Annotated in this window: 98 protein-coding genes and 4 pseudogenes (1 of these 102 only partly in view); 42 read left to right on the top strand and 60 right to left on the bottom strand. The window is 73.7% G+C overall.

Features of this window, described 5'->3' with window-relative positions; translation table 11 throughout:
- The first annotated feature begins 70 nt into the window (after positions 1-70).
- On the top strand, positions 71-1,042 hold the full coding sequence (locus tag ABT238_RS14850) for an endonuclease/exonuclease/phosphatase family protein (RefSeq protein WP_350563427.1): 972 nt from the start codon (positions 71-73) through the stop codon (positions 1,040-1,042).
- Between the two features lie 7 nt (positions 1,043-1,049).
- Here ABT238_RS14850 and ABT238_RS14845 read toward each other — a convergent pair whose 3' ends face one another.
- The 4 genes from ABT238_RS14845 to ABT238_RS14830 form a co-directional block, all read right to left on the bottom strand.
- Positions 1,050-2,318, bottom strand: a complete 1,269-nt coding sequence (locus ABT238_RS14845) for a PP2C family protein-serine/threonine phosphatase (protein ID WP_350563425.1) — start codon at positions 2,316-2,318, stop codon at positions 1,050-1,052.
- Between the two features lie 190 nt (positions 2,319-2,508).
- A complete protein-coding gene (locus ABT238_RS14840) occupies positions 2,509-5,721 on the bottom strand; it encodes an ATP-dependent helicase (RefSeq protein ID WP_350563423.1) in 3,213 nt (1,070 codons plus the stop codon).
- A gap of 99 nt (positions 5,722-5,820) precedes the next feature.
- Positions 5,821-9,195 carry an ATP-dependent helicase gene (locus ABT238_RS14835; RefSeq protein ID WP_350757677.1) on the bottom strand — a complete coding sequence of 1,125 codons (3,375 nt, stop codon included), beginning with the start codon at positions 9,193-9,195 and terminating at the stop codon, positions 5,821-5,823.
- 138 nt (positions 9,196-9,333) lie between these two features.
- Positions 9,334-9,681, bottom strand: a complete 348-nt coding sequence (locus tag ABT238_RS14830) for an MGMT family protein (RefSeq protein WP_502884206.1) — start codon at positions 9,679-9,681, stop codon at positions 9,334-9,336.
- Between the two features lie 144 nt (positions 9,682-9,825).
- Here ABT238_RS14830 and ABT238_RS14825 point away from each other — a divergent pair, with 144 nt between their 5' ends.
- A complete protein-coding gene (locus ABT238_RS14825) occupies positions 9,826-12,594 on the top strand; it encodes a flippase-like domain-containing protein (protein ID WP_350563417.1) in 2,769 nt (922 codons plus the stop codon).
- Between the two features lie 70 nt (positions 12,595-12,664).
- On the opposite strand, the gene moeZ is transcribed toward ABT238_RS14825, so the two are convergent.
- The 5 genes from moeZ to ABT238_RS14800 all read right to left on the bottom strand — a co-directional run bounded on the left by moeZ (position 12,665) and on the right by ABT238_RS14800 (position 19,257).
- On the bottom strand, positions 12,665-13,843 hold the full coding sequence (gene moeZ / locus ABT238_RS14820; RefSeq protein WP_350563415.1) for an adenylyltransferase/sulfurtransferase MoeZ: 1,179 nt from the start codon (positions 13,841-13,843) through the stop codon (positions 12,665-12,667).
- A gap of 273 nt (positions 13,844-14,116) precedes the next feature.
- A complete protein-coding gene (locus ABT238_RS14815; protein WP_350563413.1) occupies positions 14,117-15,118 on the bottom strand; it encodes an NAD-dependent epimerase/dehydratase family protein in 1,002 nt (333 codons plus the stop codon).
- Positions 15,119-15,229: 111 nt separating this feature from the next.
- Positions 15,230-16,291 carry a hypothetical protein gene (locus tag ABT238_RS14810; protein WP_350757673.1) on the bottom strand — a complete coding sequence of 354 codons (1,062 nt, stop codon included), beginning with the start codon at positions 16,289-16,291 and terminating at the stop codon, positions 15,230-15,232.
- Positions 16,291-17,901, bottom strand: coding sequence for a DUF3492 domain-containing protein (locus ABT238_RS14805; RefSeq protein ID WP_350757670.1), 1,611 nt, complete (start codon positions 17,899-17,901; stop codon positions 16,291-16,293). The genes ABT238_RS14810 and ABT238_RS14805 overlap by 1 nt, the downstream gene beginning before the upstream one ends.
- 426 nt (positions 17,902-18,327) lie before the next feature.
- Positions 18,328-19,257: an alpha/beta fold hydrolase gene (locus tag ABT238_RS14800; RefSeq protein WP_350757667.1), complete on the bottom strand. Its 930-nt coding sequence runs from the start codon at positions 19,255-19,257 to the stop codon at positions 18,328-18,330.
- Positions 19,258-19,491: 234 nt separating this feature from the next.
- Between ABT238_RS14800 and ABT238_RS14795 the strand changes: the two genes are divergently transcribed.
- The 3 genes from ABT238_RS14795 to ABT238_RS14785 all read left to right on the top strand — a co-directional run bounded on the left by ABT238_RS14795 (position 19,492) and on the right by ABT238_RS14785 (position 21,018).
- Entirely contained in the window at positions 19,492-20,154 is a 663-nt protein-coding gene (locus ABT238_RS14795; RefSeq protein WP_350563405.1) for a TetR/AcrR family transcriptional regulator, read from the top strand.
- Positions 20,155-20,285: 131 nt separating this feature from the next.
- Complete coding sequence (locus tag ABT238_RS14790; RefSeq protein ID WP_350563403.1) at positions 20,286-20,513, top strand: DUF3107 domain-containing protein; 228 nt, start codon at positions 20,286-20,288, stop codon at positions 20,511-20,513.
- Between the two features lie 172 nt (positions 20,514-20,685).
- Positions 20,686-21,018: a hypothetical protein gene (locus ABT238_RS14785; RefSeq protein WP_350757664.1), complete on the top strand. Its 333-nt coding sequence runs from the start codon at positions 20,686-20,688 to the stop codon at positions 21,016-21,018.
- Between the two features lie 65 nt (positions 21,019-21,083).
- Here the strand turns inward: ABT238_RS14785 and ABT238_RS14780 are convergent, their stop codons facing one another.
- Entirely contained in the window at positions 21,084-21,815 is a 732-nt protein-coding gene (locus tag ABT238_RS14780) for a ferritin-like fold-containing protein (RefSeq protein WP_350563399.1), read from the bottom strand.
- Between the two features lie 657 nt (positions 21,816-22,472).
- Between ABT238_RS14780 and ABT238_RS14775 the strand changes: the two genes are divergently transcribed.
- The 5 genes from ABT238_RS14775 (at position 22,473) to ABT238_RS14755 (ending at position 27,667) form a co-directional block, all read left to right on the top strand.
- Positions 22,473-24,212 (top strand): DEAD/DEAH box helicase, encoded by a 1,740-nt coding sequence (locus tag ABT238_RS14775; protein ID WP_350757661.1) that lies wholly within the window; start codon positions 22,473-22,475, stop codon positions 24,210-24,212.
- Between the two features lie 130 nt (positions 24,213-24,342).
- Entirely contained in the window at positions 24,343-25,230 is an 888-nt protein-coding gene (locus tag ABT238_RS14770) for an alpha/beta fold hydrolase (RefSeq protein WP_350757658.1), read from the top strand.
- A 371-nt stretch (positions 25,231-25,601) separates the two neighbouring features.
- Positions 25,602-25,748, top strand: a complete 147-nt coding sequence (locus ABT238_RS14765; RefSeq protein WP_350563393.1) for a DUF8834 family protein — start codon at positions 25,602-25,604, stop codon at positions 25,746-25,748.
- A gap of 320 nt (positions 25,749-26,068) precedes the next feature.
- Positions 26,069-26,707, top strand: a complete 639-nt coding sequence (locus ABT238_RS14760; protein WP_350563391.1) for a DUF6758 family protein — start codon at positions 26,069-26,071, stop codon at positions 26,705-26,707.
- Between the two features lie 99 nt (positions 26,708-26,806).
- Positions 26,807-27,667, top strand: a complete 861-nt coding sequence (locus tag ABT238_RS14755) for a PHP domain-containing protein (RefSeq protein WP_350563389.1) — start codon at positions 26,807-26,809, stop codon at positions 27,665-27,667.
- A gap of 33 nt (positions 27,668-27,700) precedes the next feature.
- Here ABT238_RS14755 and ABT238_RS14750 read toward each other — a convergent pair whose 3' ends face one another.
- The gene (locus tag ABT238_RS14750) at positions 27,701-28,342 is read right to left on the bottom strand and encodes a suppressor of fused domain protein (protein WP_350757655.1); all 642 of its coding nucleotides are present in this window, start codon (positions 28,340-28,342) and stop codon (positions 27,701-27,703) included.
- A gap of 494 nt (positions 28,343-28,836) precedes the next feature.
- On the opposite strand from ABT238_RS14750, the gene corA reads away from it, so the two are divergent.
- On the top strand, positions 28,837-29,958 hold the full coding sequence (gene corA, locus ABT238_RS14745) for a magnesium/cobalt transporter CorA (protein WP_350563384.1): 1,122 nt from the start codon (positions 28,837-28,839) through the stop codon (positions 29,956-29,958).
- Positions 29,959-29,977: 19 nt separating this feature from the next.
- On the opposite strand, the gene ABT238_RS14740 is transcribed toward corA, so the two are convergent.
- Complete coding sequence (locus ABT238_RS14740) at positions 29,978-30,940, bottom strand: DMT family transporter (protein WP_502884205.1); 963 nt, start codon at positions 30,938-30,940, stop codon at positions 29,978-29,980.
- A gap of 138 nt (positions 30,941-31,078) precedes the next feature.
- Between ABT238_RS14740 and ABT238_RS14735 the strand changes: the two genes are divergently transcribed.
- The 4 genes from ABT238_RS14735 to ABT238_RS14720 all read left to right on the top strand — a co-directional run bounded on the left by ABT238_RS14735 (position 31,079) and on the right by ABT238_RS14720 (position 34,921).
- On the top strand, positions 31,079-31,639 hold the full coding sequence (locus tag ABT238_RS14735; protein ID WP_350757652.1) for a pyridoxamine 5'-phosphate oxidase family protein: 561 nt from the start codon (positions 31,079-31,081) through the stop codon (positions 31,637-31,639).
- Between the two features lie 150 nt (positions 31,640-31,789).
- Complete coding sequence (locus tag ABT238_RS14730) at positions 31,790-33,076, top strand: magnesium transporter MgtE N-terminal domain-containing protein (protein WP_350563380.1); 1,287 nt, start codon at positions 31,790-31,792, stop codon at positions 33,074-33,076.
- 76 nt (positions 33,077-33,152) lie between these two features.
- Positions 33,153-33,704: a DUF1003 domain-containing protein gene (locus tag ABT238_RS14725; protein ID WP_502884212.1), complete on the top strand. Its 552-nt coding sequence runs from the start codon at positions 33,153-33,155 to the stop codon at positions 33,702-33,704.
- Between the two features lie 56 nt (positions 33,705-33,760).
- Positions 33,761-34,921, top strand: coding sequence for an Mrp/NBP35 family ATP-binding protein (locus ABT238_RS14720; protein ID WP_350563378.1), 1,161 nt, complete (start codon positions 33,761-33,763; stop codon positions 34,919-34,921).
- Positions 34,922-34,992: 71 nt separating this feature from the next.
- Here ABT238_RS14720 and ABT238_RS14715 read toward each other — a convergent pair whose 3' ends face one another.
- The 4 genes from ABT238_RS14715 to sigE all read right to left on the bottom strand — a co-directional run bounded on the left by ABT238_RS14715 (position 34,993) and on the right by sigE (position 38,209).
- On the bottom strand, positions 34,993-35,667 hold the full coding sequence (locus tag ABT238_RS14715; RefSeq protein WP_350757649.1) for a hypothetical protein: 675 nt from the start codon (positions 35,665-35,667) through the stop codon (positions 34,993-34,995).
- Positions 35,668-35,887: 220 nt separating this feature from the next.
- Positions 35,888-36,337 (bottom strand): sec-independent translocase, encoded by a 450-nt coding sequence (locus tag ABT238_RS14710; protein WP_350563374.1) that lies wholly within the window; start codon positions 36,335-36,337, stop codon positions 35,888-35,890.
- A gap of 148 nt (positions 36,338-36,485) precedes the next feature.
- Positions 36,486-37,484: a zf-HC2 domain-containing protein gene (locus ABT238_RS14705; RefSeq protein ID WP_350757646.1), complete on the bottom strand. Its 999-nt coding sequence runs from the start codon at positions 37,482-37,484 to the stop codon at positions 36,486-36,488.
- Complete coding sequence (sigE, locus tag ABT238_RS14700) at positions 37,481-38,209, bottom strand: RNA polymerase sigma factor SigE (protein ID WP_502884211.1); 729 nt, start codon at positions 38,207-38,209, stop codon at positions 37,481-37,483. Before sigE ends, ABT238_RS14705 begins: the two co-directional genes overlap by 4 nt.
- A 331-nt stretch (positions 38,210-38,540) precedes the next feature.
- Between sigE and ABT238_RS14695 the strand changes: the two genes are divergently transcribed.
- Positions 38,541-39,173, top strand: coding sequence for an O-methyltransferase (locus ABT238_RS14695; RefSeq protein WP_350563473.1), 633 nt, complete (start codon positions 38,541-38,543; stop codon positions 39,171-39,173).
- 94 nt (positions 39,174-39,267) lie between these two features.
- Here ABT238_RS14695 and ABT238_RS14690 read toward each other — a convergent pair whose 3' ends face one another.
- The gene (locus ABT238_RS14690) at positions 39,268-39,435 is read right to left on the bottom strand and encodes a DUF3117 domain-containing protein (protein WP_014137929.1); all 168 of its coding nucleotides are present in this window, start codon (positions 39,433-39,435) and stop codon (positions 39,268-39,270) included.
- 298 nt (positions 39,436-39,733) lie between these two features.
- On the opposite strand from ABT238_RS14690, the gene ABT238_RS14685 reads away from it, so the two are divergent.
- On the top strand, positions 39,734-40,534 hold the full coding sequence (locus ABT238_RS14685; RefSeq protein WP_350563370.1) for an enoyl-CoA hydratase-related protein: 801 nt from the start codon (positions 39,734-39,736) through the stop codon (positions 40,532-40,534).
- Between the two features lie 12 nt (positions 40,535-40,546).
- Here the strand turns inward: ABT238_RS14685 and ABT238_RS14680 are convergent, their stop codons facing one another.
- Entirely contained in the window at positions 40,547-41,140 is a 594-nt protein-coding gene (locus ABT238_RS14680; protein WP_350563368.1) for a DNA-3-methyladenine glycosylase I, read from the bottom strand.
- Positions 41,137-41,574: a DivIVA domain-containing protein gene (locus tag ABT238_RS14675; RefSeq protein WP_350563366.1), complete on the bottom strand. Its 438-nt coding sequence runs from the start codon at positions 41,572-41,574 to the stop codon at positions 41,137-41,139. The genes ABT238_RS14680 and ABT238_RS14675 overlap by 4 nt, the downstream gene beginning before the upstream one ends.
- Positions 41,575-41,730: 156 nt before the next feature.
- Between ABT238_RS14675 and folP the strand changes: the two genes are divergently transcribed.
- Complete coding sequence (folP, locus tag ABT238_RS14670; RefSeq protein ID WP_350563471.1) at positions 41,731-42,543, top strand: dihydropteroate synthase; 813 nt, start codon at positions 41,731-41,733, stop codon at positions 42,541-42,543.
- Between the two features lie 42 nt (positions 42,544-42,585).
- Here folP and ABT238_RS14665 read toward each other — a convergent pair whose 3' ends face one another.
- Positions 42,586-43,395: an LOG family protein gene (locus tag ABT238_RS14665; RefSeq protein ID WP_350757641.1), complete on the bottom strand. Its 810-nt coding sequence runs from the start codon at positions 43,393-43,395 to the stop codon at positions 42,586-42,588.
- A gap of 99 nt (positions 43,396-43,494) precedes the next feature.
- The gene (gene dapE, locus ABT238_RS14660; RefSeq protein ID WP_350563362.1) at positions 43,495-44,568 is read right to left on the bottom strand and encodes a succinyl-diaminopimelate desuccinylase; all 1,074 of its coding nucleotides are present in this window, start codon (positions 44,566-44,568) and stop codon (positions 43,495-43,497) included.
- A gap of 136 nt (positions 44,569-44,704) precedes the next feature.
- On the opposite strand from dapE, the gene ABT238_RS14655 reads away from it, so the two are divergent.
- Together ABT238_RS14655 and ABT238_RS38790 are read left to right on the top strand one after the other, a co-directional pair.
- Positions 44,705-45,736: a VldE C-terminal domain-containing protein gene (locus tag ABT238_RS14655; RefSeq protein ID WP_350757637.1), complete on the top strand. Its 1,032-nt coding sequence runs from the start codon at positions 44,705-44,707 to the stop codon at positions 45,734-45,736.
- A 302-nt stretch (positions 45,737-46,038) separates the two neighbouring features.
- Positions 46,039-46,824, top strand: a complete 786-nt coding sequence (locus ABT238_RS38790; RefSeq protein ID WP_502884204.1) for a hypothetical protein — start codon at positions 46,039-46,041, stop codon at positions 46,822-46,824.
- A 77-nt stretch (positions 46,825-46,901) separates the two neighbouring features.
- On the opposite strand, the gene dapC is transcribed toward ABT238_RS38790, so the two are convergent.
- Both dapC and fdxA read right to left on the bottom strand, forming a co-directional pair.
- Positions 46,902-48,065, bottom strand: a complete 1,164-nt coding sequence (gene dapC / locus ABT238_RS14645; protein WP_350563358.1) for a succinyldiaminopimelate transaminase — start codon at positions 48,063-48,065, stop codon at positions 46,902-46,904.
- A gap of 20 nt (positions 48,066-48,085) precedes the next feature.
- Entirely contained in the window at positions 48,086-48,412 is a 327-nt protein-coding gene (gene fdxA, locus ABT238_RS14640; protein ID WP_030061559.1) for a ferredoxin, read from the bottom strand.
- Positions 48,413-48,542: 130 nt separating this feature from the next.
- Here fdxA and ABT238_RS14635 point away from each other — a divergent pair, with 130 nt between their 5' ends.
- Entirely contained in the window at positions 48,543-49,589 is a 1,047-nt protein-coding gene (locus ABT238_RS14635; RefSeq protein WP_502891431.1) for a GNAT family N-acetyltransferase, read from the top strand.
- Positions 49,590-49,656: 67 nt separating this feature from the next.
- Positions 49,657-50,538, top strand: coding sequence for a transglutaminase family protein (locus tag ABT238_RS14630; RefSeq protein WP_350757631.1), 882 nt, complete (start codon positions 49,657-49,659; stop codon positions 50,536-50,538).
- 20 nt (positions 50,539-50,558) lie between these two features.
- Here ABT238_RS14630 and ABT238_RS14625 read toward each other — a convergent pair.
- Positions 50,559-51,005, bottom strand: a pseudogene (locus tag ABT238_RS14625) (response regulator); the annotation flags it as partial.
- A 98-nt stretch (positions 51,006-51,103) separates the two neighbouring features.
- Between ABT238_RS14625 and ABT238_RS14620 the strand changes: the two are divergent.
- Both ABT238_RS14620 and ABT238_RS14615 read left to right on the top strand, forming a co-directional pair.
- The gene (locus tag ABT238_RS14620) at positions 51,104-52,051 is read left to right on the top strand and encodes a MerR family transcriptional regulator (RefSeq protein ID WP_350757628.1); all 948 of its coding nucleotides are present in this window, start codon (positions 51,104-51,106) and stop codon (positions 52,049-52,051) included.
- Positions 52,052-52,178: 127 nt separating this feature from the next.
- The gene (locus tag ABT238_RS14615) at positions 52,179-53,018 is read left to right on the top strand and encodes a GNAT family N-acetyltransferase (protein ID WP_350757625.1); all 840 of its coding nucleotides are present in this window, start codon (positions 52,179-52,181) and stop codon (positions 53,016-53,018) included.
- A gap of 206 nt (positions 53,019-53,224) precedes the next feature.
- Here the strand turns inward: ABT238_RS14615 and ABT238_RS14610 are convergent, their stop codons facing one another.
- Complete coding sequence (locus ABT238_RS14610; protein ID WP_350563348.1) at positions 53,225-53,437, bottom strand: hypothetical protein; 213 nt, start codon at positions 53,435-53,437, stop codon at positions 53,225-53,227.
- A gap of 244 nt (positions 53,438-53,681) precedes the next feature.
- On the bottom strand, positions 53,682-55,850 hold the full coding sequence (locus ABT238_RS14605; protein ID WP_350757621.1) for a S9 family peptidase: 2,169 nt from the start codon (positions 55,848-55,850) through the stop codon (positions 53,682-53,684).
- Between the two features lie 225 nt (positions 55,851-56,075).
- On the opposite strand from ABT238_RS14605, the gene ABT238_RS14600 reads away from it, so the two are divergent.
- The 5 genes from ABT238_RS14600 to ABT238_RS14580 all read left to right on the top strand — a co-directional run bounded on the left by ABT238_RS14600 (position 56,076) and on the right by ABT238_RS14580 (position 62,013).
- Entirely contained in the window at positions 56,076-56,270 is a 195-nt protein-coding gene (locus tag ABT238_RS14600) for a DUF2304 family protein (protein ID WP_344344199.1), read from the top strand.
- A gap of 51 nt (positions 56,271-56,321) precedes the next feature.
- Positions 56,322-57,248, top strand: a complete 927-nt coding sequence (gene mshB, locus ABT238_RS14595; RefSeq protein ID WP_350757619.1) for an N-acetyl-1-D-myo-inositol-2-amino-2-deoxy-alpha-D-glucopyranoside deacetylase — start codon at positions 56,322-56,324, stop codon at positions 57,246-57,248.
- Complete coding sequence (locus tag ABT238_RS14590) at positions 57,245-57,697, top strand: DUF6113 family protein (protein WP_350757616.1); 453 nt, start codon at positions 57,245-57,247, stop codon at positions 57,695-57,697. The genes mshB and ABT238_RS14590 overlap by 4 nt, the downstream gene beginning before the upstream one ends.
- Positions 57,698-57,935: 238 nt before the next feature.
- Positions 57,936-60,179 (top strand): hypothetical protein, encoded by a 2,244-nt coding sequence (locus ABT238_RS14585; RefSeq protein ID WP_350757613.1) that lies wholly within the window; start codon positions 57,936-57,938, stop codon positions 60,177-60,179.
- 115 nt (positions 60,180-60,294) lie between these two features.
- Positions 60,295-62,013 (top strand): ABC transporter family substrate-binding protein, encoded by a 1,719-nt coding sequence (locus tag ABT238_RS14580; RefSeq protein ID WP_350563338.1) that lies wholly within the window; start codon positions 60,295-60,297, stop codon positions 62,011-62,013.
- 76 nt (positions 62,014-62,089) lie between these two features.
- On the opposite strand, the gene ABT238_RS14575 is transcribed toward ABT238_RS14580, so the two are convergent.
- The 24 genes from ABT238_RS14575 to ABT238_RS14460 all read right to left on the bottom strand — a co-directional run bounded on the left by ABT238_RS14575 (position 62,090) and on the right by ABT238_RS14460 (position 95,355).
- Complete coding sequence (locus ABT238_RS14575; protein WP_350757610.1) at positions 62,090-63,109, bottom strand: ABC transporter ATP-binding protein; 1,020 nt, start codon at positions 63,107-63,109, stop codon at positions 62,090-62,092.
- Positions 63,102-64,190, bottom strand: a complete 1,089-nt coding sequence (locus ABT238_RS14570) for an ABC transporter ATP-binding protein (RefSeq protein WP_502884210.1) — start codon at positions 64,188-64,190, stop codon at positions 63,102-63,104. The genes ABT238_RS14575 and ABT238_RS14570 overlap by 8 nt, the downstream gene beginning before the upstream one ends.
- A gap of 24 nt (positions 64,191-64,214) precedes the next feature.
- Positions 64,215-65,222, bottom strand: coding sequence for an ABC transporter permease (locus ABT238_RS14565; RefSeq protein WP_350563331.1), 1,008 nt, complete (start codon positions 65,220-65,222; stop codon positions 64,215-64,217).
- Positions 65,215-66,159, bottom strand: a complete 945-nt coding sequence (locus ABT238_RS14560; RefSeq protein WP_350563329.1) for an ABC transporter permease — start codon at positions 66,157-66,159, stop codon at positions 65,215-65,217. Before ABT238_RS14560 ends, ABT238_RS14565 begins: the two co-directional genes overlap by 8 nt.
- 93 nt (positions 66,160-66,252) lie before the next feature.
- A complete protein-coding gene (locus ABT238_RS14555) occupies positions 66,253-67,899 on the bottom strand; it encodes a peptide ABC transporter substrate-binding protein (RefSeq protein ID WP_350563327.1) in 1,647 nt (548 codons plus the stop codon).
- A gap of 432 nt (positions 67,900-68,331) precedes the next feature.
- Entirely contained in the window at positions 68,332-69,510 is a 1,179-nt protein-coding gene (locus ABT238_RS14550) for an ABC transporter ATP-binding protein (protein ID WP_350563325.1), read from the bottom strand.
- Positions 69,500-70,552, bottom strand: a complete 1,053-nt coding sequence (locus ABT238_RS14545; RefSeq protein ID WP_350563323.1) for an ABC transporter ATP-binding protein — start codon at positions 70,550-70,552, stop codon at positions 69,500-69,502. The genes ABT238_RS14550 and ABT238_RS14545 overlap by 11 nt, the downstream gene beginning before the upstream one ends.
- 15 nt (positions 70,553-70,567) lie before the next feature.
- Complete coding sequence (locus tag ABT238_RS14540; RefSeq protein WP_502884203.1) at positions 70,568-71,566, bottom strand: ABC transporter permease; 999 nt, start codon at positions 71,564-71,566, stop codon at positions 70,568-70,570.
- Positions 71,559-72,485, bottom strand: a complete 927-nt coding sequence (locus tag ABT238_RS14535; RefSeq protein ID WP_350563321.1) for an ABC transporter permease — start codon at positions 72,483-72,485, stop codon at positions 71,559-71,561. The genes ABT238_RS14540 and ABT238_RS14535 overlap by 8 nt, the downstream gene beginning before the upstream one ends.
- A gap of 84 nt (positions 72,486-72,569) precedes the next feature.
- Complete coding sequence (locus ABT238_RS14530) at positions 72,570-74,195, bottom strand: peptide ABC transporter substrate-binding protein (RefSeq protein ID WP_350563319.1); 1,626 nt, start codon at positions 74,193-74,195, stop codon at positions 72,570-72,572.
- Positions 74,196-74,391: 196 nt separating this feature from the next.
- Positions 74,392-75,408, bottom strand: coding sequence for an ABC transporter ATP-binding protein (locus ABT238_RS14525; protein WP_350563317.1), 1,017 nt, complete (start codon positions 75,406-75,408; stop codon positions 74,392-74,394).
- Positions 75,401-76,450: an ABC transporter ATP-binding protein gene (locus ABT238_RS14520; protein WP_350563315.1), complete on the bottom strand. Its 1,050-nt coding sequence runs from the start codon at positions 76,448-76,450 to the stop codon at positions 75,401-75,403. The genes ABT238_RS14525 and ABT238_RS14520 overlap by 8 nt, the downstream gene beginning before the upstream one ends.
- Before the next feature lie 19 nt (positions 76,451-76,469).
- Positions 76,470-77,408 carry an ABC transporter permease gene (locus ABT238_RS14515; protein WP_350563312.1) on the bottom strand — a complete coding sequence of 313 codons (939 nt, stop codon included), beginning with the start codon at positions 77,406-77,408 and terminating at the stop codon, positions 76,470-76,472.
- Positions 77,401-78,345, bottom strand: a complete 945-nt coding sequence (locus tag ABT238_RS14510; RefSeq protein WP_350563310.1) for an ABC transporter permease — start codon at positions 78,343-78,345, stop codon at positions 77,401-77,403. The genes ABT238_RS14515 and ABT238_RS14510 overlap by 8 nt, the downstream gene beginning before the upstream one ends.
- A gap of 91 nt (positions 78,346-78,436) precedes the next feature.
- Complete coding sequence (locus tag ABT238_RS14505; RefSeq protein ID WP_350563307.1) at positions 78,437-80,071, bottom strand: peptide ABC transporter substrate-binding protein; 1,635 nt, start codon at positions 80,069-80,071, stop codon at positions 78,437-78,439.
- A gap of 440 nt (positions 80,072-80,511) precedes the next feature.
- Positions 80,512-82,416, bottom strand: coding sequence for a translational GTPase TypA (gene typA / locus ABT238_RS14500; protein ID WP_350563305.1), 1,905 nt, complete (start codon positions 82,414-82,416; stop codon positions 80,512-80,514).
- A gap of 323 nt (positions 82,417-82,739) precedes the next feature.
- The gene (locus tag ABT238_RS14495) at positions 82,740-84,482 is read right to left on the bottom strand and encodes an ABC transporter family substrate-binding protein (protein WP_350563303.1); all 1,743 of its coding nucleotides are present in this window, start codon (positions 84,480-84,482) and stop codon (positions 82,740-82,742) included.
- Positions 84,483-84,584: 102 nt separating this feature from the next.
- Complete coding sequence (locus ABT238_RS14490) at positions 84,585-87,188, bottom strand: SpoIIE family protein phosphatase (RefSeq protein ID WP_502884202.1); 2,604 nt, start codon at positions 87,186-87,188, stop codon at positions 84,585-84,587.
- Between the two features lie 300 nt (positions 87,189-87,488).
- Entirely contained in the window at positions 87,489-90,275 is a 2,787-nt protein-coding gene (locus tag ABT238_RS14485) for a SpoIIE family protein phosphatase (protein ID WP_350757606.1), read from the bottom strand.
- 281 nt (positions 90,276-90,556) lie between these two features.
- Positions 90,557-90,994, bottom strand: a complete 438-nt coding sequence (locus ABT238_RS14480) for a (deoxy)nucleoside triphosphate pyrophosphohydrolase (protein WP_350563299.1) — start codon at positions 90,992-90,994, stop codon at positions 90,557-90,559.
- Positions 90,995-91,031: 37 nt separating this feature from the next.
- On the bottom strand, positions 91,032-91,214 hold the full coding sequence (locus tag ABT238_RS14475) for an SPOR domain-containing protein (RefSeq protein ID WP_350563297.1): 183 nt from the start codon (positions 91,212-91,214) through the stop codon (positions 91,032-91,034).
- A gap of 55 nt (positions 91,215-91,269) precedes the next feature.
- Positions 91,270-92,787, bottom strand: a complete 1,518-nt coding sequence (locus ABT238_RS14470; RefSeq protein ID WP_350757603.1) for a DUF4190 domain-containing protein — start codon at positions 92,785-92,787, stop codon at positions 91,270-91,272.
- 192 nt (positions 92,788-92,979) lie between these two features.
- Positions 92,980-93,795, bottom strand: coding sequence for a methyltransferase domain-containing protein (locus tag ABT238_RS14465; RefSeq protein ID WP_350757600.1), 816 nt, complete (start codon positions 93,793-93,795; stop codon positions 92,980-92,982).
- A gap of 180 nt (positions 93,796-93,975) precedes the next feature.
- The gene (locus tag ABT238_RS14460; protein ID WP_502891430.1) at positions 93,976-95,355 is read right to left on the bottom strand and encodes a hypothetical protein; all 1,380 of its coding nucleotides are present in this window, start codon (positions 95,353-95,355) and stop codon (positions 93,976-93,978) included.
- A 177-nt stretch (positions 95,356-95,532) separates the two neighbouring features.
- Between ABT238_RS14460 and ABT238_RS38785 the strand changes: the two are divergent.
- The 3 genes and pseudogenes from ABT238_RS38785 to ABT238_RS14440 all read left to right on the top strand — a co-directional run bounded on the left by ABT238_RS38785 (position 95,533) and on the right by ABT238_RS14440 (position 97,852).
- A pseudogene (locus ABT238_RS38785) lies at positions 95,533-96,722 on the top strand (dihydrofolate reductase family protein).
- Positions 96,723-96,811: 89 nt separating this feature from the next.
- Positions 96,812-97,468 (top strand): HAD-IA family hydrolase, encoded by a 657-nt coding sequence (locus tag ABT238_RS14445; RefSeq protein WP_350563287.1) that lies wholly within the window; start codon positions 96,812-96,814, stop codon positions 97,466-97,468.
- A gap of 105 nt (positions 97,469-97,573) precedes the next feature.
- A complete protein-coding gene (locus tag ABT238_RS14440) occupies positions 97,574-97,852 on the top strand; it encodes a peptidoglycan-binding domain-containing protein (protein WP_350563282.1) in 279 nt (92 codons plus the stop codon).
- Positions 97,853-98,038: 186 nt separating this feature from the next.
- On the opposite strand, the pseudogene ABT238_RS14435 reads toward ABT238_RS14440, so the two are convergent.
- The 4 genes and pseudogenes from ABT238_RS14435 to ABT238_RS14420 form a co-directional block, all read right to left on the bottom strand.
- Positions 98,039-98,233 (bottom strand): annotated as a pseudogene (locus ABT238_RS14435) (Txe/YoeB family addiction module toxin); the annotation flags it as partial.
- Positions 98,234-98,253: 20 nt separating this feature from the next.
- Positions 98,254-98,508, bottom strand: a pseudogene (locus tag ABT238_RS14430) (type II toxin-antitoxin system Phd/YefM family antitoxin); the annotation flags it as partial.
- Between the two features lie 166 nt (positions 98,509-98,674).
- Entirely contained in the window at positions 98,675-99,748 is a 1,074-nt protein-coding gene (ychF, locus tag ABT238_RS14425; protein WP_350563280.1) for a redox-regulated ATPase YchF, read from the bottom strand.
- Between the two features lie 77 nt (positions 99,749-99,825).
- The gene (locus ABT238_RS14420) at positions 99,826-100,158 is read right to left on the bottom strand and encodes a VOC family protein (RefSeq protein WP_350757591.1); all 333 of its coding nucleotides are present in this window, start codon (positions 100,156-100,158) and stop codon (positions 99,826-99,828) included.
- A 115-nt stretch (positions 100,159-100,273) separates the two neighbouring features.
- Between ABT238_RS14420 and ABT238_RS14415 the strand changes: the two genes are divergently transcribed.
- On the top strand, positions 100,274-100,951 hold the full coding sequence (locus tag ABT238_RS14415) for a DUF6542 domain-containing protein (protein WP_350757588.1): 678 nt from the start codon (positions 100,274-100,276) through the stop codon (positions 100,949-100,951).
- A 30-nt stretch (positions 100,952-100,981) separates the two neighbouring features.
- On the opposite strand, the gene ppgK is transcribed toward ABT238_RS14415, so the two are convergent.
- Together ppgK and ABT238_RS14405 are read right to left on the bottom strand one after the other, a co-directional pair.
- Positions 100,982-101,728, bottom strand: a complete 747-nt coding sequence (gene ppgK / locus ABT238_RS14410) for a polyphosphate--glucose phosphotransferase (protein ID WP_350563274.1) — start codon at positions 101,726-101,728, stop codon at positions 100,982-100,984.
- Between the two features lie 165 nt (positions 101,729-101,893).
- Complete coding sequence (locus ABT238_RS14405) at positions 101,894-102,871, bottom strand: 4-hydroxy-3-methylbut-2-enyl diphosphate reductase (protein ID WP_350757586.1); 978 nt, start codon at positions 102,869-102,871, stop codon at positions 101,894-101,896.
- Positions 102,872-102,958: 87 nt separating this feature from the next.
- Here ABT238_RS14405 and ABT238_RS14400 point away from each other — a divergent pair, with 87 nt between their 5' ends.
- The 4 genes from ABT238_RS14400 (at position 102,959) to ABT238_RS14385 (ending at position 106,628) form a co-directional block, all read left to right on the top strand.
- Complete coding sequence (locus tag ABT238_RS14400) at positions 102,959-104,320, top strand: APC family permease (RefSeq protein ID WP_350563270.1); 1,362 nt, start codon at positions 102,959-102,961, stop codon at positions 104,318-104,320.
- Positions 104,321-104,330: 10 nt separating this feature from the next.
- Positions 104,331-105,554, top strand: a complete 1,224-nt coding sequence (xseA, locus tag ABT238_RS14395) for an exodeoxyribonuclease VII large subunit (RefSeq protein ID WP_350563268.1) — start codon at positions 104,331-104,333, stop codon at positions 105,552-105,554.
- Between the two features lie 64 nt (positions 105,555-105,618).
- Complete coding sequence (locus ABT238_RS14390; RefSeq protein ID WP_350757583.1) at positions 105,619-105,879, top strand: exodeoxyribonuclease VII small subunit; 261 nt, start codon at positions 105,619-105,621, stop codon at positions 105,877-105,879.
- A 149-nt stretch (positions 105,880-106,028) separates the two neighbouring features.
- On the top strand, positions 106,029-106,628 hold the full coding sequence (locus ABT238_RS14385; RefSeq protein WP_350563264.1) for a malonic semialdehyde reductase: 600 nt from the start codon (positions 106,029-106,031) through the stop codon (positions 106,626-106,628).
- Between the two features lie 154 nt (positions 106,629-106,782).
- Here the strand turns inward: ABT238_RS14385 and ABT238_RS14380 are convergent, their stop codons facing one another.
- Positions 106,783-107,319 (bottom strand): DUF4245 domain-containing protein, encoded by a 537-nt coding sequence (locus tag ABT238_RS14380; protein ID WP_350563262.1) that lies wholly within the window; start codon positions 107,317-107,319, stop codon positions 106,783-106,785.
- Between the two features lie 214 nt (positions 107,320-107,533).
- Between ABT238_RS14380 and glpX the strand changes: the two genes are divergently transcribed.
- Positions 107,534-108,574: a class II fructose-bisphosphatase gene (gene glpX / locus ABT238_RS14375; protein WP_350546923.1), complete on the top strand. Its 1,041-nt coding sequence runs from the start codon at positions 107,534-107,536 to the stop codon at positions 108,572-108,574.
- Positions 108,575-108,695: 121 nt separating this feature from the next.
- Here glpX and ABT238_RS14370 read toward each other — a convergent pair whose 3' ends face one another.
- Together ABT238_RS14370 and ABT238_RS14365 are read right to left on the bottom strand one after the other, a co-directional pair.
- A complete protein-coding gene (locus tag ABT238_RS14370; RefSeq protein WP_350563463.1) occupies positions 108,696-109,052 on the bottom strand; it encodes a WhiB family transcriptional regulator in 357 nt (118 codons plus the stop codon).
- Positions 109,053-109,413: 361 nt separating this feature from the next.
- Positions 109,414-110,145 carry a DUF1707 SHOCT-like domain-containing protein gene (locus ABT238_RS14365; RefSeq protein WP_502884209.1) on the bottom strand — a complete coding sequence of 244 codons (732 nt, stop codon included), beginning with the start codon at positions 110,143-110,145 and terminating at the stop codon, positions 109,414-109,416.
- 224 nt (positions 110,146-110,369) lie between these two features.
- On the opposite strand from ABT238_RS14365, the gene ABT238_RS14360 reads away from it, so the two are divergent.
- From ABT238_RS14360 to ABT238_RS14350, 3 genes are all read left to right on the top strand, one after another.
- The gene (locus ABT238_RS14360) at positions 110,370-112,037 is read left to right on the top strand and encodes a fumarate hydratase (protein WP_350563260.1); all 1,668 of its coding nucleotides are present in this window, start codon (positions 110,370-110,372) and stop codon (positions 112,035-112,037) included.
- Positions 112,038-112,183: 146 nt separating this feature from the next.
- Positions 112,184-112,429 (top strand): type II toxin-antitoxin system Phd/YefM family antitoxin, encoded by a 246-nt coding sequence (locus ABT238_RS14355; protein ID WP_350563258.1) that lies wholly within the window; start codon positions 112,184-112,186, stop codon positions 112,427-112,429.
- On the top strand, positions 112,378-112,596 hold the full coding sequence (locus tag ABT238_RS14350) for a Txe/YoeB family addiction module toxin (RefSeq protein ID WP_350757696.1): 219 nt from the start codon (positions 112,378-112,380) through the stop codon (positions 112,594-112,596). Before ABT238_RS14355 ends, ABT238_RS14350 begins: the two co-directional genes overlap by 52 nt.
- Before the next feature lie 39 nt (positions 112,597-112,635).
- On the opposite strand, the gene ABT238_RS14345 is transcribed toward ABT238_RS14350, so the two are convergent.
- The gene (locus ABT238_RS14345) at positions 112,636-113,397 is read right to left on the bottom strand and encodes a GntR family transcriptional regulator (RefSeq protein ID WP_350563256.1); all 762 of its coding nucleotides are present in this window, start codon (positions 113,395-113,397) and stop codon (positions 112,636-112,638) included.
- Positions 113,398-113,614: 217 nt separating this feature from the next.
- Between ABT238_RS14345 and ABT238_RS14340 the strand changes: the two genes are divergently transcribed.
- Positions 113,615-113,621: the 5' portion of a hypothetical protein gene (locus tag ABT238_RS14340; protein WP_350563254.1), read on the top strand. The gene runs 287 nt beyond the window's last position; 7 of the gene's 294 nt are visible here — the first part of the coding sequence; it begins with the start codon at positions 113,615-113,617; its stop codon lies off the right edge, out of view.

Raw genomic sequence — 113,621 nt, 5'->3', positions numbered from 1 at the left:
ATACCGAGTATGCTCGACGGGTCAAGCCGGGTGGTCCGGCCGTCACCGGCGGCGGGTAACGTCGGGGGGCGTGAGCCAGTTGCGCATCGCCACGTTCAATCTGCTGCACGGTCAGCCGCTCGCGCCCGACGGCGCCCCGTCCCCGTTCCCGGCCGATCCCGGCGGGCCGCTCGCGAAGGCGGTGGCCGCCCTGGACGCCGATGTGCTGGCACTCCAGGAGGTGGACCGCCGTCAGGCCCGGTCCGGCGGCACCGACCAGGCCGCCGTCGCCGCCGCCGCGATGGGCGCGAGCGACTGGCGCTTCGCCGCCGCCCTGCACGGCCGGCCCGCGCCGGTGGCGGGCTGGCTGCCGGAGGCCTCGGCGCCCGCCGGGATCCGGGTGTACGGGCCGGCCGAGGTCGGTGACGGCGCGCCGCCCGCGTACGGCACGGCGCTGCTGACCCGGCTGCCGGTGCGGCACTGGCGGGCCCGCCGGTTCGCCCCGGCGCCGTTCGGGCTGCCGCTGCGGGTGGCCGGGCGGCGCGGGCTGACGCCGGTGCCGGACGAGCCGCGGGCCGCGCTCGCCGCCGTCCTGGAGGGCGGGCGCGGCCCGTTCACGGTGGTGGCCGCCCATCTGTCGTTCGTGCCGGGCTGGAACATGGCGCAGCTGGCGGCGATCCGCCGGTGGATCGCCGACCTTCCGCAGCCGTACCTGGTGCTGGGGGACTTCAACCTGGTGGGCGCGGTGCCGCGCACGGTGCTGGGCGGGGCGAGCGCGCTGGAGCGGTCCGCGCCGCGGGCGCGGGTGCGGGAGCTGCGGGCGGCCCGCCGGGCCCGGCCGGCGCTGGTGGAGCCGCGCCGGCGGCGGGTGCGCGAGCCGCGGGCGCGGCTGCAGGGCTGGTCGGACCTGGCCCGCACGCCGACCTACCCCTCGCACCGGCCGGCCGTGCAGTTCGACCACGTGCTGGCGGTCGGGGTGCCGCGCTCCGCGGTGGGCGCGGCGTCCGCACCGCGCGCGGAGGTGTCGGACCACCGGCCGCTGATGGTGCGGGTGGAACTCTAGGACGTGCTCACTGCCGGGACAGGTGCCCGTTCTGCTGGGGCACGTGCGGGACGGTCGGGGCGGTCCGGACGGGCGGGAGGGCCGGGAGGGGCGGGGCGAGCACGGCGGTGACGGCGGCCCGCGGAGGGTCGGCGGCGGGCGGTGGCTCGTACTGGAGGAGCAGCATGGCGGCGTCGTCGCCGAGCTGGCGCCCGACGTGGCGCACCACGTCCTCGTGCAGCCGGCGCAGCACGTCGACGGGGCCGCCGCCCTGGGCGCAGCGCGGGAGGCGCTCGGCGAGCGGGTAGAAGGCGCCGGCCCGGTCGCGGGCCTCGATGACGCCGTCGGTGAAGAGCAGCACGCGGTCGCCGGGGTGCAGCGGGACGCGCAGGACGGGCGGGCGGACGTCGGCGGGGTCGAGGACGCCGAGCGGGGGCACCGTCTCGGCGAGTTCGAGCGGCCGGGCGGCCTCGGTGCCGCGCAGCAGCAGCGGGGCCGGGTGGCCGCAGTTGACGATCTCGGCGGTGCCGTCGTGGCCGACCCCGATGAGGACGAGGGTGACGAACTCCTCCTCGACGCCGGGGTGGTCGTTCTCGTGCAGGGCGCGGTCGAGGCTGTCCGCGAGCCAGCCGGCGACCCTGTCGAGGGCGGCCTCCTGATGGGCGGCCTCACGGAAGGCGCCGAGCACGGCGGCGGCGGTCTCGACGGCCCCGAGCCCCTTGCCGCGCACGTCGCCGACGACGGCGCGCACGCCGTGCCGGGTGTTGACGACCTCGTAGAGGTCGCCGCCGATGCGGGCGTGGGCGGCGGCCGCCGCGTAGTGGACGGCGGCACGGACGGTGCCGACGCGGTCGGGGACGGGGCGCAGCAGGACGCGCCGGGCGATCGAGGCGACCAGCTGGGCGTCGGCGAGCAGGCGCTCCTGGCGCAGCCTCAGGGTGGCGCTGACCCAGCCGATCGCGGCGACGAGGACGATGGCGAAGACGGTGGCGCTGTGCACGGACTCGCCGAGCACGTCGTTGTGGAAGGCCATCAGGAACGCGGCGGCCTCCGTGCAGACGCCGATGACGAGGGGGTACCAGGTACGGCGGCTGACCACGGCGGCCAGCGCGGGGACCGCGGTGAGGGCCGGTTCGACGGTCACCGCGGCGTCGGTGAAGTAGTCGAGGACGACGACCAGCGCCATCCCGATGAACGGCAGCGACAGTGCCGTCCTCGGCCAGGTGCCGGTCGCGCCGGGTGCGGCTGCCGGGGTCGGCCCGGCGAACCGTTCTCTGATCCATCCGGTCGCGCTCAACTTCGGTTCTCCAGCAGAAGACGCCGATGCCCGTGGGCACCTGCGGTGATGACTGAGGGTTAGGGAATGCGGGCCTCGCTGGCGGCCGGAGCACGGGGGTTGACCGGTTACCGACCCCACAATATGCGCGAAACGTGCACTACGCACAGGTTTCGCCCGATGCCGTGATGACTTGAATGCTCTCCGTGACTCATTCTTCACTGTTCCCGATCAGGAGCCGTTCCAACTCTTTTCGACCGGGAAGTCCTGCGGGTTGTTCGATCCGGCCGCTGCGGACGTACAGGAAGGAGGCCGTGACCTGCTCCAGGGGGACGCCCGCCTGTTCGGCCCACGCCAGCCGGTAGACGGCGAGTTGGAGCGGGTCGGCGGTCTCCTCGCGGTGCGTCTTCCAGTCCACCACTTCGTAGCGTGACGCGCCGCCGAATTCTGACCCGTCGTCACCGTCACGGTAGACCGCGTCGATCCGGCCGCGCACCACCCGGCCCGCCAGCACCAGGTGGAACGGCGCCTCGACCCGCAGCGGCTCGCGGTCCGCGTACGGGGTGCGCAGGAAGGCCTCCTTGAGGCGTTCGAGGTCCTGCTCGTCCTCGATGCCGTCGTCGTCGGCGCCGGGCAGCGCGCCCGGGCCGATCAGCATCAGCGGCTCGATCCGGGACTGCACCCAGGCGTGGAAGCGGGTGCCGCGCCGGGCGGCGGGCTGCGGCGGGCGGGGCATCGGGCGGGCGAGGTCGTGGGCGAAGCCGTCCGGGTCGGCGGCCAGCCGCAGCAGCTGGGTGGCGGAGAGCGAGGCGGGCAGCGGCACCTCCCGCACCCGGCTGCGGGAGCGCTCCAGCTCACCGAGCAGCGCGTTCAGGTCGCGGTCCCAGGACTCCACCAGCCGGCGGTCCTCGGGGGCCATCGGCTCGGGCTCGGGGGCGGGCGCCCCGGCCAGCCGGCGGTGCACCACCTCGGCGACCCGGCGGCGGGCGTGCTGGGCGGCCGGGTCCAGCGGCAGCGGCCAGGGCCGTTCGACGGGCGCGGCGAGCGCCGGGTTCTCCTCGCCCTCGGCGGGCGGTCCGGCCCAGACGGCGACCTCGCCGTTGCCGGGCCGCTCGGCGTGCTCGCGCAGCTGCTCCAGGAAGTCGGACGGGCCGCGCGGGGACTTCTGGCTGGGCCCCCACCAGTGGCCGGAGGCCAGCAGCAGGGCGCGCGGGCGGGTGAAGGCGACGTAGCCCAGGCGCAGCTCCTCGACGGCGGAGTGCTCGGCGAGGGCGGCTCTGAAGTCCTTCATCGCCTTGGCGTTCCAGCCGCCGCGCACGTCCGGCAGGGTGGCGGCGTCGCCGCGCAGGGCGTGCGGCAGGACGCGCTTGGTGCTGGTCCAGCGCTCGCGCGGGGACGAGGACGGGAAGGCGCCCTTGACCAGGCCGGGCACCGCGACGACGTCCCACTCCAGGCCCTTGGACTTGTGCGCGGTGAGGACCTTGACGGTGTCCTCGCCGCCGGGCAGGCCGGCGTCCAGGCCCCGGTCGTGCTCCTGGGCGGCCCGCAGGAAGCCGAGGAAGGCGGCGAGGCCGGGGTCGCCGTCGAGGTCGGCGAAGGAGGCGGCGACGTCGAGGAAGGCGTGCAGGGTCTCCCGCCGGCGGGCGGCCAGCGCCTGCGGGGAGGCGGAGAGTTCGACCTCCAGGCCGGTGACGGCGAGGACCCGGTGCAGCACGTCCATCAGCGGTTCGGCGAGCGAGCGGCGCAGCTCGCGCAGCTCGCGGGCGAGCCGGGCGAAGCGGACCCTGGCCTCGGCGGAGAAGGGCAGTTCGTCGGCCTCCTGCGTGTCCAGGAAGGTCTCCAGGGCGTCGGCGAGCGAGACCACCTCGGTGGGGTCGGTCTCGGCGACGGCGGCGGCGAGCGCCTCGACGCCCTCGGGGCGCTCGGTGCGGACGAGTTCGGCGGCGCGCCGGCCGAGCAGGGCGAGGTCGCGCGGGCCGATCCGCCAGCGCGGGCCGATCAGCAGCCGGACCAGGGCGGCGTTGGCGGTCGGGTCCTGGAGCACCTCGCAGACCGCGACCAGGTCGGCCACCTCGGGCAGGTGGAGCAGCCCGCCGAGGCCGACCACCTCGACCGGAACGTCCCGGGCGACCAGCGCGGCGTGCACGTCGGGGAAGGCGGCGCCGCCCCGGCACAGCACGGCGATCCGGCCGGGGGCGGTGCCGGTGCGCACCAGGTGGGCGATCTCGTCGGCGAGCCAGTCGACCTCCTGGGCGTGGGTGGGCAGCAGCGCGGCCCGCACCAGGCCGTCGGTCTCGGCACCGGGCGCGGGGCGCAGCGCCTCGACGCCCTCGTGCATGGCGCGCAGCGGCGCCGCGAGGCCGTTGGCGAAGGCCAGCAGCCGCCCGCCGCTGCGGCGGTTCTCGCTGAGCGCGTAGCGGTCGGCCGGGGTGGCGTCGGCGTTCGGGAAGTGCCGGGGGAAGTCGTCGAGGTTGGCGACGGAGGCACCGCGCCAGCCGTAGATGGCCTGGCAGGGGTCACCGACGGCGGTGACCGGGTGGCCGGGGGCGGCGCCGTCCGGGCCGGCGCCGAACAGGCCGGCCAGCATCAGGCGCTGGGCGACGGAGGTGTCCTGGTACTCGTCGAGCAGCACGACCCGGTACTGCTCGCGCAGCAGGGCGCCGACCTCGGGGCGCTGCTGCGCGAGGCGGGCGGCGGCGGCGATCTGGTCGCCGAAGTCCATCAGGCCGGCCGAGGTCTTGCGGCGCCGGTAGTCCTCGACCAGGCGCAGCAGTTCCAGCCGGGCCCGGGCGGCGGCGGGCACGGCCCGCAGGTCCTCGTTGCTCAGCCGCACGCCGGCGAGGGCGTCGAGCAGTTCCTCGTCGAAGGCGCGCAGCGCGGCGGGGTCGACGAGGTGCTCGGCGAGCTCGCCGTCGAGCGCGGTGAGGTCGGCGACCAGGTTGGCGAAGGTGCCGGTGAGCGCGGGGAACGGGCCGCGGGCGGTGCGCAGCACCTTGGCGGCGAGCTGGAAGCGGGTGGCGTCGGCGAGCAGCCGGGTGTCGGGTTCGATGCCGATCCGCAGGCCGTGCTCCTTGAGCAGGCGGCCGGCGAAGGCGTGGTAGGTGGAGATCTCGGGTTCGCCGAGCGCCTCGCCGTCGTCGGGGTCGGCCACCCCCGCACGGTGCAGGGCGGCGCGGACGCGTTCGGCGAGTTCGCCGGCGGCCTTGTTGGTGAAGGTGAGGCCGAGGACCTGTTCGGGGCGCACGGCGCCGGAGCCGACCAGCCAGACGACCCGGGCGGCCATCACGGTGGTCTTGCCGGAGCCGGCGCCGGCGACGATGACGGCCGGCCGCAGCGGGGCGCCGATGGCCGCCATCTGCTCCCGGTTGAAGGGGATGCCCAGCAGCTCCTTGAGCTGGTCGGGATGGCTGAGCACGGCGGTCACCACGCAACGGTAGCCGGGGGCGCCGACAGCCGGGGGGCCGCTGTGGCGACGGCCACGTGCCGCGTGCGCCACACCGGCGGCGGGTCCGCCCGGCGGCGGCTACTCGACGAGCTGGGCGCCGTCGCGCTGGGCGGAGCAGCTGCGGCGGAAGGCGCAGCGGTCGCAGCCGCTGCCGGTCTGCGGGACGAACCGCTCGGCGAGGACCCGTCCGGCGGCCTCGGCGAGCAGGTTCTCGATCCACGGCTCGCCCTCGGGCGGGTCCTGCCGCTGCACCTTGGGCGCGTCGGCCGCCGTCCTGTCGGGCTTGCGCAGCTGGACGAGCTCGGCGCCGCCGGACTCGGCGGCCGCGGCGTCGAAGCCGGGCAGCCCGTTGAGGGCGCCGGAGCGGACGGCGAGCTGGTAGACGGCGAGCTGCTTGTGCTCGGGCAGCGACTTGTCGGTGGGCGTCTGCTTGCCGGTCTTGAAGTCGACCACGTAGGCGCGGCCGGCCTCGTCCTTCTCGACGCGGTCCATCGAGCCGCGGATGCGCACCTGGACGCCGCCGGCGTCGAGGGTGACGTCGAAGTCGTGCTCGGTGGCGACGACGTCGCGCCCGCGCGCCATCACGTGCCAGGTGAGGAAGCGTTCCAGGGCGGCGCGGGCCTCGGTCTTCTCCTGCTGGGACTTCCAGGGCGCGTCGAAGGCCAGCGCGTCCCAGACGGTGTCCAGGCGCTCCATCAGGACGGCGAGGTCGGCGGGGGTGCGGCCGGAGCCGACCTCGTCGGCGAGGGCGTGCACGACGTTGCCGAAGCCCTGGGCGGCGGAGGAGGTGCCGCGGGCCTTGACCTCCTTGTCGAGGAACCACTGCAGCGAGCAGTTCTCCAACTGCTCCAGGCCGCTGCCGGACAGCCGCACCGGCAGGTCGGCGGAGCGCAGCGGGTCGGGGGCCGCGGTGGCGTCCTCCAGGCCCCACCAGCTCTCTGGCCGGGCGGCGGGCACCAGCGGGCGGCCCTCCTCGTCGGTGGCGAGGGCCAGGGTGGCGAGCCGTTCGGCGGCGGCGCGGCGCAGTTCGGGCGAGCGGGTCCGGTCGACGGTGACCGCGCGCAGCTCGGCGACCAGCGCGGGCACGGCGAGCGGGCGGCGCGGGCGGTGGGTGACGTCCTCGACGGTGACCGGCGGGGTGCGGCGCAGCACCCGCCCGGTGCGCGGGTCGACGTCCTCGCGGTAGAGCTCGCGCAGGAAGCGGGACGGCTGGTCGCCGTCGTCGGCGGGGGCCTTGACGGCGGTGACGACGAGCCGGTCCCTGGCGCGGGTGGCGGCGACGTAGAAAAGGCGGCGCTCCTCGGCGAGCAGCGCGGCGGGGGTGAGCGGTTCGGCGAGGCCGTCGCGCCCGATCCGGTCGGCCTCCAGCAGGGAACCGCGGCGGCGCAGGTCGGGCCAGAGGCCGTCCTGGACGCCGGCGACGACGACCAGGCGCCACTCCAGGCCCTTGGCGCGGTGGGCGGTCATCAGCCGGACGGCCTCGGGGCGCACGGCCCGCACGGTGAGGGTGTCGGCGGCGATGTCCTGGGCCTCCAGCTCGGCGAGCAGGTCGAGGGCGCCGCGGTGGCCGGTGACCTGCTCCTCCGCGCGGGCGGCGGTCTCGAACAGGGCGCAGACCGCGTCGAGGTCGCGGTCGGCGTTGCGGCCGGCGGCGCCGCCGCGCAGGGCGGCCCGCTCCAGGCGCTCGCGCCAGCGGCGGGAGCCGTCCCACAGCTGCCACAGGGCGTCCTCGGCGGTGCAGCCGCCGGCGAGGGCCTCGCGGACCTTGCGCAGCAGGGTTCCGAGGTCGTGGGCGCGGCGGGCGTACGGGGCGTCGAGGACGGCGAGGCGCTCGGGTTCGGTGAGCGCCTCGCGCAGCAGCTCGCCGGCCGGGCGGGGCACGGCGGGCGGTGCGCCGTCGGCGGCCCCGGCGCGCAGGGCGGCGCGCTCCTCCTCGCGCAGGGTCCGGCCGAGGCGGCGCAGGTCGGCGCCGTCGAGGCCGCCGAGCGGGCCGGTGAGCAGGGCGTGGGCGAGGTCGGTGGTCAGCGGGTCGGGCGCACCCGGACCGGCGCCGTCCCCTTCCTCCGGCGCGTCCTGGCCCTCGTGCCGGTCGCGGACGGCCTGCTCGGCGCAGACCCGCAGGGCGAGCAGCAGCTGGGCGACGGCCGGCTCCTCGCGCAGCGGCAGGTCGTCACCGTCGATCTCCAGCGGGACGCCGGCCGCGCCGAGCGCCCGCCGCACGCCGGGGATGGACCGGGCGCCGGCCCGGACCAGCACGGCCATCTCGCCCCACGGCACGCCGTCCTCCAGGTGGGCGCGGCGCAGCAGGTCGGCGATCGAGTCCAGCTCGGCGCCGGGCGTCGGGTAGGTGTAGACCTCGACCCGGCCGCCCTCCCGGGCGGGCAGCGGGGCGCGGTGCTGGGCGAGCTTGTCGGCGGGCAGCCGGCCCATCGGCATCCGCCGGGCGAGCTCGCCGGCGGCGGCGAGCAGCACGGCGCCGGAGCGGCGGGAGACCCGCAGCACCCTGACGTCGGCGGGGCGGCCGTCGGCGTGCCGGAAGGTCTGCGGGAACTCCAGGATGCCGTTGATGTCGGCGCCCCGGAACGCGTAGATGGACTGGTCCGGGTCGCCCACGGCGACCAGCTCGCGCCCGCCGCCGGCGAGCCGGCGCAGCAGCCGGACCTGGGCGGGGTCGGTGTCCTGGTACTCGTCCACGAAGACGGCGTCGTAGCGCTCGCGCAGGCTCCGCTCGACCTCGGGGCGCTCGGCGAGCAGCACGGCGCGGTGCACCAGCTCGGCGTAGTCGAGGACGCCGCGCAGGTCCAGCACGTCGAGGTAGTCGGCGAGGAAGTGGGCCGCGGCGGCCCAGTCGGGGCGCCGGACGCCCTCGGCGAAGCGGGCCAGCTCGGCCTCGCCCAGGCCCAGCTCGCGGCTGCGGGCGAGCACGGCGCGGACCTCGTCGGCGAAGCCGCGGGTGGTGAGGCAGGCGCGCAGGTCCAGCGGCCAGGCGATCCGGGAACGGCCGCGCCGGGCGTCCTCGGCGCCGCCGGCGAGCAGTTCGCGGACCATGACGTCCTGCTCGGGGCCGGAGAGCAGCCGCAGGGGCTCGGCGTAGTCGGCCGGGTCCTGGTGGGCGCGGAGCAGGGCGTAGCAGAAGGAGTGGAAGGTGGTGGCCTGCGGGGCGGCGGCCCGGGAGCCCGCGGCGGTGGCGGAGAGCCGGCCGGCCATCCGGTCGCGCAGCTCCATGGCGGCCTTGCGGCTGAAGGTGAGGACGAGGATCCGCTCGGGGTCGGCGCCGCCCTCGATCCGCCGGGCGACCGCCTCGACGAGCGTGGTGGTCTTGCCGGTCCCCGGTCCGGCGAGCACCAGCAGCGGCCCGCCCGCGTGCTCGACCACGGCGCGCTGGTAGGCGTCGAGCTCGGGCGGGGCGGGCGGTACGAGGGGGCTGCGCACCAGACGGTAGGGGGAGGTCACGGACGTCCTGGGGGTCGTGCTCGGGCAACTGCGGGCGGGCCCGTCGAGGGGCCCGCCGTATCGAGCCTACGATCCTGCCCCGTCATTCCCGGCCGCGCAGGGGATTCGGCCGATCCCGTCCGGCCCGCCGCCCGGCCTTCAGTCCCCGGCGGGCCGGCCGTCCCAGCGGGCGCGCCGCAGGTCGACCCGGGGCGGGTCGGCGAGCTCGCGCAGCGGGGTGCCCTCCTCGCCGTAGTGGGCGAGGGCGCGGTGCTCGTGGCCGGGCAGCAGGCGGCCGTCGGCGCGGATCACCCGCCACCAGGGCACGGCGCCGCCGTACAGCGCCATCACCCGGCCGACCTGCCGGGGACCGCCCTGGCCGAGGTACTCGGCGACGTCCCCGTAGGTCATCACCCGGCCGGGTGGAATCCGCTCGGTCAGGTCGAGCACCAGTTCGGCGAAGGGCGGCAGCTCGCCGGAACCGGCGTCGTCGGTGGCGTCCGTCATCTGCGGCATTCTTCCGTATCCGGCCGGTTCACGGGGCTGCCGGTCATGATCCGCCGCGCCCGATCCGGCCCCTGTCCAGCGCGGGGCGCCCGGGCATGCCACCATCTTCCGGGGCGGTGAGTGGTGATACGAGGACAAGACCAGATGACCGGGACGGCTGACGTGGGTGTGGACGAGGGCTCCGACGAGTCCTCCGACGGCATGCCCGCAGCGGGTCGCGGCGGTGACGCCGCGGCCGAAGCAGCACCGGAAGTCTCCCTGATCAAGGACCGGACGATCAAGAGCCCGCAGCCGACCGGCCCCGTGAACGGGGCCCCCGCCGCCGTACCCGCCCAGCCGACCGACCCCGAGGCCTCCGAACCGGGCCCGGAGCCCGACCGGGAGCCGGTGCCGGAGCCGGACCCCGGTCCGCGCCCCGGACACGACCCGCTGGACGACGCCCCGCACCTGGACGTCGACGAACCGCTGCTCGCCGCCCGCGCGCACCGGCCCTCCGACCTCATCCGCTTCCTGGCCGGCGTCCTCGGCATCGTCGCGGTCTTCGTGCTCGCCGGGGTGGCCACCTCGACCACCACCGGCATCGAGATCGACATCGCCGAGAACGCGCCCCGCTTCTCCCCGGTGCTGTCCACCATCACCGGCCTGATCTCCAACGTCGCCGTGCTGGCCGTGCCGCTCGCCTTCGCGGTCGAACGGCTGATCAAGCGCGACGGCCTGCGGGTCGCCGACGGCGTGCTCGCCTCGGTGCTGGCCTACGGCGTCTCGCTGGGCATCGACTGGTGGGTCGCCGAGGGCGCCTCCGAGCACATCCGCGACGCCCTGACCCGCTTCCCGCTGGACTCCGTCGGCACCCTCACCGACCCGGTGCACGGCTACCTCGCCCCGGTGATCGCCTACATGACGGCGGTCGGCATGTCGAGCAGACCCCGGTGGCGGGTCGCCCTGTGGGTGGTGGTGGTCTTCAGCGGCATCACCGAGCTGCTCGGCGGCTACACCACCCCGCTCTCCCTGCTGCTCACCGTGCTGATCGGCTGGTCCGTCGCCTACGGCACCCTCTACGCGATCGGCTCGCCGAACATCCGGCCCACCGGCCAGCACCTGATGATCGGCCTGCGCAAGGTCGGCTTCACCCCGGCCAGCGCCCACCGCGCCCCCGACGCCCCCGGCGGCACCCGCCGGTACGTGGTCGCCCAGCAGAGCGGCCCGCCCCTGGACGTCCACATCGTCGACCGCGAGCAGCAGGCCTCCGGCTTCTTCTACCGCGCCTGGCGGCGGCTGCGGCTGCGCTCGGTGGCGGTGCGGCGCAGCCCCCAGTCGCTGCGCCAGGCACTGGAGCAGGAGGCGCTGATCGCCTACGCGGCCGCCGCCTCCGGCGCCCGCGCCCCGCAGCTGGTCGCCACCTCCGAGCTGGGCCCGGACGCCGCCATCCTGGTCTACGAGAACGTCGAGGGCCGCACCCTGGACGACCTCCCCGACGAGGAGATCACCGACCGGGTGATGGCCTCGCTGTGGGAGTCGGTCGCCGCCCTGCACGAGCGCCGGATCGCCCACCGCCGGCTCACCGGCGAGTCGCTGCTGGTCGTCGACGGGAAGACGGCCTGCCTGGTCAACCTCTCCGGCGGCGACATCGCCGCCACCGACCTGACCCTGCGGATCGACGTCGCCCAGCTGCTCACCACCTTCGCGCTGCGGATCGGCCCCGAGCGCACCGTCGCCACCGCCAACGCGGTGCTCGGCGCCGAGCGGGTCGCCCAGGCACTGCCGCTGCTGCAGCCGGTCGGCATGAGCCGCTCGACCCGCGTCGACCTGAAGAAGCTCACCAAGGAGCGCAAGACCGCCGCCCAGGCCAGGGCGCTGGAGCAGGTCGCCGCCGGGGAGCGCACCCAGCAGCAGGCCGAGGAGGACATCGCGGCCGCCGGGGAGGACCTGCTCAGCCGGATCCGCGCCCAGATCCTGCAGATCGCGCCCGAGGCGCCGATGGAGCCGGCCAAGCTGGAGCGGCTCAAGCCGAAGAGCCTGATCATGGTGATCGCGCTCACCTTCGCCGCCTACCTGACGCTCACCACCGTCAAGCCGGCCCAGCTCAAGCTCTCCCAGATGGACTGGGCCTGGGCGGCGGTCGCACTCGCCGCGGCCGCGTTCTCCTACGTCGCCGCGTCGATGAGCCTGACCGGCTTCGTCCCGGAGAAGCTGCCGTTCCGCCGCACCGTGGCCGCCCAGCTGGCCGGCTCGTTCGTGAAGCTGGTCGCCCCGGCCGCGATCGGCGGCATCGCGCTGAACACCCGCTACCTGCAGAAGGCGGGCATCCGCTCCGGCCAGGCGGTCGCCTCGGTCGGCGCCTCCCAGCTGGCCGGCCTGGCCGGACACCTGCTGCTGCTGTTCAGCTTCGGCCTCATCACCGGCAGCCAGACCAACGGCGACCTCTCCGCCTCCCGCACGGTGATCATCGGCGTGCTGAGCGCCGCCGTGCTGGCCATGGTGATCGCGGCGGTCGCCCCGCTGCGGCGGTTCGTGCTGAACCGGCTGCGCTCGCTGTTCTTCGGCGTGGTGCCGCGGATGCTCGACCTGATGCAGACGCCCAGCAAGCTGATCACCGGCTTCGGCGGCATCCTGCTGCTGACGCTCTCCTTCACCGCCTGCCTGGACGCCTCGGTGCGGGCCTTCGGCGGCTCGATCTCCTTCTCGGCGGTCGCCGTGGTCTTCCTGACCGCCAACGCGGCCGGCTCCGCCATCCCCACCCCCGGTGGCATCGGCCCGATCGAGGTCGCACTGATCAGTGCGCTGACCTTCGCCGACGTGCCGACGTCCGTCGCCACCCCGGCGGTCTTCCTCTACCGGGCGCTCACCTTCTGGCTGCCGGTGCTGCCCGGCTGGATCTCCTACAACGTGCTCCAGCGCAAGGGCGCGCTCTAGCCGTCGCCGGACGCCCGCGGACACGCGGAAGGGCCCGCCGGAGCGGGCCCTTCCACACGGTCCGGACGGATCAGTACACCGGCTTGTGCGGCTCGATCTGGTTGACCCAGCCGAGCACGCCGCCGCCCAGGTGGACGGCGTTGGCGAAGCCGGCCGACTTCACCACGGCCAGCACCTCCGCCGAGCGGACGCCCGACTTGCAGTGCAGCACGATCTTCTTGTCCTGCGGCAGCTGCTCCAGCGCGTTGCCCATCAGGAACTCGTTCTTCGGGATCAGCACGGCGCCGGGGATGCTGACGATCTCGTACTCGCCGGGCTCGCGGACGTCGATGAGGAAGATGTCCTCCTCCTCGTCCTGCCACTGCTTGAGCTGCTTGGAGGTGATCGTCGAACCGGCGGCGGCGGCCTGCGCCTCCTCCGACACGACGCCGCAGAAGGCCTCGTAGTCGATCAGCTCGGTGACGGTCGGGTTCTCGCCGCAGACCGCGCAGTTCGGGTCCTTGCGGACCTTCACCTGGCGGTAGTTCATCTCCAGGGCGTCGTAGATCATCAGCCGGCCGACCAGCGGGTCGCCGACCCCGGCCAGCAGCTTGATCGCCTCGGTGACCTGGATCGAGCCGATCGACGCGCACAGCACGCCCAGCACGCCGCCCTCGGCGCAGGACGGGACCATGCCCGGCGGCGGCGCCTCCGGGTAGAGGCAGCGGTAGCAGGGGCCGTGCTCGGCCCAGAACACGCTGGCCTGGCCGTCGAAGCGGTAGATCGAGCCCCACACGTACGGCTTGCCGAGCAGCACCGCGGCGTCGTTCACCAGGTAACGGGTGGCGAAGTTGTCGGTGCCGTCCACGATCAGGTCGTAGCCGGAGAAGATCTCCATGACGTTGGAGTTGTCGAGGCGCTCCTCGTGCAGGATCACGTCGACGTAGGGGTTGATCTCCTTGACCGAGTCACGCGCCGACTCGCCCTTCGAGCGGCCGATGTCCGACTGGCCGTGGATGATCTGGCGCTGCAGGTTCGACTCGTCCACCACGTCGAACTCGACGATGCCGAGCGTGCCCACACCGGCCGCCGCCAGGTACATCAGCGCGGGCGAGCCCAGGCCGCCGGCGCCGACGCACAGCACCTTGGCGTTCTTCAGCCGCTTCTGCCCGGCCATGCCCACGTCGGGGATGATCAGGTGGCGGGAGTACCTGCGGACCTCGTCAACGGTGAGCTCGTCGGCCGGCTCGACCAGGGGTGGCAGCGACACGGGGACTCCGATGGTCGTCAGTTCAGGTGGCCAGGGCCAACCTCTAGGGGCTTGTTGCTCCGCCACCGAGGTGGCTCTGCTACGCCAACAGTGTCATGCCGCTCCGGTATTCCGAGACAGCTCGTCCGATGGGCGAGACGGGCCGCGTCGGATGGTGGGACCGCGCGACGGGCCCCGGACCGGCCCCCGCAGGGGCGTCCGGGGCCCGTCGGGGGCCCGGGCCCGGGCCCTTCCGGCACCGCGCCGGAACCGCGCCGGGAAGGCGCCGGGGGTTCAGACCCGGCAGGCCGTCTCCAGCCAGACGTCGCCCAGCGACTCCTCCAGCGGCACCTGTGTCCGCCAGCCGAGACGGTCCCGGGCGGTGCGCACGTCCGCCTGCCGCCACGGCACCGGCTCGCCCACCGCCACCCGCCCCTCCCCCGGCCGGGGCTCCCCCGGACGGTGGCCCGGCAGGTGGTGCGCGGGCACGTGGCCCGGCACGTGCTCGACCGGCCCGCCGGCCTGCGCGGGCAGCACCACCTGCCGGTTCTCCTCCAGGACGGTCCCCTCGAAGCCGGACGCCCGGACCAGCAGCTGGGCCGCCTCGCGCGCCCGCACCGCGTGCCCGCTGCCGATGTTGATCACCCCCGTCGCGGCCGACACCGCCGCCGCCTGGATCGCCCGCGCGACGTCCCGCACGTCCACGAAATCCCGGTATCCGGACAGGTCCGGCATCCGCACCTGGGACTCGTCGCGCTCCAGCGCCCGCCGCAGGCCCTCCGCCAGCCGCCCGAACAGCGAGGCGGTCGGCGCCCCCGGGCCCACCACGTCGAACACCCGCAGCACCGCCGCGTCCAGCCCCGAGGCCAGGACCAGCTCCGTGCCGGCCAGCTTCGAGACCCCGTACGGGCCCACCGGGCGCGGCTCGGCGCTCTCCGAGACCGGGACCCCGCCCGGCACCGGCCCGTACTCGGCCGCCGAGCCGACGTGCACCAGCCGGGCGGGCTCCCGGCTGCGCCGGATCCCCTCGCAGACGGTCGCCACGGCGAGCGTGTTGGCCCGGATCAGCGTGCGCGAGCTGCCGTAGGTGGCGCCCGCGCAGTTGATCACCACCTGCGGCGCGACCGCGTCCAGGAACCGGGCCAGCGCCCCCGGACTGCCGGTGGTCAGGTCGAAGCGGATGTCGGCGGAGTCACGCCGGCCGAGCACCGTCACCTGCAACTCCGGATCCACGAGCAGGCGGTCGGTGACCCGACGGCCGATGAAGCCGTCGGCGCCCAGCAGCAGCACCCTCATCGGGGGCGTCCTTCCACGAAGCCAGACCGGGGACGGCCTGGCGGTCCGAGTGAACAACGGGAAATCGAGCGGATCGAATCGGTCGGCGCGCACCCGGGTGCGCCCGAAGGGTCACCGGTGCGCCTCGGGACGGCCCAGCACCGGCCACGCGTACGCCAGCAGCGCCAGCGCCACCGCGCCGCCCGCGAGCGGCCCGGCCGGCGGCCCCGCGAAGGGCCCGGCGAACGGTACGGGCGGCGCCGCCGTGCCCGCCGCCCCCGCCAGCGCGCCCAGCGCGGCCGCTCCCGCACGGCCGCAGCGCGCCAGCAGCGCGGACAGCACCAGCAACAGGCCGAGCACCCCCTGGGCCGCCCACTGCGCGGGCGCGGCGCGCTCGGCCGCCTGGTGCAGCAGACCACCGCCGTGGCCCGGACCGGGACGCGGCGCGAGGGCGGTCAGCACGGCGAGCGCCGCGAAGCTCAGCACCGCCAGCACCGCCAGGTGCAGCGCCAGCGCCACCGGGAGCACCGGCCGCATCCGGGAGCGGAACTCGGCCAGCGTCGCCGCCGCGCCCAGATGGCCCCGGCCGACCTGCCGGAACCACCGGGCCGCCCACTGCGCCGAGCCGGCCGACAGCGCCGCCGCCAGCACCAGCGCCGCCGTCACCCGCCGCTCCCCCGGCCGGCCGGCCGCCACCGCCAGCGGGGCCAGCAGCAGTGCGGCCACCCCCGCGCCGCCCGCCACCGCGACCCACCGGGGCCGCCGCACCCGCCGCCACCCGGCGGACCCCGACGCCCCCAGCGCGAGCGGAACGGCCGCCGCCAGCAGGACCGGCCGGCCCCCGCCGAGGGCGACCGCGGCCCCGCACGGCAGCCCGGCCGACGCCGCCGTGCGCACCGCCGCGCCGCACCGCCGCTGCCAGCTCTCGGCCGGCCCGGCCGGCTCCCCGGCGGGCGGGCGGCGCGGCACCCGGGCGTACAGCTCCTCGGCGAGCGAGAACAGGTCGGCGTGCCGGCAGCGGGCCGCGGCGGCCGGGCCCAGCCCGGCCTCCTCCAGCCCGGCGGCGATCTCCAGCGGGTCGACGGCCCGCTCGCAGAGCACCCGGTGCTCGGCCATCACCTCCCGGACCGGATCCCCCGGCAGCTCCCCGGCCCGGGCCGCCGCGCCCGCCCCGGCACCCCCGCCGCCCGCCATCAGACCGCCTCCGCGAACGCCCCGGGCCGCACGGCCGCCTCACCCGCCGGCGCGGCGGGGGCGGGAGTGGGGGCACCGTCCCCGGGGGCGGCGACCGCCGGGGAACGGTCGGTGAGCCAGTACTCGGCGGGCCGGGCGAACGGGCGCGGGCGCGGGTCCGCGGCGGCGGGGAAGGCCGGCCACTGCGAGACGAGTTCCAGGTAGATCTCCCGGAAGGCCCCGATCACCGGCTCGACGGCGAAGCGTTCCTGCGCCCTCAGCCGGCCGGCCAGTCCGAGCCGGGCCCGGCGCTCCTCGTCGCGCAGCAGGGCGAGGCAGGCGCCGGCCAGCGCCCGCGGGTCGCGGGGCGGGACGAGCAGCCCGGTCGGGCCGACCACCTCACGGACCACCCCGACGTCGGTGGCGACCACCGCGCGGCCGCTCAGCATCGCGTCGGCGAGCAGCCGGGGACGGCGCTGGGAGAGCGCCGAGAAGACCACGACGGTGCCCTCCGCCCAGGCGTCGGCCGCCGAGCGGGGCCGGCCGGCGAACTCCACCGCCCCGGCCACCCCGAGCCGTTCGGCGACGGCCCCGCAGTGCGCCCGGTAGCCGGGCACGGCCTCCTCGCCGTGGACCACCAGGCGCGCGGCGGGCAGTTCGGCGCGGACCCGGGCGAAGGCGTGCAGGGCGAGCTCGGGGTCGCGGCCCGGTTCCAGGGCACCGGCCCAGACCAGGGTGGGCACGGCGGGTTCGGGGCCGGCCGCGGGACGGTCGACCGCCGGGCTGCCCTCGTACACCACCCGGGTGCGCGCCGGGTCGGCCCCGCAGCGCAGCTGCCACCGCTGGTCGTGGGCGCTGCCCGGGGTGAGTATCGCGGCCTGCCGGTAGGTCTCCTCGGTGAGCGCCCGGAAGAAGGCGAGCAGCAGGGCCCGCACCGGCCACCGGTGGGGCGCCTCGCGGTGGCCGAGGTACTGCTCGCGCAGGTGCGGCCCGTGCTCGGTGACCACGAACGGGACGCCGTGCAGCCGCTTGGCGACCAGCGCGGGCAGCGCGGCCGGGCCGCCGCCGACGACGTGGCACAGGTCGGCGGCGCCCAGGCCCCCGGGGGCGGTGCCGTACCAGGGGGCGGACAGCGGGCGCAGGCACTGTTCGAGGAGGTCGGCGGCGACCAGGACGTCGCAGACCAGGGGCTGTCCGGCGGAGGTGTCGGCGCCGGGCGAGCGCCAGACCCGTTCCAGGACGCGCCGGGCGTGCGCGGAGACCAGGAAGGCGGGCAGGGCGCGGTCGGTGCGGGCGAGTCCGGCGAGCCGGTACAGGCCGGGGCCGAAGCCGTCACGGTCACCGGGGCGCAGCAGGGCGCGGACCAGTTGCTCGTAGGCGGCGGCGTACTGGCGGCGGCGCAGCGCCCCGGGCGCCCGGCCGGGCGGGCGGCGGCCCCGGAGGGCGAGTTCCCGGACGCCGGGGCGGGGGCCGCTGCCCTCGCCGGTCTCGCCGGTCTCGCCGGTCTCGCCGGTGAGGACGTACCACTCGAAGTCGTGCTCGCGCAGCCCGTCCACCAGCCGGTCGCACCAGCCGCCGGTGCCACACGGGGCGTGCGGACGCACACCCTCGGTGAGCAGTGCAACGCGCACGGGGGACCTCCAGAGCAGAGCGGATCGACGGACGGCCGGGCGGACTGGCGGGCTGAGCGGGCGGTACCGGCCGGGCCGGCCGGTCGGCGCCCGGCCGCCTCGCGGGCGACGCGTCCGGCGCGTGCTCCGCGGGAGCGGCCCGGACGGGGGAAGGCGGTCCGCCGGAGGCACCGCGGCCGGACCGGCGACCGCCGCCGGCTGCCGGCGTCCCCGCGCGGCCGCCCTCCGGGTTCTCCGGCGGCCGCGACTCCCCCACACCTGTTCGGTCCGACACCAGAAAGGTAGGTCCGGCCCGGGGCAATCCATCGGTCACATGCCTGGCTGCCACCTGAACGAGTGAACCGGGGTGACCTCGTCCCGATCTTGGCGTTAACTGCGGCCGATCACCGGGTGTCCGTCGTGCCCCGCCCTCGGCGGGGCCGGCGCTCAGGCCCGCCCGACCAGCTCGCGCACCGCGCGGGCGACGGCGTCGGGGTGCTCCATCATGGCGACGTGCCCGGAGTCCGGGAGCACCAGCAGCCGGGAGTCCGCGAAGGCCGCGCAGGCCCGGCGGGCGGAGCGGTACGAGACGAGCTTGTCGCGCAGCCCGTACACCAGCAGGACGGGGGCCTTCACCCGGGTGGCCTGCCGCCAGAGCGCCTGCTCGCCGCGCTCGGTGTAGGCGCAGACGATCCCGCGCGCCGAGCCGGCCAGCGCCGGCATCGCGTGCGGTACCTCGATGCGCCGCAGGTACTGGGCGACGGCCTCGGCGCGGGCGGCCTCGGAGAGACCGCCGGGGTCGCCGTAGACGAGCCGGAGCAGGTCGTCGGTGACCTGCTCGGGGCCGCGCCGGCCGGCCGGCAGCCGGCGCAGCAGCGCGGGCAGGCCGGGGACGGCGAGCAGTCCGGTGGACCAGGCGGTGCGCTGCGGGGGCAGTTCGGGCAGCGCGGGCGAGACGAGGGTGAGGCTGCGGACGAGGTCGGGGCGCAGGGCGGCGAGCCGCACCGCGACGGCGCCGCCGAGCGAGTTGCCGAAGAGGTGGACGGGGCCGCGGCCGCCGGCCTCCAGGTAGCCGATGACGGCGCGCACGTGCCCGGACAGGCCCAGGCTGCCGTCGGCGGGCGGGGCGGAGTCGCCGAAGCCGGGGAGGTCGACGGCCTCGCCGTCGAGCCGGCCGGTGAGCCGGGCCATCAGCTCCGTCCAGTTGGCGGCGGAGCCGCCGAGCCCGTGCACGAACAGCGCCGGCGCCCGCCCGCCGCCGGGGGCGAGGTCCCCGGCGGCCCGGTGCACGGCCAGGGTCGCGCCGGGCACCTCTACGGTGCGCAGCGGTGCCAGGGCGGCCGGTTCCGGGAGTATCTGCTGCTCAGCGCTGTTCATGGGGGACGATGGTAGTGAGCCGGTGCCCCTGCGGCCCACGGGCCGTCCGGTGCCCCGGGGTTCCCCATTCCCTCGTGCTCAGCACTGCCGACGGCCGTGGTGGGCGCCGTATTGTGGGCTCCTGACAAGGGGGATCGCCGTATTTCTCGCGCTTGGCAAGCGCGGGCGCGGTTACCCGAAAGTAGAATTCGGTCATCTTGCCGACCCCGTACGACCCGTGAAGTGAGGAGCGCCGTGACGGCCATCCAGGAGGCGCAGGAGCGCCCGCGCGGTGCCCGCCTGCCGCGAAGCGCCCGCCGCGAACAACTGCTCGGTGCCGCCCAGGAGGTGTTCGTCGCGCAGGGTTACCACGCGGCCGCCATGGACGACATCGCCGACCGTGCCGGGGTGAGCAAGCCGGTCCTGTACCAGCACTTCCCCGGGAAGCTGGAGCTCTACCTGGCGCTGCTGGACAAGCACTGCGACGCCCTGGTCGAGTCGACCCGGGAGGCGCTGGAGACGACCACCGACAACAAGCTGCGGGTGGCCGCGACGATGGAGGCGTACTTCAACTACGTCTCCAGCGAGTCGGGCGCGTTCCGGCTGGTCTTCGAGTCGGACCTGACCAACGAGCCGGCCGTGCGCGAGCGGGTCGAGCGGGCCGCCGAGGCCAGTGCGACGCTGGTCAGCAAGGTGATCCAGGAGGACACCGACCTGCCGGAGGCGGAGTCCAAGCTGCTCGCCGCGGGCGTCTGCGGCCTGGCCCAGATCACCGCCCGGTACTGGCTGTCGCAGGGCCTGGACATCCCGCGCGACGAGGCGGTGCGGCTGGTCGCCAGCCTGGCCTGGCGCGGGCTCAAGGGCTTCCCGATGCACCCCAACGGCGAGTCGCCGGAGGGCCCCTCCGCAGGCCGGTGATCCCCGGACCTTCGCCTCGGTGCCGATCCGGTGCTCTATGGTGAAGCCGTACGGCGCGGTCGCCGGGCCCGCTTGTCCCAGGCGGTGCGGTGCCGCGCGTGGATGGCTGCAACCCCGGAGGGACGGAAGCCGTGGAGGTCAAGATCGGCGTGCAGAACGCGCCGCGCGAGATCGTGATCGAGAGCTCGCAGACTGCCGATGAGGTCCAGGACGCGGTCGCGAAGGCGCTGGAGGGCACCGAGAAGCTGTTCTCCCTGAGCGACGAGCACGGCCGTCGCGTGATCGTCCCGGCCGACCGGCTGGCGTACGTGGAGATCGGCGAGTCGGCCGCGCGCAAGGTCGGCTTCGGCACGCTCTGAGCCACGGGCCTCGTTCGGTGCCCCGTTCCCTCGGCCGAGGGAACGGGGCACCGTCGTGTCCGGGGCCGGCGGCCGGGAGCGGCGGGGTCCGGGTGTACGGCCGGGGCGGCCGGGGTACGGCGAGGAGTGCGGCCGGCCGCGTGCCGGGAGCCCGTACCCCGGGGAGGCATCCTTGTTGGTCGAGACGTTCGCCTTCGCCCTCGTCGGCGTGGTCGTCGGCGCCGCCGCGCTGGTGTCCTGGCCCGCGTACTTCCCGGCCGGGCGGGCGCCGACCCTGGGCACGGCCGTGGGTGCGGCGCTGCTCGCCGGGGTGATCGCGCACTTCACCCTGGACGGCCGGTACCCGGCGGCGGCCATCGCGGTCTCGGCGGTCGCCTCGGCCCTGCTCACCTCACTGCTGGCCCGGCCCGACCTGGCCGCCGGGCGGGCGCCCGCGCACCGCCACCGTCCGCACCGGGCCAGGGCGCACCGGGCGGGCGCGCACCGGCGCCACCGGCACGCCTGAGCCGCCCGCGCCGTCCGGGCGCCCCGGACGCCCGGCGCGTCCCGGGCGCGCGGAGCGTCCCGGGGTCAGGAGGCCAGGCCGAGCGCCGCCATCCGGCGGGTGTGCGCCTCGGTGATCCGGTTGAACATCTTGCCGACCTCGACCAGGTCGAAGCCCTGCACCCGCACGCCGCCGACCAGCAGGTTGGACAGCGCGTCGCGCTCGGCGACCACCCGCTGCGCCTGGCTGAGCGCCTCGCCCATCAGCCGCCGGCCCCACAGCGCGAGCCGGCCGCCGGCCCGCGGGTCGGCTTCGATGGCCTGGCGGACCTTGTCGACGGCGAACTGCGCGTGCCCGGTGTCGGACATGACGCCGAGGACCAGCTCGCGGGTGTCGTCGTCCAGCCGGACGGCCACCTCGCGGTAGAAGTCGGTCGCGATGGCGTCGCCGACGTAGGCCTTGACCAGGCCCTCCAGCCAGTCCGAGGGCGCGGTCATCCGGTGGAAGAGCTCCAGCGGCTCGACGAACGGCCGCATCGCCTCCTGCGGGTCGGCGCCGACCTCGGCGAGCCGGTCGTGCAGCCGCTGGTAGTGCTGGAACTCGGCGCAGGCCATCCGGGCCAGCGCCGCCTTGTCGGCCAGGTCGGGGGCCAGCTTGGCGTCCTCGGCGAGCCGCTCGAAGGCGCTCAGCTCGCCGTACGCGAGGGCGCCGAGCAGGTCCAGTACGGCCGCCCGGTAGCCCGGGTCGGCCGCGCAGGTCGCCCAGTCGCCGATCGAGCCGGCCGCCACGTCGTCCTGCGTCTCACCACGGTTCTCCATGACCCGCCACCTTAGTGCCGGTCCGTCGCGGGACACCTCTTCCACCTCTCCGACCTGCGATGTCGTCCGCGTCACGTGTTCGAGTCGTCGGGTGACTGTATGGTGGTACGGAGGCCCGTCGTGCTCGCACGGTGTCACCGCCGTCTCGGTGTGCCGCGCAAGCCCGCTCCGCAGCGGCTCCGTCCACCGAAGGACGCGCCGTACGGAAGCACGGGGACTCAACGTACGCGGATGCCCGGTCGGAGAGCCGATCGGCTCCGACCAGGGCTTGGACTTCAAGCCTTGGCACCGCATCAGTGGCCGAGCGAGGGCCGCCGAGACCGCGCCAGCCGGCGCAGGTCCCGCGCAGGTCCCTCACGGGAATCCTCCCCGACGCCGCCGGCGACGCGCCCCTTGACCGGGCCGCGCGCACCGGCCGGCCGCAGGGACCGGCGCGGTTGTGCGTCCGCGCAGCTGTATTCGAGGCCGTCCAGGCCCGTACGCAGCCGCGCGGCTGCCCGCCCGCCGCTCGCTCTCGGCCCTCCACACGGAAGAGGCAGCACCCTGTCCACCACCGCTGAACCCACGAAGTCCACCTTCCGGGAACTGGGGATCCTCCCGGAGACCGCCGAGGCCCTCGAGTCCGTCGGCATCGTCCACCCCTTCCCGATCCAGGAGATGACCCTGCCGGTCGCGCTGACCGGCCACGACGTCATCGGCCAGGCCAAGACCGGCACCGGCAAGACCCTCGGCTTCGGCCTCCCGCTGATCGAGCGGGTCGTCGTGCGGGCCGACGTCGACGCCGGGCGCGCGCAGGAGGAGGAGCTCTCCGAGTTCCCGCAGGCGCTGATCGTCGTGCCGACCCGCGAGCTGTGCACCCAGGTCACCAACGACCTGCAGACCGCCGGCAAGGTCCGCGACGTGCGCGTGCTGGCCGTCTACGGCGGCCGTGCCTACGAGCCGCAGGTCGAGGCGCTGAAGAAGGGCGTCGACATCGTCGTCGGCACCCCCGGCCGTCTGCTCGACCTGGCCGGCCAGAAGAAGCTGAACCTCGCCAAGGTCCGCGCGCTGGTCCTGGACGAGGCCGACGAGATGCTCGACCTCGGCTTCCTGCCGGACGTCGAGAAGATCATCACCATGCTGCCGGCCAAGCGGCAGACCCTGCTGTTCTCGGCGACCATGCCGGGCCAGGTCATCAGCCTCGCCCGCCGGTACATGAGCCAGCCGACGCACATCCGCGCCACCGCGCCGGACGACACCGGCACCACCGTCGCCAACATCGAGCAGCACATCTTCCGTGCCCACTCGCTGGACAAGGTCGAGATGGTCTCGCGCATCCTGCAGGCCGACGGCCGCGGGCTGGCGATGATCTTCTGCCGGACCAAGCGGACCGCCGCCGACGTCGCCGACCAGCTGACCCAGCGCGGCTTCGCGGCCGGCGCCGTGCACGGCGACCTCGGCCAGGGCGCCCGCGAGCAGGCGCTGCGCGCGTTCCGCAACGGCAAGGTCGACGTGCTGGTCTGCACCGACGTCGCGGCCCGCGGCATCGACGTCGAGGGCGTCACGCACGTGATCAACTACCAGTGCCCCGAGGACGAGAAGACCTACCTGCACCGGATCGGCCGCACCGGCCGGGCCGGCGCCTCGGGCACCGCCGTCACCCTGGTCGACTGGGACGACATCCCGCGCTGGCAGCTGATCAACAAGGCGCTGGACCTGCCGTTCAACGAGCCGGAAGAGACCTACTCCACCTCGCCGCACCTGTACGAGCTGCTGAAGATCGCGCCGGGGACCAAGGGCATCCTGCCGCGCTCGGAGCGGACCCGCGCCGGGCTCGGCGCGGAGGAGGTCGAGGACCTCGGCGAGACCGGCGGGCGCGGCTCGCGCTCCGGCGCTCGCGGACGCGGCGCGCGGGGCGGCTCCGGCCGGCCCGCGGCCGCCGAGCCGGCCGCGGCCGAGGAGAAGCCGGCCCGCAAGCCCCGTGAGCGCCGGCGCACCCGCCGGGGCAGCGCGGTCGACGAGGCCGTGACGGTCGTCGACGGAGCGGCGGACGCGCCCGTCGCGCCGCAGGCTCCGGCCGCCACCGCCGTCGAGGGCGCCGAGGGCGAGGGTGCGGCGCCGCGCCGCCGCCGTCGCCGCGCGCGCGCGGCGGGCGAGGGCGAGGGCGTGGCCGTCGAGGCCGTGGCCACCGCCGTCGCGGAGGCCGCCGTCGTCGAGCCGGCTGCCGCCGAGGCCCCGGCCGCCGAGAAGCCGAAGCGCACCCGGACCCGCTCGCGGGCGAAGGCCGAGGCTCCCGCCGAGGCCGCGACCGCCGCTCCCGCCGAGGCCGCCGACGCCCCGGCCGAGGCCCCGGCCCCGCGCCGCCGCACCCGGACCCGCCGCCCGGCGGCCGCCCCCGAGGCGACCCCGGAGAGCTGACCCGCGTTCCCCGACAGGGGCGGCCCGGACTCCCGGGCCGCCCCTTCGGCGTTCCCGGACGGAACCGGCGCTCCCGACACGCCCTACGCTCGTGGTTACCCGCCAGTTCGCCCCGGTCGCCGGAGGTTCCATGAGCACGCCGCCGTTCCTCACCCTTCCGCCCTGCGCGCGTGCGCTGCGGGTGGTGACGGCGCGCGGGGAGTTCGCCGCGCTGCGGGCCGAGCCCGCCGGGCCCGTGCGCGGCTCGGCGCTGCTGGTGCCCGGGTTCACCGGCAGCAAGGAGGACTTCATCGCGCTGCTGGAGCCGCTCGCCGCGGCCGGCTACCGGGTGACCGCCGTCGACCAGCGCGGGCAGTACGAGACCGGCGGACCGGACGACCCGGCCGCCTACGCGGTGGCCGCGCTGGGCGCCGACGTACGGGCGCTCACCGCCGCGCTGCGGGCCGAGGGCTCCCCCGGGCCGCTGCACCTGCTGGGCCACTCCTTCGGCGGCCAGGTGGTCCGTGAGGCCGTCCTGGCGGAGGCGACCGCCGGCGCGGCCCTGCCGTGGGCGTCGCTGACGCTGATGTCCACCGGACCCGGGGCGATCGACCCCGCCGAGGCGGAGCGCACCCGGCTGCTGATCGGCGTCCTGCCCACGATGGGCCTGGAGGAGATCTGGCAGGTGATGCAGCAGATGGAGGAGGGCAGCGGCGACCGCGCCCGCCGCCCCTCCCCCGAGGTGGCCGGCTTCCTGCACCGGCGGTGGCTGGCGAACGTGCCGCAGGCGCTGATCACCACCGGCGGCCACCTGGTCGCCGCGCCGGACCGGGTGGACGAGCTGGCCGCCGTGGTCGCCGCCGGCCTGCCCGCCCTGGTGGTCTCCGGGGTGCGGGACTACGCGTGGCCGGTGCCGGAGCAGACCGCGATGGCACGGCGGCTGGGCGCCCGCCGGGTGGTGGTGGCGGACGCCGGACACTCCCCGAACGCCGATCGGCCGGCCGCCACCGCCGAGGCCCTGCTGGCCCTCTGGGGCTGATCCCGGCGCCCTCGGGGGCAGCGACCGGGGCCCTGCCTGGACGGTCCACGGAGGCCCCTGGTACAAGGGGGGCGACAAAATTCGTTAGTTGCGGTAATATTTGATTCGGTCCTGGAAACATCGTCGACAGTGCCGTCGGCGTTCCGCCGACGCGATCCATCCGAAACCAGGACTTCACGGACGGGCAACGACCCGGTAGCAGCGCCACCGCAGTGTGGTTCACGAGGGACCACGCGCCTCTGGCGAGCAGGGGGGAGCCCGCTTTGCCGCGACAGCGAACGGTCGACGACTCGACCCGACCGACCCCGACAGGGCTGATTCCGATTCAGCCACGACCGCCCCGCCCGGCGGGGCCAGGAAAGGACAGGCCCATGCGCTTCGAGATCCTCCGACTGGACGACGCCCACGGCACCGCCACCGACCGCCTCATCGCCGACGCCGAGACCGTCCGCGAGCTCGTCCAGGCCGCCGCCCGCACCGGCGAACGCCTGCTCATCCGTCCGTGCCCGACCGTCTGACCGGGCGCGGCCCCCGGGAGCCCGAGCACTCCCCCGCCGCCGACGAACCCGGCCCGTCCGATCCGGACGTCCCGATACCCGACTGACGCCCCGTCATCGCAGCAGCGACAACGGGGCGTCAGCGCGTCCGGGCGCGCACCCGGGCGCACGCCGCCGACGTTTGCCGTCGCCTCCCGCTGGACATTTCCCAACGGGAGCCGCCCGTACCGCGCCCACCCCGCGCCGCGCGGGCACCCGCCACCGACAGGTGCCGCCGAGCCGCCCTCCGTACGGGTGATCGTCCTTGACGCGGCGGTCCGGAGGGAGGAGCGTTGTCGGCTATGAGGGGCGAGCCAAGCTGCCCGAGGTGCGCCGGTCGGGTCCGCGCCCCCGGTCTGTTCTCAGACACGTGGCAGTGCGACCGGCACGGCGCCGTGCACCCGATGCAACCGGTGCTGCCCCCGAGCGTGGAGGCGCTCGGCGTCGCCGTCGCCCGCTCGCAGGTCCCCGTCTGGCTGCCCTGGCCGCTTCCGGTCGGCTGGCTGTACACCGGGATCGCGCACGTCGGTGACGACGTCTCCGGGGCCCGGGCCACCGCCGTCGCCTGCTCCGGGCCGGCCCCGCTGGGCGGTTTCGGTGAACTGGTGCTGATCGCCGAGGAACTGGGCGTGGGGCTCGGTGCCCGCTACGCGGGACTGCCCGGCCCGGACCCGGGCGACTCGGTGACCCTCTACAAGCCCGCCGACGCCAAGCTGATGGCGGCCGGCCGGCCGACGCCGATGTTCCACGTGCCGGACGCCCCGGCGGACCGCGCGGTGTTCGCCGGCGAGGCGCGCGGCCTGTGGCTCTGGGCGGTGGCCTGGCCGGAGCAGTCGGCCCTGGTGATGTACGACGAGCTGGTGCTCACCGACCTGCGGGAGGCCGGCGCGGAGCTGGACCTGCTGCCCTGCGGGGCCCTCTCGCCCCGGCTGCTCGGCTGAGCCGTCCCCCGCCGCGGTCCGCACTATCCTGGGCCTCACCCCGCCGGCAGGCCGTGCCGGCGCCAGCGCCGCCGGCGCCGACCCCAGGGAGCACCACCCGTGCGCATCGACCTCCACGCCCACAGCAACGCCTCCGACGGCACGGACAGCCCGGCCGAACTGGTCGCGGCGGCCGTCGGGGCCGGGCTGGACGTGGTGGCGCTGACCGACCACGACACCGTGGCGGGCCACACCGAGGCGGCCGACGCGGTGCACGCGCTGCCGGCCGGCACCCGGCTGACGCTCGTCCCCGGCGCGGAGCTGTCCTGCGTGGTGGACGGCATCTCGATGCACCTGCTCGCCTACCTCTTCGACCCGGCCGAGCCCGCCTTCGCCGCCGAGCGCGAACTGGTGCGCACCGACCGGTTCCGGCGCGGGCGGGCGATCGTCGAGCGCTGCCGCGAGCTGGGCGCGGACATCAGCTGGGAGCAGGTGCGACGGATCGCCGGGACGGGCTCGGTGGGCCGCCCGCACATCGCCAGCGCGCTGATGGAGGCGGGCGTGGTGGCCACCGTGTCGGACGCGTTCACGGCGGACTGGCTGGCCAACGGCGGGCGGGCGGACGTCCGCAAGCACGAGACCGACCCGGTGACGGCGGTCCGGCTGGTCCGGGAGGCCGGCGGGGTACCGGTGTTCGCCCACCCCGGGGCGGTCAAGCGCGGACGGACCGTCTCCGACCGGGTCATCGCCGACCTCGCGGCGGCCGGACTGGCCGCGCTGGAGGTCGACCACGTCGACCACGACGAGCCCACCCGGGAGCATCTGCGGGGCCTGGCCGCCGAGTTGGGACTGCTGACCACCGGCTCCAGCGACTACCACGGTGCCCGCAAGACCGTGCGGCTCGGCGAGCACACCACCGACCCGGCGGTCTACGAGGCGCTGGTGGACCAGGCGACCGGCGCCAAGCCGATCGGCGGCTGAACGAGCGCCCGGATACCGGCCGGTGACGCCTGGTCAGTCCAGCCGGACGCCCCGGCGCTCCGGGTCGCGCAGGTCGGTGCCGTGCTGGAGCCAGCGCTCCCGCAGCGCCGCCGCCCCGTGCACCCGCTTCCAGCCCGCCTCGTTGGGCGTCATCGGCAGCAGCGGCAGGAAGCGCACCGGGTCGGCCGGATCGTCCAGTTCCACGTCCTCCACCAGCCCGCCGGGCTCGGCCGCCAGGACGGAGGTGAACGGCGCGCCGTCCCAGAGCGGGGCGCCGAGGTCCAGCGAGCCGCCGGGAGCCACCACCAGGCCCTCCACCTGGGGCGCCGCGGCGAAGGTGGCCAGCGCGCGGAGCACGCCGTCGCGCCCGCCGCGGACCGTCAGGACCAGTTCGGCGCGCGGGCCGCGGACCTGGTCGACGACCGCCGCGGTGGGGTCGGCCATCGGCGCGGCGGACATCCCGAGGGTCGCGTAGCGGACCAGGCCCTCGGCGTCGGGGCCGAAGCGCAGCACCTCGACGCGGTCGGCGCCGAGGAAGGTGACGGCGGCGCGGCCGCTCGGCTCGCCGAAGACGGTGAGCAGCCGGGCCTCGACGGCGGTCAGCACCGCCGTGCGGGAGGGGCCGGGCGGGCTGCCGCCGGAGGGGTCGCCGAAGAGCGGGAAGTCGTGGGCCATGCCGGTGAGCGTAACCCGCGGGCCGCGGGCCGTTGGCACGGCCTTTACGTGAACGCGGGCGCGGCGAAGGCGGTTCGGATGTTAGTGTGAGCGACTGGCTACCGGCGGACCTCCTCCCCCGGGGCAGCGGCGCGAAGGAGGTGGTTGCGGTGGATACCAGCCGACCATGCAGTACCGGCAGCTCTACCCGGCCCGATCGCCTTCCCCGTACCCCTCGGCGCGCGGGCTGAAACAGCGGGCCTGAGAGACCTCGGCGGTTGCCGGGTCTCCCCCCAGCACCGCGGACCCAGCCTCCCCGTGCGGTCGCACGGCGGATCTCCGGTCCGGCCGGGAGAGCACCCCACCGACGTCCGGCCGTTCCGTTTCCGCGTGCCCCGGCAAGGCACCCGGGGACGGCCGCAGGCGCCGGAGTCCATCGGTGTTCCTCCGCCGTCGCACCGCGGCCGCCCGTCATCGCGCCGTCGTGCAGCGGTTCCTGCCCAAGGGAGCCTGCCATGTCGATGATCAACAGCCTGCGCGCAGCCGTCCGCACCAACCGCCGCCGTTCCGCGGCGCTGTTCGACACCATCCACCCGGGCGAGAGCCCGTCGGCGGTGGTGGACTGCGCGGTCTACCAGCACGGCAAGCGCCACGGCGAGACCTGCAGCCCGCGCGAGGCGGCCCGGCTGGTCAAGGCGTCGAAGCAACTGCCGGACGGTGAGGGATCGTTCAGCTGGATCGGGCTGCACGAGCCGACCGAGGCGGAGTTCGAGGGCATCGCCCAGCGGTTCGGGCTGCACCCGCTGGCGGTCGAGGACGCGGTGCACGCCCACCAGCGGCCGAAGGTCGAGCGGTACGACGACGTGCTGTTCGCCGTCTTCCGGACGATCCGGTACGTCGACCACGACCAGCTCACCCCGACCAGCGAGGTGGTGGAGACCGGCGAGCTGATGGTGTTCGCCGGGCGGGACTTCGTGATCACCGTGCGGCACGGCGGGCACAGTTCGCTGAAGGAGCTGCGGCACCGGCTGGAGGCCGACGCGGACGGCTCCGGGCTGCTCGCCAAGGGCCCGGCGGCGGTGCTGCACGCGATCGCCGACCACGTGGTGGACAACTACCTGCTGGTCGCGGACCAGTTGCAGACCGACGTGGACGAGATCGAGTTCGAGGTGTTCTCCAACCGCGGCGGCCGGGGCGCCGACGTCGGTCGGGTGTACCAGCTCAAGCGCGAGGTACTGGAGTTCAAGCGCGCGGTGGCGCCGCTGCTGCGGCCGATGCAGCAGCTGTCGGAGCCGCTGCAGCGGCTGGTCGACCCGGAGATCCAGAAGTACTTCCGGGACGTCGCCGACCACCTGGCCCGGGTCACCGAGCAGGTGCACGGCTTCGACGAGCTGCTGAACTCGCTGCTGCAGGCCAACCTGGCGCAGGTGTCGGTGGCGCAGAACGAGGACATGCGCAAGATCACCGCGTGGGCGGCGATCTTCGCCGTGCCCACCATGATCACCGGCGTGTACGGGATGAACTTCGACTACATGCCGGAGCTGCACCACAAGTACGGCTACCCGATGGTGCTCGGCAGCGTGGTGCTGATCTGCGTCGGCATGTACCGGGGCTTCCGCCGCAACGGCTGGCTGTAGGGCCGGCCCCCGGATCCGGCTACCGCCGGTCGGCGCGGGCGACCAGGACCAGGCCGGCCAGGATCAGCACCACCGCCGGGTAGGCGGCGGCCGGGGGCCACTGGCCGAGCCAGAGCGCGGCGATCAGCGCGGCGCCCGGCGTCTCCAGCAGGATCGCGGTCGAGGTGACCGAGGGGCCGAGGGTGCGCACCACCCGGTTGCTGAGCGAGTGGCCGAGCAGCTGGGCGGTGACCATCAGCAGCACGATCTGCCACCAGACCCCGGCGGACCAGCCGGACAGCGGCGTCCCGGCGGCCAGGCAGACCGCCAGCAGCACGACCGCCGTGGTGGCGTAGCAGACCAGCGTGTACGCGGTGGTGCTGACGGTGCGGCGGACCTCGGCGCCGAGCAGCATGTAGCCGGCCGCGGCGAGGCCCGCGCCGAGGGCGAGCGCGTCGCCGGCCAGGGCGCGCGGCGAGAGCGAGAGGTCGACGCCGGTGAGCACCAGGACGCCGACGAAGGCCACCCCCGTGCCGAGCCACACCATCCGGGGCGCCCGCACCCCGAGCAGCCGCATCAGCACGATGGTCCACAGCGGGGTGGTGGTGACCAGGGCGGTCGCCGAGGCCACCGAGGTCATCCGCAGGCTGGGCATCCAGAGCGCGAAGTGGACGGCGAGCAGGACGCCGGCCGCCACGGCGAGCAGCAGCGCGCGGCGGGAGACCGCGCGCAGCTCGGCGCGGTGGCGCAGCAGCGCGTAGGGGCCGAGCACGCCGACCGACATGAGGTTGCGCCAGAAGGCGATGGCCAGGGCGGGCGCGGCGGTGGCGCTGATCAGCGGCGCGGAGAGCGAGATGCCGGCGACGGAGACGGCGAGCAGCAGCAGGTCCGTCCTGGGGAGCGGGCGTACGGGACCGGCCGGGCCGCCGGTGCGCGCTCGGGCGGCGGATGCGGCGGATGCGGGGGCTGCGGAGGCTGCGGTCTCGGGCCGGGCGGCGGGCACGGCGCTCCTCGGGGCGGCGGGGCCGGGTGGCCGGGGCGGGCGGGGGCGGCTCCTACGGTAAGGCCCGTGCGCCGTCCACGGAACTGTCGCCCGAACCGTGGACACCGCCCGGACGGCGCAGGCCGTACGCTGTGCGCCATGGACCGTACGCCTGCCGCAGCCGCGACCGCCGACGACTTCCTCGACCGGGCCCTGCTGGAGGAGGCCGCGAAGAAGTCCGGCCTGCTCTGGGTCCGGGCGGACGGCCAGGAGCACGCGCGGGCGCTGTGGCACGCCTGGCACGACGGCGCGGTGGTGGTGGTCGGCGACGGCGCCGAGCAGCCGCTGCACGGACTGGCCGGCGGGGCGGGCGCGACGGTGACCGTCCGCAGCAAGGACAAGGGCGGCCGGCTGACCGGCTGGCCGGCCCGGGTGGTCGAGCTGACGCCGGGTGGCGAGGCCTGGCTGGGCGCCGTCGAGGAGCTCAAGGGCAAGCGGCTGAACGCGCCCGACACCGACACCATCACCGACCGCTGGGCCCGCGAGTGCCGGGTGCTGCGGCTGGAGCCGGCCGGCGCGGCGGGCGCCGAACTCGCCGAGCGGCCCGGCGCGATGCCGCAGGACTCGCACGTCGCGGTCCCGATGCCCACCCCGGCCACCACCCGCCGCCCGATCCCGGCGGGCCTGCCGAAGCTGCTGCTCAAGCGCCGCAAGGGCTGACCGGCCGCCACGCCCCTTCCCCCTCTCCCCCGGTGCCCGATTCGCCCGGCTTTCGCCGAGCCCGGGCGGTGATGCCCGAGTAGCCTTGGCCGCGGGGCGTGCCCGCGCGCCCGACCAGGCGTCGAGCGAGGCGAGGGAGTCCAGAAGTCCATGGCAGGACCAGGCCCCCGGGTCTTCATCTCGCACCTGTCCGGCATCGCCGTCTTCGACCCGAACGGCGACCAGGTCGGCCGGGTCCGGGACGTCGTGGTCGCCCTGCGGGTCGGCGGCCGCCCGCCCCGGGTGCTCGGCCTGGTGGCGGAGGTGGTCGGCCGGCGCCGGATCTTCCTGCCGATGACCAGGGTGACCAGCCTGGAGTCCGGCCAGGTGATCACCACCGGGGTGATCAACATGCGCCGCTTCGAGCAGCGCCCCGCCGAGACGCTGGTCCTCGCCGAACTGCTGGACCGCACCGTCACCTGGACCAAGACCGGCCAGGACGTCACCGTGCTGGACGTCGCGATGACCCAGACCCGGCTGCGGGAGTGGGAGATCGGCAAGGTCTTCGTGCAGGTCGGCCGGGTCGGCCGGCTGCGCAAGGCGCGCGGCGAGACGCTCACCCTGGACTGGCAGGACGTCACCGGCTTCACCCTGCCGGAGGAGAACCAGGGCGCCGCCAACCTGCTCGCCACCTTCGACCAGCTGCGCGCCGCCGACCTCGCCAACGTCCTGCACCACCTGTCCGCCAAGCGCCGCGCCGAGGTGGCCGCCGCGCTCGACGACGAACGGCTCGCCGACGTCCTGGAGGAGCTGCCCGAGGACGACCAGGTCGAGATCATCGGCAAGCTGAAGGACGAACGGGCCGCCGACGTCCTGGAGGCGATGGACCCGGACGACGCCGCCGACCTGCTCTCCGAGCTGCCCGGCGACGAGGCCGAGCGGCTGCTCCAGCTGATGGAGCCGGACGAGGCCGAGCCGGTGCGCCGGCTGCTGACCTACGAGGAGAACACCGCCGGCGGTCTGATGACCACCGAGCCGATCGTGCTGGAGCCGGACGCCACGGTGGCCGAGGCGCTGGCCCGGGTGCGGGTCTCCGACCACAAGCCGGCGCTGGCCGCGCAGGTCTTCGTCTGCCGCCCGCCGAACGAGACCCCGACCGGCAAGTACCTGGGCACCGTGCACTTCCAGCGGCTGCTGCGCGAGCCCCCGTACACCCTGGTCGGCTCGCTGGTCGACGACGACCTCGACCCGCTGCCGCCGGACACCCCGCTCTCGCTGATCACCAGCTACCTGGCGACGTACAACATGGTCGCCGCGCCGGTCGTCGACGACGCGGACCACCTGGTCGGCGCGGTCACCGTGGACGACGTGCTCGACCACCTGCTGCCGGAGGACTGGCGGGAGGCCTCGCTGCACGGCGACCCCGCCGACGAGAGAGAGGTGACCGGTGGACGCTGACCGCAAGGGCCGGCGGGACGAGTCCCCCCGCCAGCGGCTCCAGGGCGAGCTGCGGGAACTGCGCCAGCTGCGCGAGCTGCGCGCCCGCGAGGGCGGCGCCCGGGACCGCCGCACCGAGCCCACCACCATCGGCTCCACCCCCCGCACCCGGCTCGACCAGCCGCGCACCGGCCGCCCCGGGCTGATCACCCTGCCGTCCTACGACCCGGAGGCCTTCGGCAAGCTCTCCGAGCGGATCGCCCGCTTCCTGGGCACCGGCCGGTTCATCGTCTGGATGACGGTGGCGATCATCCTCTGGGTCGCCTGGAACACCCTGCTGCCGGACGCCGCCCGGTTCGACGACTACCCCTTCATCTTCCTGACCCTGATGCTCTCCCTGCAGGCCTCCTACGCGGCGCCGCTGATCCTGCTGGCGCAGAACCGGCAGGACAACCGGGACCGGGTCAACATGGAGCAGGACCGGGCCCGCAGCGACCGCAACATCGCCGACACGGAGTACCTGACGCGCGAGGTCGCGGCGCTGCGCCAGGGCCTCGGCGAGGTCGCCACGCGGGACTTCGTGCGCTCCGAACTGCAGTCGCTGCTCAAGGAGATCGACGAGCGCCGGGAGGCCCCCGAGATGCTGTGACCCGCGGCACGCTACCGACCGGTTATGCACCCCGCGCGGCGCCGTACCATCAAGGCATGGCCAACGAGACAGAGGTCGCGGCCGGCGCCACGGAGGAGTCCGTGCGCCAGGCGCTGGCGACCGTCAACGACCCGGAGATCAACCGTCCGATCACCGAGATCGGCATGGTGAAATCGGTCGAGATCGGCGAGGGCGGTGCCGTGCGGGTCGCGGTCTACCTGACCGTCTCGGGCTGCCCGATGCGCGACACCATCGTCACCCGGGTCCGCGAGGCCGTCGGCCGCGTCCCCGGCGTGAGCGGCGTCGAGGTCGAACTCGACGTGATGAGCGACGAGCAGCGCAAGGAGCTCTCCCAGCTGCTGCGCGGCGGCGCCCCCGAGCGGGAGATCCCGTTCGCCAAGCCCGGCACGCTGACCCGCGTCTACGCGGTCGCCTCCGGCAAGGGCGGCGTCGGCAAGTCCTCGGTGACCGTCAACCTGGCGGCGGCGATGGCCGCGGACGGCCTCAAGGTCGCCGTGGTGGACGCCGACATCTACGGCCACAGCGTGCCCCGCATGCTGGGCGTCGAGGGCCGGCCCACCCAGGTCCAGGACATGATCATGCCTCCGCAGGCGAACGGCGTGAAGGTCATCTCGATCGGCATGTTCACCCCGGGCAACGCCCCGGTGGTCTGGCGCGGCCCGATGCTGCACCGCGCGCTGCAGCAGTTCCTGGCCGACGTGTACTGGGGCGACCTGGACGTCCTGCTGCTGGACCTGCCGCCCGGCACCGGCGACATCGCCATCTCGGTGGCCCAGCTGGTCCCCAACGCGGAGATCCTCATCGTCACCACCCCGCAGATGGCCGCCGCCGAGGTCGCCGAGCGGGCCGGCACCATCGCGGTGCAGACCCACCAGAAGATCGTCGGCGTGATCGAGAACATGTCCGGCATGCCGTGCCCGCACTGCGACGAGATGATCGACGTCTTCGGCACCGGCGGCGGCCAGACCGTCGCGGACGCGCTCACCCGCACCGTCGGCGCCACCGTTCCGGTGCTCGGCTCCATCCCGATCGACGTCCGCCTGCGCGAGGGCGGCGACGACGGCCGCCCGGTCGTCCTGGCCGCCCCCGACTCCCCCGCCGGCGCCGCCCTGCGCGCCGTCGCCGGCAAGCTCGGCGGCCGCCAGCGCGGCCTGTCCGGCCTCTCCCTCGGCCTCACCCCGAAGAACAAGTTCTGACCCCGCGCGAGAAGACGCCCGCAGGGGCCCGCCGGAGAGGATCCGGCGGGCCCCTGCGGGCGTCCACGGGGTCAGCGGCGGGTGTAGGCGGCCAGGTCGGGGACGGAGGCGAAGCCGGCGCCGTAGGCGCTGACGCCGCGGCCGTAGGCGCCGAGCAGGACGCCGGGGGCCTCGCCCGCGAGCACCCAGCCGTACTCGGACTCGCGGTAGCAAAACGGCTGCGGCAGCCCGTTCACCGGGAGGCTGAGGGTGGACCAGCCGGGGCCCTCCAGGTCGTCGGCGAGGTCCCAGGCGAGGGTGGACTGCTGGTCCAGCCAGTCCTGGCGCCGCGCGCGGTCCAGCTGGCCCGGCCAGGTGGCGGCGAGCAGGCCGGAGCCCGCCAGCCAGGCGGCGGAGGAGGCGGACGTCGCCTCCAGGGTGCCGGTGTTGTCGGCGCTGCGGCGGCTCTCCCGCCGGGCGACGGTGACCACGACGGCGAACTTCCGCACGTCGCGCGGCTCGTACTGGCGGGCCGGCTCCTCGCCGTGGCCGAGGCTGCCGTAGTCCACGGTGCCGTGGGTGCCGGCCCGCGGGCCGCCGAAGCCGCTCGGCAGCAGGAAGCGGCGGCCGCTCCAGCCCTCGTCCAGGCCGTACCAGGGGAAGTCCGCGGACAGGTACGGCACCAGCGGGTCCGCCGGGCCGGCCTGTCCGCCGACCACGGGTCCGCCGGCCGTGGCCGTCCCCGCCGCCTGACTCCTCGCGTCCATCCCCGGGCCTCCTCAACGACGTGTGCCTGCCGTGGCGCGCTCCCATCGTGGCGTACCGCGGCGCTCCTGCCGACCGCCTTCGGTCCGGAGGGGACCGGAAAGTGACAGACGGCACAGCGGGAACAATCAGCACAATAGCGGCGCACGCACCAGCGCCCCGCTCAGCCGTGCGGCTCGCGGGGCGGTGGTGTCACGGAATCACACCGCGGTCACGCCGTGATCACGTCGCGTCGGGGTCGAACGGAGGACGCTCCCCGGGGGCGAGCGGGGCGCCCGCCGAGGCGGCCGCGGGGGCCGGGGCGGCGGACTTGTCGAAGGAGACGCTGCCCGCGCGGCCGGTGCCGTTCACCGCGGCGGCGGGCTTGTCGTCCAGGACCGAGCGGATGTCGAGGGTGTCCCGCATCTCCTTGAGGCCCAGCGGGTCCTCGTCGCCGCCCATCAGCTGCTTGCGCACGAAGGTCTTCGGGTTGAGGTCCTCGAACTCGAAGTCCTGGAAATCCGGACCCAGCTCGCTGCGGATGTCCTCCTTCGCGGTGTCCGCGAAGGAACGGACCTTCCGGATGAAGCCCATGGTGTCCTGGATCAGCTTCGGCAGCTTGTCCGGACCGAAGATCACGATGGCCATGATGACCAGGGTCAGGATCTCCAGTGTGCCCACGTCGCTGAACACCAAAGCTCCCTAAGCTCGCGATCGGATCGGACAAACGCTCCTCACAGCGTAATGGCCGTCGGCCGATCCATGACCCCCGGTGTGATGAAGCCGTGGTGAAGACCCGCCGATGATCAGGGTCGGACGGGACCGGTGGGGCCGGTGGGGCCTATCTGTTCTCGTGGTGCAGACCGGCGACACCGGAGCTCGGCGAGCGCTCCGGCAGGTCGTGCGACGGCGTCGCGCCGCGGGTGACCGCCACCGGGCGCACCGGCAGGTCCACCGCCGGCACCTGGGCGTTCATCGGGAGCATCCCGCCCCGCCCGCCGCCACCGGGCGGGCTGACCGTGGTGCCGTGCTGGTCGTCGCCCGGGCCGGCGATGGTGCCGACGCCGCCGAGCGTGACCGCGGCGACCGAGAAGGCGCCGGCCGCGGCGAAGACGAAGCGCCGCCCGCGCGGCGGGGCCGGCCGGACCACCGGGGCGGCCGAGGCCGCCGCCAGCGGCTGGACCGGGACGTCCGGGCGCAGCGAGCGCCGACCGATCAGCGGGCGCAGCACCGAGCCGCGGCCGAAGGCGCGGGGGTCGACGCCGGGCACCGGCGCGTCGGCGCCGAGCGCGCCCGCGCCGAAGGAGGCCCCGGCGCCGCGGCCGAACGATCCGCCGTCCAGCCGGCTGCCGCCGAGCGTGCCGGCGGCCGCGGCACCGCCGCCGGGCAGGTCGTCGTCGTCCCGGTGCGGGTGGTCGGCACGCGGCTGCCGCTCGTCCTCCGGGAGCGCGCCGACGGCCATCAGCCGGGCCATCAGCGCGGAGGACGGGCCGGGGGTGCCGGTGCGGGTCAGCAGGTGCTTGACGGCGCGGCCCTCGTCGGCCTCGGCGAGGCACTGGGGACAGGTCGCCAGGTGGGCCTGGACGCGCTCGCGCGAGTCGTGGCCGAGTTCGCCGTCGAGGAAGGCGGACAGCCGCTCCCCGAGGTGGTGCTCCTCGGCGACGGGCTCCACGGCCCGCACGGCGACGGCGCGCAGCGCCGGCTCGGCCGGGGGCGCCGCGTCGGGTGCTCCGGGGCCGTCCTGGCCCCGGCGGCCCAGCGCGGGCCAGCCGCCGCGGCGGGCGGCGGTGCGGCCGGGTGTCTGCGGGTGGCCCGCCCCCGATCGGCCGGTTCCGCTCACGATCGCCTCCGTCCGCGCCCGCCCGGTGCGACCGCCGCGCCGACCGGCACCGGCTGCTCCTCGGCCCCGCCGCCGCGGCGCTCACGGCCGGGGGCCGAGCCGGGGGCACGGTGCTTGAGCGCGGCGCGCAGGTGCGAGCGGCCGCGGTGGATGCGGCTGCGGACGGTGCCGAGCTTGACGCCGAGCGTGGCCGCGATCTCCTCGTAGGAGAGGCCCTCGATGTCGCACAGGACGACGGCGGCACGGAACTCGGGCGCCAGGGTGTCCAGGGCGTGCTGGACGTCGGCGTCGAAGTGGGTGTCGCTGAAGTGCTGGGCCGGGCTGGGCTCGCGGGAGGCCAGGCGCTCGGCCGCGTCCTCGCCGAGCGCGTCGAAGCGGATGCGCTGGCGGCGGCGGACCATGTCCAGGAACAGGTTGGTGGTGATCCGGTGCAGCCAGCCCTCGAACGTGCCGGGGGTGTAGGTGGACAGCGACCGGAACACCCGGACGAAGACCTCCTGGGTGAGGTCCTCGGCGTCGTGCTGGTTGCCCGTCAGGCGGTAGGCGAGGCGGTAGACGCGGGCACTGTGGGCCTCGACGATCTCCTCCCAGGTGGGCGGAGTCCAGGTCTGCGCGTCGGGGCCCTCGGCGAAGGTCGCGAGGGCGGGGGCCTCGGCGGTACCGGCGGCCGGCGCCTCGTGCGCGGGGGCCGGCTGGTCCAGGGTGGAGTGCGCAGGCTGGTTCATCACGGGCTTCGGCGTACGGGTCGACGCGGTGCCGCGGGAGTGCCGCCGCACGGGGACGTCGCCCTCGGCCACACCTCCTCGGTCGGCTCTTCTGCCCAGCAGGGCCACCACCATATCCACCTCGCCCGTCAAGCCCGGATAAGAAGCGTCCGGGACCGGCCGGCCCGGATGACGGGCCCGGAGGGTGTCCGGGACGTCCCGTTCCCCCGGTCCCTGCTCCACCAACGGCCCGCCGCCGTACGCGGTTCCCGTCCGGCCAGTAATCTGTGGCAGGAAATATCGACATCCGCTCGGCGCCGGGCCGTCACCCGGGGCTCCGAAAGAGGCAGCCATCAGCGAGTTCGGGCCCACCCGCGCGGCTCTCGCCGACACCTACGTCGGCGAGGACGCGGTGTTGACCTACGCCCGGGCGCAGTCGGCGCGGACCGGGATCCGGGCGATCGGGCCGAGCGGCGGCGCCTGCCTGCGGCTGCTGGCCGCCGCGCTGGACGCCAAGGCGGTGGCCGAGATCGGCACCGGGACGGGCGTCTCCGGGGTCTATCTGCTGCGCGGGATGCGGCCGGACGGGGTGCTGACCACCGTCGACTCCGAGCCGGTGCGCCAGCAGTTGGCCAAGGAGGCCTACCAGGCGGCCGGATTCGCGGCCAACCGCTCGCGGTTCATACCGGGCCGGGCGCTGGAGGTGCTGCCGCGGCTCGCGGACGGCCAGTACGACCTGGTGTTCTGCGACGGCGACCCGGCGGAGTCCCGGGAGTACCTGGCGGAGTCGCTGCGGCTGCTGCGGACGGGCGGGATGGTCTGCTTCGAGGGCGTCTTCCAGGAGGGCCGGCTGGCCGAGCCGGAACTGCAGGACCCGCAGACGCAGTCGGTCCGGGACCTGGTCCAGGCCGTCCGGGAGAGCGAGGCGCTGCTGCCCGCGCTGCTGCCGGTCTCGGACGGACTGCTCTGCGCCGTGAAGCGCTAGCGGGTTCCGGGAAAAGTACGGGGCCCGGGCCGACGCGATGGTCGTACCCGGGCCCGGCAGCACATCTCCAGGAGATGGCGAGCACCTGCTGCGGTCAGCCGCAGGCCTTCTTCAGGGCCTCGCCGAGGGCGTCGGCCTCGTCAGGCGTGAGCTCCACCACGAGGCGTCCGCCGCCTTCGAGCGGAACGCGCATGATGATGCCCCGCCCCTCTTTGGTGACTTCGAGCGGGCCGTCACCCGTCCGCGGCTTCATGGCCGCCATGCTCGTTCCCCTTCCTGCAACCGCTCAGCTACGCACCGGCAGTCCGTCCACCGCCGGTATCGAACGCATTGATCGGAAGCCATTATCCCGCATGCCACGGCCTGATGACCAACATCACTCTCGGTGCAACCTCGTCCGGACCACCTCAATCCCGCACATTTTCCGGCATAAGCCCCGGCACGGTGGCGGTCCGCACGGCACCGAAAGGTGCGATACCTCACACTCCCCAGGCGGCCGGGCACTCCGGCATCCTGGCAGCGACGATCAGAGCCGATCACGATCAAGGGAGCCCTCGCCCATGTCCGATTCCGTGCTGTACGAGCTGGACGGCGGCCTGGCCGTCATCACCGTCAACCGTCCCGAGGCGATGAACGCGCTGGACGTGGCGACCAAGGTGGCGCTGCGCGACACCGTGACCGCCGCCGCCGAGGACCCGGCGGTGCGGGCGGTGCTGCTGACCGGCGCGGGCGACCGGGCGTTCTGCGTCGGGCAGGACCTCAAGGAGCACCTGGGCCTGCTGAAGCGGGCCGAGGAGACCGGCGAGGGCGCGCTGAAGACCGTCGCCGAGCACTACAACCCGCTGCTGCGGGCGCTGGCCGGGATGCGCAAGCCGACGGTGGCGGCGGTCGGCGGGGTGGCGGCCGGCGCGGGCGCCTCGCTGGCCTTCGCCTGCGACTTCCGGATCCTCGCGGACACCGCCGGCTTCAACACCGCGTTCGCCGGGATCGCGCTGACCGCCGACTCCGGGGCGTCCTGGACGCTGCCGCGGCTGGTCGGGCACGCCAGGGCGACCGAGCTGCTGATGCTGCCGCGCACCGTGAAGGCGGCCGAGGCGATGGAGCTGGGCCTGGCCACCAAGGTCGTGCCGGCCGCCGAACTGGCCGCCGCCGCCCGGGTGTTCGCCAAGGAGCTGGCCGAGGGCCCGACGGTGGCCTACGGCGCGATCAAGGAGTCGCTGGCGTACGGCGCCTCGCACTCGCTGAGCGAGCTGCTCGACAAGGAGGACGAGCTGCAGACGCTGGCCGGCGAGAGCGAGGACCACCGGATCGCGGTCCGCGCCTTCATCGCGAAGGAGAAGCCGAAGTACCTCGGGCGGTAGGGCCCCGCAGGATCACCGCCCGGGGGCGACCCTCGCGTGGCAGTCGGCCAGGTGGTCGTCGACCAGGCCGCAGGCCTGCATCAGCGCGTAGGCGGTGGTCGGGCCGACGAACCGGAAGCCGGCCTTCTTCAGGGCCTTGGCCAGCGCCGTCGACTCGGGCGTGACGGCCGGCACCTCGCCGAGCGTGCGGGGCGCCGGCCGGTCCGGGTCCCCGGCGAACTGCCAGATCAGCGCGTCCAGCCCGCCGTCGAGGTCGCGGGCGACCCGGGCGTTGGCGATCGCCGCCTCGATCTTGGCCCGGTTGCGGATGATGCCGGTGTCGGCGAGCAGCCGCTCGACGTCGTCCTCGCCGAACCCGGCCACCTCGGCGATCCTGAAGCCGGCGAAGGCCGCCCGGAACCCCTCGCGGCGGCGCAGGATGGTGATCCAGGACAGGCCGGACTGGAAGGCCTCCAGGCAGACCCGTTCGAACAGCGCGTCGTCGCCGTGCACCGGGCGTCCCCACTCGGTGTCGTGGTAGACGCGGTAGTCGTCCGCCGAGTCGCCCCAGCCGCAGCGGCGCAGCCCGTCCGCGCCGAGGACGGCACCGCCGGGTTCGGCGCTCACTTCCGCCCCTCGGGCCCGGCGTCCTCCGGGCCCGGGGCCGCGGGGGTCTTGGTGAGCGCGACGGCGGGCTCGACGACCCGGGCGAACTCCTCCAGGCCGGGCAGCGGCTCGGCGCCGTGCTCCGGGCCCTCGCCGGCCTCGACGGCGCCGCGCACCGCGGCCAGCGCCTCCAGCTCGGCGATCCGGGCGTCGCGGTGGGCGAGTTCGGCGCCCAGCCGGTCGAGGACGTCGTCCACCTCGTCCATCCGGTAGCCGCGCACGGCCATCGGCAGGCGCAGCGCCTCGACGTCGCCCTGGCCCAGCGGACGGTCCTGCGGCAGCCGGGCGGAGATGCGGTCCTGCACGGCCTCCGGGAGCGAACCGCCGCCGCCCAGTGCCACCAGCGCGGCACCGCCGACCACCACGGCCATGGCCACCACGATCACCCAGAACACGAGCGGTCCTCCCGATTTTCCGGCCGGCCCCGACTGGAGTGGGATCATGGTCCCGATGGGCCGGGGGCCATCATCGCACTCGCAGCAGCTGTGGAGGAGACATCGGTGGCACTGCGCCTGGGACCACGGGAATTCGGTGACGACGAGCTGGTGATCATGGCGATCGTCAACCGGACGCCGGACTCGTTCTTCGACAAGGGCGCGACCTTCGCCGACGAGGCCGCGTTCGCCGCGGCCGACCGCGCGATGGCCGAGGGCGCCGCGATCCTGGACATCGGCGGCGTGAAGGCCGGCCCGGGCGACGAGGTGAGCGTCGAGGAGGAGCTGCGGCGCACCGTGCCGTTCGTGGCGCAGCTGCGCGAGCGCCACCCCGAGGCCGTGATCAGCGTCGACACCTGGCGGCACGAGGTCGGCGAGGCGGTCTGCGAGGTGGGCGCGGACCTGCTGAACGACGCCTGGGGCGGGGTGGACCCGAAGCTGGCCGAGGTGGCCGCCCGCCACGGCGCCGGGCTGGTCTGCACCCACGCGGGCGGCGCCGAGCCGCGCACCCGGCCGCACCGGGTCGGCTACGAGGACGTGATGGCGGACATCCTGCGGGTGACCGTCGGACTGGCCGAGCGGGCGGTGGGGCTGGGCGTGCGGCGGGACGCGGTGATCATCGACCCGGGGCACGACTTCGGGAAGAACACCCGGCACTCGCTGGAGGCGACCCGGCGGCTGCCGGAGATGACCGCGACCGGGTTCCCGGTGCTGGTGTCGCTGTCCAACAAGGACTTCGTCGGCGAGACGCTCGACAAGCCGGTGGACGAGCGGCTGCTCGGCACGCTGGCGACCACGGCGGTCTCCGCCTGGCTGGGCGCCCAGGTGTACCGGGTGCACCAGGTGGCGGAGACCCGGCAGGTGCTGGACATGGTCGCCTCGATCCGCGGCACCCGCCCCCCGGCGGTCGCCCGCCGGGGACTGGCCTGAGCCCCGCTCGACGGCGCTCGGCCCGCCTCCGGGGCGCTCGCGCTAGATCTCGGTCACCGGACGGCGGGCGTCGGCGAGGATCTTCATGACCTCGTCGATCTCGTCCGTGACGTGGAACAGCTCCAGGTCGTGCGGGGCCGCCTTGCCCTGCGCGACCAGGGTGTTCCGCAGCCAGTCGACCAGCCCTCCCCAGTAGGCGCTGCCGAAGAGGATCACCGGGAAGCGGGTGACCTTCTTCGTCTGCACCAGGGTGAGCGCCTCGAACAGCTCGTCCAGCGTGCCGAGGCCGCCGGGCAGGACGACGAAGCCCTGCGCGTACTTCACGAACATCGTCTTGCGGACGAAGAAGTAACGGAAGTTCAGCCCGAGGTCGACGAACTCGTTGAGCCCCTGCTCGAAGGGCAGCTCGATGCCGAGCCCGACGCTGAGCCCGCCGGCGTCCGAGGCGCCGCGGTTGGCCGCCTCCATCGCGCCCGGGCCGCCGCCGGTGATCACCGCGTAGCCGGCCTCCGCCAGCGCCCGGCCGATCGCCACGCCCGCCGCGTACTCGGGCGAGTCGACCGGGGTCCGGGCGGAGCCGAAGACGCTGACCGCGGGCGGGAGTTCGGCGAGCGCGCCGAAGCCCTCGACGAACTCGGAGGTGATCCGCAGCACCCGCCACGGGTCGGTGTGCAGCCAGTCGGTGGGACCGGTGGTGTCCAGCAGGCGCTGGTCCGTGGTGCTCTCGCCGACCTGGTCCCGGCGCACCAGCACCGGGCCCTTCTGCTTCTCGGGCCACGCCTTCTTCGGGTGCGGCTCGCCCACCTGCTCGGGGCCGTGCCCGTAACGCTTCTCGTCTCCAGTGCCTGTCATGACGAAACCCTACGCCCGCCCCTCCCCTTTTTCAGGCAACGGTGGAAGGTCGGTTGGGCAACCGGAAGATGGCCTCCGGTATCCGGCCGGACGGCCCGCTCAGGCGGTCAGCCAGGCGCGCAGCCGCTCCTCGGTCGCGGCGATGGCGCTCAGCGAGCAGTGCTCGTCCCGCTTGTGCGCCATGTTGGGGTCGCCCGGGCCGTAGTTGACCGCCGGGACGCCGAGCGCGCTGAACCGGGCCACGTCCGTCCAGCCGAACTTGGCGCGGGCGGTGCCGCCGGTCGCGGCGAGGAACGCCTGGGCGGCGGGCTGGTTCAGGCCGGGCAGCGCGCCCGGGGCGAAGTCGGTGACGGTGACCTCGAAGCCGTCGAAGACCTCCCGCACGTGCTTCTCGGCGTCGGCCTCGTCGCGGTCCGGCGCGAAGCGGAAGTTGACCGTCACCACGCACTCGTCGGGGATGACGTTGCCGGCCACGCCGCCGTCGATGCGCACCGCGTTGAGGCCTTCGCGGTACTCCAGGCCGTCGATCTCGACCCGGCGCGCCCGGTACTCGGAGAGCCGGCGCAGCACCTCGCCGGCCTTGTGGATGGCGTTGTCGCCGAGCCAGCCGCGGGCCGAGTGGGCGCGGACGCCGCCGAGCCGGACCTGCGCGCGCAGGGTGCCCTGGCAGCCGCCCTCGACGACCGCCCCGCTGGGCTCCATGAGCACCGCGAAGTCGGCGGCCAGCCAGTCGGGGTGGGCCTGGGCGAGGTGGCCGAGGCCGTTGCGGTGGGCCTCCACCTCCTCGCAGTCGTAGAAGACGAAGGTGAGGTCCCGGTTGGGCTCGGGCAGGGTGGCCGCGAGCCGCAGCTGGACGGCGACGCCGGACTTCATGTCCGAGGTGCCGCAGCCGTGGAGCAGGTCGCCCTCGACCCAGGAGGGCACGTTGTCGGCGATCGGCACGGTGTCGATGTGGCCGGCCAGCACGACGCGCTCGGCGCGGCCGAGGCCGGTGCGGGCGACCACGTTGTTGCCGTACCGGTCGACGGTCAGGTGCGGGTAGGCCCGCAGGGCGGCCTCGATGGCGTCGGCGAGCGCCTGCTCGTCGCCGCTGACGGAGGGGAAGTCGACCAGCTGGGCGGTCAGCGCGCCGCCGTCGAGGGTGAGGTCCAGGGGCGTCTTCGGGCTGCTCATGGTTGCCCAGCCTAGTCCCGCCCGGGCCGCGGGATGTCGCACGGCTGTGACAGTCCGAACGGCAACCGGCTGTCACCGCACATCCGTCCGAGTGGGTACGGTGTCGGTTCGGACGTGCTCGGTGAGAGGGGCGGCGGTGGCGGAGCGAGAGGGCGGCGACGGTGGCGGGGGCGCGGCGCCACGGCGGCGCCGCGGGCCGCTGAGGGTCGTGCTGGTCGGGCTGCTGGTGCTGGCGGTGGTCGCGGTGGCGCTGTTCTGGCTGCGCGACACCAAGCTGCTGACCCCCGAGGGCTGCTCGGTGAAGACGCCGGCCGGCGAGGGCACCCTGGAGCTGCCGCAGGCGGCCAACGCGGCGACCATCTCCGCCGTCGCGCACTCCCGCGGCCTGCCGGACCGGGCGGTGACCATCTCGCTGGCCACCGCGATGCAGGAGTCCAAGATCCGCAACCTGACCGGCGGCGACCGGGACTCGGTGGGCCTGTTCCAGCAGCGGCCCTCGCAGGGCTGGGGCACCGTGCAGCAGATCATGGACCCGGTCTACGCGACCAACAAGTTCCTGGACGGCCTGGTCAAGGTGCCCGGCTACACCCGGCTGCCGCTGACCGACGCCGCCCAGCAGGTGCAGAAGAGCGGTTACCCGCAGGCCTACGCCAAGCACGAGACCAAGGCGACCCTGCTGGCCTCCGCGCTGACCGGCCGCGAGGCGGCCTCGCTGAACTGCGTGGTGCACGACTTCGCCGAGCCGGACACCGACGAGGAGAGCGCCTCGCCGGCCGCCCCGGCCGGGGCCGCGCCCGCCACCGGTGCCGCGACGGCGGCCCGCCCGGACCGGGCCCAGGTGCTGAGCGACCGGGTGCGCCGCGAGTTCGGCCGCACGGTGACCCCGGCCACCGGCTACACCTCCACGATCAAGGGCGCGGAGAACGCCGTCTCGCTGACCCCGGACCCGACCGCGTCCACCGACTCCGGCCCGGACGCCGAGCGGCAGAACGGCTGGGCGGTGGCGCACTGGGCGGTGACGCAGGCCCAGAAGCTGGGCATCGAGACGGTCGCGTACGACGGGAGGATCTGGCGGAAGGCGAAGTCCGAGGACGGCTGGAAGCCGCAGCCGACCGGCACGTCGGCCAAGCTGGTACTGGTCTCGCTGGCCGCCCCCGCCAAGAGCTGAAACCGGTGCGCCGGGGCCGTTGACGCACTGGTGTCCGGGTTGCCGCCACCCGGGTGATTCGCGTCAACCCCGGTGGACGGCGGCCCGGCCCGGGCGGGCGGGGCGCAGAACCGTCACTCCCCTTGGCCCGTCACGGGCCCGCGCCCCCGGCCGGATGCCCGGCGCGGTGCCCGATGCGTCCGACCATCCGACGATCGGCCCGACGCTTTCCTTGCACGGCCCGCAACCTTCTGGCTTCTCAAGCGGTAACAGTGTCGTCCGCCCGGCGGACGGGACGGACCCAGACCCCTCCGAGGAGCCCCATGTCTCACCCCCTCACGCGCCGGATCGCCCAGGCCGCGCTGCTCGTGGCGGCCGGCGCGACCCCGCTGGTCGCGGCCGGCTCCGCGTCCGCCGCAGACGCCCTGCTGCCCAAGGGCGACCTCGCCGCCCCGCTCGGCCAGCTGACCAACACCGACGCGGGATCCACCCTGCAGCACACCACCCACCAGCTGGGCCAGGCGGCCGGCGACACCGGTGCCGCCACCGTCGCCGCGGGCGTGCCCGCCGCCGCCGACGCGACCGGCAGCATCGTCGCCCAGCAGCTCCCCGAGGCGAACGAGAAGGCCAGCTCGCTGACCGCGCCGGTCGACCAGACCGCCGCCACCACCGGCCAGCTCGCCGGCGTGACCCCGAAGGTCGCCCGGGCCCTGGCCGGCAAGCTCGGCGAGGCCGTCACCGGGCACAGTGCCGCCCCGCAGCGCAGCGCGCACGCCGGCCTCAGCCCGGTCGGCGGGCTCGCCGAGACCGGCGCGATCACCAACGCCGTGCCGGGTGCCAGCGGGGTCGCCCAGGCCATCCCCAGCACCTCCACGGTCACCGACGCGCTGCCGCTCGGCTCGGTCACCCGGGCGCTGCCGGCCGGCCTGCCCGGCGCCGACGTGCTCGGCCTCGCCGAGCACGGGTCGGCCAACCGCCTCGGCGGCGCCGACCTCGGACCGAACAGCCCGCTGAACGGCCTGTCCGGCCTCACGAGCGCGCTCGGCCCGCTGAGCGGCCTGCTGGGCGGCGTCAACGGCGGCTCCCTCAACGGCCTGCCGATCGGCTGAGCCCACCCGCACCACGGCGAGGGGCCGGTGTCCGGAAATCCGGACACCGGCCCCTCGCGCGCTCGTGCGCCCGCGGACTACCGGGCGGCGGCCGCCGCGCGCAGCCGCTCCACGGCCGCCGCGACCCGCTCGTCGGTCGCGGTGAACGCGACCCGCACGAACCGGCCGCCCGCCGGACCGTAGAAGTCCCCCGGCGCGACCAGGATGCCCAGGCCGGCGAGCTCGGCCACCGTCTCCCAGCACGGCCGGTCCTGGGTCGCCCACAGGTAGAGGCTGGCCTCGGAGTGCTCGATCCGGAAGCCGTAGGCCTCCAGCGCCCCGCGCAGCGCCGCCCGCCGGGCCGCGTACCGCTCCCGCTGCTCGGCCACGTGCGCGTCGTCCCCGAGCGCGGCCGCCGTCGCCGCCTGCACCGGGGCCGGCACGATCATGCCGCCGTGCTTGCGCACCTCCAGCAGCTCCCTGACCACCACCGGGTCGCCCGCCACGAAGGACGCGCGGTAGCCGGCCAGGTTGGAGCGCTTGGACAGCGAGTGCACCGCGAGCAGGCCCTCGTGGCCGCCCTCGCCGCACACCCCGGGGTGCAGCACCGAGACCGGCTCGGCCTCCCAGCCGAGCTCCAGGTAGCACTCGTCGCTGACCAGCAGCACCCGGTGCTCGCGCGCCCACGCCACCGTGCGGCGCAGCTCGTCCGCGCCGAGCACCCGCCCGGTCGGGTTGGACGGCGAGTTGACCCACAGCAGGCGCACCCGGGAGCCGTCCAGCTCGTCCACCGAGTCGTACTCGACCGGCTCGGCGCCGCACAGCCGCGCGCCCACCTCGTACGTCGGGTAGGCCAGCCGCGGATAGGCGACCTGGTCGCCGGGGCCGAGGCCCAGCTGGGTCGGCAGCCAGGCGACCAGCTCCTTGGAGCCGACCGTCGGCAGGACGGCCTGCGGGCCGATCTCGGCCCCGAGCCGGCGGTGCAGCCAGCCGGCGATCGCCTCGCGCAGCTCCAGCGGGCCCCAGACGGTCGGGTAGCCGGGCGTGTCGGTGGCCGCGGCGAGCGCCTTCTGGATCACCTCGGGCACCGGGTCGACCGGCGTGCCGACGGAGAAGTCGCAGAGCCCGCCGGGGTGGGCCAGCGCGGTCGCCTTGTACGGCTCCAGCTTGTCCCAGGGGAAGACCGGCAGCAGGTCGGAAACGCGGCGCGCCGCCCCCGGGTGACCCGGGAACGGCGCGTGCGTGCTGTTCTTGGTACTCACAGCTCAGTTGCCACCAGTCGTCAGTGGTCGGCGTTCTGCGGCGGCAGAGCGGCGATGAACGGGTGGTCGCGCTCGATCAGGCCGAGCTTCGAGGCACCGCCGGGCGAGCCGAGGTCGTCGAAGAACTCGACGTTCGCCTTGTAGTAGTCCTTCCACTCCTCCGGCGTGTCGTCCTCGTAGAAGATCGCCTCGACCGGGCAGACCGGCTCACAAGCGCCACAGTCGACACACTCATCCGGGTGGATGTAGAGCGATCGCTCGCCCTCGTAGATGCAGTCAACCGGGCACTCTTCGATGCACGCCTTGTCCTTGACGTCGACACAAGGCTGCGCGATGACGTAGGTCACGCTGTCGTTCCTCCTCGGAAGGGCTCGGCGGCCCATTCTGTTTTCTCGCGTGCGCGGGTGAGCGCGGCGTCGTCGATGCCCGCCCCTAGTATCGCGGGTCGGAGACCGCAAATGCACAGGAGGTGCCCAGATGACCGCCGAAGGGCCGGTTCAGGACCGTCCGGAGGTCCGGATAGATCGCTCCGACGTGGGCCGCAGGGTCTCCGTGCGGCGGCTCGCCGGGTTCGCCGACGACAACCGGCCAGTGTTCCGCGATGTGATCGGGGTGCTCGCATCCTGGGACGGATCCGGACTCACCGTGGTGCCGCGGGCCGGCGATCCGGTCTCCTTCGACGAGAAGCTGCTGGTCGCGGGCAAGGCCGTGCCGCTCTTCCCGGCCCGGCGCGCACCGCTGCCGGCCGCCGGCCCGGCCGAGCTCCAGCGGATCGCCGCCCGCGGCTGGCCCGCCGTCGAGCAGGAGCCGCTGGGCGCCTGGACGCTGCGCGCCTCCTCCGGGTTCACCCGGCGCGCCAACTCCGTACAGGCGCTCGGCGACCCCGGAGTGCCCCTGGACGAGGCGCTCACCACCGCGCGCGGGTGGTACGCGGCGCGCGGGCTGCCGGCCTGGGTGGAGGTCAGCACCCCCGGCTCGCCCGAGCCGCTGCGCGCCGAGCTGGACAGGCTGGGCGCGGCGTACTCGCCGACCCTGGTCCGGGTGGCCGAGCTGGCACCGCTCAGCCGGCTCGGCGACCGGGCCGGGCGCGACCGGGTGCGGCTGGCGCGGACCGCCTCCGCCGACTGGATGTCGCTCTACCGCCGGGTGACCGACGACCCGGCCGTGGAGCGGGCCGCCCGCACGGTGATCCACGGCGGCCCCTCGGTCTGGTTCGCGACCGTGCACGACACCGACGGCTGCCGGACCGAGGGCGACGGCACCCCGCCCGTGCTGGCCGCCGGCCGCTGCGCCGTCGACGGACCGTGGGCCTGCTTCGGCGCCATCGAGGTGGCTCCGTGGGCCCGCCGCCGCGGCCTGGCCACCGCGGTGATGGCGGTGCTCGCCGCCCGGGCCGCCGAGGAGGGCGCGAGCGGCGCCTACCTGCAGGTGGAGGCGGAGAACGCCGGGGCGATCGCGCTCTACGACCGCCTGGGCTTCACGACCAGTCACACTTACCACTACGCGCTCCTGCCGCAGGGGTAGGACGCCCCGGAACCGTCCGCCCCGGAACCGCCTGTCCGTCCGCCCTACGAAAGCCGCCGCCACCGCCGTGACCGAGCAGAGCAGAGCACGCTTCCGGACCGAGGCCCGGGCCGAGCACCCCGATCCGGTGCTGCTCTGCCTGCTCGCTGCCGCCGAGCACACCCCCGCCCCCGACCCGGGGGATCCGGAGGACCTCCAGGGCCCGCCCTCCGTCGACGCCCTGCTCGCCGCCTGCTCGGCGGCCCTGGAGCGGCACGCGGCCGCCGTCCGGCTCGCCGTCGCCGAGCGGGCCCCGGCCGGGCCCGAGGAGACCGCGGCGCTGCTGGCCGCCGTCCTCGGCGGGCGCGAGCGGTTCCACGGGCGGCAGTCCGACTACCGGCGGCTGGAGTCCTCGCTGCTGCCCGACGTGCTTCGCCGCCGGCGCGGGCTGCCGATCATGCTCGCCCTGGTCTGGTCGGCCGTCGCCCGGCGGGCCGGGCTCACCGTGCACGGCATCGCGCTGCCCGGCCACTTCATCGTCGCGGTCGGCGGGCCCGCCGGCGGCGAGGAGTACGTCCTGGCCGACCCGTTCCACGGCGGCCGGCTGCTCGACCTCGAGGACGTGGCCCGGCTGGTGCGCGCCGGCGGGCACGAGTTCGCCCCCGAGCTGCTCATGCCCGCCCAGCCGCTGGACGTCGTGCTGCGGGTGCTCGGCAACATCCGGGCCTGGGCCGCCGACCGTCCGGAGCACGCCCGCACCCAGCTGTGGGCCACCGAACTCGCCCTGCTGCTCCCCCGCCACCCCGCCCAGCTCCGCCTCGAACGCGCCGAACTGCTGGTGCGCACCGGAGACTTCCTGGGCGGGGCGGGCGAGATGGACGAGTACGCGGAGATCCTGGACGCCTTCGACCCGGACACCGCCGCCAAGGTCCGCCAGGAGGCCCGGGCCGCCCGCCACCGGCTGAACTGAGGGCCGCCCCTGCAGCCGGCCCTTCTCGCGGCGATCCGGACCGCCTCGGTGCGGTTGCGGGCCCCGGTCTTCTGGATCGCCATCGACGGGTAGTTGCCCACCGTCCCCTCGGACAGGTGCGGGCGCCCGGCGCGTCCTTCACCAGGAAGGCGTCCGCGCCCGACTCCATCGCCCGCCGCAGGTAGCCGGGGCGGCCGAAGGTCGTCGCGATCACCACCCCTGGTCTGCGGCCGCCGCTCGCGCAGCGCCGCCGCCGCCTCGATGCCGGTCATCCCCGGCATCTCGATGTCCAGCACCGCCACCCGCACGTCGTGCGCGATCGCGGCGTCCACCACCTCGTCCCCGCGCCCCACCTGGGCGACGACGTCGTTGTCCTCCTCCAGCCCGGGCGGCGCCGCCCGGACCATCCCCTGGTCCTCCGCCAGCGGCACCCGCACGGAGGGCCGGTCGTTCCGAACGTCGCTCATGGCGCCCGGCCCTGCGGCGCGCCCCCGCCACCACGGCCGCGCGGCCCGCGCGCGGCGCCCCTTGAGTCTCCCCCCGGGGGAGACGACAGGCTGGGGCCATGCGGGACGACGAGCTCCACACCACGCTGTATTCCATCGGTGAGCTGGCCCGGCGCACCGGGCTGACGGTGAAGGCCGTCCGCTTCTACGCCGACACCGGGCTCGTCCCGCCCACCACCCGCACGCCGGCCGGCTACCGCCGCTTCGACGTGCACGCCCTGGCCCGGCTCGACCTGGTCCGCACCCTGCGGGAACTGGGCCTCGACCTGGCCACGGTCCGCCGGGTGCTGGACCGTTCCGCCCCGCTGCGCGAGGTGGCCGCCGCACACGCCGACGCGCTGGACGTGCAGATCCGCACGCTCCGGCTGCGCCGGACGGTGCTGCGGGCGATCGCCGAACGCGGCCCCACGACCGAGGAGACGAGACGCATGCACCAGCTCGCGAAACTGTCCGACGCCGAACGTCGGCGCCTGGTCCACGACTTCATCGACGCCACCTTCGGCGGCCTGGACGCCAACCCGGAGTTCGTCGCGATGATGCGTGCCGCCATGCCGGAGCTGCCCGACGAGCCGACCGTCGAACAGATCGACGCCTGGGTGGAGTTGGGCGAACTCGTGCAGGACGACGACTTCCGCGCCGCGGTCCGCCGGATGGCCGTCCACCAGGCCGCCGAACGGGCCGCGGGGGACGACACCGGCCTGCACGCCGCCCTCTCCGAGACCGTCCGCGGCACCGTCACCGCCGCCCTCGCCGAGGGCGTCGCCCCCGGCGCCCCCGCCGCCGCGCCCGTCCTCGACTCGCTCACCGCCGCCTACGCCGACACCTTCGGCCGCCCCGACGACGCCGCGCTGCGGGCCTGGATCCTCGAACGCGTCGAGACCGCCGACGACCCCCGCGCCGAGCGCTACTGGCACCTCCTGGCCACCATCAACGGCTGGCCCCGCCCGGAGAGCCTCCGTGACGTCGTCGACTGGTTCACCGCCGCCCTGCGGGCCTCGCTGGAGTAGGAGGTCGGACGGGCCGGCTCCCCGCTCCGCGCCCCGACAACCCGCTTGCGCCCGGCCGGCTTTCGAGATGGCATGCCGGAAGGAGCCGAGCGGGAGGCGGGCGGGGATGGGCGTGGAGTGGCGGGAAGTGCTTCCGGACAGCGAGCTGGGGGCGGTCCTGGGCGTGGTGCGGCGGTGCCTGGCGGCGGACGGGGGGCTGCCGGTGACCGGCGAGCCCTCCTTCGTCAACCGGCGGTACGACGGGCCGGGGACCGTCCGGATCGGGGCGTACGAGCAGGGCCGGCTGGTGGCCTGCGGGGCGGCGCGCCCCTACGCCCACCGCTGGTCGCTGGTGGGGGCGGTGGACCCGGACTTCCGGGGCCGGGGGCTCGGCGGGGAACTGCTGGACCGGCTGATGACGGCGGCGGAGACCGTCGTCCAGGTGGAGACGGAGGCGCTGACGCCCGCCGCCGAGGAACTGTTCCACGCGCGGGGGCTGCGGCAGGTGTTCGCCGAGGACGTGTTCCGGCTGGGGCCCGAGGTGCCGCCGGAACAGGCCGCCCTGCCGGACGGGATCCGGGTGGAGGAGTGGGGCGAGGAGACCCGGGGGGCGTTCTACCAGGCGTACTGCGCGTCGTTCGCGGACCGGCCGGGGTACCCCGGCCTGACGCTGGAGCAGTGGGTGAGCTGGCTGGTCGAGGACGACTTCCGGCCCGACGCCTCGCTGCTCGCCCGGGACGCCGCCGGTGCGCCGGTCGGCTTCGTGGTGTGCGCCGAGGGGTTCCTCGTCCAGCTCGGGGCCGTGCCCGCCTGGCGGCGGCGCGGGCTCGGCCGGGCGCTCGCGGCGGCGGCGCTGGCGCGGTTGCGGGCGGCGGGGGACGCGGAGGTGTTCCTGGACGTGAACGTGAACAACCCGGCGTCCGCGGCCCTGTTCCGGGGGCTGGGGTTCACCGGGGTGAGCCGGCGGGCCCGGTTCGAACGCCGGTAGGGGCGGTCCCCGTGGCGGGGCCGCCGGCCTCTGTGAAGGCGGCGCACGGGATCAGGGCGAGCAGCAGCACGACGAGCACCGCCACGACAGGCTTCGGCATGCCCGTCATGCTGCCCCCGGGCGGGATCGGCGGCGCCACGCCGTCGCGGGCGGGGCGCGGAGTTCCTCCGCCCGGACCAGCCCCGGACCAGCCCCGGACCGGCCGTTCAGGAGGTCGGCACCGTGCAGACCGTGGCGCTCTCGCCGTGCCGCACGACGTCGGTGACCGCCTCGCGCAGCGCCCAGGCCGGCGCGCCCGCCTCCTCGGGAGCCAGGCCCGGCCAGGCGTCGATCAGCGACTGCCGGGCGGCCTTCTCGATGTCGGCGACCTGCGCCCGCGCCGCCTCGTCCCTGCCGGCGTCCGTGCCGTGCTGGTCCACCTCAGGGTCCCGCCGGGCCCGGGTGCGGCGGCAGTGGCCGCCGTCGTGCGTCCGGCATGGCATCCGTCGTGCCGGACGCACGGACCTGCGGCTGTCGGACCCGCCCGCTAGCGTGGAGCGCACGTCGAGGCCGGACAGATCGACCCCGTGCGGGTACACGCGGCCAAGGGGGAGCGGGACGGGAACGCCCCGGCACCGCTCGTCCGCGGGCCCGGGCACCCTGATCCGGCCCCGCTCCCCCTCCTCAGCGCGCCGCGGCTCGGATGCCGAGCGACTTCTTCACGAAGTCGACCTGGAGCAGCAGCAGGTTCTCCGCGACCTCCTCCTGCGGCGTCATGTGGGTGACGCCGGAGAGCGGCAGCACGGTGTGCGGGCGCCCGGCGGCGAGCAGCGCCGAGGACAGCCGCAGGGTGTGCGCGGCCACCACGTTGTCGTCCGCGAGGCCGTGGATGATCATCAGCGGGCGCTCCAGCCCGGCCGCGTAGCCGGTCAGCGAGTTGCCGTCGTACACCTCGGGGTGCTCGGCCGGGTGGCCCAGGTAGCGCTCGGTGTAGTGGGTGTCGTACAGCCGCCAGTCGGTGACCGGCGCGCCCGCGACCGCCGCGTGGAAGACGTCCGGGCGGCGCAGCACGGCGAGCGCGGCGAGGTAGCCGCCGTAGGACCAGCCGCGGATGGCGACCCGGTCGAGGTCGAGCGGGAACTCCCCGGCGAGCGCCCGCAGCGCGTCGACCTGGTCGTCCAGGGTGGCCCCGGCGAAGTCGTGGTGGATCGACTTCTCCCAGGCCGGCCCGCGCCCGGGGGTGCCCCGGCCGTCGGCGACGACGACCGCGAAGCCCTGGTCGGCGAACCACTGCGAGTTGAGGTGCGGGTTGTGCGCCTGGACGACGCGCTGGCCGTGCGGGCCGCCGTAGGGGTCCATCAGGACGGGCAGCAGGCCGTCCCGCTCCCGGTCGTAGCCGGTGGGCAGGAAGACCGCGGCGGGGATGCGGCGCTCGCCGGCGAAGCGGAACACCGGACGGGCGGTGATCACCGGGGTCTCGGCGTGCGAGGCGATCACGGCGACGTCGTCCACCACCACGCCCTCCGGCAGGTCCCGGGCCACCTGTACCAGGGTGCCGGGCAGGTCGGGCTCGGCGGTGGCCCGCACGGTGATGCCGGCCGCGTGCACGGCGGTGGTGACGGAGGTGAACGGGCGGCCGTTGGCGGACTCCCAGGAGAGCCGCTTGCCGTCGTGGCCGATCCGGCCGACGGCGATCCAGCCAGGCTCGGGGTCGGTCTCGGCGGCGCCGCCGGAGGCGGTGAAGAAGACCTCCTCGGCGGTGACCGCGAGCACCGAGCGCAGGTGCAGGTCGGGCCCGGTGACGGTCTGGTCGCCGACGACCAGGGACCGCGCGCCGGACTCGTCGGAGATCCGCACCAGCCGGCCGTCCGGGGTCCAGGCGGGGACGCCCTGGAACAGCTCCAGCCAGACGTCGTCGCGCTCCTCGTGCAGCAGCTCGGTGGCGCCGGTGGCGACGTCCAGGCCGAGGGTCTGCTGGACGCGCTGGTCGCGGGACTGGACGAGCAGCAGCGGCACGCCGCCCTTGGACCAGTGCACCCGGGCCAGGTAGGGGAAGGCCGCGCGGTCCCAGACCACCTCGGTGCGGCCGCCGTCCAGGCCGAGCAGCCAGAGGCCGACCTCGGCGTCGGCGGTGCCGGCGGCCGGGTAGGCGACCTCGGCGGGCTCGCGGTCCGGGTTGGCCGGGTCGGCGATCCACCAGCGGTCGACCGGGCTGTCGTCGGCCCGCTCGACCAGCAGCCGGTCGCTGTCCGGGGACCACCAGTAGCCGCGGTCGCGGGACATCTCCTCCTGGGCGATGAACTCGGCCTGGCCCCACGTCACGTTGGGCCCGTCGGGCGCGGCGAGGACCCGGTCGCCGGTGCCGTCGGTCCGGGAGAGCCGCAGCTCGCCGGAGGTGGTGGCGTACGCGACGTGGGTGCCGTCCGGGGAGGGACGGGGGTCGAGCAGCGGGCCCTCGGCGGGCAGCTCGGTGGCGGTGCCGGCGGCCAGGTCGGCGACGAAGAGCCGGCCGGAGAGGGCGAAGGCGGCGGTGCGGCCGGCGCCGTCCAGGGCGTAGCCGACGATGCCGGCCGAGCCCTCGCGGCTGCGCTCGCGGCGGGCCTTCTCGGCCGGGGAGAGGTCCTCCTCGCCGCCGCCGAGCAGCGCGGCCGGGTCGGCGGCGATCCGCTCCTCGCCGGTGGCGGTGTCGAGGGTCCAGAGCAGGTTGGCGCGGTCGCTGCCGGAGGACGAGCGCAGGAAGACGACCCGGGACCCGTCGGGTGCGACGGAGAACGACCGGGGGGCGCCGACGGTGTAGCGCAGGGTGCGCGCGTACTGCCTCGGGAAAGTGTCCGCTGAGGTGTGGGTGGTCATGGCACCAGACCCTACGACCCGGGGTGGGCCGATGGTGATCACTCGTTCGGAGCATCGGCCGCAAGTACGCCCGGACGGGTCCCGCACCCCCTCCGACCGGCCCATGCGCCCCACGGATGCCACCGTGCCCCGGGGCATGCGGACTCACCCAGCGTCATGACGACCTCACTCTTCGGGTATGACTGGTCCCGAGTGATCGTCAGGCCCCGAGGAGTGTGAGCCGCCATGGCCCTGTCCATCTCCGCCGCCATGCTGATGCTGGTCATCGTGGTGGTGCTGATCCGCCGCTCGGGCCTGAAGCTCGCGCACGCGATCGTCTGCGCGCTGCTCGGCTTCTACCTGGCGTCCAGCTCCATCGCCCCCTCGATCAGCCAGGTCACCAGCAACCTCGCCGGGATGATCAACGGCCTGCGGCTCTGACCCGGGGCGTACGGTCACCGGGCCGGCGCGCCGGTCGTTAGGCTTCCTCCCATGACCCCGACCACCGGCCGCCGCCTGCTCCTGGTGCACGCGCACCCCGACGACGAGTCGATCAACAACGGCGCCACGATGGCCCGCTACGCCGCCGAGGGCGCCCGCGTCACCCTGGTGACCTGCACCCTCGGCGAGGGCGGCGAGGTGATCCCGCCGGAGCTGGCCCACCTGACGGCGGATCGGGACGACACCCTCGGCGCGTACCGGATCGGAGAGCTGACGGAGGCGATGGCCGCGCTCGGGGTCTCCGACGTCCGTTTCCTCGGCGGCCCGGGCCGCTACCGCGACTCCGGGATGATGGGCGCGCCCGACAACGACGCGCCGGACTGCTTCTGGCGGGCCGACGTGGACGAGGCGGCCGGCCGGCTGGTGGCGGTGGTCCGCGAGGTGCGCCCGCAGGTGCTGGTCACCTACGACGAGCAGGGCGGCTACGGGCACCCCGACCACATCCAGGCGCACCGGGTCGCGATGCGCGCCCACGAACTGGCCGCCGACCCGGCCTACCGGCCCGAGCTGGGCCCGGCCTGGCGGATCGCCAAGGTCTACTGGAACCGGGTGCCCCGGTCGGTGATCGTGCGGGGCCTGGCCGGGACCGCCGCGAAGGCGCCGTTCCCGGGCGTCGCCGAGCCCGCCGACGTGCCCGGGGTGGTGGACGACGAGCTGGTCACCACCGTGCTGGACGGCACCGCGTACGCCGGCCGCAAGGCCGCCGCGATGGCCGCGCACGCCACCCAGATCACCGTGGACCCCACCGGCGCGTTCTTCGCGCTCTCCAACCACCTGGGCCAGCCCCTGCTCACCACCGAGTACTACCAGCTGGTGCGCGGCCAGGCCGGGCCGCGGCTGCCGGAGGACGACCTGTTCGCCGGCCTGGACACCGCCCCCGACGCCCCCGCCGCGACCTCCGAGGAGCGTGCCCGATGACCCCGCCCGCCCCCGCGCGCCGCTCCGTCGCGGCGTCCGTCCTCGGCACCCGCGACGAGCGGCTGAAGGAGCCCCAGCCGCCGCGCGCCGCACGGATCGCGGCGTATGTCCTGCTCTTCCCGCTGGGCTTCGCGGTATCGGTGTGCGGAGCGTTCGTGCAGGCCCTGTGGCCGCCCGTGGGGGTCCTGCTGGCGCTCGCCGCCACGGCCGCGACCTTCTACGGCGGCCTGCGGGTGACCGGCACCCGGCTCGGCGCCGCCGTCCCGGCGGGCGGCTGGTTCCTGGCCCTGCTGCTGGTGATGGTCCCCCGCCCGGAGGGGGACAACGTGCTGTGGACCAATGCCACGTCGCTCGCCTGGCTGTTCGCCGGCTCGATCCTGGGCGTGATCTGCGCCACCCTGCCGACCCGCGCCGGCTGGTTCCCCGGGGTGGCGGGCCCGCCGCGCTGACCCGGGCGGGCACCCGCGTACGGTGGCGGGTACGACGGGCAGTCAGCACCGCCCGGTCGTACTCTCATACCGGAGGAACCGGACGTATCGGGATCTCTCCGAACCGGTTCACCGGTCGGTTCTTCCCAGTATGGTGGTGCCGCAGAACGCCGTACCCGACGCCGCCCGCCAGGCCCGGCGCCGACGAACCGCGGTCGCGCCCCGACGGCCCGGCCCGCGAACCCGGAGCAGAGCAGCATTGAGCAGCCGCGAATCTGACAACGCCCACCCGACGCCTCGGCGCACGGGCCCGGACGCCTACCCGTCGGGCACCCCGCCCTACGGCACACCGGGCTTCCCCGGCGGCGACCGCACGGGCGGCACCGGCGCCGCCAAGGGCTCGGCTCCGGAGGGCGAGGACGAGGGCCCCAAGACCGAGACCACCCTCACCACCCGGGTCCGGATCAACATCCCCGGCTCGCGCCCGATCCCGCCGGTGGTGGTCCGCAGCACCGTCAAGAACGAGGACGACGGCGGCGAGGACACGCCCGCGCCCGCCGCCGAGCCGGCCGGCCCCCGGCACCGCTCCGCCGCGCCCGCCTCCCCGGTGCTCGGCGTGATGGACGGCGGCACCCGCGGCACCCCGCCGAACCTGCCGCCGGAGTGGCAGATCCCGCCGGCCACCTCCGAGGCGGAGTCGACCGGCGCGTGGTTCCGCCCGCGCCAGAAGAAGGGCCCGGCCGCCGAGGGCACCGCCCCGGTACCGGCCGCCGCCGCGGGCGCCGCAGCCCCGGCCCCCGCCGGCCCGCAGCGCGGCGCCGCCCGGGCCAACGGCGCCCGTCCGCAGGCCGAGCGCCCGCAGACCGGGCGGCCCGCCGCGGCCGCCCCCGGTGCGGCCCGCGCCAACGGCCGCCCGGTGCCCGCCCAGGCCCAGGCCCCCGCACCGCCCCCGAACGGCGTGCCCGCCTCCCCGTACGGCGCGGCGCCGGAGCTGCCCGCCGACGAGGCCGGCGTCTACGCCGACACCACCACCGAGCTGTTCGCCCCGCCGGTCCCGGCCGACCCGTTCGCCCCGGCCGACCCGTTCGCGCCCGCCGACCCCTTCGCCGTCCAGCAGCCCCCGGTCCCCGGCGGGCCCGGTACGCCGAGCCCCGAGGACACCTCGGTCGACGGCTTCGCCCCGATCCGCGACGACGCCCCGGCCGCGCCCATACCCGGCGCGCCCGCCGGCGCCGCCGCACCGGGCGGCCCCCCGCAGCCCGGGCTCTTCCCCGGCGCCCCGGCCGGTGCCGACCCGTTCGCCGCCCAGCGCCCGCCCGCCGCCGGCGCCCACGGCGCCCCGGCCGCCCCGGGCGGCCTCTTCCCCGGCGCCCCCGGCCGCCAGGGCGAGCCCGCCGACCCCTTCCAGACCGCCCGCCCGCACCCCGAGGACGCGCCCGCCGCCCCGGCCGCCACCGCACCCGCGGCGGACGGCCCGTCCGGCCCGCAGCGGCCGGAGCCCGCCGCCAAGCCCGCGCCCAAGCCCGCGCCGGCCGCCAAGCCCAAGCCGAGCGCCGCCAAGAAGCTGGTCAAGCTCGCCACCTACGCCGTCGTCGGGCTGGGCTTCCTCGGCGCCGCCGCCTACGGCACCGGGCTGATGCTGAACCAGTCCGACGTCCCCAAGGGCACCGTGGTGCTCGGCACGGACATCGGCGGCAGCAGCCGCGACCAGGCCATCCACCAGCTCGACGAGAGCGTCGGCAAGGCCGGCCAGCAGCCGGTCAAGCTGAAGGTCGGCGAGCAGACCATGGACCTCGACCCGACCGCCGCCGGTCTCGCCTTCGACACCACGGCCACCGTCGACAAGCTCGCCGAGCACTCCTACAGCCCGGTGGACGTCCTCAAGTCGCTCAAGGGCGACGAGAAGGCGGTGCCGCCGGAGGTGAAGGTCGACCGGGCCAAGCTCAAGTCCGCGCTGGAGGCGCTGGCCGGCGGCACCGGGCAGGGCCTCCAGGAGGGCTACGTCAAGTTCTCCGAGAGCGGCGAGCCCGTCGTCGTCCCCGGCAAGGCCGGGCAGGCGCTGGACTCCGCCGCCGCCGTCGACCTGGTCGACGCGGCCTACCGCGACCGCGCCGCGGGCAAGCCCGAACAGCCCGTCGCGCTGGCGGTGACCGCCGCCCAGCCGAAGACCTCCGCGCAGGCCCTCCAGGGCGCCGCGGACACCCTCGGCAAGTCCGCGGTGAACGGCCAGATCCACATCACGGCCGGCACCAAGAAGTTCGACTTCGGCCCGAAGACCGCCGCCGTGGCCCTCACCCTCGTGCCGGACGCCAACGGCAAGTTCGTGCCCAAGTGGGACCTCGACGCGCTCGGCCGCCAGCTGGCCGCCGGCGGCTTCGACAAGGTGAAGACCAAGAAGAACGGCCAGCTCGTCCCGATCACCCCGCAGGACGTCGCGGACCAGATCACCGCGCTGCTGGACAAGACCGGCGACCGGGACCGCACCTACAAGTTCCCGGTCTGACCGAACCGTTACCGACGGGGCGGGCCCGATCCGGGCCCGCCCCTCGACAACCGCGCTCCCCGGTCAGCAAGATGTGTCGCCTGTCGTCCGCCGCATCCGTCCCGGGAGAACCACCATGGGCCGCCCCCTGTACCGCCGCACGGCCCTGATCGCCGGTCTCACCGCCGTCTCGCTCTCGCTGACGCTCTGTTCCTGTGCCCCCGGCGACGGCTCCGACGGCGGCGCCCGCGCCCTGCCGAGCGCCGTCGAGAGCCCCAAGCTCACCGCCGTCGACATCAACCCGCACGAGCGCGCCGAACTGCGCCAGGGCGGCACCCTGCGCATCGCCGTTCCCCAGTACTCCAGCCAGTGGTCGCCGATCCAGACCGACGGCGCCGAGTCCTCCACCATCGCCGTCACCAAGCCGCTGCTGCCGACCTTCTTCCGCTCCGACGCGGCCGGCACCCAGACCCCCAACCCGGCCTACCTGCAGGACGCGCGCGCCGAGCAGCGGGACGGCCGGCAGGTCGTGGTCTGGACGCTGAACCCCAGGGCCCGCTGGTCCGACGGCACCCCGATCACCTGGCGCGACATCGAGGCCAACTGGCGGGCGCTGAACGGCAAGGACCCGGCGTACCGGGCGGCCAGCAGCACCGGCTTCGAGCAGGTCTCCTCGGTCGAGCGCGGCAAGGACGACTTCCAGGCCGTGATGACCTTCGAGCGGCCGTACTCCGAGTGGCAGTCGATGTTCAACGGCGCCGCCAACGCGCCGCTGCTGCCGGCCAGTAGGATCGCCACGCCGGAGCTGTTCAACACCTCCTACCTGGACGCCGTCCCGGTCACCGCGGGCCCGTTCAAGGTGGAGCGGATGGACCGGGCCGCGCAGACCGTCACCCTGGTCGCCGACCCGGCCTGGTGGGGCGACAAGCCGCTGCTGGACCGGATCGTCTTCCGCGTCATCCTGCCCAACGCGATGGCCGCCGCCTTCAACAAGGGCGAGATCGACCTGTTCAACAACGGCCCGGACGTGGCCGGCTACCAGCTGATCCGCAGCACCCCGGGCGCCGCCGTCCGGCGGGCCGGCGGGCCCGACTTCCGGCAGTTCACGCTGAACAGCCGCAGCCCCGCGCTCACCGACCCGGCCGTCCGCCAGGCGCTCTTCCAGGCGATCAACCGGGACGCCATCACCCGCTCCGACCTGGCCGGGCTCGACTGGCCCACCGTGACCCTCAACAACCACCTGCTGGTGTCCAACCAGAACGCCTACCGGGACAACTCCCTCGGCCTCAGCCGCTACGACCCGGCCGAGGCGGCCCGCAAGCTCGACGCGGCCGGCTGGAAGCTCGACGGCGACGTCCGCCGCAAGGACGGCAAGGAGCTCAACCTGCGGATGGTCATCCCGGCCGGCGTCACCCAGGCCCAGAACGAGGCCGCCGTCGCCACCGGGATGCTCAAGGACGTCGGGATCAAGGTCACCACCGTCACCGCCAACCCCAACGAGTTCTTCGACAGGTACGTCAACCGGCGGGACTTCGACATCACCGCCTACTCGCTGCTCGGCACGCCGTTCCCGGCCAGCGGCAACCGGACCAACTTCGCCCAGAACGGCGGCACCAACCACTCCCAGACCGGCAGCCCCGCGGTCGACGCCGCGTTCGACCGGGCGGCCGCGGCGACCGACGCGGCCAGCACCTTCGAGGCCATCAACCAGGCCGACGGCGAGCTGTGGAAGGTGGCCGGGGTGCTGCCGCTCTACCAGCGCCCGCAGCTGTTCGGCGCCCGCGCCGAGCTCGCCAACATCGGCGCCCAGGGCCTGTCCGACATCGTCTGGGAGAACGTCGGCTACCAGAAGTGACCTCCCGCCGGCCGGAGCCGGACGGCCGGGGCCCCGGAGTCCGCGCGACTCCGGGGCCCCTCGACGTGACCGGCGATCAGCCCGTGCCGATCACGTCCCGCACCTCGGCGAAGTGGCAGGCCGACTCGTGCGCGGCCGCCCCGCTCAGCGCGGCCGGCACGGCCAGCAGCGGGACCTCGGTCGAGCAGCGCTCCTCCGCCTTCCAGCAGCGGGTGCGGAAGCGGCAGCCGGACGGCGGGTTGGCCGGCGACGGGATGTCGCCGCTGAGCAGGATCCGCTCGCGCTGCTCGCGCCCGGTCGGGTCGGGCACCGGGACGGCGGAGAGCAGCGCCTGGGTGTACGGGTGCGTCGGGTGGGAGTAGATCTCCTCCTCCGTCCCGATCTCGACCATCGTGCCGAGGTACATCACGCCGACCCGGTCGGAGATGTGCCGGACGATCGAGAGGTCGTGCGCGATGAACATGTAGGAGAGCTGGAAGTCGTTCTGCAGCTGCTCCAGCAGGTTGATCACCTGGGCCTGCACCGAGACGTCCAGCGCGGAGACCGGCTCGTCGCAGATGATGATCTCCGGCTTGAGCGCGAGGCCGCGGGCGATGCCGATGCGCTGGCGCTGGCCGCCGGAGAACTGGTGCGGATAGCGGTTGATGTACTCCGGGTTGAGGCCGACGACGTCCAGCAGGTCCTGGACGGCCTTGCGGCGGTCGCCCTTGGGAGCCACCTCCGGATGGATCTCGAAGGGCTCGCCGATGATGTCGCCGACCGTCATCCGCGGGTTGAGCGAGGTGTACGGGTCCTGGAACACCATCTGGATGTTCCGCCGCACCGCCTTCAGCCCCGCCCCGGAGAGCCGGGTGATGTCCTCGCCCTTGAAGAGCACCTGGCCGGACGTCGCCTTCTCCAGGTTCATCAGGACCTTGGCCAGCGTCGACTTGCCGCAGCCCGACTCACCGACGATGCCCAGCGTCTCCCCCTTCGCCAGCTCGAAGGAGACGCCGTCCACCGCCCGGACCGCGCCGACCTGCCGCTTGAAGACGATCCCCTGGGTCAGCGGGTAGTGCTTGACCAGCTCCTTGACCTCCAGGATGGGCTCAGCCATGGAGGGTCTCCTTCCAGAAGTGGCAGGCGCTCCGGCGGCCCGGCAGGTCGGCCCCCTGGGCGTCCAGCACCGGTACCAGGCGCGGGAGTTCGGTGCGGCAGACGTCCTGGGCCCGGTCGCAGCGCGGGTTGAACGCGCAGCCGTCCGGGATCCGCAGCAGGCTCGGCGGCAGGCCCTGGATGGCGTAGAGGCTCTGGCCCTTCTGGTCCAGCCGGGGGATCGAGTTGAGCAGGCCCCGGGTGTACGGGTGGGCCGGGCGGGCGTAGAGCTCGTGCACGGGCGCGGTCTCCACGATCCGGCCCGCGTACATCACCGCGATCTTGTCGGCGACGTCCGCGACCACGCCGAGGTCGTGGGTGATCAGGATCAGGCCCATGTTGAACTCGGCCTGGAGTTCGGCCAGCAGGTCCATCACCTGGGCCTGCACGGTGACGTCCAGGGCGGTGGTGGGCTCGTCCGCGATGATCAGGTCGGGCTGGAGCGCCAGCGCCATGGCGATCATGATGCGCTGGCGCATGCCCCCGGAGAACTGGTGCGGATAGTCGTCGACCCGCTGCCGGGCGGCGGGGATGCGCACCCGCTCCATCAGCTCGACGGCCTTCTCCCGGGCCTCCTTGCGGCCGGCTCCCTCGTGCACCCGGAACATCTCGCCGAGCTGGTAGCCGACGCTGAGCACCGGGTTCAGCGAGGAGAGCGCGTCCTGGAAGATCATCGCGATCTTCCGTCCGCGCACCGCCCGCCGGGCCCTGGGGGTCATGGTGAGCAGGTCCTCGCCCCGGAACCGGACCGAGCCGGCGGTGATCCGCCCCGGGGGCATGTCGAGGATGCCCATGATCGCCTGCGCGGTCACCGACTTGCCGGAGCCGGACTCGCCGAGCACCGCCAGGGTCTCCCCCGCCGACACCGAGTAGCTCACCCCGTTGACGGCCTTGGCGACGCCGTCCCGGGTGTGGAACTCGATGTGCAGGTCGTCGACCTCCAGCAGCGGCGTACCGGGTACCAGGCTCTCCCGGCGCGCCGCCGGCACCTCCACGGCGCCCCGGCCGGCGCCCGTGCCGTCCTTCTTCGCCGGTTGGGTCATGTCAGTCATGGTCCGCGGCCCTCCTCAGCGCAGCTTCGGGTCGAGGGCGTCGCGCACCGCGTCGCCGAGCATGATGAACGCCAGCACGGTGATGCTCAGCACGGCGGCCGGGAAGAGCAGCACGTGCGGGGCGCTCAGGAAGCGGGCCTGGGCGTCGCTGATCATCAGGCCCCAGGAGATCGCCGGGGACTGGATGCCGATGCCCAGGTAGGACAGCGCGGCCTCGGCGCCGATGTAGACGCCCAGGTTGATGGTGGAGACCACGATCACCGGGGCGACGGCGTTCGGCAGGATGTGCCGGCTGACGATCCGCCCGGTGCCGGCGCCGAGCGCCCGGGCCGCCACCACGTAGTCGTTGTGCTTGTTGGCCAGCACCGCCGAGCGCATCAGCCGGTAGATCTGCGGCCAGCCGAGCACGGCCATCACCGCGGAGACCGTCCAGGCGTTGCCCTTGCCCCAGGTGGACATGATCAGCATGCCGCCGAGCAGCAGCGGGATGGCGAAGAAGATCTCGGTGACGCGGGAGAGCACGCTGTCGCCGAAGCCGCCTATCCAGCCGGCCCACAGGCCCATCGTGCCGCCGACCAGGACCACCAGGGTGGTGGTGACCAGGCCGACGATGATCGAGTTGCGGGCGCCCCAGACGGTGCGGGTGTAGATGTCGCAGCCCTGGACGTCGAAGCCGAACCAGTGGTCGAGGCTGGGCCGCTTCAGCGAGTCGGCCAGGTTGCAGAAGCCGCCGGCCCGCGGGTCGGCATCGGTGAACAGCTGCGGGACGACGGCGAGCAGCACCATGAACAGCACCAGGAACCCGCCGATCAGGAACAGCGGGCTGCGGCGCAGGTCCGCCCAGGCGTCGCTCCAGAGGCTGGCGACCCGCTCGCCGTCCTTGCCGCCCTTGCCGCTCCTTCCGCCCTTGCCCCCGTCGCCGCCCTCGCCCCGGCCGGTGCCCTTGCCGCCCGCGGCCGTGCCGCCGCCGGACTGCCCGGGGATCGCCACGCGCGCGTTCTCGCTCTTCGTCGGCTCACTCATAGCGGATCCTCGGGTCCAGGACGGCGTACAGCAGGTCGACCACCAGGTTGGCGAACAGGTAGACCATCACCAGGGCGCTCACGATGCCCACGATGATGGTGCGTTCCCGCAGGTAGACGGACTGGAACAGCTGATGCCCGACGCCGGGGATGTTGAAGATGCCCTCGGTGATGACCGCACCGCCCATCAGGCCGCCGAGGTCCATGCCCAGGAAGGTGACGATCGGGATGAGCGCGTTGCGCAGCCCGTGCCGGACCACCACCCGCAGCGGGCTGAGACCCTTGGCGACCGCCGTCCGGACGTAGTCCGCCCGCATGACCTCGATCAGGCTGGTCCGGGTGAGCCGGGCGACGTACGCCAGGGAGGTCGAGGCGAGGACGTAGCCGGGCAGCAGGTAGGACCGGAATCCGGCCTCCTCGTTGAAGGAGACCGGGAAGAAGTCGATGCCGTAGTCGGTGTTGAGCTTCACCCCGAGGAGCAGTTGGAGGACGAAGCCGATCACGAAGACCGGGATCGAGATGACCATCAGGGTCGAGATCAGCACCACGTTGTCGATGAACTTGCCGCGCCGCAGGGCGGCGACCACGCCGGCGGTGACACCGACCACCATCTCGATGGCCAGCGCGGTGAGCGCCAGGTTGATGGTGTAGGGGAAGGCCCGCCGCATCACGTCGACGACCTGGTTGCCGCGGTAGTCCTCGCCGAAGTCGCCCTTGAACAGGCCGGTCAGGTAGTCCCAGTACTGGATGAAGAACGGGTCGTCCAGGTGGTAGCGGTCCCGCAGGACCTGGACGACGGCAGGGTCCTGCCTCTTCTCACCGGCCAGTGCCGTGATGGGGTCGCCAGGCAGCAGGAAGACCAGTGCGTAGATCAGGAATGTCGCGCCGAGGATCACAGGTATGGCCTGGATGATCCGGCGGACCACATAGCGGCCCATGCGGTCTCCTCGTGATCGGGGCACGCCGGTGCCGGGCGGCACGGAGGTTGCCCGCGCCGCCCGTCAGGGCGCACCGGTCGGACTGGGGGACGGTCAGGCCAGCTCGACGTTGGCCAGGTCGATGCGGTTCTGGGCGTCGACGACCACGTTCTTGACGGTCTTGGTGTAGGCGGCGGAGGTCATGTAGGTGTAGACCGGGATGTACGGCAGGTCCTTGATCAGGATGTCGTCGGCCTGCTGGTACAGCTTCAGGCCCTCCTCCTGGCTCTTCGCCTGGTCGGCCTGCGAGAGCACCGACTCGAACTGCTCGTTGACGTAGCCGCCGTAGTTCGAGCCGTTCTCGATCGCGACCTTGGAGAAGATCGGCCGCAGGTAGTTCTCCATCGACGGGTAGTCCATCTGCCAGGCCATCCGGAAGGCCCCGGAGTACTGCTTGGCGCCCAGCTCGTCGAGGATCTTGCCGAACTTCTCGAAGGGCTTGAAGGTGACCTCGACGCCGAGGTTCTTCTTCAGCTGGTTGCCGACCGCCTCGATCCACTCCTTGTGGCCGCCGTCGGCGTTGTAGCCCAGCTCGACGGTGTTGTTCGGCACGCCGCCGGCGGTGTCGAACAGCTGCTTGGCCTTGGCCGGGTCGTACTTGGCCGCGTCGCCCATGGCACCCTTGCGGTAGCCCGGGATGATCGGGCTGATGAAGTCGTCGGCCGGGATGCGGGTGCCCGAGAAGATCTGCTTGGTGATCGACTCGCGGTCGATCGCCATCGAGATCGCCTTGCGGATCTCCGGCTTGCCGTAGGCGGCCGGGTTGGTGGCGATCGGGAAGCCGATGAAGCCGACGCCCGACTCCGGCTTGTAGATGTAGCGGTCACCGAATTCCTGGGCGACGGTCGCCATCGCCGAGATCGGGAGCTTGTTGGTGATCTGGATGTTGTTGGCCCGGAGATCGTTGTAGGCCGTTTCCAGCTTGTCGTAAATCTTGAAGGTGACGGAATCCAGCTTGGCCTTTCCGTCCGACTCCGGGAAGTTCTCGTAGCGCTTGATCACGATCTGCTGGTTGTGCTGCCACTTGCCGTCCATCTGGAACGGCCCGTTTCCGACCGGGGCCTCCTCGAAAGCCTTCCGGTCCTGGAAGAAGGCCTTCGGCAGCGGGTAGAACGCGGTGTAGCCCAGCATGATCTTGAACTGCGAGAACGGCGCGGCGAGGGTAACCGTGAAGGTCTTGTCGTCGACGACCTTGAGGCCCTTGAGCTTGTCGGTGGCCGGCTTCTTGTCCTTGCCCGGGGCGAGCTCCTCGGCGCCCTCGATCTTGGAGAAGAAGGGCAGGCCCTCGGCCGCGTTGTCCTGGTTGGCGCCCCAGTTCCAGGCGTCCACGAAGGACTGGGCGGTGACCTTCTCACCGTTGTGGAAGGTGTAGCCGTCCTTCAGCTTGATCGTCCAGACCTTGCTGTCCGGGGACTCGATCGACTCGGCGACGCGCAGCCCCGGCTCGTTGGTCTTGCGGTCGTACTCCACCAGGCCGGCGAAGAGCTGCGCGAGCACCTGGGCGCCCTCGGACTCCGCGGTGTTCTGCGGGACCAGCCCGTGCTGCGGCTCACCCGACTCGATGCTGATCGAGCCGCCCTTCTTGCCCGACCCGTTCGCCCCGTCCGAGGACTTCTTGTCGCTGCCGGTGCTGCACGCGGAGATCGCGAGCGCGGTACAAGCCGCCAGGGCGGTCCAGCGCATCGTCTTGGTGAGCCTCATTCAACTGCTCCTCGATTTAGGGGCTTACGAACGAACGGCGCCCCGCCACTCGGTGTGCCGGGTACGGCGGGGGTCGACATCTCAGGGCCGATCCGCACAGCCGGCGAGGTGACCACTGATACGCGCAGAGCAACTATCGATCAACCGACCCCCTCCGTGGAATCGCCGTCACATATCTATTCAATTACGGGCCGGGGCCAACCCGTGACAATACTCGGCAAATTCCGCCATATCGCGTGCGGAATCATAAGGTCCGCTTTCCGAATAGCGAACCGAAAACACCGGTATTCGAATCTTTACGAAGCGTAATGATCTATTTCGGCGGCCGGCCGGCGCGACGGGCCGGAATTGCCGCAGGTCGGCGGGCGGACAACGGCGGAGCGCGCCCTCCCTGAGGAGGACGCGCTCCGCCGACGGGGCCGTGCCCCGGTGTCAACCGCTTTCCGGCCCGCCCGGCTCCCCCGGTCCGTCCGGCTCCCCCGCACCCCCCGGCCCGTCCGGTTCCCCCGCCGGTCCGCTTCGGGCCGCTCCGCCCAGGTCCTGGTCGCGCTCGGCCGCGAAGTGGCAGGCCGACTCGTGCGCGGCCGCCCCGCTCAGCCAGCCCGGCACCGCCAGCAGCGGCACCTCCACCGCGCACTTCTCCTGCGCCTTCCAGCAGCGGGTGCGGAAGCGGCAGCCGGACGGCGGGTTGGCCGGCGAGGGCACGTCACCGACCAGCACGATCCGGTCCCGGTTCGCGCGCGCCGTCGGGTCCGGCACCGGCACCGCGGAGAGCAGCGCCTGGGTGTACGGATGCGTGGCGTGGTCGTAGATCTCCCGGTCGCTGCCGATCTCCACCAGCTTGCCCAGGTACATCACGCCGACCCGGTCGGAGATGTGCCGGACGATCGAGAGGTCGTGCGCGATGAACATGTACGAGAGGTTGAACTCGCTCTGCAGCTGCTCCAGCAGGTTGATCACCTGCGCCTGGACGGACACGTCCAGCGCGGAGACCGGCTCGTCGCAGATGATGATCTCCGGCTTGAGCGCGAGGCCGCGGGCGATGCCGATGCGCTGGCGCTGACCGCCGGAGAACTGGTGCGGGTACCGGTTGATGTACTCCGGGTTGAGGCCGACGACGTCCAGCAGGTCCTGGACGGCCTTGCGCCGGTCGCCCTTGGGAGCCACCTCCGGATGGATCTCGAAGGGCTCGCCGATGATGTCGCCGACCGTCATCCGCGGGTTGAGCGAGGTGTACGGGTCCTGGAACACCATCTGGATGTTCCGGCGCACCGCCTTCAGCCCCGCCCCGGTCAGCCGCGAGATCTCCTCCCCCTTGTAGCGCACCGAGCCGCCGGTGGCCGGCTCCAGGTTCATCAGGACCTTGGCCAGCGTCGACTTGCCGCAGCCCGACTCACCGACGATGCCCAGCGTCTCCCCCTGCATCAGGTCGAAGGAGACGCCGTCGACGGCCTTGACGGCGCCGACCTGCTTCTTGAACAGCACGCCCCTGGTCAGCGGGAAGTACTTGACCAGGTCGCGGACTTCGAGGATCGGCTCGCCGCGCGCCACCTCCTGCTCGAAGGCGGCCTCCTCCGGCGCCTCGACCGCACCGGCCCCGTCAGCGGTCATGGAGGGTCTCCTTCCAGAAGAAGCAGGCGCTGCCCCGCCCGGCCAGCTCGGTGCCGTCGTCCTCGGTGACCGGGAACAGCTCCGGCACCTCCCGCCGGCAGATGTCCTGGGCGCGCGGACAGCGCGGGTTGAACGCGCAGCCCGGCGGGATCCGCAGCAGGTTGGGCGGCAGGCCCTTGATCGCGTACAGCTCCTGGCCCTTCTGGTCCAGGCGCGGGATGGAGTCCAGCAGGCCCCGGGTGTACGGGTGCGCCGGGCGCGCGTAGAGCTCGTGCACGGGCGCCGTCTCCACGATCCGGCCCGCGTACATCACCGCGATCTTGTCCGCGACGTCGGCGACCACGCCCAGGTCGTGGGTGATCAGGATCAGCCCCATGTGGTACTCGGTCTGCAGCTCCGCGAGCAGGTCCATCACCTGGGCCTGCACGGTGACGTCCAGGGCGGTGGTGGGCTCGTCCGCGATGATCAGGTCCGGCTCCAGGGCCAGCGCCATGGCGATCATGATGCGCTGGCGCATGCCCCCGGAGAACTGGTGCGGATAGTCATTCACCCGCTGCCTGGCGGCCGGGATGCGCACCCGCTCCATCAGCTCGACGGCCTTCTCCTTGGCCGCCTTGCGGGAGGTGCCATGGTGGGCGCGGAACATCTCGCCGAGCTGGAAGCCCACCGTCAGCACCGGGTTGAGCGAGGAGAGCGCGTCCTGGAAGATCATCGCGATCTTCTGGCCGCGCACCTTGCGCCGCTGCTCCTTGTCCATCACCAGCATGTCCTGGCCCCGGAAGCGGATCTCGCCCCGGGGGATGCGGGCCGGCGGCATGTCCAGGATGCCCATGATCGCCTGCGCGGTCACCGACTTGCCGGAGCCGGACTCGCCGAGCACCGCCAGCGTCTCCCCGGCCCGGACGCTGTAGTTGACCCCGTTGACCGCCTTGGCCACCCCGTCCCGGGTGACGAACTCGACGTGCAGGTCGCGCACGTCGAGCAGCGGGCCCTCGTAGGGCGCCTCCCGCCGGTCCTTGCCGGGATCGACTGCTGTGGTCATGATGCGTCCCCTCGCTCAGCGCAGCTTCGGGTCGAGGGCGTCGCGCACCGCGTCGCCCAGCATGATGAAGGCCAGCACGGTGATGGAGAGCGCCGCGGCCGGGAAGAACAGCACGTACGGGGCGGTCCGGATCACCTTCTGGGCGGAGGAGATGTCGATGCCCCAGGAGATGGTCGGGTCCTGCAGGCCGATGCCGAGGAAGCTCAGCGTCGCCTCGGTGGCGATGTAGCCGCCCAGCGCGATGGTCGCCACCACGATCACCGGGGCGACCGAGTTCGGCAGGATGTGCCGCAGCATCAGCCGTCCGGTGCCGGCGCCGAGCGCCCTCCCGGCCACCACGAAGTCGGACTGCTTGACCGTCAGCACCGCGCCGCGCATGACGCGGGCGATCTGGGTCCAGCCCAGCACGCCCAGCGCGACCACCACGGTCCACACCGTGCGGGTGGAGAAGGCGTTCAGCAGCACCAGCGCGCCCAGCAGCAGCGGGATGCCGAAGAAGATGTCGACGATCCGGGAGAGCACCGCGTCCACGGTGCCGCCGAAGTAGCCGGCCACCATGCCGGTCAGCCCGCCGAGCAGGGTGACCGTGGCGGTCACGAAGATGCCGACGGTGATCGAGGCCCGGGCGCCGTACACCACCCGGGCGTAGATGGAGCGGCCCTGGCCGTCGTAGCCGAACCAGCCCGCGCCGAAGAAGTCCGTCCAGTCCGGCCGGCGGAGGTAGTTGTTGACCAGGTCGGCCTTGCGCGGGTCGGCGTCGGTGAACGCCCCGGGGAAGATCGCCATCACGATCAGCAGCAGGATCAGCACCGCCGAGATCAGGAAGATCGGCCGCCGCCGCAGGTCGCGCCAGGCGTCGCCCCAGAGGCTGCGGGCCTCTTCCCGCTTCTCCGGGTCGGGCTCGACCAGGGTCTCCTGCTCGACCGCCATGCCCTGCTCGCCGGCGTAGTCCAAATGGTCGACCCCCGGCTTGGGATGCGGCTCGTAGGAGCTCTCGTCGTGGATGTCAGGCATAGCGGATCCTCGGGTCCAGGACCGCGTAGAGCAGGTCGACGACGAGGGAGGCCACCAGGTAGACGATCACCAGCACGGTGACGATGCCGACCACCGTCGGCCCCTCCTTCTGGTTGATCGCCCGGTAGAGGACGTTGCCGACGCCCTGGACGTTGAAGATGCCCTCGGTGACGATCGCGCCGCCCATCAGCGCGCCGAGGTCGGTGCCGAGGAAGGTGACCACCGGGATCAGCGAGTTGCGCAGCAGGTGGCGGGTGACGATGGTGCGCCGGGGCAGGCCCTTGGCCACCGCGGTGCGCATGTAGTCGGCCCGCAGGTTCTCGCCGATGGAGGTCCGGGTCAGCCGGGCGACGTACGCGAGCGACAGCGATCCCAGCACGATCGCCGGGAGGATCAGCTGCGAGAGGTCCTTGGAGTCCTGGACCGTCGGGGTCACCCAGCCCAGGTTGGTGGCGAAGACCGTCTGGGCGATGTACGCCAGGACGAAGACCGGGATGGAGATCACCAGCAGGGTGAGGATCAGCACCAGGGTGTCCCGCACACTGCCCCGCTTCAGCCCGGAGACCAGGCCCAGCAGCAGGCCGAAGACCATCTCGAAGACGAAGGCCAGCAGGGCCAGCCGGATGGTGACCGGGAAGGCGTCCGCCATGATGTCGGAGACCGGACGGCCGGTGAAGCTGGTGCCGAAGTCCCCCTGGAAGAGGTTCCCCATGTAGTGCAGGTACTGCTTCCAGATCGGCTGGTCGAGGTAGTACTTGTGCTTGATGCTGGCCACCACGGCGGGGTCCGCGGCCTTCTCCCCGAACAGCGCCGAGACCGGGTCGCCCGGCAGTGTGTAGACCATCAGGAAGATCAGCAGCGTGGTGCCGAAGAACACCGGGATCATCTGCAGTACCCGCCGCAGCACGTAACTGCCCATTCGAGCCTCCTTCCCGGAGATGTGGTCGAGTGCCCGGGGCCCCGCCCTCCGTGCGGGAAGGGCGGGGCCTGCGCGGGGAACTCGTCAGCCGATGACCTCGACCTGGGTCCAGGCCGGGTTGCCGAAGGAGTCGAACTTCACGTTCTGGACCTTGGTGGAGTAGCCCGAGGTCGTGCGGTAGTACCAGAGCGGGATCGCCGGCATGCCGCTGGGCAGCACGGCCTCGGCCTGCTGGTAGCCGGTCACCGAGTCGGCGACGCTGGCGGCCTGGTCGGCCTGGGTGGCGAGCTGGTCGAACTGCGGGTTGCTGTAGCCGAAGTCGTTGGACGCTGCGCCGGTGCGGTACACGTCGGCGAGGAAGTTGGCGTTCAGCGGGTAGTCCTGGACCCAGCCGGTGCGGAAGGCGCCGTCGATCTGGTGGCCGGTGATCGCGGCGCGGGCGGTCTTGAAGTCCGGCTTCGGGTCGCCCACGCAGTCCACGCCGGTGCTCTGCCGGATCGAGTTGCAGACCGCGTCGACCCACTCCTTGTGGCCGCCGTCCGCGTTGTAGGTGATGGTCAGCCGGTTGCCGGGGACGCCGCCGCCCTCGGTGATCAGCTGCTTCGCCTTGGCCGCGTCGAAGGTGCAGAACTCGCCGCACTGGCCGTCCTTGTAGCCCTCGACGCCCTCGGCCACCCAGGCGGTGGCCGGCTTGCGCGAGCCCTGCAGCACCGTCTTGGTGATGGTGTCGCGGTCGATCGCCATCGACAGGCCCTGGCGGACCTTCGCCTTGTCCGGGGAGGCCCAGTCGGCCTGGTAGAGCGTGAAGCCGATGTTCTGGATGGCGCCCTGCGGCTCGTCGACCGCCCGGTCCCCGAGGTCGGCCTTGTAGGTGGCCAGGGCGGAGGGCGGCACCTGGTCCATCACGTCCAGGTTGTTGGACTGCAGGTCGGCGTAGGCGGCCTCGGCGGTGCTGTACATCTTGAAGACGACGCCGCCGTTCTTCGGCTTGTCGACGCCCTGGTAGTCCGGGAAGGCCTTCGTGGTCAGCTGCTGGTTGTGGTCCCAGCTGACGAACTGGTAGGGGCCGTTGCCGACCGGCTTCTGCCCGTACCCGGCGGGGTCGCCGAAGAAGGCGTCCGGCAGCGGGGAGAAGGCGATGTAGCCGAGCTTGTACTCGAAGTACGAGACCTTGCCGCTCAGCTTGACGGTGAAGTGCAGGTCGTCCACGACGGTCAGCCCGGACATCTTGTCCGAGGTCGGCTGGCCGCTCGCCGGGTGGACGTCCTGGTAGCCCTCGATGTCGGAGAACCAGGAGCTGTTGATCTGGTTGTTGGCGGTGGTCGCGCCCCAGTTCCAGGCGTCCACGAAGTTCTTGGCGTGCACCGGCGTGCCGTCGTGGAACTTCCAGCCGTCCTTCAGCGTGATGGTGAAGGTCTGCGAGTCGCTGGTCTCGATCGTGTCCGCGACCTGCATCCGGATCTTCGCGTTCGAGGGGTCGTAGTCGACCAGGCCCTTGAACAGGTTCTGGATGATGCGCCCGCCACCGGTCTCGTTGGCGTTGGCCGGCTGCAGCGGGTTCTGCGGTTCGCTGCTCTGGTAACTGAAGGTCTTGCTGCTGTCCGACGAACCGCTGCTGCCGCCGTCGTCGCTGCTGCTGCATCCGCCGGCCACCAGGGCCACGGACGTCGCTGCGGCGAGGACCCATCGAGCACGGGTGGCCACGGGCATGGAGGTCCCTCCTCAAGGTGTGTGACGCATCACACCCCATGAGAAGCGCGGCCGCCCGGCGGCGCGAGCGGGGTACCCCCGGACGGGTGCGCGGCGCGGACGGCGGTTGACGCCCCGCCGGACCGGGCGCGCGAACGCCGGAGGGGCCCGCGCCGCGAACGGCAGCGGGCCCCTCCGGGCGGGAACGAACGGGCGGTCAGACCGCGGCGGTCTCCCGGACGGCGGCGAAGTGGCACGCCGACTGGTGCTTGGCCGGGCCGCTCAGCACCTCGGGCACCGCGAGCAGCGGGACCTCGGTCGAGCAGCGCTCCTCCGCCTTCCAGCAGCGGGTGCGGAAGCGGCAGCCGGACGGCGGGTTGGCCGGCGACGGGATGTCGCCGGTCAGGATGATCCGGTCGCGGTTGGCGCGAGCCTCCGGGTCCGGCACCGGCACCGCGGAGAGCAGCGCCTGGGTGTACGGGTGGGTGGCGTTCTCGTAGATCTCCTCGTCCGAGCCGATCTCGACCAGCTTGCCCAGGTACATCACGCCGACGCGGTCGGAGATGTGCCGGACGATGGAGAGGTCGTGCGCGATGAACATGTAGGAGAGCTCGAAGTCGTTCTGCAGCTGCTCCAGCAGGTTGATCACCTGCGCCTGGACGGACACGTCCAGCGCGGAGACCGGCTCGTCGCAGATGATGATCTCCGGCTTGAGCGCGAGGCCGCGGGCGATGCCGATGCGCTGGCGCTGACCGCCGGAGAACTGGTGCGGGTACCGGTTGATGTACTCCGGGTTGAGGCCGACGACGTCCAGCAGGTCCTGGACGGCCTTGCGGCGGTCGCCCTTGGGAGCCACCTCGGGGTGGATCTCGAAGGGCTCGCCGATGATGTCGCCGACCGTCATGCGCGGGTTGAGCGAGGTGTACGGGTCCTGGAACACCATCTGGATGTTCCGGCGGACGGCCTTGAGGGCCGGGCCGGACAGCTTGGAGATGTCCTCGCCCTTGAACAGGACCTGGCCGGAGGTGGCCCGCTCCAGGTTCATCAGGACCTTGGCCAGCGTCGACTTGCCGCAGCCCGACTCGCCGACGATGCCGAGCGTCTCGCCCTTCGCCAGCTCGAAGGAGACGCCGTCGACGGCCTTGACGGCGCCGACCTGCTTCTTGAACAGGATGCCCTGGGTCAGCGGGTAGTGCTTGACCAGGTCCTTGACCTCCAGGATGGGCTCAGCCATGGAGGGTCTCCTTCCAGAGGTGGCACGCGCTGCGGCGGCCGGTGAGCTCCTTGCCGTCCTTGTCGGTCACCTGGTGCAGCTTCGGGATCTCCGTGCGGCACAGGTCGGTGGCGACGTCACAGCGGGGGTTGAACGCGCAGCCGGCCGGGACCTTCAGCAGGTTCGGGGGCAGGCCCTTGATCGCGTACAGCTCCTGGCCCTTCTGGTCCAGGCGCGGGATGGAGCGGAGCAGGCCCTTGGTGTACGGGTGCGCCGGGTTGGCGTACAGCTGGTGCACCGGGGCGGTCTCGACGATCCGGCCCGCGTACATCACGGCGATCTTGTCCGCGACGTCGGCGACCACGCCGAGGTCGTGGGTGATCAGGATCAGGCCCATGTTGTACTCGTCCTGGAGCTCCGCGAGGAGGTCCATCACCTGGGCCTGGACGGTGACGTCCAGGGCGGTGGTGGGCTCGTCCGCGATGATCAGGTCGGGCTCCATGGAGAGCGCCATGGCGATCATGATGCGCTGGCGCATACCGCCGGAGAACTGGTGCGGGTAGTCGCCGACGCGCTGCTTGGCGGCGGGGATGCGCACCCGCTCCATCAGCTCGATCGCCTTCTCCCGGGCCTCCTTCTTGGAGGCCCCGCGGTGCACCCGGAACATCTCGCCGAGCTGGGCGCCGACGGTCATCACCGGGTTCAGCGAGGAGAGCGCGTCCTGGAAGATCATCGCGATCTTCTGGCCGCGGATCTGCCGGCGCTCCTCCTCCTTCATCGCGAGCATGTCCTGCCCGCGGAAGAGGATCTGGCCCTGGCTGATCTTGCCGGGCGGCATGTCGAGGATGCCCATGATGGTCTGGGCGGTCACCGACTTGCCGGAGCCGGACTCGCCGAGCACCGCCAGGGTCTCACCGGCGGCCACGGAGTAGTTGACGCCGTTCACGGCCTTGGCGACGCCGTCCCGGGTGTGGAACTCCACGTGGAGGTCCTTGACCTCCAGCAGCGGGGTGCCAACCTCGAGGCGGCCGTTCTTCTGGTTCTTCTCGATCACGGTGGTCATCGGGTCGTCACCTCTTCTCTCAGCGGAGCTTCGGGTCGAGGGCGTCGCGGACCGCGTCGCCGAGCATGATGAAGGCCAGCACGGTGACGCTCAGCACGGCGGCCGGGAAGAGCAGGACGTGCGGGGCGTTCAGGAACCGGGGCTGGGCGTCGCTGATCATCAGGCCCCAGGAGATCTGCGGGGGCTGGACGCCGATGCCCAGGTAGGACAGCGCGGCCTCGGCGCCGATGTAGACGCCCAGGGAGATCGCGGCGACGACGATGACCGGCGCGATGGCGTTCGGCAGGATGTGCCGGAAGGTGATCCGGCCGGAGCCGGCGCCCAGGGCGCGGGCCGCCATCACGTAGTCGTTGTTCTTGTTGGCCAGCACCGAGGCGCGCATGATGCGGAAGATCTGCGGCCAGCCGAGGACGGCCATGACCAGCGAGACGGTGTAGGCGTTGCCGGTGCCGAGCATCGACATGATCAGCATGCCGCCGAGCAGCAGCGGGATCGAGAAGAAGATCTCGGTGAAGCGGGACAGGATCGAGTCGACGATCCCGCCCTTCCAGCCGGCCAGCAGGCCGAGCAGGGAGCCCACCACGGTGACCGTGAGGGTGGTCAGCACACCGACGGTGACCGAGTTGCGGGCACCCCAGATGGTGCGGGTGTAGATGTCGCAGCCCTGGACGTCGAAGCCGAACCAGTGGTCGGCACTCGGACGCTTGAGCGAGTTGGCCAGGTCGCAGGCGCCGCCCTCGAACGGGCTGCCGTCGGTGAACAGCTGCGGCACCGCGGAGATGACCAGCAGGCAGAACACCAGCACCGCGCCGATGATGAAGACCGGGTTGCGCCGCAGGTCGCGCAGCGCGTCCGACCAGAGGCTCGCGACGCGCTCGGGCTTCTGGGCCTTCGCCGCGCCCTTCGGGCCGTTGTCGTCGGAAGGGGCCTCGGTGCCCTTGGTGATGGTGTCACTCATAGCGGATCCTCGGGTCGAGCACGGCGTACAGCAGGTCCACGAGCAGGGTGGTGACCAGGTAGATCAGCACCAGCAGCGTGACCACGCCGACGATGATCGTGCCCTGCTTCTGGTACACGGACTGGGCGAGCAGGCCGCCGATGCCGTGGATGTTGAAGATCCTCTCGGTGATGACCGCGCCACCCATCAGACCGCCGAGGTCGGCGCCCAGGAAGGTGACGATCGGGATCAGCGCGTTGCGCAGCGCGTGACGGCCGATGACCCGGCGCCGCTTCAGGCCCTTGGCGACCGCGGTGCGGACGTAGTCCGCGCGCATGGTCTCCATCAGGCTGGTGCGGGTCAGGCGGGCGACGTACGCGAGCGACATCGAGGCGAGGACGAAGGCCGGCAGCAGGTACGCGCGCAGACCGTCCTCCTCGTTGAAGGAGACCGAGAAGATCTCGATGCCGTAGTCGTTCTTCAACTTGACGCCGAGCACGAGCTGCAGCACGAAGCCGGTGACGAAGACCGGGATCGAGATGACCAGCAGCGTGCTGATGAGGACCAGCTGGTCCAGGAACTTCCCCTTGCGCAGGGCCGCCATGACACCGGCCGCGACACCGACGACCGCCTCGATGACAAAGGCCACCAGGGCGAGGTTGACGGTGTACGGGAAGGCGTCCCCGATCATTTCGCTCACCGGGCGACCGGTCAGGCTCTCGCCCAGGTCACCCTGGAAGACGCCGGTGATGTAGTTCCAGTACTGAACGAGGAACGGGTCGTTCAGGTGGTACTTCTCGCGGATCATGTCCGCGACGATCGGGTCGGCTCGCTTCTCGCCGGCCAGCGCCTGCACCGGGTCACCGGGCAGGTAGTGGACCAACGCGTAAATCAGCAGCGTCGCGCCGATAAGGACAGGGATCGCCTGTATCAGTCGGCGGATCACATAGCGGCCCATTAGACCTCCACACTTTCGGACAAGGAAGGGAGGCGGGGGGAGCCGGACTGTGGTCCGGACTCCACCCGCCCCCTATCGTCTGCGTCTCAGATCAGCCGGCGAGCTCGACCTCGTCCAGGTTCATGCGGCCCTGGGCGTCGGTGTCGAAGTTCTTGATCTTCTTGGAGTACGCGGCGGAGGACATGTAGGTGTACACCGGGATGTACGGCAGGTCCTGGATCAGGACGTCGTCGGCCTGCTGGTACAGCTTCAGGCCCTCCTCCGGGCTCTTCGCCTGGTCCGCCTGGTCCAGGAGCGACTCGAACTGCTCGTTGACGTAACCGCCGTAGTTCGAGCCGTTCTCGATCGCGACCTTGGAGAAGATCGGGCGCTCGTAGTTCTCGATCGACGGGTAGTCCATCGACCAGGCCATGCGGAAGGCGCCCGAGTACTGCTTGTCGCCCAGCGCGTCCAGGATCTTGCCGAACTTCTCGAACGGCTTGGTGGTGACCTCGACGCCGAGGTTCTTCTTCAGCTGGTTGGCGACGGCCTCGATCCACTCCTTGTGGCCGCCGTCGGCGTTGTAGCCCAGCTCGATGGTGTTGTTCGGGACACCGCCGGCGGTGTCGAACAGCTGCTTGGCCTTGGCCGGGTCGTACTTGGCCGCGTCGCCCATGGCGCCCTTGCGGTAACCCGGGATCAGCGGGTTGATGAAGTCGTCGGCCGGGACGCGGGTGCCCGAGAAGATCGTCTTGGTGATCGACTCCCGGTCGATCGCCATCGAGATCGCCTTGCGGATCTCCGGCTTGCCGTAGGCGGCCGGGTTGGTCGAGATCGGGAAGCCGATGTAGCCGACGCCCGACTCCGGCTTGTAGATGTAGCGGTCGCCGAACTCGCCCTTGACGGTACCCATGGCCGAGATCGGGAGCTTGTCCGTGGCCTGGATGTTGTCGGCGCGCAGGTCGTTGTACGCGGTGTCCAGGTTGTCGTAGATCCGGAAGGTGACGCTCTGCAGCTTCGCCTTGCCGTCAGCGGCCGGGAAGTTGTCGAAGCGCTTGACCTTGATCTGCTTGTTGTGCTCCCACTTGCCGTCCATCTGGAACGGGCCGTTGCCGATGGGGGCCTCTTCGAAGGACTTCGGGTCGCTGAAGAAGGCCTTCGGCAGCGGGTAGAAGGCGTTGTAGCCCAGCATGGTCTTGAACTGGGAGAACGGGTTGGTCAGGGTGACCGTGAAGGTCTTGTCGTCGACGACCTGCAGGCCCTTGAGCTTGTCGGTGGCCGGCTTCTTGTCCTTGCCCGGGGCGAGGTCGGCGGAGCCGTCGATCTTGGCGAAGAACGGCAGGCCCTCGGCCGCGTTGTCCTGGTTGGCGCCCCAGTTCCAGGCGTCCACGAAGGACTGGGCGGTGACCTTCTCACCGTTGTGGAAGGTGTAGCCGTCCTTCAGCTTGATCGTCCAGACCTTGCTGTCCGGGGACTCGATCGACTCGGCGACGCGCAGCTTCGGCTCGTTGGTCTTGTTGTCGTACTCGACCAGGCCGGCGAACAGCGCGTTCAGGACCTCGGCACCCTCGGACTCCGCGGTGTTCTGCGGGACCAGGCCGTGCTGCGGCTCACCGAGCTGGACGGCGATCGAGCCGCCGCCGGAGGCGGCCTTGTCGTCGCTCTTCGAGCTGGTGCTGCAGGCGGTCGCCGCGAGGGCGATCGCGGTCGCCGCGACGAGCCACTTGGTCTGGGTTGCACCACGCATGGGGGGATGCCTCCTGAATTCGACTTTCCAACGAGGAGAGCACCGCGGGCGGTTGGTCCGGTCCGCCGTGCCGTCCGCGCTCGTGGTTTCGGCGCGCACCCCTGCGCGTTAACCCTTGACCCGAGCCTGACTGCACCCACTATGTGTCACGCACGGACACGAAAGTGACCACTGCCGATCTCAATTAGGTCACATGAACGGTCGGTAAGTTTCGAAAATCGGACATATGAGACATACTCAGACAGGCATCAACCGGACAGTCGTCATGAATGACGGACTGTCACGTTCGCTCAGCGGACACCTCGGCGTGGTAAGCGCTATTCCGTTTATACGCGCGTCGACAGCGTGGAGTAGTTGAAATAGTTCGCCCCCCTCTCCATCGGAAAGGGGGGCGAACGTTTCCGGCCAAAGCACCGCCGGAGGGGCTCAGAAGGCCGGGATCACGCCTTCTTGGCGCGCGACGCGGTGCGGCCGCGGTCCTTCTGGTCCAGGACGACCTTACGGATGCGAACAGTCTCCGGGGTCACCTCGATGCACTCGTCCTCGCGGCAGAACTCCAGCGACTGCTCCAGCGAGAGCTTGCGCGGCGGGACGATCGACTCGGCCACGTCGGCGTTCGAGGACCGCATGTTGGTGAGCTTCTTCTCCTTGGTGATGTTGACGTCCATGTCGTCGGCGCGCGAGTTCTCGCCGACGATCATGCCCTCGTACACCTCGGTGCCCGGGTCGCAGAAGAGCACGCCGCGCTCCTGCAGGTTGGTCATCGCGAAGGCGGTGACCACGCCGGCCCGGTCGGCGACCAGCGAACCGTTGTTGCGGGTGGTCAGCTGGCCGAACCACGGCTCGTGGCCCTCGTGGATCGAGTGGGCGATGCCGGTGCCGCGGGTGTTGGTGAGGAACTCGGTCCGGAAGCCGATCAGGCCGCGGGACGGCACGACGAACTCCATCCGGACCCAGCCCGAGCCGTGGTTGGACATGTTGTCCATCCGGCCCTTGCGGATGCCCATGAGCTGGGTGACGGCGCCCATGTGCTCCTCGGGCACGTCCACGGTCAGGCGCTCGACCGGCTCGTGGGTCTTGCCGTTGACCTCCTTGGTGACCACCTGCGGCTTGCCGACGGTCAGCTCGAAGCCCTCGCGGCGCATGGTCTCGATCAGGATGGCCAGCGCCAGCTCGCCGCGGCCCTGCACCTCCCAGGCGTCCGGACGCTCGGTGTCCAGCACGCGCAGCGAGACGTTACCGACAAGCTCGCGGTCCAGGCGGTCCTTCACCTGGCGGGCGGTGACCTTGCGGTCGACCCGGCCGGCGGACTTGGCGTCCGCGCCCTTGCCGCTGCCGCCCCGGCCGACCAGCGGCGAGGTGTTGGTGCCGATGGTCATCGAGATGGCCGGCTCGTCCACCGTGATCAGCGGCAGCGCGATCGGGTTCTCCGGGTCGGCCAGGGTCTCGCCGATCATGATGTCGGAGATGCCGGCGACGGCGCAGATGTCACCGGGGCCCGCCACCTCGGCCGGCTTGCGGGTGAGCGCCTCGGTCATCAGCAGCTCGGAGATGCGGACGTTGGAGATGGTGCCGTCGCGCTTGATCCAGGCCACCGTCTGGCCCTTGCGCAGCTCGCCCTGCTCGACGCGGAGCAGCGCGATGCGGCCGAGGAAGTTGTCGGCGTCCAGGTTGGTGACGTGGGCCTGCAGCGGGGCGTCCGCGTCGAAGGTCGGGGCCGGGACGTGCTCCAGGATGGTGGAGAAGAACGGCTCCAGGTTGTCGCTGTCGGCGGGAACGGTGCCGTTCTCCGGCTTGGTCAGCGACGCGACGCCGTCACGGGCGCAGGCGTAGACGATCGGGAACTCGATCTGGTCCTCGTCCGCGTCGAGGTCGAGGAAGAGGTCGTAGGTCTCGTTGATGACCTCGTCGATCCGGGCGTCCGGACGGTCGGTCTTGTTGATGCAGAGGATGACGGGCAGCCGCGCGGTGAGCGCCTTGCGGAGCACGAAGCGGGTCTGCGGCAGCGGGCCCTCGGAGGCGTCGACCAGCAGGACGACCGCGTCCACCATCGACAGACCGCGCTCGACCTCGCCGCCGAAGTCGGCGTGGCCCGGGGTGTCGATGATGTTGATGGTGATCGGCGCGCCACCGTCCTTCGGGTGGTACTTGACCGCGGTGTTCTTCGCGAGAATGGTGATGCCCTTCTCACGCTCCAGGTCGTTGGAGTCCATCATCCGGTCGTCCAGCTGCTGGTGGGCGGCGAAGGCACCGGCCTGCTTGAGCATGGCGTCGACCAGGGTGGTCTTGCCGTGGTCGACGTGGGCGACAATGGCGACGTTACGGATGTCGTTGCGCGTGGGCATGCCTAGCGGATTCTCCTGGAATCGTGGGTTACGGCGCCCGGCTGCGTGACGCGCACTTGCGACCCCTGTCGGCCGCCACCACCCGTTCCGCCTGCTACTACCGGTCCACCCGCCGGGCAGGACATGCCACGGCTTCCTCCTATGGTACGGGGAACCGCCGAGCTCGGCCGAAACGGGAGTCTCGGGCGGGAGCAAGATCACAACTCGGCCACGTCCCCGCCACCCGGCGTTCGGGCTCCGCCGGGCTTCGGGCGTGATCCACCGCCTCCGCTCCGCCCTGCCCCGGGCCTTCCTCGTCTCCGGCACCACGGCGCCCCCGTCCGCTAACCCGCGGCCCAGCCGAGGTCCTGGAGGCGGGGGCGGGACAGACCCCGGACGCCTGGGCCGGTGAGGCCGTCGCGGACCGCGACCGCCTCCGGGCGCTGGAACAGCGGGACCGAGTGGCCCAGCTGCCAGATCCGCACGTCGGCCTCCTGGAGCAGGGCGCGGCGGGTGGCCGGGTCGGGCTCGGCGGCGGCGCGGTCGAAGAGGCGGTCGATCTCCTCCGTCCCGGCCCGCGCGTAGTTGCGGCCGGTCACCGGGGTGCCGTCCGGGCCCGGGCGGGGCTTGGCGTAGACGGGCCGCTGCTCGCCGGCCGGGGCCGGGCCGGCGGGCCAGGAGAACACGGCGAGGTCCCAGTCGCCGACGGCCAGGCGGTCGCGGACGAAGGCGTCCGCCGGCGCCTCCGTGACCCGCACGGCGGCCCCGGCCGCGCCGAGGTCCGCCGCCACCGCGTCGGCCGCCCGTCGCAGGGTCGCCGAGCCGGCCGGGACCAGCAGGGTGAGCGCCAGTTCGCGCCCGCCCCGGGTGCGGGTGCCGCCGGCGGCGGGGCGGTGCCAGCCGGCCGTGTCCAGCATCCGCCCGGGATCGGCGCCGCCCAGCGCGTCGGCGTCGTCCCGGTAGCCGGGCTGGTCGCCGGCCAGCAGGTGGTGGCCGAGCGGCGCGGCGGGCAGCCCGAACGGGGTCAGCGCGGCGTCGGCGGCGTGCCGCCGGTCGACGGCGCGGGCCAGCGCGCGGCGCAGCACCGGATCGGTGAGCGGTTCGCGGGCGGCGTTCAGGGTGAGCTGGGCGAGGCCGGTCCCGGCGGCCCGGTGCAGGGTGACGCCGGGCAGCGCCCCGGCCGTGCGCAGCACCTCGGCGGGGTCGGCCCCGGCGTGCTCGACCGCCGCGGTCAGCGGGGCGAGGTCCAGCCGGCCCCGGGCCAGCTCGTCGGTGCGCCGGTCGGCCGGGACGGCCAGGAACTCGATCCGGTCCGCCTTGGCCGGCTCGCCCCACCAGAACGGGTTGCGGACCAGGACGGCCCTCCCGCCGACCGGGTCGTACCCGTCGACCAGGAACGGTCCCGCGGTCGGATGGGCGGTGCCGCCGGGCAGCGGGCGGCCGAAGGCGGCGGCGGTGGCGGTCTCGGCGGCGGGGTAGAGCGGGCCGAACAGGGCCTGCCACTCGGCGCAGGGCTGCCGGAAGGTCACCCTGACCTCGTGCGGGTCGGCACCCTGCGTGACGGAGTCGACGGCCGCGTAGCCGGCGGGGCGGACGGCGTCGTACGCGGGGTCCAGGCCGGAGAGCGCGGCGCGCTGGGCGATCAGGTCGGCGGCGGAGAGCGGGGTGCCGTCGCTCCAGACGGCGCGCGGGTTGAGGTGGTAGGTGACCACCTGGGGCAGCCGTCCGGGCGGGGTGGACTCGGCGGCGGCCAGGTAGTCCGGGTCCGGGATCCACTCGCCGTGCGCGTCCGGCCGGAACAGCGAGGGGTAGAGGGCGTGCGCGAGCAGCGCCGATTCGGCGGTGGCTGCGGGCTGGTGCACGTTCAGGGTGGCCGGGAGGGCGTCGACGGCCCAGCGCAGGGTGCCGCCGTCGCGGACGGCGGCCCGGTCGACGGGGCGGACGTCCCCGGTGACGACGGCCGGGGCGGGCGGCGCGGGGTCGGGGGTGCGGCCGGTGCGGGCCGGGTCGGGGCCGCCGAGGCAGCCGGCCGTGGCACCGAGGGCGAGCAGCAGCACGGCGGCTGCGACGGGGAGGCGGGCGCGCATGGCGGCCATCGAACGCCGCCCCCACGGCCCGGGCGCCCCGACACGGCGCCCGGACGGCCGACAGCACCCGATCGGGGTAGGACGGCCGCTGCCCGGGTGGCGCTACAGGCCCAGCTCGAACCAGACGATCTTGCCCTTCGGCGTGCGCCGGCTGCCCCAGCGTTCGGCGAGCAGGCTGACCAGCTGGAGCCCGCGACCGCCCTCGTCGGTCTCGTGGGCGCGCCGCTGCCGGGGCTGGGCGTAACCGTCGTCCCAGACCTCGCACACCATCGTCCGGTCGCGCAGCAGCCGCAGCCGGATCTCGCCCCGGCCGTGCCGCAGCGCGTTGGTGACCAGCTCGCTGACCAGCAGCTCGGTGGTGTCGACCAGCTCGTCCAGGCCGCGGGCGAGCAGCCAGCTGCACGCGAACTCGCGGGCCTTGGCGACCGAGGTGGGCTCGGGCGGCAGGAACCACTGGCCGACGGCGTCCGCCGGGAAGGCGTGCACCTTGGCCATCAGCAGGGCGATGTCGTCCTCGCCGTGGTGCGGGTTGAGCTCGCCGAGGACGTGGTCGCAGAGGTCCTCCAGGTTCTTGCCCTCGTCGGACAGCGCGGTGCGGAAGGCCTTCAGGCCCTCGTCCAGCTGGTGCTTGCGGCTCTCCACCAGGCCGTCGGTGTAGAGGCCGAGCACGGCGCCGTCCGGGAGGGTCAGCTCGACCTCCTCGAAGGGCTCGCCGCCGACGCCGAGCGGCAGGCCGGGCGGGACGTCGAGCATCCGGGCGGGCTCGCCGGGGCCGAGAAGCACCGGCGGCAGGTGGCCGGCGTTGGCGAAGGTGCAGCGCCGGGTGACCGCGTCGTAGACCGCGTAGACGCAGGTGGCCAGGTAGACCTCGCGGGCCTCCTCGTCGGCGGTGGAGGTGAGCCGCCCGTACGGGTTGGACCGGCCGGTCGGCGCGGTGTCGTCGCCGAGGCCGCGGGCGATCTCGTCGAGCGCGGCGAGCACCTCGCCGGGTTCCAGGTCGAGCATGGCCAGGGTGCGCACGGCGGTGCGCAGCTGACCCATGGCGACGGCGGCGCGCAGGCCGCGGCCCATCACGTCGCCGATGACCAGGGCGGTGCGGTTGCCGGGCAGCGGGATGACGTCGAACCAGTCGCCGCCGACCTCGGTGTTGTTGTTGCTCGGCAGGTAGCGGCAGGCGATCTCCAGGCCGCTGGCGACCGGGTTGCCCGGGGGCAGCAGGCTGCGCTGGAGGATCAGCGCGCGCTCGTGCTCGCGGCGGTAGAGCCGGGCGTTGTCGATGCAGACGGCGGCGCGGGCGACGAGTTCCTCGGCGATGGCGACGTCGCGGGCGTCGAAGGGTTCGCTGCCGATCGCCCGGGAGAGCTGGACCAGGCCGAGCACCTGGTCGCGGGCGACCAGCGGGACGATCAGGGTGGAGCGCAGCAGCGGGTCGGGGCCGGGCTCCGGGACGACGCTGCGGCCGGTGCGCAGCGCCCGGGCGTGCGGGGAGCGGCGCGGGTAGCAGAGGGTGCCGCCGGCCTCGGCGATGGGCAGGCCGGTGACCGAGCCGAGCACCGAGGAGGCGCCGCCGACCACGCTGGAGACGGCGACCCGGCGCAGTTCGCCGCTGCCGTCGGTGAGCACGGTGTCGCCGAGCCGGCCGGCGCTGGGGACGGTCTCGCCGGAGAGCAGCGCGGTGTAGAGGTCGACGGTGGCGAGGTCGCAGAACGGCGGGACGACGACGTCCAGCAGCTCCTTGGCGGTGGTCTCCAGGTCGAGGGTGGAGCCGATGTGGGCGCTGGCCTCGTTGAGCAGCGCGAGGTTGCGGCGGACGCCGTCGGCCTCGCGTTCGGCGACGTGCCGGCTGGTGACGTCGGAGACCTGTCCGGCGACGCCCATCGGCTGGCCGGCCGCGCCGTTGAGGCGGTAGAGCGAGACGGCCCAGAGCCGGTTGCCCTCGCGGGTCGGGACGGCGGCGTGGAAGCGCAGGTCGAAGACGGGCGCGCCGCTGGCGAGGACCTTGCGCAGGGCGGCGGTGAGCCGGTCGGCCTCGGCGCCGGGGAAGATGTCGTGCGGGGTGAGGCCCTCCAGGTCGGTGGGGGCGAGGCCCATCCCGGAGGCGAAGGCGTCGTTGACGCGCTGGAGGCGGAGCCGGTCGTCGAAGAGGACGAAGCCGGTCGGGGTCTGGCCGAAAACCGCCTCCGAAGCGGCCAGATCGGTCTCGATCCGGCGCAGCCGGCCGAGGTCGACCGCGAGACAGGTGGCGCCGGCGGTGGGCAGTGCGCTGTCCGGCATGAGGTAGAGCTCGACGAGGCCCTCGCCGCCGTCGGCGTGCCGGTACGGGGTGGTGCCGACCCACTCCTCGCCGGCCAGGGTGCGCTCCAGCCGGGCCCGGCCGCGCTGCCAGAGCTCGCGCGGGACGAAGGTGGTCACCGGGTCCGCGCCGACCGCCTCGGCGGCGGGGACGCCGAAGAACTCGGCCGCCCGCTCGCTCCACTGGCTGATCCGGCCGTCGGGGCCGATCGCGAAGGTGGCGACCCGGATGTAGTCGTAGATCGAGCCCGGATCCCCGGCACCCCACCGTTCCTCCGCGGCCGCCGGCCGGGGGGCCCGGGCGGGTGCGGGCAGGTGGTGGGCAGGGGCGGGCACGTGTTGGGCGCCGGCCTGCCCGGGTACAGCGGCATGACCGCTGCTGCTCGGCGCACTGCGCGCCGGGGTGCTGTTCACGGACCGACCCCTCCAAACCCGCGACCGTCCGGATGTCGAGAAGACCGAGTATTCATCATCGAGGGGTACGTTCACACGCCCTCAACATCACAACATCAGATCGGGCGAAGGTTTTTGTCCTACCGCCCGCGCAACCACAATGCCACGCTCGCGCCCCCTGCCGGAGTGCGCGCTCCCCCGGACCCTCCCGGGGGCATATGCAGCGGCGTTCTCCCGGGCGGCCGGTCCGGCGCCCGGCCCGCGTCCGGATCCCGCCCGGTTCCGGCCCGCTTCCGGCCCCCTTCCGGCCCGGGTCGCCGCTCAGCCCTCGGACAGCTCCGCCTCGGGGGTGCCCGGCAGCGCCTGTTCGAACCAGACCACCTTGCCCATCCCCTCCGCCCTGGCCCCCCAGTGCAGGGCCAGCCGGGCGACCAGTTCCAGCCCTCGGCCGCCCTCGTCCGCCTCGGCCGCGTGCCGCTCGCGCGGCGGGTCCGGCAACGGGTCGGAGATCTCCACCAGCAGCGTCTCGCCGAGCGTCAGCCGCACCCCGATCGGCGCGCTCGCGTACCGGACGGCGTTCGTGACCAGCTCGCTGACCAGCAGCTCCGCGGTGTCGGTCAGCTCCTCGACGCCCCACTCGGCCAGCGCCGCGCGGACCAGCCGGCGGGCCCGGGAGACGGCGGTCGGCTCGGCGGGCAGCGTCCAGCCCGCCGTCGGGGTGCCGGCCTGCCCGTGGCCGAGCCGGGCCAGCAGCAGCGCCACGTCGTCCGGCTCGCGGCCCTGCTCCATGGTGTCCAGCACCGCCTCGCAGGCCGCCTGGATCGACGCGTGGGGCTGCTGGAGCACCGTGACCAGCCGGCCGAGGCCGACGTCCAGGTCCTTGTCCCGGGACTCCACCAGCCCGTCCGTGCAGAGCGCCAGCAGACTGCCCTCGGGGATCTTCAGCTCGACGGCCTCGAACGGCACGCCGCCGACGCCGAGCGGGGCGCCGGAGGGCAGCTCCACGATCCGGCCGGCGCCGCCGGGCAGCGGCCCGCCGTCGCGGGTCGGCCCGTCCGTCTCGTCGCCCGGCACCACCAGCACCGGCGGGATGTGGCCGGCCTTGGCGGCGGTCAGGGTCGCGGTGGCCGGGTCGAACACCGCGTACACGCAGGTGGCGAGCAGCGCCTCGTCCGGGCCCTGGGCGAGGTCGTCGGCCAGCTCGTGGACGTGCCGCAGCAGCACGTCCGGCGGCAGGTCGAGGGCGGCCAGCACGCGGACGGCGGTGCGCAGCCGGCCCATCGTCGCGGCGGCCCGCAGGCCGTGGCCCATCACGTCGCCGACCACCAGCGCGGTCCGGTCGCCGGGCAGCGGGATGACGTCGAACCAGTCGCCGCCGACCTCGGTGCCGCTGCTGCCGGGCACGTACCGGTAGGCGACCTCGACGCCGGTGGGCTGCGGCACCTGCTGCGGCAGGAGGGTGCGCTGGAGGGTGAGGGCGGCGGTGCGCTCGCGGGCGTAGAGCCGGGCGTTGTCCAGCGAGGACCCGGCCCGGTCCGCCAGCTCGACGGTGAACGCCAGGTCGTCCCGGTCGAAGCCCTCGCGGTAGCCGGCCCGGCTGACCAGCAGCAGGCCGATCACGATGCCCCGGGCCCGCAGCGGCACCACCAGCATCGAGTGCACGCCCAGGTCGTGCGCCGCCTGCATCTTCGGGTCGCCGGCGTAGGTGACGTCGCTCAGCTGGTCGGCGCCGGAGAGCAGCTCGGGCACGCCGGTGCGCAGCACCCGGCCGCAGGCGGAGTCCTCGGCGAAGGTGATCCGGGCGCCGCGCCGCAGCATCACCTCCACCTCCGGGCCGTCCTGGACGGAGGCGGTGCCGAGTTGGAGCAGCGAGGTGCGGCGGTCGTGGCCGTGCCGGGGAAGGTCGTCACCGTGCGCGACGGCCTGCAGCAGGATGACGGCGGCGTGGTCGGTCAGCCTCGGCACCACCGCGCTGGCCAGCTCCTGCGCGATCCGCGAGGCGTCCAGCAGGTCACCGACTCGGGAGCCGAACTCGTTGAGCAGCGAGAGACGGCGGCGGGCGTGCTCGACCTTGGCCACCGCACGGTAACGCTCGGTGACGTCCATCACGGTGCCGGAGATGCCGAGCACCCGCCCGGAGCGGTCGGTCATCCGGCTGTAGGAGACCGAGCGGTAGCCGGAGCGGGCGGTGGTCGGCGAGGCGAGGGTGACGTCGATGACCGGCTCGCCGGTGGCCAGCACCTGGCGCTGGATCGCGGTGATCTCGTCGGCGGCCCGCTCGGGCAGGGTCTCGCCGATGGTGCGTCCGACGTGGTCCTCCGGCGCGACGCCGTTCATCTCGGCGAGGGTCTGGTTGACGGCGGTGTAGCGCAGCTCGGTGTCCATGATCGCGATGCCCAGCGGGGACTGCTCGAACAGCGCGTCGCGCACCGCGAGGTCCCGCTCCACCGCCCGGACGGCCCCCGCCTCGGCCAGGTTGACCTGGAGGAACGGGGTGCCGTCGCCGTCCACCAGGAGCGAGATCCGGGCGTCCACCAGCACCGGGACGCCCTCCCGGTCGCGCAGCTCGGCCGGTCCGGACCAGCGGCCGTGCCGCAGGGTGTCCTGGATCGCCGCGCGGATCCGCAGCACCTGGTCGTCGTCGGGGATCAGCTCGTCGATCCGGCGGCCGACCAGCAGCTCGTTCGGCCAGCCGAGCAGCTCCTCGGCGGCCGGGCTCCAGAGCACCACCCGGCCGGCGGTGTCCAGGATCGCGATGGCCACCCTGACCACGTCGAAGAGGCTGCCGCCCGCGCGGTCGCCGCTCCCGTCGCCGGTGGCCTGCGGGACGGCGCGCGGGCCGCCCGGGAACACCCGGCCGGGGCGGCTGCGCAGGCCGGCCGGCGGGACCGCGTCGGGCACCGTGAGCGACGGGGCGGGCTGCACCGGCTGGGCGGCCGACGCGCCCTCGGGCAGGCCCTCGCCCCGGCGGCGGCCGGCCGGGCGCTCCCGGGCGGCCCGGCCGCCGGGCGCTCCGCCCGCGCCGCGCCGAAGCCGGGCGCGGGCCGCGGCGCCTCCCTGGGCGCCCGCCCGTCGCGCTCCCCCGCCGCCGTATCCGCCATTCGACACCGACGGGGCCTCCGGCTCTGCTCGGATCGGCGTCGCCGGCTGGGACGGCTCACCGATGGTGACGAATAGTGCCGAAAAGTGACATACCCAGCAGGACCAAGGCTATCCCGCCCGCCGCGCCGGCTTTTCCGATTTGCCCGATCCGTCGCCCCCACGCGTCGTTCGCGGGCGCGGCCCGGCGGCTCGCCGGTGCGGACCGGTACCATCCGGGCCGCACCGGCCCGGGGGGCGTCGCCGGGAGCCGCTCGGGGGGCGAGTCGGGGCGCTGCTCGGGGCGCGGCTCAGGCGGTGGTCAGCAGGCGGACGACCTCGGGGAGGACCTCGCGGTCGTGCTCCAGCCACTCGACGTCGGCCAGCTCGGCGGGGCCGAGCCAGCGCAGCTCGTCGTGGTCCTGCAGCGGGCGCGGGTCGCCGGAGACCAGTTCGGCGGCCCAGAGCCGCAGTTCCAGGCCGGGGCGCACCAGCCACGCGCCGGGCAGCCGGCTGAGCGCCCTGGCGCGCACGCCCAGCTCCTCCATCAGCTCGCGCTCCAGCGCCTGGGCCTCGGTCTCGCCCGGCTCCGCCTTGCCGCCGGGGAACTCCCAGCGCCCCGCCACCTCGGCGGGCGCGCTCCGCCGGGCGGCGAGCACCCGTCCCCGGTGGATCAGCGCGCCGCCGACGACGATCCGGTTCTCCGCTGCGCCGCCGGCCGAGGCCGGCTGGTCGATGGTCCTGTCCATGGGCGTCGACTCTAGGGCGTGCTGTCCGGGGGGCCGCTCAGTCGCGCGGGCCCCGCGTCCCGCGGGCTCCGGCGGGCTCGGGCTCGACCCAGTACAGCTGCTTGTGGCCGCGTGCCTCGAACTCGGCCGCCAGCCGCTCGGCGGCCTCCCGCCCGATCCCCCCGACGACCGGGAACCGGTTGCCGTCGTCGTCCTGCCGCATCACCCGGTAGGTGTCCATGGCGCCCATGCTAGGACCCGGCCGGGAGGGCGGGTCCGGGCCGTCCGGGCGGGCCTCAGACGCGGATCTCGGAGGCCTGCTCGCCGGTCGACAGCCCCAGCTCGCGCCGGATGTCCACCGCGAGCTTGCTGCTCTTGACGGACAGCGCCAGCGCCTTCCCGACCTCGCGGTCGAGCGTCTCCACGTCGGCGGACTTGGCGGCGGCGTCCCAGGCGTTGGCCGCGTCCAGCTTGATCGCGCCCAGCTCGATCAGCTTGGCCCTGGCCCCCTCCGGCCAGTCGATCCCGGTGGCCGACAGGTCCGTGACCTCCTTGCGGGAGGCGGTGGCCATCGTCTTCGCCCAGGTGCGGTACTCGGTGGGCTCCTCGTCGGCCTCGCCCTCCGGCTGGACCGCGAGCGCGTTGTTGTAGGCGAGCACCGCGTCCAGGTAGGTGCGCTGCGCCCGGGTGAGCTTGGTCCGGTCGGTGTGGACGCTGCCCGTGTGCGTCCTGGTGTTGTCCTGGAAGGTGCAGGTCACCTCGCGGTCGCCGGACGCCCAGCTGACACGGCTCGGGTAGTAGTAGCCCTCCTCCATGCCGTCGGGGACGAGCCAGGAGTCGAGGGCGTAGTCGTCGCGCACCGGGCCGCAGATCCGCTCGGCCATCTCGTCGATCTCGCTCGTGCTGGGGTAGGCGGCGGGGCCCCGGCCGGCGAGGTTGCCGGAGCCGGCGACCTCGCCGTTGTGCGGCGCGGAGCAGGACACCACGAGCACCCAGTAGATGCTCGCGGACTCGCCGCTCTGCCCGGAGCTCAGCGGCGGCTCGTTGAAGCAGTCGCCGGCCCGCAGCTCCTCGATCTGCACCGATCCCTTCGGGCCCCGCGGGGTGTCGCCGTACTCCTCCGCCTCGACGCCGACCGCGAGCAGGCCGATGACCCCGAACAGACTGACGATCGCCCCGAGGACACCGGTGACCAGACCGGTGACCGCCATGCCGCGGCCCTTCTCGTTCCGCTTCGGTATCTGGACCATCGCCACGATCGCGAAGGCGAGTGCCAGCGGCCACATGCAGAGCAGACCGGTGACCAGGGCGGCGACCGCGAAGCCGTTGGTGGCCGTCGGGGCCTGCGGGTAGGCGAAGCCGGGCTGGAAGCCGGACTGGGCGCCGGGGACGACGGCCGCCCAGCCGGTGGCGCGCGGGCGGTCGGGGTCGAAGGGCGGGGGCATGGCGGCGGCCGGGGTGGCCCACGGGTCGGCCACGGGCGGCCCGGCGGGGGTGGCCCACGGGTCGGCCACGGGCGGCCCGGCGGGAGCGGGCGGCGCCCAGGGGCCCTGCGCGGCCTCGGGGGCCGGCCCGGGGGCCGCCACCCCCGGCACCGCTCCGGTGGCGGGCTCGGCCGGTGCCGGAACGGCGGCGGGCTCGGGGGCCGCTCCAGGGGCGGGCTCGACCGGCGGCTTGGTCAGCTCGACCCGCCCGGCCGGCTCCGTCGCCCCGGCGGGCTCGACCGACTCGACAGGCTGCGACACCGGCTCGGGCGCGGGCTCGGGCTCGGGCGCGGACACCGGGGCGGCGGCGTCGGACTCGGGCTTGGACACGTGCGATCTCCCCCGGCCCGCGGAAGGCGGGCGACAGTTCGGCAGGACGACGACCCGCGGAGCCCGCGGGCGGATCGCGGCGGGCCGTCGGGTACGGGAACAGGCGCGCGACTCTACCGGATCTTGTGAAACACCCGCGCACCTTTTCGCCACCCCACGAACCATCCCCTCACCACAAGGGCACACCCCGGCTCAGCGCCGGGCCAGCACCTCCCCGTGCAGCATCGCGAACCACCCGTCCCCGGCGGCCGCCCACTCCCGCCACCCGGCCGCGATCCGGGCCAGTTCGGCCTCGTCCGCGTACCCCTCGGCCACCGCCGTGCGGGCGATGGCCGAGCCGGTGATCCGGTCCGCCCAGAGCCCGCCCCACCAGGCGCGCTGCTCGGGCGTCGCGTACGTCCAGGTGCTCGACGTGGCGGTGACGTCGGTGAAGCCGGCCGTCCGGGCCCAGGACAGCAGCCGCCGCCCGGCGTCCGGCTCGCCGCCGTTGTGCCGGGCGATCCGCCGGTACAGCTCCAGCCAGCGGTCCAGCTCGGGCACCTGCGGGTACCAGGCCATGGTCGCGAAGTCGACGTCCCGGACGGCGACGACGCCGCCCTCGGCGGTGACCCGGCGCAGCTCGCGCAGCGCGCCGACCGGATCGGCCACGTGCTGCAGCACCTGGTGAGCGTGCACCACGTCGAACTCCCCCTCCCGGTAGGGCAGTCGGTGCACGTCGGCGATCTCGAAGGCGACGTTGGACAGGCCGCGTCCCGCGACGTGCGCGGCGGCCGCCTCCAGCACCTCGGCGGAGGCGTCCGCGGCCACCACCCGGCCGTCCGGTCCGACCAGTTCGGCCAGGTCGGCGGTGATCGTGCCGGGGCCGCAGCCGATGTCCAGCACGGCCTGTCCGGGCCGCAGCCGGTCGCGCAGGTAGGCGGCGGAGTTCTCGACGGTCCGCCAGCGGTGCGAGCGCAGCACGACCTCCTGGTGGCCGTGGGTGTAGACGACGTGCTTCGGCTCGGTCATGGTGACTCCCCCTCGGAATCGGTCCGCTCCTCGACGCCTCCGACGCTACTCCTCGTCCCGTATTCCAAGAAGATTCGTCTCACATACCGACCACTCCGGCGACGGCCCCGGCCGCCCCCCGGGAACGCGGCGGCCCCCGCCCGGACGCCATCTCGCCCGGACAGGGGCCGCATGCCCTCGCTAGCCGAGGGTGAACCAGGTGGTGCGCGACTTCTGGAACTCCGGGTGGGTGAGGTCCTTCGCCTCGATGCCGTCGTTGTACAGCACGGCCGAGCCGTCGTCGGTGATCAGCTGCACCCGGGCGCCGGGGGCGGTGAGGTCCGGGACGTCCGCCACGGCCTCCCAGCCGCCCGCGTCGGAGGTCGGCAGGTCGAGCACCTTGACCGGCTGCGAGCCCGGCTGACCGTCCCAGCGGTAGAGCGCGTACGGGTCGGAGTTGTCGTCCGCCGCCCAGGAGCCGGCCACGATCAGGTACTGGCCGAGCGCGTTGCGCCGCAGGTCGCGCACCGAGAGCCCGCCGAGGTCCAGCTCGATCGGCTCGCCGAAGGTGGCGTGCGCACCGCCGAACAGCGCCGGGAAGTTGGTGACCGGCACGATCAGCGCCCGGCCGCCGGTGACCGCCGGGGTGAGCGGCGCGCGGAAGCCCACGTAGGCGGTGGTGGTGCTGCCCGGCGCGAACTCCAGGCCCTCGACGTTGAAGCCGTCGACCTGCTTGGGCACCTGGCCCGTCGCCGAGCCGGCCGCGAAGCCGTAGCGGTCGCCGTGCGCGCGGTCCCAGGCGATCAGGTCGCCGCGCAGGACGGTCGAGGAGCCGGCGAGCGACAGCTGGGTGCCGGCGCCCGAGCCGGTGACCGTGGTGGCGAACACGGTGTGCCGGACCGTCTTGATCTCGCCGTCCTTGTTGTTGCCCAGCGAGCCGGTCCAGTAGACGGTGTTGCCGACCCGGGTGGCGCCCTCGATGTCGACCTCCTTGGTGACGCCGAGCGCGGAGGAGAAGTCCCAGGTGCGGACGGGCGCGCCGGAGGCGTTGCGGTCGTACAGCCGCAGCACGTTGGACTCGTCGTCGGCCACCACGACGTAGCCGCCGCCCGCGTCCACCGCCGCCGAGGCGTCGCTGGAGCCGGTCAGGTACCGGCTGTCCGCCGCGAACTGCACCGCCGGCGAGGCCGCGTAGTGCAGCGTCACCGACGCGGTCTTACCGCCCAGGCCGGTCACCTTGACGGTGAGGTCGGTGTAGCCGACACCCTGGGCGGCGACCGTGAGGGTGCGCGCGGAGCCGGTGCCGGCGACGGCGACGTCCCCGGTGCGGGCCACCGCGGCCCGGGTGCTGGCGGTGGCGGCCACGGTGAGCGAGGAGACCGGGGCGCCGCTCTGGGACACCGTGACGGTGACCGTCGGGTCGCCGGTGGCACCGACCGCCCCGGACAGGTAGGCGGCCGAGAGCTTGATCGTCGGGGTGCCGTAGGTCACGGCGGCGGCGGGACCGGCCGGCAGCGCGAGCAGCGGCAGGGCGGCGGTGGCGACGGCCAGCGGCAGCAGGCGGCGGGAGGGACGGGACACGGTGACTGCCCTTCGACGTGGTGGGCGGTGCGAGGTCCGGACCAGGGTGAGGCCCGTCGGCGAACGCCGCCCCGACGGCAGCGGGCCGTCCGGCGAACACCGGCCCTCGCCCGTCCCCCGCGTCCGCCGGCGCCGTACCGTGGACGGGCAGCCGCCTCACAGAACGGTCCTTCCACCATGCCCGCGCCGCGCCCCTTCGTCCTGCTGAGCGCCGCGATGTCGCTCGACGGGTACCTCGACGACGCCTCCCCCGAGCGGCTGCTGCTCTCCGGCCCGGCCGACTTCGACCGGGTGGACGCCGAACGGGCCTCGAGCGACGCGATCCTGGTCGGCGGCAACACCCTGCGCGCGGACAACCCCCGACTGCTGGTCAACGACCCCGCCCGGCGGGCCGCCCGGCGCGCGGCGGGCCGCCCGGAGTACCCGCTGAAGGTGACGCTCAGCGCGAGCGGCCGACTGGACCGCTCGCTGCGCTTCTGGCACACCGGCGGCGAGCGGCTGGCCTACACCACGGACACCGGGGCGGCCGTGCTGCGCCCGGCGCTGGACGGGCTGGCCGAGGTGGTGGCGCTCGGCGCGGCGGTGGAGCTGGGGGCCGTGCTGGACGACCTCGGCGCGCGCGGGGTGCGGCGGCTGATGGTCGAGGGCGGCAGCGGGGTGCACACCCAGTTCCTGGCGCGGGGGCTCGCGGACGAGCTCCAGCTGGTGGTGGCGCCGCTGCTGGTCGGCCAGGAGCGGGCGCCGCGGTTCGTCGGCCCGGCGGACTTCCCCGGCGGGGCGACCCGGCGGATGCGGCTGCTGGAGGCCCGTACGGTGGGCGATGCCGTCCTGCTCAGGTACGCCCCGAAGGAGCCCGCCCCGTGACCGACGCCCGCCCCGCGGCCGACCCGCACGCCGACGACCCGCACGCCGACGACCCGCGCGCCGACGATCTGGCCTTCCTGCGCCGGGCCGTCGAACTCTCCCGCCGCTGCCCGCCCTCGGAGACCGCCTTCTCGGTCGGCGCGGTCGTCGTCGCCGCCGACGGCACGGTGCTGGCCGAGGGGTTCAGCCGCGAGGCGGACGGCCACGACCACGCCGAGGAGGCGGCGCTCGGCAAGCTCCCGGCCGGCGACCCCCGGCTGCGCGGCGCGACCGTCTACAGCTCGCTGGAGCCCTGCGGGCAGCGCGCCTCCCGGCCGGTGCCGTGCGCCGAGCTGCTGATCGCGGCCGGCGTCCCCCGGGTGGTGGTGGCCTGGCGCGAGCCTTCCACCTTCGTCGCCGAGACCCGGGGCGCCGCACGGCTGGAGGCGGCCGGCGTCGAACTGGTCGAGCTGCCCGAGCTGGCCGAGGAGGCCCGCGCGGTCAACGCCCACCTGTGGGGCTGAGACCGCCCGAAGCACGGGGCGATCTTTTGTATCCTTACTGAACAATCCCCTCTGCTCACCCCGCCCGCCCCCTCCCCCGGAGCCGCCCGATGCCCGTGACGACCTTCACCCCCCGCGCCCTCCTGCTCGACATGGACGGCACCCTGGTCAACTCCGACGCCGTGGTCGAACGCTGCTGGCGCCGCTGGGCCGCCGAGCAGGGCCTCGACCCGGACGAGGTGCTGCGCGTCGCCCACGGCCGCCAGGGCCACGCCACCATGGCCGCCCTGCTGCCGGACCGCCCGGTGGAGATCAACCTCGCCGAGAACGACCGGATGCTCGACGAGGAGAAGGCCGACACCGAGGGCGTCGTACCGATCCCCGGCGCCCCCGCCTTCCTCGCCGCCCTGGCCGGCCTCCCGCACGCCCTGGTCACCTCCGCCGACGCGCCGCTGGCCCGCATCCGGATGGCCGCCGCCGGGCTCCCGCTGCCGCCGGTCCTGGTCACCGCCGAATCCGTCGGCGCCAGCAAGCCCGACCCCGAGGGTTTCCTCAAGGGCGCCGCCGCCCTCGGCTTCGCCCCCGCCGACTGCCTCGCCTTCGAGGACTCCGCGGCCGGCATCGCCGCCGCCCTCGCCGCCGGCGTCCCGGTCGTCGGCATCGGCCCCCGCGCCGCCGCGCACCACCCCACCGCCCACGCCCTCACCCTCGAATCACTCTCCGTCACCCCGGGCCCGGCCGGCACCCTCACCGTCACCGTCGCCTGACCCCGGCCGCCCCACGGGCTGCGGCCCCGGGGGGCCTGTGCTTCGCTGGAAAGGCGCGGACCGGCCGTTCGCCCCCGTTCGGGTGTGACCGCAAAGGAGTCCAAGGTGACAACCAACCCGCCCACCCAGAGCTGCAACTTCACCACCGCCCGCCCGACGCTCAAGCAGGGCTCCTCGGGCGACGCCGTGAAGCAGGCCCAGTGCTACCTCAACGCCTCCCTGACCGGGGACCACCTTCTCGTCGACGGCGAGTTCGGCCCCGTCACCGACGCCGCCACAAGACGCTTCCAGGTGTGCGCCAAGATCACCGTGGACGGCGTCATCGGCGCCCAGACCTGGTCCTTCCTCACCTTCTTCGCCAACTCCCCCGGCTTCGCCTGCTGACCACCCGACACCACCCCGAACGCGGGCGGGCCGGGCTCCCCAGGAGCCCGGCCCGCCCGCGTGCGATGGTCGGTCAGGCGTTGCGGGCGGAACTTCCACCACAACGCCGTGAGCTGCGGAAACGTTGATCCCGGGGGCCCAAGTGAGCGCGGAATCAGCACGGTGAATCGAACTCGCAGTCGGCCATCAGCAGTGGTAACGGGCGGCCAGAACGATGATCTCCCGATCCGTCGCCGAGTAGACCAGGCGGTGCCCGTCGTCGATCCTCCGCGACCAGACCCCGGGCAGGTGGTACGTCAGCGGCTCGGGCTTGCCGATGCCAGTGAACGGGTCGCGCAACACGTCCTCGAGGAGCCCGTTGATCCGGGCGAGCCCCACGCGGCACCCTTCTCGCCATCCGCCGCGTCAGGGTCGATGAGCCCCCGCTCGGAAAGCCCTGTGCCGCCAAGGGCGTTCTCATACGCCTTGAGCAAGCGGCGGGCGTTCACCGGCGAGCGCAACAGGTAGGAGCCTTCACGCAGGGCGGCGTAGTCCTCGGCCGAGACGAGGACGGCATTTCCGTGCTCGGAGACGATCTCAATGGCCTCGTGATCGTCGTTGACCTTCTTGATCAACGGGAAGAGAGCCTTGCGCGCCTCGCTGGCAGTGATCGCCATCAACTCAACTCCCTCCACGGCTGGTACCACGTAACGCACCACTCGGGCAGGCGTGGCGGGTCGAAGAAGTCGGCACGCGAAAGAGATCGGGGCCCACCTCGAGAGAGGCGGGCCCCGTCCGACCCGCGCATTCGACAGATCAAGCCGGCTCAAAGCAATCAAATGCTCACACGTTGAAGCGGAACTCCACGACGTCGCCGTCCTGCATGATGTACTCCTTGCCCTCGATGCGGGCCTTGCCCTTGGCGCGGGCCTCGGTGAGGGAGCCGGTCTCGACGAGGTCGTGGAAGGAGATGACCTCGGCCTTGATGAAGCCCTTCTGGAAGTCGGTGTGGATCACACCGGCGGCCTCGGGGGCGGTGGCGCCCTTCTTGATGGTCCAGGCGCGGGCTTCCTTGGGGCCGGCGGTGAGGTAGGTCTGCAGGCCGAGGGTGTCGAAGCCGACCCGGGCCAGGGTGGCGAGGCCGGGCTCGTCCTGACCCATGGACTGGAGGAGTTCGAGGGCCTCGGCGTCGTCCAGCTCGATCAGCTCGGACTCGATCTTGGCGTTGAGGAAGATCGCCTCGGCGGGGGCGACCAGCTCGCGCTGGGCCTGCTTGAACTCCTCGTCGGACAGCTCGTCCTCGTCGACGTTGAAGACGTAGAGGAAGGGCTTGGCGGTCAGCAGGTGCAGCTCGCGGATCGGGGCGGTGTCGAAGCCGGCCTCGAAGAGGGTCTTGCCGGTCTCCAGGACCGCCTGGGCGGCCTCGGCCGCGGCCAGGACGGGGGCGGTGTCCTTCTTGAGGCGCGCCTCCTTCTGGAGCCGGGGCAGGACCTTCTCGATGGTCTGGAGGTCGGCCAGGATCAGCTCGGTGTGGATGGTCTCGATGTCGTCCTTGGGCGACACCTTGCCGTCCACGTGGACCACGTCGGGGTCGGTGAAGGCGCGCACGACCTGGCAGATGGCGTCCGACTCGCGGATGTTGGCCAGGAACTTGTTGCCCAGGCCCTCGCCCTCGCTGGCGCCGCGGACGATGCCCGCGATGTCGACGAAGTCGACGGTGGCCGGGAGGATGCGCTGCGAGCCGAAGATCTCGGCGAGCTTGTTCAGCCGCTCGTCCGGGACGCCGACGACGCCGACGTTGGGCTCGATGGTGGCGAACGGGTAGTTGGCCGCCAGCACGTCGTTCTTGGTCAGGGCGTTGAACAGGGTCGACTTGCCGACGTTCGGCAGGCCGACGATTCCGATCGTGAGCGACATGAAGCGCAGTCCCGTGGGCTTGGAGGAGTTGGGCCGGCCCGCACGCCGGGCCGATCCCCCAGTCTACGGGCAGCGCATCAGCCGTCCGCCGCGCCCGGCGGCGGCGTCAGGAACTCCCGGCGGTTGCCGAGCCGGTCGCCGGTGTGGAAGCGGCGGTGACCGGGCAGGTCGTCCACCTGGATCCCCGGGTGGCCCTTGCGGGACGGGCGGAACTCCGGCACCATCCCGAGGTGCACCTCCACCCCGCCGCCGCGGAACCGGCAGCCGCCGCGCGCGGCCAGCACCGGCGGCTTGGTCGGCTCGGTCGTCCCGAGCACGTCGCGCCAGAACGCGCGACACTCGTCCTCGGCACCCGCCGGGATGTCGAGCTGGACGCGATGGAGGCGTTCGAACGTGTATCCGCCGGTCATGCGATTCCCCCGTGCAGTTGAGCGAAGGTCACATCAATACTCCGTCCGGAGACACGGGCCAAGCCCCGACGGCCCATTACACAGTGTGGCGATGATCGGACCGTACGTTGGGTGGGTGGAGCAGAGCATCCGTACCCAGCCGCCAGGGCCCAGACGCCGACCGCCGAACGGCGCGGCCGGGGCCGCCGTCCCCGGGCCGGGCCGGGCCCGCGAGAGCACGGGGGAACCGGCCGTTCCCGTCGGGAAGGCCAGGGGCAAGGCGGCCGGGAAGGCCGCCGGCAAGGCTCCTGGGAAGGGCGGCGGCACCGGCAGGGGCGCGGAACGCGGCGGCCCCGGGTCCCGGCTGCGCCCGGTCTCCGGGCCCCCGAAGCGGCCCCGGCTCGCCGGGCAGCTCTACGGCCGGCGGCGCACCGGCCGGCCGGCCCGGCTGACCGCGGTGGGCGCCGGGGTGGTCGCGCTGGCCACGACGGTGGCGGTGGCCGGCCTGGACCGGCTGGCCTTCGGCGAGCCCGGGATCCTGTTCGGGATCGGCTACCTGCTGATCTGCTTCCAGCTGGCGGTCCGGGTCCGGTACGCCGACCTGCTGGCCGCGCCGATCAGCGGGCCGATCGCCTTCGCCGTGGCGCTGCTGCTGTTCGGGCCGGTCACCTCCTCCGGGGTGACGGCGCAGCTGGTGGCGCTGGCGACCAACCTGGCCACCCGTTCCGGCTGGCTGTTCACGGGCACCGGGCTGGCCGCCGCGATCGTGCTGGCCCGCTTCGTGGCCCAGCAGCGGATCCACCGCGCGCGCTGAGGGGCGCGGGGAGCGCCCCGGGCCGGGAGGTCAGGCGGTGGCGCGGGCCGCCGCCATGGCCGCGCCGACGATGCCGGCGTCGTTGCGCAGCTCCGCCGGGACGACCCGCGCCCCGCGCTCGCGCAGCAGCGGCAGGAACTTCTCGTGCTTGCGGCTCACCCCGCCGCCGATCACGATCAGTTGCGGCGAGAACAGCATCTCCACCAGGTCCAGGTACTCGTCCACCCGCCCGGCCCACTGCGACCAGCTCAGCCCGTGCCGCTCCCTGGCCGCCGAGGAGGCCCGCCGTTCGGCGTCCTTGCCGCGCAGCTCCAGGTGGCCGAGCTCGGTGTTGGGCACCAGCACGCCGTCCACGAACAGGGCGCTGCCGATGCCGGTGCCGAAGGTGAGGACGAGGACCACGCCCGAGCGGTCGCGGCCGGCGCCGTGGGCGGTCTCGGCGAGGCCGGCCGCGTCAGCGTCGTTGAGCACCACGGCCGGCAGGCCGAGCGCCTCGCCGAACAGGCCGGCGGCGTCCAGGCCGACCCAGCCCTTGTCGACGTTGGCGGCGGTCGTGGTGCGGCCGTCGACGACCACGCCGGGGAAGGTCAGGCCCACCGGGCCCCGGTGGCCGAAGTGCTCGACCACCTCGCACACGGCGGCGACCACGGCCCGCGGCTCGGAGGGCTGCGGGGTGAGGACCTTGTACCGCTCCTGGGCGAGCACGCCCCGGGCGGGGTCGACGGGGGCTCCCTTGATGCCCGACCCGCCGATGTCCACACCGAATACCGCCGTCATGACGACCGCCCTCCGCCGAAGTTGTCCACGGGGAAGTTGTCCACAGGCCTGTGCACGACCGCGCACGGGACCGCGCCCCTGCACCAACCTACGAGAACCCGCCCGGCCCCGCACAGCGGAGGACCCGGCACCCGAACGGGGCACCGGGTCCTTCGACGCGACGGCCTACAGCTTGCCGGCGGCCTCGGCGCGCAGGTCGCGGCGGAGTTCCTTGGGCAGCGAGAAGGTCAGGTGCTCCTCGGCGGTCTTGACGACGGACACCTCGCCGTAGCCGCGCGCGGCCAGCCACTCCAGCACGCCCTCGACCAGGATCTCCGGCACCGAGGCTCCGCTGGTCAGGCCGACCGTGCCGACGCCCTCCAGCCACTCCTCCCGGATCTCCTCGGCGAAGTCCACCAGGTGGGCGGCCTTGGCGCCGTACTCCAGGCCGACCTCGACCAGGCGCACGGAGTTGGAGGAGTTCTTCGAGCCGACCACGATCAGCAGGTCGGTCTCCGGGGCCATCCGCTTGACGGCCACCTGGCGGTTCTGGGTGGCGTAGCAGATGTCGTCGCTGGGCGGGCTGACCAGCAGCGGGAAGCGCTTCTTCAGCTCGCCGACGGTGGCCATGGTCTCGTCCACCGAGAGCGTGGTCTGGGAGAGCCAGACGACCTTGGAGTCGTCGCGGACCTGCACGTTGGCGACGTCCTCGGCGCCGTCCACCAGGTGGATCCGGTCCGGGGCCTCGCCCATCGTGCCGATGACCTCCTCGTGGCCCTCGTGGCCCACCAGCAGGATGTCGTAGCCCTCGTCGGCGAAGCGCACGGCCTCCTTGTGCACCTTGGTCACCAGCGGGCAGGTGGCGTCGACGGTGGCGAGCTTGCCGGCCCGGGCCTCGTCGTGCACCGAGGGCGCGACGCCGTGGGCCGAGAAGACCACGATCGAGCCCTCGGGCACCTCCTCCGTCTCGTCGACGAAGATCGCGCCCTTCTTCTCCAGGGTCTGCACCACGTACTTGTTGTGGACGATCTGCTTGCGGACGTAGATGGGGGCCCCGTACTGCTCCAGGGCCTTCTCCACGGCGATCACGGCGCGGTCGACGCCCGCGCAGTAGCCCCGGGGGGCGGCGAGCAGGACACGGCGCTGCGCGGTGTTGGAGGACATGGCTCCATCGTACGGGCGGAGCGCAGCCGCGCCGACGGGAGCCGCGTTCCCGTCGGAACCGGTCACGGGTGCTCAAATGTGGAAGCTATGAACGAGCGAGTCGAGCCGGGCGTCCGGGACCGGCAAGGCGGGCTGCGGCGCAGCCTGGGCGTGCGCGACCTGATGGTGTACGGGCTGCTGTTCATCGCCCCGATGGCCCCGGTGGGCGTGTTCGGGGTGCTCGACGCCAAGAGCCACGGGGCGGTCGCCGCGGTCTATCTGGTGGCCACCGCGGCGATGGGGTTCACCGCCGTCTCGTACGCCCGGATGGTGCGGGCGGTGCCGCGGACGGGATCGGTGTACGCCTACGCGCGGGCCGGGCTGGGCGACGCCGCCGGGTTCGTCGCCGGCTGGATGGCGATGCTCGACTACCTGCTGATCCCGGCGGTCGCCTACCTGTTCTCCGGCATCGCGCTGAACTCGCTGGTGCCGGACGTCTCGCGCTGGGTGTGGACGGCGCTGGCGGTGGTGGTGACCACCGGGCTCAACCTGGCCGGGGTGCGGACGGCGGCCGTGGCGGGCCTGGCCGTGCTGGTGATGGAGCTCGCGGTGCTGGCGGTGTTCGTGGCCGCGGCCGTGGTGGTGCTGGCCCAGGACGGCGCGCGGCGCGACTGGGCGAGCCCGTTCACGGGGGTCGGCGGCTTCTCGCCGTCGGCGGTGCTCGCGGCGGTCTCCGTGGCCGTGCTCTCCTACCTGGGCTTCGACGCGATCGCGACCTTCGTGGAGGAGGCGGTCGGCGCGGCGGCGGCGGTGGCCCGGGCGGTGCTCTGGTGCCTGGCGCTGGCCGGCCTGCTGTTCGTGGCGCAGACCTACCTGGCGGCGCTGCTGGAGCCGCTCACCCCGCAGCAGCTGGCGGCGGACCCGGCGGCGCAGGGCTCGGCGTTCTACGACACGGTGGAGGGCTCGGTCGGGCACTGGCTGCACGTGCTGGTCGCGGCGAGCAAGGCGATCGGCGCGGCGTTCGCGGCGCTTGCCGGGCAGGCGGCCGCGGGGCGGCTGCTGTTCGCGATGGGCCGGGACGGGCGGCTGCCGCGCTTCCTGGGCGCGGTCGACCCGGGCTCGGCGGTGCCCCGCCGGGCGCTGCTGGTGTCGGCGGCGATCACCATGGCGGCGGCGGTCTGGGCGGCGGACCGGGACGACGGGCTGGACCGGCTGACCTCGGTGGTGAACATCGGCGCGCTCACCGCGTTCACGCTGCTGCACGCCTCGGTGGTCGGCTGGTACGCGGTGAAGCACCGCCCGGGGAACCCGTTGACGGACGTGGTGGTGCCGGCGCTGGGCGTGGCGGTGATCGGCGCGGTGGTGGCCGAGGCCTCGGGCACCGCGCAGGTGGTCGGGCTGGTCTGGCTGGCCGTCGGGCTGCTGGTGCTCCTCGGCCGGCGGGGTTCCGCTGTCGGCGGACGCCGCTAGCCTCGTACGCATGGCCAACCCCAGTTCCCCCGAAGCGCCGCTCCCGGTCGGCAAGGTCTCCGCGCTGATCGGGGGCTGGATCGACCGGCTCGGCGCGATCTGGGTGGAGGGGCAGATCACCCAGCTCAGCCGGCGGCCGGGGGCGGGCGTGGTGTTCCTGACGCTGCGCGACCCGCAGGCCGACGTCTCGCTGACCGTGACGTGCTTCCGCTCCGTCTTCGACCAGGTCGCCGACGCGGTGCAGGAGGGCTCGCGGGTGATCGTGCACGCCAAGCCGGAGTGGTACGCGGCGCGCGGCCAGCTCTCGCTGCGGGCCTCCGAGATCCGGCTGGTCGGGCTGGGCGAGCTGCTGGCCCGGCTGGAGCAGCTGAAGCGGCGGCTGGCCGGCGAGGGCCTGTTCGCCGCGGAGCGCAAGAAGCCGCTGCCGTTCCTGCCGCAGTGCGTCGGGCTGGTCACCGGCCGGGGGTCGGCGGCCGAGCGGGACGTCCTGGAGAACGCCCGGCGGCGCTGGCCGGCGGTCCGCTTCGAGATCCGCAACGTGCCGGTGCAGGGCGTCAGCGCGGTGGAGCGGGTGAGCGCGGCCGTCCGGGAGCTGGACGAGCACCCCGGGGTGGACGTGATCGTCGTGGCCCGCGGCGGCGGCAGCGTCGAGGACCTGCTGCCGTTCTCGGACGAGGGCCTGGTGCGGCTGGTCGCGGCCGCCCGGACACCGGTGGTGAGCGCGATCGGCCACGAGCCGGACCAGCCGCTGCTGGACTTCGTCGCCGACCTGCGGGCCTCCACGCCGACCGATGCCGCCAAACGGGTGGTTCCGGACGTCGGCGAGGAGCTGGCCAAGGTCCGCCAGCTGCGCGACCGGGCCCGGCGGCACGTGCTGGCCCGGGTGGAGCGCGAGCAGCACGGGCTGGACGGCGTGCGCAGCCGGCCGGTGCTGGCGGCGCCGCAGCGGATGCTGGACGGGCGCGGGCAGGAGGTGGACGGCCTGCTGGAGCGCGCCCGGCGCACCCTGCGCCACCGGCTGGACCACGCGCAGAGCGACCTCGGGCACACCCTGGCCCGGGTGGTGGCGCTGTCCCCGGCGGCCACCCTGGAGCGCGGCTACGCGGTGCTGCAGCGGGGCGACGGCACGGTGGTGACCGATCCGGCGCAGGCCGTGGCGGGCGAGGGGCTGCACGCCCGGGTGGCGGGCGGCGGCTTCGACGTCACGGTGGCCGGCGGGCCGCAGTCCGGCTGAGCCGGGCGCGGACGGGGCGGGCGGGGGCTCCGCGCTGTCGGTGCGGGCCCCTACGCTGGCTGCCATGGCAGATCAGGAGCAGGAGGCGGCGGCGGCCGCGCAGACCCCGACCGCGGACGGCGCGCTGGGCTACGAGCACGCGCGGGACGCGCTGCTGGAGGTGGTCCGGCAGCTGGAGAACGGCGGCACCTCGCTGGAGGAGTCGCTGGCGCTGTGGGAGCGCGGCGAGCAGCTGGCGAAGGTGTGCCAGCGCTGGCTGGACGGCGCGCGGGCCCGGCTGGACGCCGCGCTGGCCGCCGAGGAGGGCGCTCCGCCGCAGGGGTGACGCCGGGGCGCCGGAGGGTGAGGCAGGTCACATCGGCGGCCGGGAACAGTTGAAGGTTCATCCATGTTGGGACCTGGTGATCGGCCCCGGCCGGTCACACCGACAAGACGGACCCCACCGTTCTCCTTCCTCCCCCGAGGTGCAAAGACATGACCACCGACGCCCTGGTTCTCGACGCCGCCGCCCAGGACCTGCTGTTCCGCGAGGCCCGCACCGCCAACACCTTCACCGACGAGCCGGTCTCCGACGAGCAGGTCCAGGCCATCTACGAGCTGGTCAAGTTCGGCCCGACGGCGATGAACCAGCAGCCGCTGCGAGTCGTCCTGGTCCGCTCGGCCGAGGCCCGCGAGCGCCTGGTCCAGCACCTCGGCGAGGGCAACAAGGCCAAGACCGCCGCCGCCCCGCTGACCGCCATCCTGGCCGTGGACAACGAGTTCCACGAGGAGCTGCCGACCGTCTTCCCGCACTTCCCCGGCGCCAAGGACTACTTCACCGAGCGCCCGGTCCGCGAGACCTCGGCCGCGATGAACGGCGCCCTGCAGGCCGGCTACTTCATCATCGGCGTCCGCGCCGCCGGCCTGGCCGCCGGCCCGATGACCGGCTACGACGCCGAGGGCATCAACAAGGAGTTCTTCGCCGACGGCGAGCACTCCGTGCTGGCCGTGGTGAACATCGGCAAGCCGGGCGAGAACGCCTGGTACCCGCGCTCCCCGCGCCTGGCCTACGACGAGGTCGTCACCACCGTCTGAGCCCGACCCGGACGGACAGCGCGAAGGGCCCCGCACACGAGGTGTGCGGGGCCCTTCGCGTTCACCCTTCGGTTCACCCGGCGCGTTCACCCGGCGCGTTCACCCGGCCGGCCGCGCCGGAGCGGAGATCTCCGCTCCGGGGGCGGAAACCGGACTACTTCAGCGCCCGCGCCAGCTCGGCCAGCTCCTCGTAGGAGGCGGTGCCGGTCAGCACGGTCGTCGCGCCGCCCGTCTGCACGGTCAGCGCCCGCGCCTTGGGACCCCGCACCTTCTCCCAGGTCTGTCCGGCGACGTCCACGGTGCCGTCCGGCTCGCCGTCGGCCACCGCCGCCTTGAGCAGGTCCCCGGGCTTGGCGTCGCTCTGCTCCAGGGCCGCGTACTGGCCGGAGGGGGTGAGGAAGCCCAGGTGCCAGGCGTTGCCCTTGCCGTTGCTCATCGCCGCCGGGTTGTACGTCACCGAGGTGGCCCGCCACTGCGCCGGAAGGCCCTCCGGGGAGAGCAGCGGGTACGGCGCGGCCCGCTTCGCCGAGGCCGCGGCCACCGAGTACTCGACCGCCCGGGGCCCGTCGCCCTTCGCGTCGTGCGGCAGGAACAGGTACCCGACCCACACCACGACGCCGACGGCCAGCATCGACAGGACCATGTCCCGCACGGTCTGCCGGCCCCTCATGCCCTTGCTCTCTCCAGCCACCCCCACATGGTGACTCATGCCGACCGGCGCCCCCGCACCCGGGGTGTCCACGTCCGGGTGAAACGGGGCAGAACGTGCCGTTCCCGTCGCCGCGGGGGACCGCGCCACAGACAGTCATCCCGGGGGCAGATACGATCGCAACACCCTCACCACGGCGTTCGACCAGGCAGTAGTCGGGCGCTCACTGGCCGTCGCGTACAGAGAGGTAACGACGATGACCACGCAGTACCCGCACCACCTCCCCAGCGCACTGGAGGTCGCGCCGGAGGCTCCGGACCGGAACCTCGCGCTCGAACTCGTCCGGGTCACCGAAGCCGCGGCGCTCGCCGCCGGCCGCTGGGTCGGTCGCGGCGACAAGAACGGCGCCGACGGCGCGGCCGTCCGCGCCATGCGCACCCTCGTCTCCACCGTCTCGATGAACGGCGTCGTCGTCATCGGCGAGGGCGAGAAGGACGAGGCCCCGATGCTCTACAACGGCGAGCGGGTCGGCGACGGCACCGGCGCCGAGTGCGACGTCGCGGTGGACCCGGTCGACGGCACCACCCTCACCGCCAAGGGCATGAACAACGCGGTCGCCGTCCTGGCCGTCGCCGACCGCGGCACCATGTTCGACCCGAGCGCCGTCTTCTACATGGACAAGCTGGTCGCCGGCCCTGAGGCCGCCGACTTCGTCGACATCACCGCGCCGCCGGCCGTCAACATCCGCCGGGTCGCCAAGGCCAAGGGCATCGCCGTCGAGGACGTCACCGTGGTCGTCCTCGACCGCCCGCGCCACGAAGGCCTGGTCCGGGAGATCCGCGAGGCCGGCGCCCGGATCAAGTACATCTCGGACGGCGACGTCGCCGGCGCCATCATGGCCGCCCGCGAGGGCACCGGCGTCGACCTGCTGATGGGCATCGGCGGCACCCCCGAGGGCATCATCGCCGCCTGCGCGATGAAGTGCATGGGCGGCGTCATCCAGGGCCGGCTCTGGCCCAAGGACGACGCCGAGCGCCAGAAGGCCCTGGACGCCGGGCACGACCTCGACCGGGTGCTCTCCACCGACGACCTGGTCAGCGGCGAGAACGTGTTCTTCGTCGCCACCGGCATCACCGACGGCGAGCTGCTGCGCGGCGTGCACTACCGCCAGGAGACCGCCACCACCAGCTCGCTGGTGATGCGCTCCAAGAGCGGCACCATCCGGGAGATCAACTCCACCCACAAGCTGTCCAAGCTGCGGGCCTACAGCGCGATCGACTTCGACCGCGCCAACTGACCCGACGCGGGGCGGCGCCCCGACGGCACGACGGCACGACGCGGCCCGCGTCTCGGCGAAATCCCCCTTCGCCGGGACGCGGGCCGCTCCCGTCAGGGCCGGCGGATCCCGCCGGCGGCCCTCACCCCGCGATCCGGCCGCGCGACCCCGGCACCCGGGCCGCCTCGCGCAGCTCGACGTCCCGGCGGCGGCGGCGCGCCAGCACCACCCGGCGCTCGGCCGCCGTCAGCCCGCCCCAGACCCCGTACGGCTCCGGCTGCGCCAGCGCGTGCTCCCGGCAGTCCAGCAGCACCGGGCACCGCGCGCACACCTGCTTCGCCTGCTCCTCGCGCGACAGCCGGGCCGCGGTCGGCTCCTTGGACGGCGCGAAGAACAGACCCACCTCGTCCCGCCGACAGGCCGCCGCGGTGTGCCACGGGTTGTCCTCGCCCGCCGGCTGCGGGGCCGGGCGCCGCTCCAGCAGCTGGGCCGCGACCACCGGCGAGGCGGCGGCGGACGGCCGGGCGACCGGCGACGGGGCGGCCGGCACGGGGACGGCGGACGAAGTGGTGCGGGACTCGATCGGATGCAGCACGGCCGTACTCCTGACGAGGCTCTCGGACACGGGGAAGCTCGCTCCCCTGCCCAGCTGCGGGCCCCCGTTCACACCCCCGGGTCGGCCTCAGGCCGCCTCCGGTACGCAGCCGTACAAGAAGCGATGTGCCAGAGGAACTACCCCACGCCCGGCCGATTCATGCACACTGCACGCAACCGACTACTGCCTGCACTCGGCGCAACGACGAGTGCCCGGCCGGGAGTTGTCCCCCGACCGGGCACCGAACGTGCCGTCCGTACCCGGCTCAGTCGGCGCCGAGCTGCTTGCGCACCCACTCCTTGAGCTTCTTGCCCCGGCGCGGCTTGGCCTCGCAGCCGCCGAACACCGCGGTGCCCTTCACCCGCACCACCGGCGCGTACGGGTCGGCCGCGGTCTGCTCCTTGACGTCGAAGCCGCCGAAGATGCCGACGCCGCCACCGTGCAGGCTGACGTTCTCCGGCACCTTGATCTCCACCCCGCCGAAGATCGCGACCACGTCGATCACCACCTCGGGCGACTCGAACACGGCGTCGGTGAGGTCGATCTCGACACCGCCGAAGATCGCCACGGCACGCAGGTGGGAGCCCACCCGCCAGCGCCCCTTGCGGGAGGAGCCGCCGAAGACCGCCAGCATGGTCGGCGCCTCGTTGCGGGCCGGCAGCCGCACCGGACCCTCCGGCCGCGGGCCGGCCGCCGACCCCGGGGCGTCCAGCGGCGGCTTCTCGAAGGAGATCTCGCGGTGCACCGGGAGGTCCCGGGTCAGCGGCACGAGGTCGCCCAGGGTCTTGGCCCCGTACGCCGCCTCGATCCGCTCGGCGTGCTCCTCGACGTCCAGCCGCCCCTCGGCGTAGGCGTCGCGCAGCAGCTCCGCCACCCGTTCGCGGTCGGCGTCCGAGGCCCGCATCTCGGCCTGCGCCACCGGAGCGTGCGCGGGCGGCGCGGGCGGCGCCGCCGCGGGCTTGGTCATCGGTACGGGCCCCTGCCCCTGGTCGTCCATCTGCTGGTCCTGCGGGTCCTTCGACGGCGAGTTGTCCACGGGCGCAAGCCTAGTCAACGGGGCTGCCCGCACCCACCCCCCGGGGTGACCCTGGTCACGCAGGCGGACCTTCCCGCGTGCGGGATATCGGCGGGTCCTACCCTTGAGGGTGCTTTCGCCCCTCCAGGGTGCTTCGCCGACGCAGCCGGAACACCGGCAACACTGGACACCTAAGGACCGCCCGCATGGCTCCCACGCCGGACTTCGAGTACAGCGACCTGCTCCCCCTGGGCGCTGACCCGACCCCCTACCGCAAGCTCACCTCCGAAGGCGTCTCCACCTTCGAGGCCGGCGGACGCACCTTCCTCCAGGTCGAGCCGGAGGCCCTGCGACTGCTCACCGCCGAGGCGATGCACGACATCTCGCACTACCTGCGCCCGGCCCACCTCGCCCAGCTGCGCCGCATCCTGGACGACCCGGAGGCCAGCCCCAACGACCGCTTCGTCGCGCTCGACCTGCTGAAGAACGTCAACATCTCGGCCGGCGGCATCCTGCCGATGTGCCAGGACACCGGCACCGCCATCGTCATGGGCAAGCGCGGCCAGAACGTGCTGACCGCCGGCGGTGACGAGGCCGCCGTCGCGCGCGGCGTCTACGACGCGTACACCAGGCTGAACCTGCGCTACTCCCAGATGGCCCCGGTGACCATGTGGGACGAGAAGAACACCGGCAACAACCTGCCGGCGCAGATCGAGCTGTACGCGACCGACGGTGACGCCTACAAGTTCCTCTTCATGGCCAAGGGCGGCGGCTCGGCCAACAAGTCGTACCTGTACCAGGAGACCAAGGCGATCCTGAACGAGGCCAGCATGCTCTCGTTCCTGGAGCAGAAGATCCGCTCGCTGGGCACCGCGGCCTGCCCGCCGTACCACCTGGCGATCGTGATCGGCGGCACCAGCGCGGAGTTCGCGCTGAAGACCGCCAAGTACGCCTCCGCGCACTACCTGGACAACCTGCCGACCTCCGGCGACGCGAAGACCGGCCACGGCTTCCGGGACCTGGAGCTGGAGGCCAAGGTCACCGAGCTGACCCAGAAGATCGGCATCGGCGCCCAGTTCGGCGGCAAGTACTTCTGCCACGACGTGCGCGTCGTGCGCCTGCCGCGGCACGGCGCCTCGCTGCCCGTCGCGATGGCCGTCTCCTGCTCGGCCGACCGCCAGGCGCTCGGCAAGATCACCGCCGAGGGCGTCTTCCTGGAGCAGCTGGAGACCGACCCGGCGAAGTACCTGCCGGACACCACCGACGAGCACCTCGACGACGACGTGGTGCGCATCGACCTCGACCAGCCGATGTCCGCGATCCGCGCCGAGCTCTCCAAGTACCCGGTGAAGACCCGCCTCTCGCTCACCGGCACCCTGGTCGTGGCCCGCGACATCGCGCACGCCAAGATCAAGGAGCGCCTGGACGCCGGCGAGGGCATGCCGAAGTACCTGCAGGACCACCCGGTCTACTACGCCGGCCCGGCCAAGACCCCCGAGGGCTACGCCTCCGGCTCCTTCGGCCCGACCACCGCCGGCCGGATGGACTCCTACGTCGACCAGTTCCAGGCCGCCGGCGGCTCGATGGTCATGCTCGCCAAGGGCAACCGCTCCAAGCAGGTCACCGACGCCTGCGCCCAGCACGGCGGCTTCTACCTCGGCTCCATCGGCGGCCCCGCCGCCCGCCTGGCCCAGGACTGCATCAAGAAGGTCGAGGTCCTGGAGTACGCCGAGCTCGGCATGGAGGCCGTCTGGCGCATCGAGGTCGAGGACTTCCCGGCCTTCATCGTGGTCGACGACAAGGGCAACGACTTCTTCCGCGAGACCACCGAGGGCCCGCTGATCACCAGCCTCCGCGTCCGCTCCAAGGAGTAGCGCTCCCCCGCACCCGCCCCCGCCCCGGCCGCCCCCCGCGCCCGGGGCGGGGCCGTCTCCGGCCGCCCCGAATCGACCTCGCTCCCCGCACCGGAAACTCGTACCGATCCGGTACGGGATCAGCCGTCTCCCCGGAGGGCGCGCCGATGACGATCAGCGCCAGCGGCGCACGCGCGCAGCTCTTTCCCCTGATCAAGAAGGCCAACGACGACCACGTCCCGATAAGGATCACCTCCAGGGGCGGCGATCCGGGCGTCACCCGGATCATGGAGGAGCTGGAAGCCCTGGCGGGTGATGTGGGAGGAGCGTCCACCTCGATCCTGACGCCTGGGAGGGCTTCCTGTTCTGGCCGGCCTCGAACCGGAAGGCCGCTCAGCGGATCGCCCGTCTGATCGGCGGGATCCAGCGCGACCCGTTCAGCGGGACCGGCAGACCGGAACCCCTGAAGGGCGACCTCGCTGGCTACTGGTCGCGCCGGAGCGGCGACGAACACCGCCTCGTCCACCGGGCGGACGGGAAGGGAGTGAAGATCCTCAAGGCCCGCTACCGCTACCGGTGACGGCGCGGCCCGCCGCCTCGGCGGGGGGCGGGTCGGGCGTCAGGCGTCGAAGTCGTACTCAAGGACGTAGGAGGCCGCGTCCAGGGTCATCTCGTTGAGTTCGACGACCTGGCCCTCGTCGGCGAAGGCGGTGCGGCAGATGAGGATGACCGGGGTGCCGGCGGAGAGCTCCAGGCGGGCCGCCTCGTCGGCGCTCGGCATCCGGGAGCGGACCTCCTCGCGGAAGTGCACCGGCTTGGCGCCGATCTCGGCCAGCCGGGCGTAGGTGCCGCCCGGGCCGGTGTCCTCGCGGGTGATGGCGGTGCCCGCGACCAGGCCCGACGGCAGGTAGGAGGTCGACAGCAGGACCGGCTTGCCGTCCAGCACGAAGCGCCGGTGCCGCACGCACATCGGCGAGCCCGGGTCGACGCCGAGCACCCGGGCCACGTGCTCCGGCGCGCCCTGCTCGGTGACCGCGACCTGGTCGACGACCAGGCTGCGGTGGGCGGTGTCGGCCGACCATATCGAGCGGCCCGAACCCCACTGGCCCTGGGCGAGCCGCTGGATCCCGCGCCGGCGCAGCGGCCGGAAGTCCCGGACGAAGACGCCCGCCCCTCGGCGGGCCTCGGCGATGCCCTCGCTCTGCAGCACGCCGAGCGCCTGGCGGGCGGTCATCCGGGCCACGCCGTACGCGTCCATCAGGTCGTTCTCGCCGGGCAGCCGGTCGCCCGCGCGGTACTCGCCGGAGTCGATGGCCGCCTTCAGCGTCTCGGCGATCCGTTGGTACTTGGGCTGCTTCTCACCGCCACTGCTGCCGACCATCGCCTGCTCCCTCGTCCTTCGCCGTAAATCGTAGGCGCGCCTTCGGTCTGCGGTAAGCCGATAGGACCGGTTCGACCGTTGACATCTCTAGAGATATTAGCTTCTCTAGAGATGCTGGGTAGTCGCCGAGCAGAGCCGAACCAAACCGAGCCACGACAGCGACCAGGGCCGGCACCACCGTCGCCGCGCCCGCACCGGAGCAGCAAGGAGCAGCGCGGTGAGCA

The organism is Kitasatospora sp. NPDC001527 (assembly GCF_040298605.1).
GTDB lineage: Bacteria > Actinomycetota > Actinomycetes > Streptomycetales > Streptomycetaceae > Kitasatospora.
The sequence above is the reverse complement of the archived record's forward strand: the minus strand, read 5'-3'. Positions and strand labels throughout refer to the sequence as shown.

What these genes read in the sequence shown, in the direction of transcription:
- ABT238_RS14830 (WP_502884206.1), bottom strand. Translation starts at nt 9,681, where the DNA reads ATGACGGACGCCACCGACGACGCCGGTTCCGGCGAGCTGCCGCCCTTC.
- ABT238_RS14825 (WP_350563417.1), top strand. Translation starts at nt 9,826, where the DNA reads ATGACCGGGACGGCTGACGTGGGTGTGGACGAGGGCTCCGACGAGTCC.
- ABT238_RS14815 (WP_350563413.1), bottom strand. Translation starts at nt 15,118, where the DNA reads ATGAGGGTGCTGCTGCTGGGCGCCGACGGCTTCATCGGCCGTCGGGTC.
- ABT238_RS14810 (WP_350757673.1), bottom strand. Translation starts at nt 16,291, where the DNA reads ATGGCGGGCGGCGGGGGTGCCGGGGCGGGCGCGGCGGCCCGGGCCGGG.
- ABT238_RS14800 (WP_350757667.1), bottom strand. Translation starts at nt 19,257, where the DNA reads ATGAACAGCGCTGAGCAGCAGATACTCCCGGAACCGGCCGCCCTGGCA.
- ABT238_RS14780 (WP_350563399.1), bottom strand. Translation starts at nt 21,815, where the DNA reads ATGGAGAACCGTGGTGAGACGCAGGACGACGTGGCGGCCGGCTCGATC.
- ABT238_RS14775 (WP_350757661.1), top strand. Translation starts at nt 22,473, where the DNA reads ATGACCCTGCCGGTCGCGCTGACCGGCCACGACGTCATCGGCCAGGCC.
- ABT238_RS14770 (WP_350757658.1), top strand. Translation starts at nt 24,343, where the DNA reads ATGAGCACGCCGCCGTTCCTCACCCTTCCGCCCTGCGCGCGTGCGCTG.
- ABT238_RS14765 (WP_350563393.1), top strand. Translation starts at nt 25,602, where the DNA reads ATGCGCTTCGAGATCCTCCGACTGGACGACGCCCACGGCACCGCCACC.
- ABT238_RS14760 (WP_350563391.1), top strand. Translation starts at nt 26,069, where the DNA reads ATGAGGGGCGAGCCAAGCTGCCCGAGGTGCGCCGGTCGGGTCCGCGCC.
- ABT238_RS14750 (WP_350757655.1), bottom strand. Translation starts at nt 28,342, where the DNA reads ATGGCCCACGACTTCCCGCTCTTCGGCGACCCCTCCGGCGGCAGCCCG.
- corA (WP_350563384.1), top strand. Translation starts at nt 28,837, where the DNA reads ATGTCGATGATCAACAGCCTGCGCGCAGCCGTCCGCACCAACCGCCGC.
- ABT238_RS14735 (WP_350757652.1), top strand. Translation starts at nt 31,079, where the DNA reads ATGGACCGTACGCCTGCCGCAGCCGCGACCGCCGACGACTTCCTCGAC.
- ABT238_RS14730 (WP_350563380.1), top strand. Translation starts at nt 31,790, where the DNA reads ATGGCAGGACCAGGCCCCCGGGTCTTCATCTCGCACCTGTCCGGCATC.
- ABT238_RS14720 (WP_350563378.1), top strand. Translation starts at nt 33,761, where the DNA reads ATGGCCAACGAGACAGAGGTCGCGGCCGGCGCCACGGAGGAGTCCGTG.
- ABT238_RS14715 (WP_350757649.1), bottom strand. Translation starts at nt 35,667, where the DNA reads ATGGACGCGAGGAGTCAGGCGGCGGGGACGGCCACGGCCGGCGGACCC.
- sigE (WP_502884211.1), bottom strand. Translation starts at nt 38,209, where the DNA reads ATGAACCAGCCTGCGCACTCCACCCTGGACCAGCCGGCCCCCGCGCAC.
- ABT238_RS14690 (WP_014137929.1), bottom strand. Translation starts at nt 39,435, where the DNA reads ATGGCGGCCATGAAGCCGCGGACGGGTGACGGCCCGCTCGAAGTCACC.
- ABT238_RS14685 (WP_350563370.1), top strand. Translation starts at nt 39,734, where the DNA reads ATGTCCGATTCCGTGCTGTACGAGCTGGACGGCGGCCTGGCCGTCATC.
- folP (WP_350563471.1), top strand. Translation starts at nt 41,731, where the DNA reads ATGGCGATCGTCAACCGGACGCCGGACTCGTTCTTCGACAAGGGCGCG.
- ABT238_RS14665 (WP_350757641.1), bottom strand. Translation starts at nt 43,395, where the DNA reads ATGACAGGCACTGGAGACGAGAAGCGTTACGGGCACGGCCCCGAGCAG.
- dapE (WP_350563362.1), bottom strand. Translation starts at nt 44,568, where the DNA reads ATGAGCAGCCCGAAGACGCCCCTGGACCTCACCCTCGACGGCGGCGCG.
- ABT238_RS38790 (WP_502884204.1), top strand. Translation starts at nt 46,039, where the DNA reads ATGTCTCACCCCCTCACGCGCCGGATCGCCCAGGCCGCGCTGCTCGTG.
- ABT238_RS14635 (WP_502891431.1), top strand. Translation starts at nt 48,543, where the DNA reads ATGACCGCCGAAGGGCCGGTTCAGGACCGTCCGGAGGTCCGGATAGAT.
- ABT238_RS14620 (WP_350757628.1), top strand. Translation starts at nt 51,104, where the DNA reads ATGCGGGACGACGAGCTCCACACCACGCTGTATTCCATCGGTGAGCTG.
- ABT238_RS14605 (WP_350757621.1), bottom strand. Translation starts at nt 55,850, where the DNA reads ATGACCACCCACACCTCAGCGGACACTTTCCCGAGGCAGTACGCGCGC.
- ABT238_RS14600 (WP_344344199.1), top strand. Translation starts at nt 56,076, where the DNA reads ATGGCCCTGTCCATCTCCGCCGCCATGCTGATGCTGGTCATCGTGGTG.
- mshB (WP_350757619.1), top strand. Translation starts at nt 56,322, where the DNA reads ATGACCCCGACCACCGGCCGCCGCCTGCTCCTGGTGCACGCGCACCCC.
- ABT238_RS14590 (WP_350757616.1), top strand. Translation starts at nt 57,245, where the DNA reads ATGACCCCGCCCGCCCCCGCGCGCCGCTCCGTCGCGGCGTCCGTCCTC.
- ABT238_RS14580 (WP_350563338.1), top strand. Translation starts at nt 60,295, where the DNA reads ATGGGCCGCCCCCTGTACCGCCGCACGGCCCTGATCGCCGGTCTCACC.
- ABT238_RS14575 (WP_350757610.1), bottom strand. Translation starts at nt 63,109, where the DNA reads ATGGCTGAGCCCATCCTGGAGGTCAAGGAGCTGGTCAAGCACTACCCG.
- ABT238_RS14570 (WP_502884210.1), bottom strand. Translation starts at nt 64,190, where the DNA reads ATGACCCAACCGGCGAAGAAGGACGGCACGGGCGCCGGCCGGGGCGCC.
- ABT238_RS14565 (WP_350563331.1), bottom strand. Translation starts at nt 65,222, where the DNA reads ATGAGTGAGCCGACGAAGAGCGAGAACGCGCGCGTGGCGATCCCCGGG.
- ABT238_RS14560 (WP_350563329.1), bottom strand. Translation starts at nt 66,159, where the DNA reads ATGGGCCGCTATGTGGTCCGCCGGATCATCCAGGCCATACCTGTGATC.
- ABT238_RS14555 (WP_350563327.1), bottom strand. Translation starts at nt 67,899, where the DNA reads ATGAGGCTCACCAAGACGATGCGCTGGACCGCCCTGGCGGCTTGTACC.
- ABT238_RS14550 (WP_350563325.1), bottom strand. Translation starts at nt 69,510, where the DNA reads ATGACCGCTGACGGGGCCGGTGCGGTCGAGGCGCCGGAGGAGGCCGCC.
- ABT238_RS14545 (WP_350563323.1), bottom strand. Translation starts at nt 70,552, where the DNA reads ATGACCACAGCAGTCGATCCCGGCAAGGACCGGCGGGAGGCGCCCTAC.
- ABT238_RS14540 (WP_502884203.1), bottom strand. Translation starts at nt 71,566, where the DNA reads ATGCCTGACATCCACGACGAGAGCTCCTACGAGCCGCATCCCAAGCCG.
- ABT238_RS14535 (WP_350563321.1), bottom strand. Translation starts at nt 72,485, where the DNA reads ATGGGCAGTTACGTGCTGCGGCGGGTACTGCAGATGATCCCGGTGTTC.
- ABT238_RS14530 (WP_350563319.1), bottom strand. Translation starts at nt 74,195, where the DNA reads ATGCCCGTGGCCACCCGTGCTCGATGGGTCCTCGCCGCAGCGACGTCC.
- ABT238_RS14525 (WP_350563317.1), bottom strand. Translation starts at nt 75,408, where the DNA reads ATGGCTGAGCCCATCCTGGAGGTCAAGGACCTGGTCAAGCACTACCCG.
- ABT238_RS14520 (WP_350563315.1), bottom strand. Translation starts at nt 76,450, where the DNA reads ATGACCACCGTGATCGAGAAGAACCAGAAGAACGGCCGCCTCGAGGTT.
- ABT238_RS14515 (WP_350563312.1), bottom strand. Translation starts at nt 77,408, where the DNA reads ATGAGTGACACCATCACCAAGGGCACCGAGGCCCCTTCCGACGACAAC.
- ABT238_RS14510 (WP_350563310.1), bottom strand. Translation starts at nt 78,345, where the DNA reads ATGGGCCGCTATGTGATCCGCCGACTGATACAGGCGATCCCTGTCCTT.
- ABT238_RS14505 (WP_350563307.1), bottom strand. Translation starts at nt 80,071, where the DNA reads ATGCGTGGTGCAACCCAGACCAAGTGGCTCGTCGCGGCGACCGCGATC.
- typA (WP_350563305.1), bottom strand. Translation starts at nt 82,416, where the DNA reads ATGCCCACGCGCAACGACATCCGTAACGTCGCCATTGTCGCCCACGTC.
- ABT238_RS14495 (WP_350563303.1), bottom strand. Translation starts at nt 84,482, where the DNA reads ATGCGCGCCCGCCTCCCCGTCGCAGCCGCCGTGCTGCTGCTCGCCCTC.
- ABT238_RS14480 (WP_350563299.1), bottom strand. Translation starts at nt 90,994, where the DNA reads ATGGACAGGACCATCGACCAGCCGGCCTCGGCCGGCGGCGCAGCGGAG.
- ABT238_RS14475 (WP_350563297.1), bottom strand. Translation starts at nt 91,214, where the DNA reads ATGGACACCTACCGGGTGATGCGGCAGGACGACGACGGCAACCGGTTC.
- ABT238_RS14465 (WP_350757600.1), bottom strand. Translation starts at nt 93,795, where the DNA reads ATGACCGAGCCGAAGCACGTCGTCTACACCCACGGCCACCAGGAGGTC.
- ABT238_RS14445 (WP_350563287.1), top strand. Translation starts at nt 96,812, where the DNA reads ATGCCCGTGACGACCTTCACCCCCCGCGCCCTCCTGCTCGACATGGAC.
- ychF (WP_350563280.1), bottom strand. Translation starts at nt 99,748, where the DNA reads ATGTCGCTCACGATCGGAATCGTCGGCCTGCCGAACGTCGGCAAGTCG.
- ABT238_RS14420 (WP_350757591.1), bottom strand. Translation starts at nt 100,158, where the DNA reads ATGACCGGCGGATACACGTTCGAACGCCTCCATCGCGTCCAGCTCGAC.
- ppgK (WP_350563274.1), bottom strand. Translation starts at nt 101,728, where the DNA reads ATGACGGCGGTATTCGGTGTGGACATCGGCGGGTCGGGCATCAAGGGA.
- ABT238_RS14405 (WP_350757586.1), bottom strand. Translation starts at nt 102,871, where the DNA reads ATGTCCTCCAACACCGCGCAGCGCCGTGTCCTGCTCGCCGCCCCCCGG.
- ABT238_RS14400 (WP_350563270.1), top strand. Translation starts at nt 102,959, where the DNA reads ATGAACGAGCGAGTCGAGCCGGGCGTCCGGGACCGGCAAGGCGGGCTG.
- xseA (WP_350563268.1), top strand. Translation starts at nt 104,331, where the DNA reads ATGGCCAACCCCAGTTCCCCCGAAGCGCCGCTCCCGGTCGGCAAGGTC.
- ABT238_RS14390 (WP_350757583.1), top strand. Translation starts at nt 105,619, where the DNA reads ATGGCAGATCAGGAGCAGGAGGCGGCGGCGGCCGCGCAGACCCCGACC.
- ABT238_RS14385 (WP_350563264.1), top strand. Translation starts at nt 106,029, where the DNA reads ATGACCACCGACGCCCTGGTTCTCGACGCCGCCGCCCAGGACCTGCTG.
- glpX (WP_350546923.1), top strand. Translation starts at nt 107,534, where the DNA reads ATGACCACGCAGTACCCGCACCACCTCCCCAGCGCACTGGAGGTCGCG.
- ABT238_RS14365 (WP_502884209.1), bottom strand. Translation starts at nt 110,145, where the DNA reads ATGGACGACCAGGGGCAGGGGCCCGTACCGATGACCAAGCCCGCGGCG.
- ABT238_RS14360 (WP_350563260.1), top strand. Translation starts at nt 110,370, where the DNA reads ATGGCTCCCACGCCGGACTTCGAGTACAGCGACCTGCTCCCCCTGGGC.
- ABT238_RS14355 (WP_350563258.1), top strand. Translation starts at nt 112,184, where the DNA reads ATGACGATCAGCGCCAGCGGCGCACGCGCGCAGCTCTTTCCCCTGATC.
- ABT238_RS14345 (WP_350563256.1), bottom strand. Translation starts at nt 113,397, where the DNA reads ATGGTCGGCAGCAGTGGCGGTGAGAAGCAGCCCAAGTACCAACGGATC.